General features: G+C 61.5%; 114 protein-coding genes and 1 tRNA gene (1 of these 115 running past the window's edge). 44 read left to right on the top strand and 71 right to left on the bottom strand.

Going from position 1 to position 113,236, the window contains the following annotated elements:
* Window positions 1-116 precede the first annotated feature (116 nt).
* The 6 genes from xerD to ffh form a co-directional block, all read right to left on the bottom strand.
* Entirely contained in the window at window positions 117-1,013 is an 897-nt protein-coding gene (xerD, locus tag ACP7E3_RS11015; protein WP_079444621.1) for a site-specific tyrosine recombinase XerD, read from the bottom strand.
* Between the two features lie 223 nt (window positions 1,014-1,236).
* Entirely contained in the window at window positions 1,237-1,587 is a 351-nt protein-coding gene (gene rplS, locus ACP7E3_RS11010) for a 50S ribosomal protein L19 (RefSeq protein ID WP_003175895.1), read from the bottom strand.
* A 45-nt stretch (window positions 1,588-1,632) separates the two neighbouring features.
* Window positions 1,633-2,406 (bottom strand): tRNA (guanosine(37)-N1)-methyltransferase TrmD, encoded by a 774-nt coding sequence (gene trmD / locus ACP7E3_RS11005; protein WP_169864091.1) that lies wholly within the window; start codon window positions 2,404-2,406, stop codon window positions 1,633-1,635.
* A complete protein-coding gene (rimM, locus tag ACP7E3_RS11000; protein WP_008014731.1) occupies window positions 2,388-2,924 on the bottom strand; it encodes a ribosome maturation factor RimM in 537 nt (178 codons plus the stop codon). Before rimM ends, trmD begins: the two co-directional genes overlap by 19 nt.
* 5 nt (window positions 2,925-2,929) lie before the next feature.
* A complete protein-coding gene (rpsP, locus tag ACP7E3_RS10995) occupies window positions 2,930-3,181 on the bottom strand; it encodes a 30S ribosomal protein S16 (protein WP_003175899.1) in 252 nt (83 codons plus the stop codon).
* Window positions 3,182-3,432: 251 nt separating this feature from the next.
* Window positions 3,433-4,809: a signal recognition particle protein gene (gene ffh, locus ACP7E3_RS10990; protein WP_017846136.1), complete on the bottom strand. Its 1,377-nt coding sequence runs from the start codon at window positions 4,807-4,809 to the stop codon at window positions 3,433-3,435.
* Window positions 4,810-5,028: 219 nt separating this feature from the next.
* Between ffh and ACP7E3_RS10985 the strand changes: the two genes are divergently transcribed.
* The 3 genes from ACP7E3_RS10985 to ACP7E3_RS10975 all read left to right on the top strand — a co-directional run bounded on the left by ACP7E3_RS10985 (window position 5,029) and on the right by ACP7E3_RS10975 (window position 8,674).
* Window positions 5,029-5,841: a cytochrome C assembly family protein gene (locus ACP7E3_RS10985; RefSeq protein ID WP_026139922.1), complete on the top strand. Its 813-nt coding sequence runs from the start codon at window positions 5,029-5,031 to the stop codon at window positions 5,839-5,841.
* Between the two features lie 12 nt (window positions 5,842-5,853).
* Window positions 5,854-7,092 (top strand): transporter associated domain-containing protein, encoded by a 1,239-nt coding sequence (locus ACP7E3_RS10980; protein WP_046382198.1) that lies wholly within the window; start codon window positions 5,854-5,856, stop codon window positions 7,090-7,092.
* Between the two features lie 271 nt (window positions 7,093-7,363).
* A complete protein-coding gene (locus tag ACP7E3_RS10975) occupies window positions 7,364-8,674 on the top strand; it encodes an MFS transporter (protein ID WP_017846139.1) in 1,311 nt (436 codons plus the stop codon).
* A gap of 107 nt (window positions 8,675-8,781) precedes the next feature.
* Here the strand turns inward: ACP7E3_RS10975 and purT are convergent, their stop codons facing one another.
* From purT to ACP7E3_RS10950, 5 genes are all read right to left on the bottom strand, one after another.
* Window positions 8,782-9,963, bottom strand: coding sequence for a formate-dependent phosphoribosylglycinamide formyltransferase (gene purT / locus ACP7E3_RS10970; protein ID WP_026139924.1), 1,182 nt, complete (start codon window positions 9,961-9,963; stop codon window positions 8,782-8,784).
* Window positions 9,964-10,032: 69 nt separating this feature from the next.
* Complete coding sequence (locus ACP7E3_RS10965; RefSeq protein WP_079444622.1) at window positions 10,033-10,500, bottom strand: preQ0 transporter; 468 nt, start codon at window positions 10,498-10,500, stop codon at window positions 10,033-10,035.
* A gap of 162 nt (window positions 10,501-10,662) precedes the next feature.
* On the bottom strand, window positions 10,663-10,878 hold the full coding sequence (locus tag ACP7E3_RS10960; RefSeq protein WP_046382197.1) for a DUF1289 domain-containing protein: 216 nt from the start codon (window positions 10,876-10,878) through the stop codon (window positions 10,663-10,665).
* Window positions 10,875-11,399 carry a gamma carbonic anhydrase family protein gene (locus ACP7E3_RS10955; protein WP_017846143.1) on the bottom strand — a complete coding sequence of 175 codons (525 nt, stop codon included), beginning with the start codon at window positions 11,397-11,399 and terminating at the stop codon, window positions 10,875-10,877. The genes ACP7E3_RS10960 and ACP7E3_RS10955 overlap by 4 nt, the downstream gene beginning before the upstream one ends.
* Before the next feature lie 35 nt (window positions 11,400-11,434).
* Window positions 11,435-12,037, bottom strand: a complete 603-nt coding sequence (locus tag ACP7E3_RS10950) for a CoA pyrophosphatase (RefSeq protein ID WP_017846144.1) — start codon at window positions 12,035-12,037, stop codon at window positions 11,435-11,437.
* A 146-nt stretch (window positions 12,038-12,183) separates the two neighbouring features.
* On the opposite strand from ACP7E3_RS10950, the gene ACP7E3_RS10945 reads away from it, so the two are divergent.
* From ACP7E3_RS10945 to nagE, 7 genes are all read left to right on the top strand, one after another.
* Window positions 12,184-12,732 carry an NUDIX hydrolase gene (locus ACP7E3_RS10945; protein ID WP_017846145.1) on the top strand — a complete coding sequence of 183 codons (549 nt, stop codon included), beginning with the start codon at window positions 12,184-12,186 and terminating at the stop codon, window positions 12,730-12,732.
* A 37-nt stretch (window positions 12,733-12,769) separates the two neighbouring features.
* Entirely contained in the window at window positions 12,770-13,273 is a 504-nt protein-coding gene (locus tag ACP7E3_RS10940) for a L,D-transpeptidase family protein (protein WP_017846146.1), read from the top strand.
* A gap of 261 nt (window positions 13,274-13,534) precedes the next feature.
* Window positions 13,535-14,266 carry a GntR family transcriptional regulator gene (locus ACP7E3_RS10935; protein WP_017846147.1) on the top strand — a complete coding sequence of 244 codons (732 nt, stop codon included), beginning with the start codon at window positions 13,535-13,537 and terminating at the stop codon, window positions 14,264-14,266.
* Between the two features lie 36 nt (window positions 14,267-14,302).
* Window positions 14,303-15,409 carry an N-acetylglucosamine-6-phosphate deacetylase gene (gene nagA / locus ACP7E3_RS10930; RefSeq protein WP_017846148.1) on the top strand — a complete coding sequence of 369 codons (1,107 nt, stop codon included), beginning with the start codon at window positions 14,303-14,305 and terminating at the stop codon, window positions 15,407-15,409.
* Window positions 15,402-16,412 (top strand): SIS domain-containing protein, encoded by a 1,011-nt coding sequence (locus ACP7E3_RS10925; protein ID WP_426123234.1) that lies wholly within the window; start codon window positions 15,402-15,404, stop codon window positions 16,410-16,412. The genes nagA and ACP7E3_RS10925 overlap by 8 nt, the downstream gene beginning before the upstream one ends.
* Window positions 16,413-16,448: 36 nt before the next feature.
* Window positions 16,449-18,959 (top strand): phosphoenolpyruvate--protein phosphotransferase, encoded by a 2,511-nt coding sequence (gene ptsP / locus ACP7E3_RS10920; protein ID WP_426123105.1) that lies wholly within the window; start codon window positions 16,449-16,451, stop codon window positions 18,957-18,959.
* Window positions 18,960-18,985: 26 nt separating this feature from the next.
* Complete coding sequence (nagE, locus tag ACP7E3_RS10915) at window positions 18,986-20,677, top strand: N-acetylglucosamine-specific PTS transporter subunit IIBC (protein ID WP_046382194.1); 1,692 nt, start codon at window positions 18,986-18,988, stop codon at window positions 20,675-20,677.
* A 181-nt stretch (window positions 20,678-20,858) separates the two neighbouring features.
* Here nagE and ACP7E3_RS10910 read toward each other — a convergent pair whose 3' ends face one another.
* Window positions 20,859-21,170, bottom strand: a complete 312-nt coding sequence (locus ACP7E3_RS10910; RefSeq protein WP_046382193.1) for an NGG1p interacting factor 3 protein, NIF3 — start codon at window positions 21,168-21,170, stop codon at window positions 20,859-20,861.
* Window positions 21,171-21,174: 4 nt separating this feature from the next.
* A complete protein-coding gene (purL, locus tag ACP7E3_RS10905; protein ID WP_017846153.1) occupies window positions 21,175-25,071 on the bottom strand; it encodes a phosphoribosylformylglycinamidine synthase in 3,897 nt (1,298 codons plus the stop codon).
* Window positions 25,072-25,357: 286 nt separating this feature from the next.
* Between purL and mltF the strand changes: the two genes are divergently transcribed.
* Window positions 25,358-26,818, top strand: a complete 1,461-nt coding sequence (gene mltF, locus ACP7E3_RS10900; RefSeq protein WP_046382191.1) for a membrane-bound lytic murein transglycosylase MltF — start codon at window positions 25,358-25,360, stop codon at window positions 26,816-26,818.
* Window positions 26,819-26,945: 127 nt separating this feature from the next.
* On the opposite strand, the gene ACP7E3_RS10895 is transcribed toward mltF, so the two are convergent.
* The 5 genes from ACP7E3_RS10895 to treP form a co-directional block, all read right to left on the bottom strand.
* The gene (locus ACP7E3_RS10895; protein WP_017846155.1) at window positions 26,946-27,242 is read right to left on the bottom strand and encodes a PTS transporter subunit EIIB; all 297 of its coding nucleotides are present in this window, start codon (window positions 27,240-27,242) and stop codon (window positions 26,946-26,948) included.
* Between the two features lie 2 nt (window positions 27,243-27,244).
* Entirely contained in the window at window positions 27,245-29,776 is a 2,532-nt protein-coding gene (ptsP, locus tag ACP7E3_RS10890) for a phosphoenolpyruvate--protein phosphotransferase (protein ID WP_426123101.1), read from the bottom strand.
* Between the two features lie 122 nt (window positions 29,777-29,898).
* Window positions 29,899-31,119 (bottom strand): maltoporin, encoded by a 1,221-nt coding sequence (locus ACP7E3_RS10885; protein ID WP_026139927.1) that lies wholly within the window; start codon window positions 31,117-31,119, stop codon window positions 29,899-29,901.
* 111 nt (window positions 31,120-31,230) lie between these two features.
* Window positions 31,231-32,877, bottom strand: a complete 1,647-nt coding sequence (gene treC, locus ACP7E3_RS10880) for an alpha,alpha-phosphotrehalase (protein WP_057004574.1) — start codon at window positions 32,875-32,877, stop codon at window positions 31,231-31,233.
* Window positions 32,878-32,994: 117 nt separating this feature from the next.
* Complete coding sequence (gene treP, locus ACP7E3_RS10875; protein WP_017846159.1) at window positions 32,995-34,437, bottom strand: PTS system trehalose-specific EIIBC component; 1,443 nt, start codon at window positions 34,435-34,437, stop codon at window positions 32,995-32,997.
* Window positions 34,438-34,675: 238 nt separating this feature from the next.
* Between treP and treR the strand changes: the two genes are divergently transcribed.
* On the top strand, window positions 34,676-35,380 hold the full coding sequence (gene treR, locus ACP7E3_RS10870; protein ID WP_017846160.1) for a trehalose operon repressor: 705 nt from the start codon (window positions 34,676-34,678) through the stop codon (window positions 35,378-35,380).
* Between the two features lie 156 nt (window positions 35,381-35,536).
* Here the strand turns inward: treR and guaA are convergent, their stop codons facing one another.
* From guaA to ACP7E3_RS10850, 4 genes are all read right to left on the bottom strand, one after another.
* Window positions 35,537-37,114, bottom strand: a complete 1,578-nt coding sequence (guaA, locus tag ACP7E3_RS10865) for a glutamine-hydrolyzing GMP synthase (protein ID WP_046382186.1) — start codon at window positions 37,112-37,114, stop codon at window positions 35,537-35,539.
* 82 nt (window positions 37,115-37,196) lie between these two features.
* Window positions 37,197-38,666: an IMP dehydrogenase gene (gene guaB / locus ACP7E3_RS10860; RefSeq protein ID WP_017846162.1), complete on the bottom strand. Its 1,470-nt coding sequence runs from the start codon at window positions 38,664-38,666 to the stop codon at window positions 37,197-37,199.
* A 240-nt stretch (window positions 38,667-38,906) separates the two neighbouring features.
* Entirely contained in the window at window positions 38,907-39,455 is a 549-nt protein-coding gene (locus ACP7E3_RS10855) for a sugar ABC transporter ATPase (RefSeq protein WP_169881546.1), read from the bottom strand.
* Between the two features lie 136 nt (window positions 39,456-39,591).
* Window positions 39,592-40,359 carry a sulfite exporter TauE/SafE family protein gene (locus ACP7E3_RS10850; RefSeq protein ID WP_046382185.1) on the bottom strand — a complete coding sequence of 256 codons (768 nt, stop codon included), beginning with the start codon at window positions 40,357-40,359 and terminating at the stop codon, window positions 39,592-39,594.
* Window positions 40,360-40,458: 99 nt separating this feature from the next.
* On the opposite strand from ACP7E3_RS10850, the gene ACP7E3_RS10845 reads away from it, so the two are divergent.
* From ACP7E3_RS10845 to leuA, 4 genes are all read left to right on the top strand, one after another.
* A complete protein-coding gene (locus tag ACP7E3_RS10845) occupies window positions 40,459-41,349 on the top strand; it encodes a LysR family transcriptional regulator (protein ID WP_079444631.1) in 891 nt (296 codons plus the stop codon).
* A gap of 30 nt (window positions 41,350-41,379) precedes the next feature.
* On the top strand, window positions 41,380-42,759 hold the full coding sequence (gene xseA / locus ACP7E3_RS10840) for an exodeoxyribonuclease VII large subunit (protein WP_426123096.1): 1,380 nt from the start codon (window positions 41,380-41,382) through the stop codon (window positions 42,757-42,759).
* Between the two features lie 3 nt (window positions 42,760-42,762).
* Entirely contained in the window at window positions 42,763-43,584 is an 822-nt protein-coding gene (locus tag ACP7E3_RS10835) for a M23 family metallopeptidase (RefSeq protein ID WP_046382182.1), read from the top strand.
* Between the two features lie 323 nt (window positions 43,585-43,907).
* Window positions 43,908-45,587: a 2-isopropylmalate synthase gene (gene leuA / locus ACP7E3_RS10830; RefSeq protein WP_057004577.1), complete on the top strand. Its 1,680-nt coding sequence runs from the start codon at window positions 43,908-43,910 to the stop codon at window positions 45,585-45,587.
* A gap of 171 nt (window positions 45,588-45,758) precedes the next feature.
* Here leuA and ACP7E3_RS10825 read toward each other — a convergent pair whose 3' ends face one another.
* The 21 genes from ACP7E3_RS10825 to trmJ form a co-directional block, all read right to left on the bottom strand.
* Complete coding sequence (locus tag ACP7E3_RS10825) at window positions 45,759-46,550, bottom strand: amidohydrolase (RefSeq protein ID WP_017846169.1); 792 nt, start codon at window positions 46,548-46,550, stop codon at window positions 45,759-45,761.
* A complete protein-coding gene (locus ACP7E3_RS10820; protein WP_169864072.1) occupies window positions 46,538-47,686 on the bottom strand; it encodes a pyridoxal phosphate-dependent aminotransferase in 1,149 nt (382 codons plus the stop codon). Before ACP7E3_RS10820 ends, ACP7E3_RS10825 begins: the two co-directional genes overlap by 13 nt.
* A 114-nt stretch (window positions 47,687-47,800) precedes the next feature.
* Window positions 47,801-49,270, bottom strand: a complete 1,470-nt coding sequence (gene der / locus ACP7E3_RS10815) for a ribosome biogenesis GTPase Der (protein WP_017846171.1) — start codon at window positions 49,268-49,270, stop codon at window positions 47,801-47,803.
* Between the two features lie 259 nt (window positions 49,271-49,529).
* Window positions 49,530-50,681 (bottom strand): outer membrane protein assembly factor BamB, encoded by a 1,152-nt coding sequence (gene bamB, locus ACP7E3_RS10810; protein WP_017846172.1) that lies wholly within the window; start codon window positions 50,679-50,681, stop codon window positions 49,530-49,532.
* Window positions 50,674-51,315 (bottom strand): YfgM family protein, encoded by a 642-nt coding sequence (locus ACP7E3_RS10805; RefSeq protein ID WP_046382180.1) that lies wholly within the window; start codon window positions 51,313-51,315, stop codon window positions 50,674-50,676. Before ACP7E3_RS10805 ends, bamB begins: the two co-directional genes overlap by 8 nt.
* A gap of 41 nt (window positions 51,316-51,356) precedes the next feature.
* Window positions 51,357-52,646: a histidine--tRNA ligase gene (gene hisS / locus ACP7E3_RS10800; protein WP_017846174.1), complete on the bottom strand. Its 1,290-nt coding sequence runs from the start codon at window positions 52,644-52,646 to the stop codon at window positions 51,357-51,359.
* Window positions 52,647-52,669: 23 nt separating this feature from the next.
* Window positions 52,670-53,779 (bottom strand): flavodoxin-dependent (E)-4-hydroxy-3-methylbut-2-enyl-diphosphate synthase, encoded by a 1,110-nt coding sequence (gene ispG / locus ACP7E3_RS10795; RefSeq protein ID WP_017846175.1) that lies wholly within the window; start codon window positions 53,777-53,779, stop codon window positions 52,670-52,672.
* Window positions 53,780-53,781: 2 nt separating this feature from the next.
* Window positions 53,782-54,807, bottom strand: coding sequence for a RodZ domain-containing protein (locus ACP7E3_RS10790; RefSeq protein ID WP_057004579.1), 1,026 nt, complete (start codon window positions 54,805-54,807; stop codon window positions 53,782-53,784).
* Complete coding sequence (gene pilW, locus ACP7E3_RS10785) at window positions 54,807-55,565, bottom strand: type IV pilus biogenesis/stability protein PilW (protein WP_057004580.1); 759 nt, start codon at window positions 55,563-55,565, stop codon at window positions 54,807-54,809. Before pilW ends, ACP7E3_RS10790 begins: the two co-directional genes overlap by 1 nt.
* Window positions 55,566-55,577: 12 nt before the next feature.
* Window positions 55,578-56,726 (bottom strand): 23S rRNA (adenine(2503)-C(2))-methyltransferase RlmN, encoded by a 1,149-nt coding sequence (gene rlmN / locus ACP7E3_RS10780; protein WP_017846178.1) that lies wholly within the window; start codon window positions 56,724-56,726, stop codon window positions 55,578-55,580.
* 28 nt (window positions 56,727-56,754) lie between these two features.
* Window positions 56,755-57,180 carry a nucleoside-diphosphate kinase gene (gene ndk, locus ACP7E3_RS10775; RefSeq protein WP_017846179.1) on the bottom strand — a complete coding sequence of 142 codons (426 nt, stop codon included), beginning with the start codon at window positions 57,178-57,180 and terminating at the stop codon, window positions 56,755-56,757.
* A 91-nt stretch (window positions 57,181-57,271) separates the two neighbouring features.
* On the bottom strand, window positions 57,272-57,472 hold the full coding sequence (gene iscX, locus ACP7E3_RS10770) for a Fe-S cluster assembly protein IscX (protein WP_057004581.1): 201 nt from the start codon (window positions 57,470-57,472) through the stop codon (window positions 57,272-57,274).
* Between the two features lie 14 nt (window positions 57,473-57,486).
* Window positions 57,487-57,828: an ISC system 2Fe-2S type ferredoxin gene (fdx, locus tag ACP7E3_RS10765; protein WP_104904502.1), complete on the bottom strand. Its 342-nt coding sequence runs from the start codon at window positions 57,826-57,828 to the stop codon at window positions 57,487-57,489.
* Window positions 57,829-57,831: 3 nt separating this feature from the next.
* Window positions 57,832-59,694 (bottom strand): Fe-S protein assembly chaperone HscA, encoded by a 1,863-nt coding sequence (hscA, locus tag ACP7E3_RS10760; RefSeq protein ID WP_046382175.1) that lies wholly within the window; start codon window positions 59,692-59,694, stop codon window positions 57,832-57,834.
* Window positions 59,695-59,745: 51 nt separating this feature from the next.
* Entirely contained in the window at window positions 59,746-60,267 is a 522-nt protein-coding gene (gene hscB / locus ACP7E3_RS10755; protein WP_046382174.1) for a co-chaperone HscB, read from the bottom strand.
* A gap of 8 nt (window positions 60,268-60,275) precedes the next feature.
* Window positions 60,276-60,599, bottom strand: coding sequence for an iron-sulfur cluster assembly protein IscA (iscA, locus tag ACP7E3_RS10750; protein ID WP_010565230.1), 324 nt, complete (start codon window positions 60,597-60,599; stop codon window positions 60,276-60,278).
* A 29-nt stretch (window positions 60,600-60,628) separates the two neighbouring features.
* Window positions 60,629-61,015, bottom strand: a complete 387-nt coding sequence (iscU, locus tag ACP7E3_RS10745; RefSeq protein WP_003443374.1) for a Fe-S cluster assembly scaffold IscU — start codon at window positions 61,013-61,015, stop codon at window positions 60,629-60,631.
* 99 nt (window positions 61,016-61,114) lie between these two features.
* Window positions 61,115-62,329, bottom strand: a complete 1,215-nt coding sequence (locus ACP7E3_RS10740) for an IscS subfamily cysteine desulfurase (protein ID WP_046382173.1) — start codon at window positions 62,327-62,329, stop codon at window positions 61,115-61,117.
* A gap of 50 nt (window positions 62,330-62,379) precedes the next feature.
* Window positions 62,380-62,871: a Fe-S cluster assembly transcriptional regulator IscR gene (gene iscR, locus ACP7E3_RS10735; protein WP_003194020.1), complete on the bottom strand. Its 492-nt coding sequence runs from the start codon at window positions 62,869-62,871 to the stop codon at window positions 62,380-62,382.
* A 303-nt stretch (window positions 62,872-63,174) separates the two neighbouring features.
* Entirely contained in the window at window positions 63,175-63,957 is a 783-nt protein-coding gene (cysE, locus tag ACP7E3_RS10730) for a serine O-acetyltransferase (RefSeq protein WP_046382172.1), read from the bottom strand.
* 2 nt (window positions 63,958-63,959) lie between these two features.
* The gene (gene trmJ / locus ACP7E3_RS10725) at window positions 63,960-64,730 is read right to left on the bottom strand and encodes a tRNA (cytosine(32)/uridine(32)-2'-O)-methyltransferase TrmJ (protein WP_003210307.1); all 771 of its coding nucleotides are present in this window, start codon (window positions 64,728-64,730) and stop codon (window positions 63,960-63,962) included.
* Between the two features lie 145 nt (window positions 64,731-64,875).
* Between trmJ and suhB the strand changes: the two genes are divergently transcribed.
* Window positions 64,876-65,691 carry an inositol-phosphate phosphatase gene (gene suhB, locus ACP7E3_RS10720; protein WP_017846186.1) on the top strand — a complete coding sequence of 272 codons (816 nt, stop codon included), beginning with the start codon at window positions 64,876-64,878 and terminating at the stop codon, window positions 65,689-65,691.
* A 206-nt stretch (window positions 65,692-65,897) separates the two neighbouring features.
* Here suhB and ACP7E3_RS10715 read toward each other — a convergent pair whose 3' ends face one another.
* The 6 genes from ACP7E3_RS10715 to queA all read right to left on the bottom strand — a co-directional run bounded on the left by ACP7E3_RS10715 (window position 65,898) and on the right by queA (window position 71,972).
* Window positions 65,898-66,440, bottom strand: coding sequence for a glycine zipper 2TM domain-containing protein (locus ACP7E3_RS10715; protein ID WP_017846187.1), 543 nt, complete (start codon window positions 66,438-66,440; stop codon window positions 65,898-65,900).
* 124 nt (window positions 66,441-66,564) lie between these two features.
* The gene (gene secF / locus ACP7E3_RS10710; RefSeq protein WP_017846188.1) at window positions 66,565-67,479 is read right to left on the bottom strand and encodes a protein translocase subunit SecF; all 915 of its coding nucleotides are present in this window, start codon (window positions 67,477-67,479) and stop codon (window positions 66,565-66,567) included.
* A gap of 9 nt (window positions 67,480-67,488) precedes the next feature.
* Entirely contained in the window at window positions 67,489-69,357 is a 1,869-nt protein-coding gene (gene secD / locus ACP7E3_RS10705; protein ID WP_057004584.1) for a protein translocase subunit SecD, read from the bottom strand.
* A gap of 62 nt (window positions 69,358-69,419) precedes the next feature.
* Complete coding sequence (gene yajC, locus ACP7E3_RS10700; protein ID WP_003175975.1) at window positions 69,420-69,758, bottom strand: preprotein translocase subunit YajC; 339 nt, start codon at window positions 69,756-69,758, stop codon at window positions 69,420-69,422.
* 43 nt (window positions 69,759-69,801) lie between these two features.
* Window positions 69,802-70,917 carry a tRNA guanosine(34) transglycosylase Tgt gene (gene tgt, locus ACP7E3_RS10695; protein WP_010565220.1) on the bottom strand — a complete coding sequence of 372 codons (1,116 nt, stop codon included), beginning with the start codon at window positions 70,915-70,917 and terminating at the stop codon, window positions 69,802-69,804.
* Window positions 70,918-70,922: 5 nt separating this feature from the next.
* Entirely contained in the window at window positions 70,923-71,972 is a 1,050-nt protein-coding gene (gene queA, locus ACP7E3_RS10690) for a tRNA preQ1(34) S-adenosylmethionine ribosyltransferase-isomerase QueA (protein WP_426123085.1), read from the bottom strand.
* 108 nt (window positions 71,973-72,080) lie between these two features.
* Here queA and ACP7E3_RS10685 point away from each other — a divergent pair.
* Window positions 72,081-72,165 (top strand) — tRNA-Leu (locus tag ACP7E3_RS10685).
* 163 nt (window positions 72,166-72,328) lie between these two features.
* Here the strand turns inward: ACP7E3_RS10685 and ACP7E3_RS10680 are convergent.
* A complete protein-coding gene (locus tag ACP7E3_RS10680; protein WP_017846211.1) occupies window positions 72,329-72,637 on the bottom strand; it encodes a DUF3077 domain-containing protein in 309 nt (102 codons plus the stop codon).
* A 566-nt stretch (window positions 72,638-73,203) separates the two neighbouring features.
* Here ACP7E3_RS10680 and ACP7E3_RS10675 point away from each other — a divergent pair.
* Window positions 73,204-73,581: a c-type cytochrome gene (locus ACP7E3_RS10675; RefSeq protein WP_169866147.1), complete on the top strand. Its 378-nt coding sequence runs from the start codon at window positions 73,204-73,206 to the stop codon at window positions 73,579-73,581.
* 209 nt (window positions 73,582-73,790) lie between these two features.
* Window positions 73,791-74,771, top strand: coding sequence for an AraC family transcriptional regulator (locus tag ACP7E3_RS10670; protein WP_126588805.1), 981 nt, complete (start codon window positions 73,791-73,793; stop codon window positions 74,769-74,771).
* Window positions 74,772-75,084: 313 nt separating this feature from the next.
* Here the strand turns inward: ACP7E3_RS10670 and ACP7E3_RS10665 are convergent, their stop codons facing one another.
* The 4 genes from ACP7E3_RS10665 to ACP7E3_RS10650 form a co-directional block, all read right to left on the bottom strand.
* On the bottom strand, window positions 75,085-75,477 hold the full coding sequence (locus ACP7E3_RS10665) for a hypothetical protein (protein ID WP_046382162.1): 393 nt from the start codon (window positions 75,475-75,477) through the stop codon (window positions 75,085-75,087).
* Between the two features lie 171 nt (window positions 75,478-75,648).
* Entirely contained in the window at window positions 75,649-76,299 is a 651-nt protein-coding gene (locus ACP7E3_RS10660; RefSeq protein ID WP_052735757.1) for a hypothetical protein, read from the bottom strand.
* 243 nt (window positions 76,300-76,542) lie between these two features.
* Window positions 76,543-77,079, bottom strand: coding sequence for a dihydrofolate reductase family protein (locus ACP7E3_RS10655; RefSeq protein ID WP_232565974.1), 537 nt, complete (start codon window positions 77,077-77,079; stop codon window positions 76,543-76,545).
* A gap of 188 nt (window positions 77,080-77,267) precedes the next feature.
* Window positions 77,268-77,633, bottom strand: a complete 366-nt coding sequence (locus ACP7E3_RS10650) for an SMI1/KNR4 family protein (protein ID WP_201021520.1) — start codon at window positions 77,631-77,633, stop codon at window positions 77,268-77,270.
* A 380-nt stretch (window positions 77,634-78,013) separates the two neighbouring features.
* On the opposite strand from ACP7E3_RS10650, the gene ACP7E3_RS10645 reads away from it, so the two are divergent.
* Together ACP7E3_RS10645 and ACP7E3_RS10640 are read left to right on the top strand one after the other, a co-directional pair.
* Window positions 78,014-78,376, top strand: coding sequence for a DUF167 domain-containing protein (locus tag ACP7E3_RS10645; RefSeq protein ID WP_197089044.1), 363 nt, complete (start codon window positions 78,014-78,016; stop codon window positions 78,374-78,376).
* Between the two features lie 87 nt (window positions 78,377-78,463).
* Window positions 78,464-79,180, top strand: coding sequence for a TonB-dependent receptor domain-containing protein (locus ACP7E3_RS10640; protein WP_426123079.1), 717 nt, complete (start codon window positions 78,464-78,466; stop codon window positions 79,178-79,180).
* A gap of 46 nt (window positions 79,181-79,226) precedes the next feature.
* On the opposite strand, the gene ACP7E3_RS10635 is transcribed toward ACP7E3_RS10640, so the two are convergent.
* Window positions 79,227-80,114 carry a LysR substrate-binding domain-containing protein gene (locus ACP7E3_RS10635; RefSeq protein WP_057005268.1) on the bottom strand — a complete coding sequence of 296 codons (888 nt, stop codon included), beginning with the start codon at window positions 80,112-80,114 and terminating at the stop codon, window positions 79,227-79,229.
* Between the two features lie 126 nt (window positions 80,115-80,240).
* Between ACP7E3_RS10635 and ACP7E3_RS10630 the strand changes: the two genes are divergently transcribed.
* On the top strand, window positions 80,241-80,750 hold the full coding sequence (locus tag ACP7E3_RS10630; protein ID WP_046385181.1) for a hypothetical protein: 510 nt from the start codon (window positions 80,241-80,243) through the stop codon (window positions 80,748-80,750).
* A gap of 186 nt (window positions 80,751-80,936) precedes the next feature.
* On the opposite strand, the gene ACP7E3_RS10625 is transcribed toward ACP7E3_RS10630, so the two are convergent.
* The 3 genes from ACP7E3_RS10625 to flgA all read right to left on the bottom strand — a co-directional run bounded on the left by ACP7E3_RS10625 (window position 80,937) and on the right by flgA (window position 82,422).
* On the bottom strand, window positions 80,937-81,368 hold the full coding sequence (locus ACP7E3_RS10625) for a flagella synthesis protein FlgN (RefSeq protein WP_046382158.1): 432 nt from the start codon (window positions 81,366-81,368) through the stop codon (window positions 80,937-80,939).
* 27 nt (window positions 81,369-81,395) lie between these two features.
* Complete coding sequence (flgM, locus tag ACP7E3_RS10620; RefSeq protein ID WP_046382157.1) at window positions 81,396-81,674, bottom strand: flagellar biosynthesis anti-sigma factor FlgM; 279 nt, start codon at window positions 81,672-81,674, stop codon at window positions 81,396-81,398.
* A gap of 88 nt (window positions 81,675-81,762) precedes the next feature.
* Complete coding sequence (gene flgA, locus ACP7E3_RS10615; RefSeq protein ID WP_227778721.1) at window positions 81,763-82,422, bottom strand: flagellar basal body P-ring formation chaperone FlgA; 660 nt, start codon at window positions 82,420-82,422, stop codon at window positions 81,763-81,765.
* 162 nt (window positions 82,423-82,584) lie between these two features.
* On the opposite strand from flgA, the gene flgB reads away from it, so the two are divergent.
* The 11 genes from flgB (at window position 82,585) to flgL (ending at window position 92,473) form a co-directional block, all read left to right on the top strand.
* Window positions 82,585-82,998 (top strand): flagellar basal body rod protein FlgB, encoded by a 414-nt coding sequence (gene flgB, locus ACP7E3_RS10610; protein ID WP_046382155.1) that lies wholly within the window; start codon window positions 82,585-82,587, stop codon window positions 82,996-82,998.
* A 15-nt stretch (window positions 82,999-83,013) separates the two neighbouring features.
* The gene (flgC, locus tag ACP7E3_RS10605) at window positions 83,014-83,421 is read left to right on the top strand and encodes a flagellar basal body rod protein FlgC (RefSeq protein ID WP_108524530.1); all 408 of its coding nucleotides are present in this window, start codon (window positions 83,014-83,016) and stop codon (window positions 83,419-83,421) included.
* A gap of 3 nt (window positions 83,422-83,424) precedes the next feature.
* A complete protein-coding gene (locus tag ACP7E3_RS10600; protein WP_046382153.1) occupies window positions 83,425-84,102 on the top strand; it encodes a flagellar hook assembly protein FlgD in 678 nt (225 codons plus the stop codon).
* A gap of 27 nt (window positions 84,103-84,129) precedes the next feature.
* Window positions 84,130-85,278: a flagellar hook protein FlgE gene (gene flgE / locus ACP7E3_RS10595; protein WP_046382152.1), complete on the top strand. Its 1,149-nt coding sequence runs from the start codon at window positions 84,130-84,132 to the stop codon at window positions 85,276-85,278.
* Between the two features lie 4 nt (window positions 85,279-85,282).
* On the top strand, window positions 85,283-86,023 hold the full coding sequence (locus ACP7E3_RS10590; RefSeq protein WP_046382151.1) for a flagellar basal body rod protein FlgF: 741 nt from the start codon (window positions 85,283-85,285) through the stop codon (window positions 86,021-86,023).
* 31 nt (window positions 86,024-86,054) lie between these two features.
* Window positions 86,055-86,837, top strand: a complete 783-nt coding sequence (gene flgG, locus ACP7E3_RS10585; protein WP_108524536.1) for a flagellar basal-body rod protein FlgG — start codon at window positions 86,055-86,057, stop codon at window positions 86,835-86,837.
* Window positions 86,838-86,860: 23 nt separating this feature from the next.
* A complete protein-coding gene (locus ACP7E3_RS10580; RefSeq protein ID WP_232565977.1) occupies window positions 86,861-87,514 on the top strand; it encodes a flagellar basal body L-ring protein FlgH in 654 nt (217 codons plus the stop codon).
* A gap of 11 nt (window positions 87,515-87,525) precedes the next feature.
* Entirely contained in the window at window positions 87,526-88,644 is a 1,119-nt protein-coding gene (locus ACP7E3_RS10575) for a flagellar basal body P-ring protein FlgI (RefSeq protein WP_108524538.1), read from the top strand.
* A complete protein-coding gene (flgJ, locus tag ACP7E3_RS10570; protein ID WP_426123074.1) occupies window positions 88,644-89,576 on the top strand; it encodes a flagellar assembly peptidoglycan hydrolase FlgJ in 933 nt (310 codons plus the stop codon). Before ACP7E3_RS10575 ends, flgJ begins: the two co-directional genes overlap by 1 nt.
* Before the next feature lie 65 nt (window positions 89,577-89,641).
* Window positions 89,642-91,252 carry a flagellar hook-associated protein FlgK gene (gene flgK / locus ACP7E3_RS10565; protein WP_169886104.1) on the top strand — a complete coding sequence of 537 codons (1,611 nt, stop codon included), beginning with the start codon at window positions 89,642-89,644 and terminating at the stop codon, window positions 91,250-91,252.
* Window positions 91,253-91,276: 24 nt separating this feature from the next.
* A complete protein-coding gene (flgL, locus tag ACP7E3_RS10560) occupies window positions 91,277-92,473 on the top strand; it encodes a flagellar hook-associated protein FlgL (RefSeq protein ID WP_108524544.1) in 1,197 nt (398 codons plus the stop codon).
* A gap of 1,533 nt (window positions 92,474-94,006) precedes the next feature.
* On the opposite strand, the gene fliR is transcribed toward flgL, so the two are convergent.
* From fliR to fliF, 13 genes are all read right to left on the bottom strand, one after another.
* Entirely contained in the window at window positions 94,007-94,795 is a 789-nt protein-coding gene (gene fliR, locus ACP7E3_RS10555) for a flagellar biosynthetic protein FliR (protein WP_079444656.1), read from the bottom strand.
* A 6-nt stretch (window positions 94,796-94,801) separates the two neighbouring features.
* Entirely contained in the window at window positions 94,802-95,071 is a 270-nt protein-coding gene (gene fliQ / locus ACP7E3_RS10550) for a flagellar biosynthesis protein FliQ (protein WP_046382143.1), read from the bottom strand.
* A 14-nt stretch (window positions 95,072-95,085) separates the two neighbouring features.
* The gene (fliP, locus tag ACP7E3_RS10545) at window positions 95,086-95,778 is read right to left on the bottom strand and encodes a flagellar type III secretion system pore protein FliP (protein ID WP_046382142.1); all 693 of its coding nucleotides are present in this window, start codon (window positions 95,776-95,778) and stop codon (window positions 95,086-95,088) included.
* On the bottom strand, window positions 95,775-96,179 hold the full coding sequence (gene fliO, locus ACP7E3_RS10540; protein ID WP_046382141.1) for a flagellar biosynthetic protein FliO: 405 nt from the start codon (window positions 96,177-96,179) through the stop codon (window positions 95,775-95,777). Before fliO ends, fliP begins: the two co-directional genes overlap by 4 nt.
* Window positions 96,176-96,646: a flagellar motor switch protein FliN gene (gene fliN / locus ACP7E3_RS10535; protein ID WP_046382140.1), complete on the bottom strand. Its 471-nt coding sequence runs from the start codon at window positions 96,644-96,646 to the stop codon at window positions 96,176-96,178. The genes fliO and fliN overlap by 4 nt, the downstream gene beginning before the upstream one ends.
* Window positions 96,639-97,694 (bottom strand): flagellar motor switch protein FliM, encoded by a 1,056-nt coding sequence (fliM, locus tag ACP7E3_RS10530; RefSeq protein WP_046382139.1) that lies wholly within the window; start codon window positions 97,692-97,694, stop codon window positions 96,639-96,641. The genes fliN and fliM overlap by 8 nt, the downstream gene beginning before the upstream one ends.
* 3 nt (window positions 97,695-97,697) lie before the next feature.
* A complete protein-coding gene (gene fliL / locus ACP7E3_RS10525; RefSeq protein WP_046382138.1) occupies window positions 97,698-98,168 on the bottom strand; it encodes a flagellar basal body-associated protein FliL in 471 nt (156 codons plus the stop codon).
* A gap of 123 nt (window positions 98,169-98,291) precedes the next feature.
* The gene (locus ACP7E3_RS10520) at window positions 98,292-99,494 is read right to left on the bottom strand and encodes a flagellar hook-length control protein FliK (RefSeq protein WP_426123068.1); all 1,203 of its coding nucleotides are present in this window, start codon (window positions 99,492-99,494) and stop codon (window positions 98,292-98,294) included.
* 8 nt (window positions 99,495-99,502) lie between these two features.
* Window positions 99,503-99,973: a flagellar export protein FliJ gene (fliJ, locus tag ACP7E3_RS10515; RefSeq protein WP_426123066.1), complete on the bottom strand. Its 471-nt coding sequence runs from the start codon at window positions 99,971-99,973 to the stop codon at window positions 99,503-99,505.
* Window positions 99,974-99,992: 19 nt separating this feature from the next.
* Window positions 99,993-101,360, bottom strand: coding sequence for a flagellar protein export ATPase FliI (gene fliI / locus ACP7E3_RS10510; RefSeq protein ID WP_426123064.1), 1,368 nt, complete (start codon window positions 101,358-101,360; stop codon window positions 99,993-99,995).
* Window positions 101,357-102,031 carry a flagellar assembly protein FliH gene (locus ACP7E3_RS10505; protein ID WP_052735755.1) on the bottom strand — a complete coding sequence of 225 codons (675 nt, stop codon included), beginning with the start codon at window positions 102,029-102,031 and terminating at the stop codon, window positions 101,357-101,359. Before ACP7E3_RS10505 ends, fliI begins: the two co-directional genes overlap by 4 nt.
* Window positions 102,024-103,022: a flagellar motor switch protein FliG gene (fliG, locus tag ACP7E3_RS10500; RefSeq protein WP_046382133.1), complete on the bottom strand. Its 999-nt coding sequence runs from the start codon at window positions 103,020-103,022 to the stop codon at window positions 102,024-102,026. Before fliG ends, ACP7E3_RS10505 begins: the two co-directional genes overlap by 8 nt.
* Window positions 103,015-104,730 (bottom strand): flagellar basal-body MS-ring/collar protein FliF, encoded by a 1,716-nt coding sequence (fliF, locus tag ACP7E3_RS10495; RefSeq protein ID WP_108524550.1) that lies wholly within the window; start codon window positions 104,728-104,730, stop codon window positions 103,015-103,017. Before fliF ends, fliG begins: the two co-directional genes overlap by 8 nt.
* 238 nt (window positions 104,731-104,968) lie before the next feature.
* Here fliF and fliE point away from each other — a divergent pair, with 238 nt between their 5' ends.
* From fliE to flhA, 10 genes are all read left to right on the top strand, one after another.
* Entirely contained in the window at window positions 104,969-105,283 is a 315-nt protein-coding gene (gene fliE / locus ACP7E3_RS10490) for a flagellar hook-basal body complex protein FliE (protein ID WP_046382132.1), read from the top strand.
* Between the two features lie 99 nt (window positions 105,284-105,382).
* Window positions 105,383-106,789 (top strand): flagellar filament capping protein FliD, encoded by a 1,407-nt coding sequence (gene fliD / locus ACP7E3_RS10485; protein ID WP_426123061.1) that lies wholly within the window; start codon window positions 105,383-105,385, stop codon window positions 106,787-106,789.
* A 23-nt stretch (window positions 106,790-106,812) separates the two neighbouring features.
* Window positions 106,813-107,214 (top strand): flagellar export chaperone FliS, encoded by a 402-nt coding sequence (gene fliS, locus ACP7E3_RS10480; protein ID WP_046382130.1) that lies wholly within the window; start codon window positions 106,813-106,815, stop codon window positions 107,212-107,214.
* Window positions 107,215-107,216: 2 nt separating this feature from the next.
* Complete coding sequence (fliT, locus tag ACP7E3_RS10475; RefSeq protein ID WP_046382129.1) at window positions 107,217-107,588, top strand: flagellar protein FliT; 372 nt, start codon at window positions 107,217-107,219, stop codon at window positions 107,586-107,588.
* Between the two features lie 330 nt (window positions 107,589-107,918).
* Window positions 107,919-108,254 carry a flagellar transcriptional regulator FlhD gene (flhD, locus tag ACP7E3_RS10470; RefSeq protein WP_046382128.1) on the top strand — a complete coding sequence of 112 codons (336 nt, stop codon included), beginning with the start codon at window positions 107,919-107,921 and terminating at the stop codon, window positions 108,252-108,254.
* A 3-nt stretch (window positions 108,255-108,257) separates the two neighbouring features.
* Window positions 108,258-108,809: a flagellar transcriptional regulator FlhC gene (gene flhC / locus ACP7E3_RS10465; RefSeq protein ID WP_046382127.1), complete on the top strand. Its 552-nt coding sequence runs from the start codon at window positions 108,258-108,260 to the stop codon at window positions 108,807-108,809.
* A gap of 414 nt (window positions 108,810-109,223) precedes the next feature.
* Window positions 109,224-110,096, top strand: coding sequence for a flagellar motor stator protein MotA (gene motA / locus ACP7E3_RS10460; RefSeq protein ID WP_046382126.1), 873 nt, complete (start codon window positions 109,224-109,226; stop codon window positions 110,094-110,096).
* Window positions 110,097-110,098: 2 nt separating this feature from the next.
* Window positions 110,099-110,953: a flagellar motor protein MotB gene (gene motB / locus ACP7E3_RS10455; RefSeq protein ID WP_046382125.1), complete on the top strand. Its 855-nt coding sequence runs from the start codon at window positions 110,099-110,101 to the stop codon at window positions 110,951-110,953.
* Window positions 110,954-111,055: 102 nt separating this feature from the next.
* Entirely contained in the window at window positions 111,056-112,225 is a 1,170-nt protein-coding gene (flhB, locus tag ACP7E3_RS10450; protein WP_046382124.1) for a flagellar biosynthesis protein FlhB, read from the top strand.
* A protein-coding gene (gene flhA / locus ACP7E3_RS10445) for a flagellar biosynthesis protein FlhA (RefSeq protein WP_046382123.1) crosses the window boundary here: on the top strand, window positions 112,222-113,236 show its beginning. The gene runs 1,082 nt beyond the window's last position; 1,015 of the gene's 2,097 nt are visible here — the first part of the coding sequence; the start codon lies at window positions 112,222-112,224; its stop codon lies off the right edge, out of view. Before flhB ends, flhA begins: the two co-directional genes overlap by 4 nt.

Raw genomic sequence — 113,236 nt, 5'->3', positions numbered from 1 at the left:
CACCGATCTGGAAACACGGCACTGTAATCACAAGTCACGCCGTCCCCTTTGCTAACCGGCAAAGCCTACCACAGTTGGGCCGCAGGGCAGCCCGTGGCGGGATAATTTGGCGGTTTTCAGCCTCGCGGATGGTGCTTGGCGTGCATATCCTGCAAGCGCGCCCGTGCCACATGGGTGTAGATCTGGGTTGTGGATAAGTCACTGTGGCCAAGGAGCATTTGCACCACGCGCAAATCCGCGCCGTGGTTGAGCAAATGCGTGGCAAATGCATGGCGCAGAGTATGCGGCGACAGGCTCTTGCCGATCCCCGCCACCTTGGCCTGGTGCTTGATGCGATGCCAGAAAGTCTGGCGGGTCATCTGCTCACCGCGCTGGCTGGGGAACAGCACATCGCTGGGGCGCCCACCGAGCAGTTCGCCGCGCGCATCGCGCATGTAGCGCTCGACCCACACAATCGCTTCTTCCCCCATCGGCACCAGCCGCTCCTTGCTGCCCTTGCCCATCACCCGCAGCACGCCCTGGCGCAGGTTGACTTGCTCGAGGGTCAGGCTGATCAGCTCGGTCACCCGCAGGCCGCAGGCGTAAAGCACTTCGAGCATGGCACGGTCGCGCTGGCCGATGGCTTCGCTCAAGTCCGGGGCGGCGAGCAAGGCGTCAACATCGGCTTCCGACAAGGACTTGGGCAATGGCCGACCCAATTGCGGCATGTCGACCTGTAACGTCGGGTCGAGGGTAATGAGCTTTTCCCGCAGCAGGTAGCGATAAAAGCCACGCACACCGGAAAGGAAGCGCGCTGTGGAGCGCGGCTTGTAGTTCTGCTCCAGGCGCCAGGCCAGGTGATCGAGGATCAACTCACGGCCGGCATTGATCAGCTCGAGGTTTTTTTCCTGCAGCCAGCCGTTGAACAGCGCCAGGTCGCTGCGGTAGGCCTGGCGGGTGTTGTCCGACAGGCCTTTTTCCAGCCAAAGGGCGTCGAGGAAGCGGTCAATCAGAGGATGGTCGATGGCGGGCATGGGGGCTCAGGCAGATGACGGTGGTGTCTGGTAGATCCTATCGCAGGCAAGTCGGCTCCCACATTGGATTTGTGTCGTGCATCGATTTTATGACCACTAATGATCAAGTGTGCAAGCTGGCCCGCCTGCGATAGCCGCGCCGCCGACCCGGCCCCGTCAATAAATCCCAGGCACAAAAAAAGCAGCCCGCAGGCTGCTTTTTTTCTGCATCGGGAAGCTGGACTTAAGCCAGTTTTTCCTTGATGCGAGCTGCTTTACCGGACAGGTCACGCAGGTAGTACAGCTTGGCTTTACGCACGTCACCGCGACGCTTAACGGCCATGCTGTCGATTTGCGGGCTGTAGGTCTGGAAAGTACGCTCTACGCCAACACCGTTGGAGATTTTACGAACAGTGAAAGCACTGTTCACACCACGGTTACGCTTGGCGATTACCACGCCTTCGAACGCTTGCAGACGCGAACGGTCGCCTTCCTTCACTTTCACCTGAACGACAATGGTGTCGCCCGGGGCAAAGGTAGGGATCTCTTTGGTCATCTGCTCTGCTTCGAGTGCAAGGATGATTTTGTTAGTCATGCTGTGCTCCTAAGGTAAGTCAATGGACCTACCATCGATACGTTGTTAACTATCGTCCCGCGCGAGGATGTATTCCTCGAGCAGCTTCTTCTCTTCTCCAGAAAGCGAGCGGCTTTCCAGAAGATCGGCGCGTCGTTCATAGGTCCGACCAAGGGACTGCTGTAAACGCCAACGCCGGATGTGTGCGTGATTGCCACTTAGCAATACGTCGGGAACACGCTGATCCGCATACACCTCCGGTCGGGTGTAGTGCGGGCAATCCAGCAAACCATCCGTGAAGGAATCTTCCTCCGCGGAGTCCGCATGCCCTAAAGCTCCAGGCAGCAGTCGTGTAACCGCATCTATCAGGACCATCGCCGGCAGCTCACCGCCAGACAGGACATAGTCCCCAATCGACCACTCTTCATCGACATGAGCTTCAATGAAACGCTCGTCAATGCCTTCATAGCGACCGGCAATCAGGATCAGTGCTTCCTCATTCGCCAGTTCGCGTACCGCCGCCTGTTTCAGCTGACGGCCTTGAGGGGACAGGTAAATTACCTTCGCCTTCTCCCCGGCGGCAGCCTTGGCCTGAGCCAACGCGTCTTCCAGGGGCTTGATCTTCATCACCATGCCCGGGCCACCGCCAAATGGGCGATCGTCCACAGTGTGATGTCGATCCGTCGTGTAGTCTCGCGGGTTCCAACAGGTGAGCTGCAAGAGCCCCTGTTTCACCGCCCGACTGGTGATGCCGTACTCGCTGATGGCGGAGAACATCTCGGGAAACAAACTGATCACTTCAATGCGCAAATTAGCCACGCTTAGAAGTCCGCGTCCCATTCCACCTTCATCTCGCCCGCGGCCAGGTCGACGGCCAACACGCATTGCTCGGTATAGGGCAACAGGCGTTCGCGATCATCCAGGCTGCCAGCGCAAGGCTTGACCACCATTACATCATTGGCGCCGGTTTCCAGAAGATGATCGATTTTCCCGAGCAATTGCCCGAGTTGATCAATAACCTTCAGACCTTCCAGCTGGTACCAGTAGTACTCGCCGTCGGTCAATTCAGGGAACAGGTTGCGCGGCACGCAGATCTCATAACCGGCCAGAAGACGAGCTTCTTCACGATCATCAAGACCCTTGAGCTTTGCGACCAGGAACTTATCGTTCCCGCGTCCACTGACCAGCTCGACCTGTTTCACATTCCCCTCGCGCTTGAGCGTCCAGGTTTTGTACTGCAACAGGTTTTCAGTCGGATCAGTAAAGGAATACACCTTCACTTCGCCGCGAACGCCATGAACAGAGTAAATCTTGCCGATAACGATCAAATCATCAGCAACAGCTGGCGTCGCGTTCATATTGCTCAGGCTGCGGCCTTAGCCGAGTCCTTCAACAACTTGGCAACACGCTCGGAAGGCTGTGCACCAACGCTCAGCCAGTAGGCTACGCGCTCTTGGTTCACGGACAGACGAACTTCTTGACCACGAGCAACAGGGTTGAAGAAACCAACCTGTTCCTTGTGCGAACCGTCACGCGGGTTGCGGCTGTCGGTTACGGTCAAGTGGTAAAACGGGCGCTTTTTGGAGCCGCCAAGGGCAAGACGGATTGTTAGCATGTGAACATCGTTCCTGTAGTCGGTGCTGCAAATCTAAATGCACAGCGGGCATAGGTGCCCGAAAGGCCGCATATTCTAAGGAATATCCGGACTTTTGCAAATGTCTTTTTCTGGCGCCTATCAGCGTGCCATTCAGATCTGCTATAGAGCCGTCGGTTAAAACGGCAAGTCAGCTCCCGCCAGACGGCGGGTTTGCTGGAGATCCCACATCCCTGTGGGTCGGAGCAGGAGCATGCTCCCGCTCGAAAACTTTACATTTTCGGCATGCCGCCGCCGGGCAACATACCGCCCATGCCGCGCATCATCTTGGCCATTCCGCCCTTGGCGGAGAATTTCTTCATCATCTTCTGCATCTGCTTGTGCTGCTTGATCAAGCGACCGATGTCCTGCACCTGGGTGCCGGAGCCCATGGCGATCCGACGCTTGCGCGAACCGCTGATCAGCTCAGGGTCGCGGCGCTCGGCCGGGGTCATGGAGTTGATGATGGCTTCCATCTGCTTGAACTGCTTCTCTGCCGCGCCCTGGGCATTGCCCATTTGCGCCAGGTTCACACCGCCGATGTTCGGCAGCTTGTCCATCAGGCCGCCGAGGCCGCCCATGTTCTTCATTTGTTGCAACTGATCGCGGAAGTCTTCGAGGTCGAAGCCCTTGCCCTTCTTCAGTTTCTTGGCCAGTTTATCGGCCTTGTCCTTGTCGAGCGTCGCTTCGGCCTGCTCGATCAGGCTGAGCACGTCGCCCATGCCGAGGATACGCGAAGCGATACGCTCAGGGTGGAACGGTTCGAGCGCGTCGCTCTTCTCGCCCATACCGATGAATTTGATCGGCTTGCCGGTGATGGCGCGCACCGACAGCGCGGCACCGCCACGGGCGTCGCCGTCGACCTTGGTCAGGATCACGCCGGTCAGCGGCAGTGCGTCACCAAAGGCCTTGGCGGTGTTGGCCGCATCCTGGCCGGTCATGGCGTCGACCACGAACAGCGTCTCGACCGGGTTGATCGCGGCATGCAGCGCCTTGATCTCGCCCATCATCTCTTCGTCGATGTGCAGGCGACCGGCGGTATCGACGATGACCACGTCGATGAACTTCAGCCTGGCTTCTTTGATCGCCGCATTGGCGATGTCGACCGGCTTCTGGCTCAGGTCGGACGGGAAGAAGGTCACGCCCACTTCGCCCGCGAGCATTTCCAGCTGCTTGATGGCCGCCGGACGGTATACGTCGGCCGACACCACCATCACGGTTTTTTTCTTGCGCTCTTTAAGGAAGCGCGCCAGCTTGCCGGCGGTGGTGGTCTTACCCGCACCTTGCAGACCGGCCATCAGCACGACGGCCGGCGGCACGGCGCTGAGGTTCAGGTCTTCGTTGGCCGCGCCCATCAGGCTTTCGAGCTCGGCCTGGACGATCTTCACAAAAGCCTGGCCCGGCGTCAGGCTGCGGGACACTTCGGTGCCGACCGCGCGCTCCTTGACCGAGTTGACGAAGTCCTTGACCACAGGCAAGGCCACGTCGGCTTCCAGCAGCGCCATGCGTACTTCACGCAGGGTGTCTTTGATATTGTCCTCGGTCAGCTTGGCCTTGCCGGTTACATGGCGCAGCGTCTGCGAGAGACGGTCAGTCAAGTTTTCAAACATGCGCGATCCTTTCAGGCCCTATGGTAGACCGAGGTAATGGCGGCCCAGGCTGTGATAAATCGCTATTAAAAACAGCGCTCGGCGAGCCTGCGGCGTGGGCAGGTCGCGGATTATAGCGAAGACTGCGCCCATGCACACCCGCTGTCTGGCCCTGAAGTCTTTCGTGGAACGCAGGTGTATGCCAAACTCAGCGCCTTTCGGGCTTGCCTAACAGGATTTATGCTCCCTTTGTCACCCAGTTTGCTACCCAGTCTCGCCGCCGCCTTTTTATATGCCGCTGCGACCCTCTACCAAGGCACTCGCCTGGCGCAAGGCGCCAAGGCCGACACTCGCCTGCTGGCAGGCCTTGGCGTCCTCGCCCTGCTCGCCCATGCCGCGAGCCTGTTCACCCACTTGATGACGCCGGTCGGCCTGGGCCTGGATTTTTTCAGCGCCGCCAGCCTGATCGCCGCCGCAGTGATCGCCCTCACGCTGATCGCCTGCGCACGCATCCCGGTGGAAAACCTGCTGGTGCTGCTATTCCCCCTGGGCATGCTGACGGTGCTGCTGGCGCAATTCGCCCCCACCGGCACGGTGCAGGTGATCGACGAAGAGCCGGGCATCCTTGCGCATATCCTGCTGTCGATCCTGGCCTACGGCATGTTCACCATCGCGGTGTTCCAGGCGTTGCTCCTGCTCGTGCAGGACCATCAGCTCAAGCACAAGCATCCGTCGGGCCTGATCAAGAACTTCCCGCCGCTGCAAACCATGGAAAGCCTGCTGTTCAGCTTCCTGTGGGCCGGCTGGACGCTGCTGTCGCTGTCGCTGATCTCTGGCTGGCTGTTCGTCGAGAACCTGTTCGCCCAGCACCTGGTGCATAAAACCCTGCTGGCGTGCCTGGCGTGGGTGGTGTTCAGTGTGCTGCTGTGGGGCCGCAACCGCCTTGGCTGGCGCGGGCACAAGGCGATCCGCTGGACCCTGGCCGGTTTCTGCCTGCTGATGCTGGCCTACTTCGGCAGCAAGCTGGTTCGCGAATACATCCTGCATATCTGACGGGCAGCGATCATGGACAACTTGCCCTTAGGGCCGATGCTCGCGGTAATCGCCTTGCTAATTTTGTGGGCGGCGCTGTTTACCGCCATCGAAGCCGCACAACAGCACCTGCTGGCCCTGCGCCCCGGTACCCGCCAGGGCGACAAAGCCGCCGCCCGCCTGCACTTCCCACGCCACAGCATGATCCTCTGCAACACCCTGTGCCGTGCTGGCGTGGTGATCCTTTGCACCCTGCTGGCGATCTACGCCTGGGCGCAAAACGGCGCGTGGCTGGGCTGGCTGGTCTCCTGCTCGATCCTGCTGGTGCTGGCCGATTACCTGCCGCGCGCCCTGGCCACCCGCCATCCGCAAGCGGTGCTGGGCTTCGGCAATGCCCTGCTGGGCGTGCCGCTGAAAATTATCTACCCCCTCGCCTGGCTGCTCAATGGCATCAGCCTGCTGTTGCTGCGCCCCTTTGCCCGCCCGCCGGGCATGGTGAAAAAAAGCGACGACCCGCAGCCCGACCATGATGACGAACCCGAGCCAGAGGGAGATGAACGTCGCACGCCCGGCATGCCCGGCATCCACGCGCTGGACAACATCACCGTCAACGACATCCTGGTGCCGCGCAGCGAAGTGGACGGCATCAACCTGGACGACTCGCTCGACGCGATCCTCGAGCAACTGCGCAACTCCCAGCGCACCCGCCTGCCGGTGTTCCACAGCGACATCAACCAGGTCGAAGCCGTGCTCAACACCCGGCTGATCCAGCACCTGCTACCGGATGCCAGCCTGACCAAGGAGACCTTGCTCGAGGCCTGCTACGAACCCTACTTCGTCCCGGAAAGCACGCCCCTGCAACTGCAACTGCTGAACTTCCACAAGCAACAGCGGCGCCTGGGCATGGTGGTGGACGAGTATGGCGAAGTGCTGGGCATCGTCACCCTGGAAGACATTCTCGAAGAAATCGTCGGCGAATTCGAAAGCGAACAGAGTGCCGACAACCCGCATATCGAAGCGCAACCGGACGGCCGCTACATCGTCGACGGCACCGCCTCGATCCGCGAATTGAACAAGAGCCTGGCCTGGCACCTGCCCAGCGACGGGCCCAAGACCCTCAACGGCCTGGTGACCGAAGCGCTGGAAACCATTCCCGATTGCGCGGTGTGCCTGAAGATCGGCCGCTACCGCCTGGAAATCCTCGAGACCGAAGACAACCGCGTGAGCAAGGTGCTGATCTGGCACACCAGCCGCGTGCCGGTTGCCACGTAGCCTCGCTGACGGAACACACTGATCCACTGTGTGCAGACGATCAGATTTTCCCCCTTGTTGGATGCGCAACCCCCTTCCTATAATCGGGTCGGCTTACCCAAGCCGCGCCCGACCGCGTGCTATCCGCACGGACCGCGTCCAGGCACTGCCTTGCCCTGTACGACCGGTGTCCGCTCTCATCCCGAGCCGCTCCGCCCACAACCCTGATCCATGGGTGTTCGACCAATAATAATCCGCGTCCAAACGCGCACTGCCCCTCAGGGATACCGCCATGAGCACCACCTATAACGAGGCTGCGACCGCCGCCCCGACCAACTCGACCGCCCGCGTCGCCACCGCCAGCATCGTCGGCACGGCCATCGAGTTCTACGACTTCTATATCTATGCCACTGCGGCCGCGCTAGTGATCGGCCCGGTGTTCTTCCCGCAGACCTCCGGCACGGCGCAGATGCTCGCGTCGTTCCTGACCTTCGGCATCGCGTTCATCGCCCGCCCGCTGGGTTCGGCGCTGTTCGGCCACTTTGGCGACCGTATCGGCCGCAAATCGACGCTGGTGGCTTCGCTGCTGCTGATGGGGGTGTGTACCACGCTGATCGGCTTGCTGCCGGGGTATGACAGCATCGGCGCCTGGGCACCGATTCTGTTGTGCGTGCTGCGTTTCGGCCAAGGCCTGGGGCTGGGCGGGGAATGGGGCGGTGCGGCGTTGCTCGCCACCGAGAACGCGCCGAAGGGCAAACGCGCGTGGTTCGGCATGTTCCCGCAACTCGGTCCTTCGATTGGCTTCCTGGCGGCCAACGGCCTGTTCCTGATCCTGGCCATGAACCTGAACGACGAGCAGTTCCGCAGTTGGGGCTGGCGCATCCCGTTCATCCTCAGCGCGGCGCTGGTGATGGTCGGCCTGTATGCGCGGCTGAAGCTGCATGAAACCCCGGTATTCGCCAGTGCGGTAGCGAAGGAAGCGCCGGTAAAAGTGCCGTTGGTGGAACTGTTCAGCCAGCATTGGCTGCCGGTGCTGCTGGGTGCCGCGTCGATGGTGGTGTGTTACGCGCTGTTCTATATCACCACGGCGTTTTCCCTGAGCTACGGCGTTTCGACCCTGGGCTACAGCCGCGAGACATTCCTCGGCTTGCTGTGTTTTGCCGTGCTGTTCATGGGCCTGGCGACGCCGCTGGCAGCCTTGGCCAGCGATCGATTCGGGCGCAAGCCGGTGCTGATTGTCGGTGCGCTGCTGGCGATTCTGTCGGGGTTCACCATGGAGCCGTTGCTGACCCACGGTTCGACCTGGGCCGTGGCGCTGTTCCTGGCCCTGGAGCTGTTCCTGATGGGTGTGACCTTCGCCCCAATGGGCGCGTTGCTACCGGAACTGTTCCCGACCCGCGTGCGTTATACCGGCGCTTCGGCGGCGTATAACCTGGGTGGGATCGTCGGTGCGTCGGCGGCACCGTTCTTCGCGACCAAGCTGGTGGCGATGGGCGGGCTGAGTTATGTCGGCGGGTATGTGTCGGCGGCAGCGTTGCTGAGCTTGATTGCGGTGCTGTGCTTGAAAGAGACGCGGGATAACGATTTGAACAAGGTTGCCTGATAGATCGCTATCGGGGGCAAGCCCCCTCCCACATTTTGACCGCATTCCTACAGATTAAACGCGGTTAAGTGTGGGAGGGGGCTTGCCCCCGATAGGCACGACGCGGTTTAGAGCTCTACAACAACCGCCTGAGCCGCACGGGTCGCCTTGGCGCGAGCCGCTTCAATCGACTCATCCCGCGCCAACGCCACGCCCATGCGGCGCTGGCCGTTGACTTCCGGCTTACCGAACAGACGCAACGCCGTGTCCGGCTCGCTCAGGGCCGCGCCGAGGTTGGCAAAAGCGGTCTGGGTCGATTGCCCTTCCACCAGGATCACCGCCGATGCCGAAGGCCCGAACTGACGGATCAATGGGATCGGCAGGCCCAGGATGGCGCGCGCGTGCAGGGCGAACTGCGACAAGTCCTGGGAAATCAAGGTGACCAGGCCGGTGTCATGCGGGCGTGGCGACACTTCGCTGAACCACACCTGATCGCCCTTGATGAACAACTCCACGCCAAACAGGCCGCGGCCGCCCAGGGATTCCGTGACGGCCTTGGCCACGCGCTCGGATTCCGCCAGGGCAATCGGGCTCATGGCCTGAGGCTGCCAGGATTCCTGGTAATCGCCTTTCTCCTGACGGTGGCCGACCGGCGCACAGAAGGTCGTGCCGCCGATGTGGCGCACGGTCAGCAGGGTGATTTCGTAGTCGAAGTCGATAAAGCCTTCGATGATCACCCGACCCTTGCCGGCACGCCCGCCTTCCTGAGCGTAATCCCAGGCTTTCTGCACGTCGTCGGCACTGCGCAGCAGGCTCTGGCCCTTGCCCGACGAACTCATCACCGGCTTGACCACACACGGGAAGCCCAGGTCTTGCACGGCCTTGCTGTAGTCTTCGAAGGTATCGGCGAAGTGGTACGGCGAGGTCGGCAGGTCCAGCTCTTCGGCGGCCAGGCGCCGGATGCCTTCGCGGTTCATGGTCAGCGACGCGGCGCGCGCGGTCGGGATCACGGTAAAGCCTTCGGCCTCCAGCTCCACCAGGGTGGCGGTGGCGATGGCTTCGATTTCCGGCACGATGAAGTGCGGTTTTTCCGCCTCGATCACCGCACGCAGGGCCGCGCCGTCGAGCATGTTGATCACATGGCTGCGATGAGCCACCTGCATCGCCGGCGCGTTGGCGTAGCGATCCACGGCAATCACTTCAACGCCCAGGCGTTGCAGTTCGATTACCACTTCCTTGCCCAGCTCACCGCAGCCACACAGCAAAACGCGGGTCGCGGTTGGCGACAATGGAGTTCCGATTCGGGTCATCTCAGGTCCTCAGGGGAGCGGATCATGGGGAGAAAGGCCGGCATTTTACATGAACTGCACAGATTGGCTTCAGTTGGCGACGGCACGTTTGCGGATACGCCAGGCCATGATCAGCCAGACCGCCGTGACCCCGGCGAATTTCGACGCCAGCGCGGTGCCCACCACGGCAGGCGTAAGCGCACCGATCAAGCCGAAAAAGATAAAGGTATCGAGGGGAATGCTCAGCGCCGAACTTATCCACAGGCGATCGTGGAGCGGGCGCTTGGTGATGCTGAACACCAGCCAGTCAATGCACTCGGACACCGCGAACGCAGTGGCGCTGGCCAGCGCGATGGACGGGTCGGAGGTGATATACGACAGCGCCAGCGCCGCCAGCATGGCAAGAATCGCGCCGTGGCCGAAGCGGGTTTGCACCATGTCGCGCAGGATAAACACCAGGCCGCCCCAGGCGGACCAGATCACATCCAGGTGCGGCGCGGTGGAGAAGGCGAAGTTGATCAGCACGACGCTGCTGATGTAGGCGATCAGGAAGAACATGGGGGGATGGACCTGTGGGTAATGCCGCACAGGGTACACAATTACAGGGATGTCGTCTGGGATGGCGCCATCGGGGGCGAGCCCCCTCCCACATTTTGACCGCGTTCCTACAGATTAAACGCGGTCGAATGTGGGAGGGGGCTTGCCCCCGATAGCGATGATTCAGCCAACGGATTTACCGGACGCCATAAACACCAACCCACCCGCCAGCGCCCGCTCATGACACAACCCCAACACCACCCGACGCTCGGCGTTGTCCATGCGGCTCCAACGCGTGATTTCTTCCACGGTACGCTGGCAACCGGTGCAAATGTCGTCGTCATCCAGCGCGCAAATGCTTACGCACGGCGAGGCGACGGGGCGCTCTGGCGGCTTCATTCTTCCTGCTCGACCAGATCCCGCGCATAACGCTGGGCGTTATGCACATAGTGCGCAGCGCTGGCCTCGAGCATCTTCTTCTGCGCGTCAGTCAATTCGCGCACGACTTTGCCCGGCGAGCCCATGACCAGGGAGCCATCGGGAATCTCCTTGCCTTCGCCGATCAGCGAATTGGCGCCGATGATGCAGTGCTTGCCGATCTTCGCGCCGTTGAGGATCACCGCGTTGATGCCGATCAGGCTGTAGTCGCCGACGGTGCAGCCATGCAGCATGGCGTTATGGCCGATGGTCACGCCGGTGCCCAGGGTCAGCGGGTAACCCATGTCGGTGTGCATCACGCTGCCGTCCTGCACATTGCTGTTCTTGCCGATCAGGATCAGTTCGTTGTCGCCACGCAACACCGCGTTGAACCAGACATTGGCGCCCTCCTCCAGCTTGACCTTGCCCACCAGCGTGGCATTCGGCGCCACCCAGCTGTGTGGGTGCGTCTCGACGCGGGCGTCGCCCAGGCGGTATTTCATGATATGTCCTCACGACTGGCCATTTAAACGATGGCTTATAGATGGATGAAGCTCTTGGGCGGCTGGTGCAGGCTGATGTTGGCATCGTCATAGAGCAAATTGATCAGCTCGACGATCATGATTGCCGTCAGCCCCCAGATCTTGTATTCGCCGAACCGATAGCTCGGCACGTACCAACTGCGGCCCTGGTAATCGATGCGGTGCGTATGTTCGCGCGGGTCCTGGCGGAAAAACTCCAGGGGCACGCTGAAGACGGCGGCGATTTCGGCGTCGTTGGCCAGGTAGTCGACGTAGTCCGGGATGACGCCAACGTAGGGCGTGACCCGAATGCCATGTAGGGAAATCAGCGGGCTCAACGGGCCGATCACCTCGACCAGGCCGGGCGGCAGGCCGATTTCTTCTTCGGCTTCGCGCAGGGCGGTGAAGATCAGGTCCGGGTCTTCGGGGTCGCGACGCCCGCCGGGAAAGGCCACTTCGCCACCATGGGTCGACAGGCCGCTGGCGCGCAGGGTCAGGATCAGCTCAGGTTCGTCACTGCGGGTAATCGGCACCAGCACGGCGGCCTCGGGGAAACGCCCGTCGGTCTCAAGCCGTTGCGGTGTGTGATTGCTTACCCGGCGAAGTAGCTCGTCCAGCATGAGTCATCTCGGTCTGTTGGCTACTTTGCATCATGCACCAAAGCGCGCGGGCGCCCAACCCCAAAACCGAAGGGCTGTCGCGAAACGACAACTTGCAGGGCCCTGCCGCCCACGCCAAGATAGGCAGACTTTCCAGGAACCCCAGCATGAATTTCTGCAGCCAGTGCGGTAAACCGGTCACCCAACGCATTCCCGAAGGCGACGCACGCCTGCGTTTTGTATGCGATCACTGTCATACCATTCACTACCAGAACCCCAATATCGTCGCCGGCACCGTGCCGGTGTGGGGCGATCAAGTGTTGTTGTGTCGCCGCGCCATCGAGCCCCGCCTGGGTTACTGGACCCTGCCCGCCGGTTTCATGGAGAACGGCGAGACCGTGGAACAGGCCGCCATGCGCGAGACCATGGAAGAAGCCTGCGCCCATGTACGCAACCTGAGCCTCTACACCCTGATCGACGTACCGCATATCAGCCAGGTGCACGTGTTCTACCGCGCCGAGCTGATTGACCTGAACTTCGCCGCTGGCCCCGAAAGCCTGGAAGTGCGACTGTTCGACGAGGCCGATATCCCTTGGTCCGAGCTGGCTTTCCGCACAGTCGGGCGTACCTTAGAATACTTCTTCGCCGACCGTCGCCTACGGTCGTTCCCGGTGCGCAACGAAGCTGTGCCGCCGCTGTCCCAGCCCGCCCAATAACAAACCGGCAGATCGTCGTCCAAGGGAAATCGTTTTAATGCGTTGGTTGCTTGCTTTGCTCTGCCTGTCGTTCGCCACGTTGTCCTCAGCCACCACCCTGGAAACCCTGGGCGGCAAAACGGTCGAGAAAATTCTGGTCCTCAAGTCCGCCCATCAGTTGCAACTGATCAACGACGGCAAACCCCTCAAGACCTACCGTATCTCCCTGGGCAAAAACCCCAAGGGCACCAAGCTGATCGAGGGCGACCGTCGCACGCCGGAAGGCTTGTATTGGATCGACTGGCGCAAAACCAGCGACCGCTACAACCTGTCCATGCACATCTCCTACCCCAATATCAGCGATTCGGCCCGTGCCCGCCGCCAAGGCGTGAACCCCGGCAGCATGATCATGATCCACGGCACGCCCGACACCGCGGAGTACCCGGAGCAGTGGTTTCACACCCTGGACTGGACCGACGGCTGCATCGGCATGCGTAACGTCGACATGCGCGAAGTCTGGAACCTGGTCAAGGACGGCACCCTGGTCGAGATCCGCCCGTAACCTTCGCCCCTCGGTCAATTAACTAAAAAAGTTTCCTGCCCTCGACAGCGCCTGCCGGTGAATACCAATTCACCCCGCAGGCTGCGCAGCTCTGCGCGCCTTAAAGACCTCTCTAATACCACTTGATACCAGACACCACTAAGGCGCCCTGAAACCAGGAGCCGAAGCGTTTTGGCAGCATTGACATGGTATTTAAGTGGTATTAGTTTCCGGCCAATACCGGGCGACAACACACTAATAACCGCATCGGAAACCTGACAGATGAACCCCATCCTGACGCTGCGTCCCGACGACAAGCAATCCACGCCGCTGTACCTGCAACTGGCCCGCAACCTGGAAGCGGCGATCCACGCCGGCCAATGGAAATCCGAACAGGCCCTGCCGTCGGAACGCGCCCTCAGCGAGCAGTTGAGCATCTCGCGCGTCACCGCCCGCAAGGCGCTGGAAGTCTTGTTTGCCCAAGGCCTGATCCGTCGCAGCCAAGGCTCCGGCACCTTTATCACGCCACGCCTGGAACAACCGCTGTCGCGCCTGTCGGGCTTCAGCGAGATGCTGCGACTCAAGGGGTTTGTGCCCAGCTCCCAGTGGCTGGAACGCGACATCAGCGCGCCGACCCACGAAGAGCTGATCCGCCTGGGCCTGTCGCCGACCGACAAAGTGGCGCGGCTCAAGCGCCTGCGCAAGGCGGACGACACGGTGATGGCCATCGAAATGACCACCATGCCCGCCGCGGTGCTGCCGCACCCGCAAGCCATCGGCCAGTCCCTCTACGAGTACCTCGAAGGCATCGGCAAACCCATCGTGCGCGCCCTGCAGCATATCCAGGCGATCAACGCCTCAGACGAGTTCGCCGCGCTGGTCGGCATCGCCCCCGGCACCGCCATGCTGTTGATGACCCGTGTCGGCTACACCGCCGACAACACCCCGATCGAAATCACCGACACCTACTGCCGCAACGACTACTACGACTTTGTCGCCGAGCTGCGTCGATAGGCCTTTGCCGCGCACTGCGGCCTTAGAGAACTGCCCATGTCCGAAGACAATATCCTCACACCCCATGGCTGGATTCGCGGCCGCCTGGTGCATGAACACGGCAAGGTGATCGCCATTGAAGGCGCACCTTGCGACCCGGCCGACAACGACCTGCCCTACCTGCTGCCGGGTTTTATCGACCTGCACGTCCACGGCGGTGGCGGCAAAGACATCATGGAAGGTGCCGACGCCTTCGAAACCATCACCCGCACCCACGTGCGCTTTGGCACCACGTCGCTGCTGGCCACCACCATGACCGCGCCGGTGGATGAAATCTCCAGCGTGCTCGGCCAGCTCGGCAGCTTCTGCGCGCAACGCCCGAGCGGCAGCGCCCGGGTCCTCGGCGTACACCTGGAAGGGCCCTACATCAATCCGGGCAAACTCGGCGCGCAACCCAACTTCGCCCACACCGCATTGATGGAAGAAGTGGAAGCCTACCTGCGCCTGGCGCCGATCCGGGTGATCACCATCGCCCCGGAAATCGCCGGGCATGACCGCCTGATCCGCGCCCTCAGTACACGCGGCGTGCGTATGCAGATCGGCCACACCCTGGGCAGCTATGAAGAAGGCGTCGCCGCCCTCGCCGCCGGCGCCACCAGCTTCACGCATTTGTATAACGCCATGAGCCCGCTGCATCACCGTGAGCCCGGCATCGTCGGCGCGGCGCTGGCCCACGCGCAGTACGCGGAATTGATCCCGGATTTGCTCCACGTACACCCCGGCGCCATGCGCGTGGCCCTGCGCGCGATCCCATGCCTGTACTGCGTCACCGATTCCACCGCCGCCGCCGGCATGCCCGACGGCGAATACAAGCTGGGCAGCCACACCGTGACCAAATGCCTGGGCGGCGTGCGCCTGGCCGACGGCACCCTGGCTGGCAGCACCCTGACCATGGATCAGGCGCTGCGCAACCTGGTGAAGATCGGCCTGCCCATCAGCGAAGCCTCACAACGCCTGTCGCAATTTCCGGCGGACTACCTGGGCCTGGAACAACGCGGCCGCCTGCAACCCGGCAGCTTTGCCGACTGCGTGCGCCTGGACCGCTCCCTGCACCTCACCGACGTCATGGTCGAAGGAGAAACCATTGTCTTCAAAAATGCTTGAAGAGGCCCTCGCCTCCAGCGACGCGGTCGCGGCGCAGCTGCAACGCCTGGCCCCGCGCCTGCAAGACATCGCCGAGCACCTGCGCCGTCAGCCGCCGCACGTGGCGATGACTGTCGCTCGCGGCAGTTCCGACCACGCCGCGAGCTACTTCGCCTACCTGGCCATGCAGCACGTGGGCATTCCGGTGGCGTCGTTGCCGATGTCGGTGGTGACCCTGCTGCACGCGCCGTTGAAGGTCAGCGGCCAGGTCGCATTCGGCTTCTCTCAGTCGGGCCAGAGCCCGGACCTGGTCGACAGCCTGCGCCTGCTGCGCCAACGCGGCGCCTTGAGCATCTCGCTGGTGAATGCCGAAGACTCGCCCCTGGAAGCCGTCTGCGAATTCCACGTGCCGCTGTGCGCCGGGCCGGAACTCAGCGTGGCCGCGACCAAGAGCTTTATCGCGACCCTCAGCGCCAGCGCGCTGTTGGTCGGCCACTGGAACCAGGAAACCGACCTGCTGCACGCCTGCCGTGCGTTGCCCGATGGCCTGCGCGAGGCGGCCAAACAGGATTGGACGAACGCCATCGACGCCCTGCGCGACTGCCAGCAGTTGATGGTCATCGGCCGTGGCGCCGGTTTTGCCATCGCCCAGGAAGCCGCGCTCAAGCTCAAGGAAACCTCGGCGATCCAGGCCGAAGCCTTCAGCAGCGCCGAGGTGCGTCATGGGCCGATGGCCTTGATCGACGACAACTACCCGCTGCTGATATTCGCCCCACGCGGTGCCGAGCAAGCCGGCCTGTTGAGCCTGGCCGCCGATATGCGCCAACGCGGCGCCCGCGTGTTGCTGGCCGCGCCGGACGATATCGCCGAACGCGACCTGCCGCTGAGCCGCGCCGAACACCCGAGCCTGGACCCGATCCTGGCCATCCAGAGTTTCTATGTCATGGCCGCCGGCCTGGCGCTCGCCCGTGGCATGAACCCGGACCAGCCGCGCCACCTGAGCAAAGTGACCCGCACCCACTGAGTGGCGTGCCGCGATTTCCTGATGAGTACCGTGCCCATGTCCAACAACAATAATGCATTGACCCTCGGCGCCCCCCTCAGCGGGCCGGTGCTGGCCCTGGGCAACGTCCCCGACGAAGTATTCGCCAGCGGCGCCATGGGTGACGGCCTGGCCATCGATCCGCTGAACGATAGCCTGTACGCACCGTGCGACGGCGAGATCATCCATGTCGCGCGCACCGGGCATGCGCTGACGCTTCGCGCGCAGAACGGCGCCGAGCTGTTGATGCATGTGGGCATCGACACCGTGGCGTTGAACGGCGAAGGGTTCGCCCTGCTGGTGAAGAACGGTGCGCAGGTGAGCAAGGGCCAGGCGCTGATACAGTTCGATCTGGACCGGATTGCGCGCCAGTGCAAAAGCCTGGTCAGCCTGATCATTCTCACCAACAGCGAGCGCTTCGAACTGACACCGCTGCCGCTGCGCTCGGTCAAACACGGTGAACCGCTGGCGCGCGTGGCGCTGCGTTCCGGCGCCGCGCTGCAAACCGCTGTGGATAACTCCGTCGCGCAAGCCAGCGCCAACGTGCGGATCACCCATCGCGGCGGCTTGCATGCGCGTCCGGCGGCATTGATCCGCAAGACCGCGCAAGCGTTCAGCAGCCAGACGCAGTTGCATTTCGCCGGCAAGTCGGCGGCGTGCGACAGCTTGATCGGCCTGATGGGGCTGGGCATCGGTGAGGGCGATGAGGTGCGTGTCACCTGTCGCGGCAAGGATTGTGCGGCGGCGTTACAGGCGCTGGTCGCCGCGCTGTCTGTCGCCATCGGCGAAGAACCTCACACGCCGATGGCGGCCGCTCCACGCCGCGCGAACACCGAGGTCGGTGTGTTGCAAGGTGTCTGTGCGGCACCGGGCCTGGTGTGCGGGCCGCTGTTCCGCCTGAGCACGATCGAGTTGCCGGCCGATACCGGCAACCACTGCGCCGACGAACAGTTGCAACGGCTGGACGCGGCCCTTGAGCAAGTGCGCGGCGAAATCCGCACCACCCTGGACCTCGCCCGCCAACGCCGAAATGCCGAAGAAGAAGACATCTTCGCCGCCCACCTCGCCTTGCTGGAAGACCCCGCCCTGCTGGACACCGCCACCCGCACCATCGAGCACGGCAGCGCCGCGACCCACGCCTGGCGCGATGCGATCCAGGCGCAATGCGCGGTGTTGCTGGGCCTGGGCAAGCCGTTGCTGGCCGAGCGCTCCAACGACCTGCGCGACCTGCAACAACGGGTACTGCGCGTGCTGCTCGGCGAAGCGTGGCACGTCGAGTTGCCTGCCGGGGCGATTGTCAGCGCCCACGAGCTGACGCCGTCGGACCTGCTCCAACTGAGCGCGCAACACGCCGCCGGCCTTTGCATGGCCGAGGGCGGCGCCACCTCCCATGTCGCGATCCTGGCCCGCGGGAAAGGCTTGCCGTGCGTGGTGGCATTGGGCGCCGAAGTGCTCGATGTGCCCCAAGGCCAACGCGTGGTGCTCGACGCGGCCAATGGTCGCCTGGAGCTGACACCCAGCGCGGCGCGCCACGCCGAAGTCGAGCGGATTCGCGACACGCAGAACCTGCGTCGCCAGGAACAACAGACCCAGGCCCGACTGCCAGCGAACACCCGCGATGGCATGACCATCGAAGTCGCCGCCAATGTCGCCTCCAGCGCCGAGGCCCAGGTGGCGTTTGAAAACGGCGCCGATGGCATCGGCCTGCTGCGCACCGAGTTCCTCTTCGTCGACCGCCGCACCGCGCCGGATGAACAGGAACAGCGCCAGGCCTATCAAGCCGTGCTGGATGCGATGGGCGACAAGTCGGTGATCATCCGCACCATCGACGTGGGCGGCGACAAACAGCTCGACTACCTGCCGCTGCCGGTCGAGGCCAACCCGGTGCTGGGCCTGCGCGGCATTCGCCTGGCCCAGGTGCGCCCCGACGTGCTCGACCAGCAACTGCGCGCACTGCTGCAAGTCAGCCCGCTGGCGCGCTGCCGCATCCTGCTGCCGATGGTCAGCGAAGTCGACGAACTGCTGCAGATCCGCCAACGCCTGGATGAACTGTGCGTCGAGCTGCAACTGACCCAACGCCCGGAACTGGGGGTGATGATCGAAGTGCCCGCCGCCGCGCTGATGGCCGAACAACTGGCCAGGCATGCCGACTTCCTGTCCATCGGCACCAATGACCTGTCCCAGTACACCCTGGCCATGGACCGCGACCACGCCGGCCTCGCCGCGCGGGTCGATGCGCTGCACCCGGCGCTGCTGCGGCTGATCGCCCAGACCTGCACGGGCGCGGCCAAACACGGGCGTTGGGTCGGCGTGTGCGGCGCCTTGGCATCCGACCCGCTGGCGACGCCGGTGTTGGTCGGGCTGGGGGTCAGCGAGCTGTCGGTCAGCCCGCCGCAGATCGGCGAAATCAAGGACCGCGTCCGCCACCTGGACGCGGCGCAATGCCGGCAACTGAGCCTGGGCCTGCTCGACCTGAGCAGCGCCAAGGCGGTACGCCAAGCCTGTCAACACCACTGGCCGCTGAGCTGACAACAACAAGAAAAGGGAGACACGCCATGTACCAACACCTTATCGAAGGCCTGCAACGCCTGGGCCGTGCGCTGATGCTGCCGATCGCGATCCTGCCGATCGCCGGCCTGCTGCTACGCCTGGGCGACACCGACCTGCTCAACATCGCGGTGATGCACGACGCCGGGCAGGCGATCTTCGCCAACCTTGCGCTGATCTTCGCCATCGGCATCGCCGTGGGCTTTGCCCGCGACAATAACGGCACGGCCGGTTTGGCCGGGGCCATCGGCTACCTGGTGATGATCTCGACGCTCAAGGTGATGGACTCGACCATCAACATGGGCATGCTCGCCGGGATCGCCAGCGGCCTGATGGCGGGCGGGCTGTATAACCGCTTCAAGGACATCAAGCTGCCGGAGTACCTGGCGTTCTTCGGCGGGCGGCGATTCGTGCCGATTGTCACCGGGTTCAGCGCGGTCGGCCTGGGCGTGATCTTTGGCCTGATCTGGCCGCCGATCCAGCACGGCATCAACAGCTTCGGCGTGTTGCTGATGGAAAGCGGCAGCCTGGGGGCCTTCGTGTTTGGCGTGTTCAACCGCCTGCTGATCGTCACCGGCCTGCACCATATCCTCAACAACATGGCGTGGTTCGTGTTCGGCAGCTTTACCGACCCGGTGACCGGCGCGGTGGTGACCGGCGACCTGACCCGCTACTTCGCCGGTGACCCGAAAGGTGGCCAGTTCATGACCGGTATGTTCCCGGTGATGCTGTTCGGCCTGCCCGCCGCGTGCCTGGCGATGTACCGCAACGCCCTGCCGGAACGACGCAAAGTGATGGGCGGGATTTTCCTGTCGATGGCGCTGACCTCGTTCCTGACCGGCGTGACCGAGCCGATCGAATTCGCCTTCATGTTCCTCGCGCCGTTCCTGTACCTGCTGCACGCGCTGCTGACCGGGCTGTCGATGGCGGTCACCAACCTGCTGGATATCCACCTCGGGTTTACTTTTTCCGGCGGCTTTATCGACATGGTGCTGGGTTGGGGCAAGTCCACCAACGGTTGGCTGGTCGTACCGGTCGGCCTGGCTTATGCGGCGATTTACTACAGCGTGTTCAGCTACTGCATCCGCCGCTTCAACCTGAAGACACCGGGCCGCGAAGATATCCCGGTGGCGCAGGCCGAAGCGATGAGCGATAACCAGCGCGCCACGGCTTACATCCACGCGCTGGGAGGGGCGGACAACCTGCTCAGCGTGGGGGCTTGCACCACGCGCCTGCGGCTGGACATGGTCGACCGCAACAAAGCGGTGGATGCACAGTTGAAAGCCCTCGGCGCGATGGCCGTGGTGCGGCCGGGCAACGGCGGCAGTTTGCAGGTGGTGGTCGGGCCGATGGCCGACAGCATTGCCGATGAGATTCGCCTGGCGATGCCAGCGTTTGTGGCCGCCGCGCCGGTGGATAAACCGGTCGCGGTCAATGTGCAGGAAGCCGAGCAATGGTTGAGTGCATTGGGCGGCCGGGGGAATGTGCGCCAGCTGGAAGCGGTGGCGATGACCCGGTTGCGGGTGGAATTGGGGGATGATTCGGTGGTGTCCGAGGCTCAACTGACGGCGCTTGGTTGCCAAGGCATCAGCCAACTTGATAGCGGTGTTTGGCACCTGCTGATTGGTGACAAGGCCTCGGGCTTGAGTGAGGTATTGGAGCGACTGGTCAGCGGCCATGAGGTCGGCGCCAGGGTTTAAGAGAGGTAGTGGTTGTTCTGGCCTCATCGCGGGCAAGCCCCCTCCCACATTTGACCGAGTTCCAACGCTGGAATGCGGGTAAATGTGGGAGCGGGCTTGCCCGCGATGAGGCCCTTACAGCCAACAAAAAACCCGCTGACCAAACTGGCCCAGCGGGTTTCTCGTTCATGCAATCAACGAATCAGAAATCCGCCAACCGCCACACCTCATACGCCGGTGTCTCATAGGGATGGCTCTGCTTCAACGCAGCCACAACAGCCACGATCAGCTCATCCGCCACCACCAGCTCAACCTTCCACTCTTCAACCACTTCAACCTGGCCGACTTGCCCGAGAAACGGCTGGCTGCCGTCCAACGCGCGGAATTGGCCCTGGCCCAGCACTTGCCAGGCGCAGCTGTCGTAGTCGCCGATGCGCCCGCCGCCAGCTGCGAAGACGGCAGCTTTCACCGCCTCCACATGGCTGCCGGGCACGAAGAAGCTGAGCTTGTACACCGCCTTAGTTCACCCACACGCGCGCGTTGCGGAACATCCGCATCCACGCGCCGTCTTCGTTCCACTCTTCCGGGCGCCACGAGTTCTGCACGGCGCGGAATACACGCTCCGGGTGCGGCATCATGATGGTGACGCGACCGTCGCGGCTGGTGAGGCCGGTGATCCCGCGCGGCGAGCCGTTCGGGTTGGCCGGGTAGCTTTCGGTGACCTTGCCGTGGTTGTCGACGAAACGCATGGCGACGCAACCGGACACATCGGCTTCGAGCAAGGCTTCTTCGCTGGCGAACTCGGCATGGCCTTCACCGTGGGCGATGGCGATTGGCATACGCGAACCGGCCATGCCTTGCAGGAAGATCGAGTTGGACTCCTGCACCTGCACCATGGCGACACGGGCTTCGAACTGCTCGGAACGGTTACGCACGAAGTGCGGCCAGAACTCGCTGCCCGGGATCAGTTCGTGGAGGTTGGACATCATCTGGCAACCGTTGCACACACCCAGGGTGAAGCTGTCGTTGCGTTCGAAGAAGCCCTGGAACGCGTCGCGGGCACGGCTGTTGAACAGGGCCGACTTGGCCCAGCCCTCACCGGCACCCAGCACGTCGCCGTAGGAGAAACCGCCGCAGGCCACCAGGCCTTTGAACTCATTGAGGTCGACGCGACCGGCGAGGATGTCGCTCATGTGTACGTCGATCGCATTGAAGCCGGCGCGGTCGAACGCGGCCGCCATTTCCACCTGGCCGTTGACGCCCTGCTCGCGCAGTACGGCAACCTGTGGGCGAATGCCTTTCTTGATGTACGGCGCGGCGATGTCCTGGTTGACGTCGAAGCTGAGCTTGGTGCTCAGGCCCGGGTTGTCTTCTTCCAGGATCACGTCGAATTCCTGCTCGGCGCAGTCGGCGTTATCGCGCAGGCGCTGGATCTGGTAGCTGGTCTCGGCCCACTGGCGTTGCAGCAGACGGCGCTGGCCTTCGAACACGGTGTCGCCGTTGAAGACGATGTCGATCTGACCGTTGTTGATCGGCTGGCCGATCACGGCCACGCAATCGCCCAGGCCGGCGGCGCTGAACTGTGCCAATACGTTTGGCGTCGCGTCCTGGCGCACCTGGATCACCGCACCCAGCTCTTCGTTGAACAGGATGCCGTTGAGTTCAGAGGCGTCCTCGGCAACGCTGTCGAGCACCAGGTTCAAGCCGCAGTGACCGGCGAAGGCCATCTCGACCACGCTGGTCAACAGACCACCGTCGGAACGGTCGTGGTAGGCCAGCAGGTGGCCGTCGGCGTTGAGGCCCTGGATCACGGCGAAGAAGGCTTTCAGGTCTTCGGCGTCATCGACGTCCGGCGCGTGTTTGCCGAGCTTGCCATGGGTTTGCGCGAGGATCGAAGCGCCCATGCGGTTCTGGCCACGGCCCAGGTCGATCAGGATCAGATCGGTGGTGCCCTTGTCCATGCGCAGTTGCGGGGTCAGGGTCTGGCGGATGTCGGTGACCGGCGCGAAACCGGTGACGATCAACGACAGCGGCGAGGTGACGCTCTTGTCCACGCCTTCGTCGTTCCAGCGGGTGGCCATGGACATGGAGTCCTTGCCCACCGGAATGGTGATCCCCAGTTCAGGGCACAGCTCCATGCCGACAGCCTTGACGGTGTCGTACAGGCGCGCGTCTTCGCCGGGGTGGCCGGCAGCAGACATCCAGTTGGCCGACAATTTGATGTCGGACAGCTTGCCGATACGGGACGCGGCGATGTTGGTGAGGGTTTCACCAATGGCCATGCGGCCCGACGCCGGAGCGTCCAACAGGGCCAGCGGCGTGCGTTCGCCCATGGCCATGGCTTCACCGGTGTAGACGTCGAAGCTGGTGGCAGTGACGGCAACGTCGGCCACCGGCACTTGCCATGGGCCGACCATTTGGTCACGGGCAACCAGGCCGGTGATGGTGCGGTCGCCGATGGTGATCAGGAAGCTTTTGCTCGCGACCGCCGGGTGGTGCAGCACGCGTTCGATGCTGTCGGCCAATTCCAGTGTGCTTGGGTCGAAGTCATCGCCCAGCTCGGTTTCACGTACCGCCGAGCGGTGCATGCGCGGGGCTTTGCCCAGCAGCACTTCGAGCGGCATGTCCACCGGGCTGTTGCCGAAGTGGCTGTCGGTGACCGTCAGTTGCGGCTCGGCAGTGGCTTCGCCGACCACGGCAAACGGGCAACGCTCGCGTTCGCAGATGGCCTGGAAGCGCGCGAAGTCTTCAGGACCGACGGCCAGGACGTAGCGTTCCTGGGACTCGTTGCTCCAGATTTCGTGCGGGGCCATGCCCGGCTCGTCGTTTGGAATGTTGCGCAGTTCGAAACGGCCGCCACGCTCGCCATCGTTGACCAGTTCCGGGAAGGCGTTGGACAAACCGCCGGCGCCGACGTCGTGGATGAAGCTGATCGGGTTCTTGTCACCCAACTGCCAGCAACGGTCGATGACTTCCTGGCAGCGACGCTCCATCTCTGGGTTTTCGCGCTGTACCGAAGCGAAGTCCAGGTCTGCCGAGCTGGTGCCGGTGGCCATGGAGGAAGCCGCGCCGCCGCCCAGGCCGATCAGCATCGCCGGGCCGCCGAGCACGATCAGCTTGGAGCCGACCAGGATCTCGCCTTTCTTGACGTGTTCTTCACGGATGTTGCCCATGCCGCCGGCCAACATGATCGGCTTGTGGTAACCGCGCACTTCGTCGCCACGCGGGGTGGTGATGGACTGTTCGAAGGTACGGAAATAACCAGTCAGCGCCGGACGGCCGAATTCGTTGTTGAACGCGGCGCCGCCCAGAGGGCCTTCGATCATGATGTCCAGCGCGGTGACGATGCGCTCCGGCTTGCCGTAGGGCACTTCCCACGGCTGTTCGAAGCCCGGGATCTGCAGGTTGGACACGGTAAAACCGGTCAGCCCGGCCTTGGGCTTGGCGCCACGGCCGGTGGCACCTTCGTCGCGGATCTCGCCGCCGGAACCGGTGGCTGCGCCCGGGAACGGGGCAATTGCGGTCGGGTGGTTGTGGGTCTCGACTTTCATCAGGATGTGTACCGGCTCCTGCACCGCGCCGTACTGGCGGGTTTCAGGGTCCGGGAAGAAACGGCCGGCGACGCTGCCGACGATGACCGAAGCGTTGTCCTTATAAGCCGACAGAACGCCTTCGCTGTGCATCACGTAGGTGTTCTTGATCATGCCGAACAGGCTTTTTTCCTGGCTTTCGCCGTCAATGTCCCAACTGGCGTTGAAGATCTTGTGACGGCAGTGCTCGGAGTTGGCCTGGGCGAACATCATCAGTTCGATGTCGTGCGGGTTGCGCTTCAAGCCGTTGAAGGCGTTGACCAGATAATCGATCTCGTCTTCGGCCAGGGCCAGGCCCAGCTCGGTGTTGGCCTTCGCGAGGGCGGCGCGGCCACCGCCGAGCACGTCAATCGCGGTCAGCGGCTTGGGCTCGGCGTGGCTGAACAGAGCACCGGCCTGTTCCAGCTGGCTGACGATGATCTGGGTCATGCGGTCGTGCAGGCTGCCGGCGATCAGCTCGGCTTCGGCCTCGCTGAACTGGCCCGCGACATAGAAGGCAATACCGCGTTCCAGGCGCTGGATTTTTTCCAGGCCGCAGTTGCGGGCGATATCGCTGGCCTTGCTCGACCAGGGCGAGATGGTGCCGAACCGCGGCAGAACCAGGAACAAGCGGCCAGTCGGCTCTTGAACGGGAACGCTTGGGCCGTACTTCAGAAGGCGTGCCAGCACTTGCTGTTCGTCGGCGGTCAAGACGCCGGTCACGTCGGCGAAATGAGCAAATTCAGCATACAGGCCTGTAACAGCTGGAACCTTCTGGCTCAGTTGCTCAAGGAGTTTGCTGTGGCGAAAGGCAGAAAGGGCAGGAGCGCCGCGCAGGATCAACATCTTCGGGACAGCCTCGGGAAGGGGTGTGCTTTGAGGCCGTGCATTCTAACGTAAACCGTCGTCAACGGCACCCGAAACACTAACGCTGGCCGCTGCCGAACGTCAGTTGGCTGGGTTTGCACGGTGCCGGGGCGTTATCCGGGGCGGCGGGCACAGTTATTTTAACCGTCACAATCGCTCTCCAAGCCACGTTTCTGCGGGCTGCAGCACAGTTTCAAGGCGGCTAGCAGACAAGTCCCCCGCTGTCGAGATATGGCGCCGTGGGCCGTTTGCGTATACTGCGCAGATGTTCTCCCCAACTGCTTTGCGCCCGCGATGCGCCAAATGGCTCATCGCCACCGGACTCTTCCTGATGCTCAGCGCCTGTGTTGATAAACCCAGCACGCTCGAGCGAATCAAGGAGGATGGCGTATTGCGGGTGATTACCCGGAACAGCCCGGCCACGTATTTCCAGGACCGCAACGGTGAAACCGGTTTCGAATACGAACTGGTCAAGCGCTTTGCCGACGACCTGGGGGTGAAGCTGGAAATCGAGACCGCCGACAACCTCGACGACCTGTTCGGCCAGTTGGGCAAACCCAACGGCCCGGTCCTCGCCGCCGCCGGCTTGGTCAGCAGCGAGCGACGCAAGCAGCAGGTGCGCTTTTCCCACCCGTACCTGGAAGTCACCCCGCAGATCATCTACCGCAACGGCCAGTCGCGCCCCACCAACGCGGCAGACCTGGCGGGCAAGAAGATCATCGTGCTCAAGGGCAGCACCCACGCCGAACAACTGGCCGAGCTTAAAAAGCAGAACCCTGCGATCGAATACGAAGAATCCGACGCCGTTGAAGTGGTCGACCTGCTGCGCATGGTCGACGAGGGCCAGATCGACCTGACCCTGGTGGACTCCAACGAAGTGGCGATGAACCAGGTGTACTTTCCCAACGTGCGCGTGGCGTTCGACCTCGGCGATGCCAGCAACCAAAGCTGGGCCGTGGCCGCCGGCGAAGACAACAGCCTGCTCAACGAGGTCAACAGCTACCTGGACAAGGTCGGCAAGAACGGCACCTTGCAGCGCCTGAAAGATCGCTATTACGGGCACGTCGATGTACTCGGCTACATGGGCGCCTACACCTTCGCCCAGCACTTGCAGCAGCGCCTGCCCAAGTACGAGAAACACTTCAAGACCTTCGCCAAGGAAGAAAAGGTCGACTGGCGCCTGTTGGCCGCCATCGGCTATCAGGAATCACTCTGGCAACCGGCGGTCACCTCCAAGACCGGCGTGCGCGGCCTGATGATGCTGACCCAGAACACCGCCCAGGCGATGGGCGTGTCCAACCGCCTGGACGCCAAGCAAAGCATCATGGGCGGCGCCAAGTACCTGGCGAAGATCAAGGACGAGCTGGACGACGATATCGCCGAGCCGGACCGCACCTGGTTTGCCCTGGCCGCCTACAACGTGGGCACCGGGCATCTGGACGACGCGCGCAAGCTGGCGCAGAAGGACGGCCTGAACCCGAACAAATGGCTGGACGTGAAGAAAATGCTGCCGCGCCTGTCGCAGAAGCAGTGGTACAGCAAGACCCGCTACGGCTATGCACGGGGCGGCGAGCCGGTACACTTCGTGGCGAACATCCGGCGCTACTACGACATCCTCACCTGGGTGACCCAGCCACAGCTGGAAGGCAACCAGGTAGTCGAAGGCAACCTGCATGTGCCAGGGGTCAACAAGACCAAGCCGCCGGAAGAGAACCCGCAGCTGTAAACCCGAAGCCCCCAAACACCACCGCCCAATGTGGGAGGGGGCTTGCCCCCGATAGCGGTGTGACAGTCAGCTTGTTTATAACTGACCCACCGCCATCGGGGGCAAGCCCCCTCCCACATTTGAATCGCTACTGGCCTTGGAGGCCGGTGAGCAGATGTACCGCGCCACCCGCCAGCACCATCACTCCCGACACTCCCGCTGCCTTTAACGCCGCCGCATCCACCCGCGCCGCATCCCGCAGTTGCACACGCACCCGCGTCAGCGCCACGCGTTGTTGCGATTGGAGGTTATCCGCGCCACCAAGGGCATTCAGCACATCGGCGGACAACAGGTTCTCCGCCGCCGGCACAGGCGCCGCGACGGTTTCGGCGATCAAGTCCGGGGTCAGGGCTTTCCAGAACGCCCGCTGCAATTTCTCGAACATGCTCAGTGCTCCACGACAGGTGAGGTTTCAACGGTGGCCGCGTGGTACAGGCGCAAGGCCTCGCGCACCTGCGCGGCTTCTTCAAGGCCGAGCACCTGATGGGCGATGATCTGGCAATCCGCCAGGTCCAGCTCGCGCACGGTGGCCTTGATGGTCGGGATCAGCGGTACGCTGACCGACAGCTCGTCCACCCCCAGCCCGATCAACACCGGCACCGCCGACGCTTCAGACGCCAGCGCCCCGCACACGCCAACCCACTTGCCGTGGGCATGGGCGGCCTTGACGGTGGTGGCGATCAGACGCAGCACCGCCGGGTGAAAGCTGTCGGCCTGGCTGGCCAGGCGCGGGTGATCGCGGTCCATCGCCAGGGTGTATTGGGTCAGGTCGTTGGTGCCGATGGAGAAAAAGTCCACATGGGGCGCGAACACGTCCGCCATCAAGGCCGCGGACGGCACTTCGATCATGATGCCCAGCTTCGGCAGCTCGGCGAGCCCCAGCGCCAACGCTTCCTCTTCAAGCATCGTGCGCGCCAGGCGCAGCTCCGAGAGCAGGCTGACCATCGGCAGCATGATGTGCAGCCGCGTCAACCCGGCACTCGCGAGGATCGCGCGGAACTGTTCGCGCAACAACTCGGGGCGCTCCAGGCACAAACGAATACCGCGCAAGCCCAGGAACGGGTTGGTCTCGGCATCCATCGGCACATAGGCCAACGGCTTATCGCCGCCGACATCCAACGTGCGTACCACCAGGTTGCGCTCCGGGCCCAGGGCGCGAGCGATGGCGTTGTAGGTGCCGGCTTGCTCCTCGGGGCTCGGTGCGCGATGGCGGTCCAGGTACAGAAACTCTGACCGCAGCAGCCCCACGCCTTCGCCGCCCAGGCTCAGGGATTGCTCGACCTCCTGAAGCGACGCGACGTTGGCCGTGACTTCGACGTGATGACCATCGCGGGTGATGGCCGCCAGGCGTGCCTGCGCGACGTCGCGTTGGCGCCGCACTATTTGCTCCCGGTGGGTGGCCTGCAATTGCTCGATCTCGGCCAGGTCCGGGTCCAGGTGCAGCTCGCCCTTGTCGGCGTCCAGCAACACCTGCCGACCGTCGGTCAACGCCAGCACCTGCGGCGGCACCCCGCAAATCGCCGGCAGCCCCAGCGCCCGGGCGAGGATCGCGACGTGGCTGGTCGCCCCGCCGCCGACGGTGACGAACCCGAGCACCTTGTGCGTGTCGAGGCTGGCGGTCTGCGACGGCGTCAGTTGCTCGGCGATCAGGATCGCGCGCTCGGGCAGTTCCCAGGCGCGGTCGTGAATGCCGAGGATCAGTTTCAGCACGCGCTGGCCGACGTCGGCCAGGTCCGCCGCACGTTCGGCGAGCAGGGCATTGCCCAGGCCCTGGAACAGTTGGGCGGTGGCGAGCGTGGCGCTGTTCCAGGCAAAGGCGGCGCTTTTGCCGACGGCCAGCAGGTCGTGGGCTTGCTCCAGCAGGGTCGGGTCTTCGAGCAGTTCCTGATGGGCGCGGAAGATCTGCGCCTGGGCACTGCCGACCGCCTTGGCCTGCAAGCTCTGCAAGGCCTCGGTAGCGGCGTGCAGGCCACGGTCCAACGCCGCGCGTTCGAGTGCTTCGCCGCCGCCCGTTTCGGGAATGCTCAGCGCCGGCTCTGCCACCTGGACCACCTGGCCAAACGCCGAGCCCGGCGACGCACACACGCCCCGCAGCAGGCTCGTGGACGCCAGCGACACACGCGGTTCGACGCCCTCGACCGGCGCCGCGACGCTCTCGCCGCACCCCTCGGCCAACAGCGCCACCAACGCCTTGATCGCCGCGGCGGCATCCTCTCCCGCCGCGCTCACCTGCAAGGTGTCGCCCTGCACGGTTTGCAGTGCCATGATCGCCACCAGCGACTTGGCGTTGGCGCTCTGGGTTTGCTTGTGCAGGTAAATACTGGCGTCGAACCCCTTTGCCGCCTGGGCAAACACCGCCGCCGGGCGCGCGTGCAAACCGTTGGCATTGGGCAACGTCAACGGTTTGGAGAACAGTGCGTCGCCCTCCTCTTCGTCCTCGGTTTCAGCCGCCTCGCCTGGCGACAGGCGCACCAGCGGCTGGCCCAGCGTGACCGGGCCGCTGTCCGACGCCAGCAGCGCAAACGGCTCGCCGCTGACCACCAGCATCAAGGTCAACAGGCTCCGGGCATTGAGCGCTACGTAGTCGGCGTCGAACTCGATCAACGGCTGCCCGGCCTCCACCCGCTGGCCTTCCCCGACCAAACGGCTGAACCCCTTGCCCGCCAGGTTCACGGTGTCCAGGCCGATATGCAGCAGCACCTGGACGCCATTGTCAGCCGTGATGCTCACCGCATGGCCAGTGTCCTGGATATTGCTGATCACCCCGGCCAACGGTGCACAGAGGGTCTGCGAGGTCGGGTCGATGCACAGGCCGTCGCCGATCAGGCGGCTGGAGAATACCGGGTCGGGGACCTTGTCCAGTGCCAGCAGCACGCCCGACAAGGGCGCAAGCAATTCCAGGGGTTGAGTTGCGGTCATGACTTCACCTGCTGTTTTGTTCTGTAAAAATCATTGGGTGGATACAAATCCCGAGGTGACAAAGATCAAATGTGGGAAGGGCTTGCCCCCTCCCACATTTAAGCCTGTCTACATCCGAAGATTCACTTCCACCAGTACTCGACTTGCACACCGACGTTCGAGCCATGCCGCGCGGTGCCGTAGGCGCCGGTGTCAGACAACGCCGACCCAGCCGCCAGCTCATTCGCCGCGCGTTTGGCCGCTGCGTTCCAGCTCGCATAGGTGTAGTACAGACGCACTTCCGGGCGCGCCCAGAAATCCGGGCCTTTGGGCGACCAGGTCGGGGCAAAGGTGAATTTGCTCAGTTTGCGCGTACCGCCGGTGGCGTCGACCTGATCATGACCAAGCTCGGTGACCAGTTTGAACTGTTCACTGATGGCATAGGCCGGACGCACACCGATGGACATCCAGGTCTGGTCCTGGCTGCCGGGGCGAATGTCTTTCTGGTACACGGCCTCGATCTGCCCACCGAAACGCGGGGTCACCTGCCAGTCGAAAAACTCCACGGCGCGGTAGCTTTTGCTGCTGTTATCCAGGGCCGTATTGCCGGTGTAGCCAAGGCCGGTGCCGGGACCTTCGCCATACTGCAGGGCGAACTTGTTCTTGCCGCCGAGGAAAGGTTTTTGCACATGTTGCGCGGTCAGCGCCCAACCGCTGTTGGCATCACGCCCACCGGCTTTTTCGATGTAGCTCAAGCCCAGTTCCAGCTCGCCGCCGGGGTTGGTCTTGAAGCCGGCCACGTTGAAGTCGTGACGCGTGGCGTATTCCTTCTGGTACAGGTTGTCCTTGCGCGAAAGCGCGTAGCTGTATTTCAGGTCGCCAATCAGCACATCCTCGATGCCGCCGCCCGTGGCGCTCTGGTTCCAGTAGTAGAAATCGGAGATATGGATGTCGTTACGCTTGTAGTAACGCCGCCCCGCCCACAGCGAGCCGCCGTTGAGGCTGGGCAGGTTGGACCACTGTGCATACATCTGCGGCATGCGCGCCGAGCCGTTGTCTTCGCCCTGGAATTTAAGCGCGCGGTCGTACTTGTTGTAGAGCGAAGCCATGGCGTCGACGCTGAGCACGGAGCCGTCGTCGAGGGTCAGCAGGTCCTGGCGCAGTTCCAGTTCGGCGTACTGTTCGCATTCGTTGCCCAACCGGTATTTGGATTGCGCGCCCGGCAGTTGGAAGCATTGCTGCTTGCCACTGCCGGTCGACGTCCCCGCGCCGCTACGCAAGTAACCGGCAAACTCCAGGGCCTGAGCGCCGAACGGCAAGCTCAGACACGATGCAACGAGGCCCAGCTTTATTGTTGTTTTCATGAAGTACTCCGATATTTTTATTATGTTTGTGTGAAGCGCCCGGTGCTCCCACACCGGGAATTGACCTTCTGCTTCGCGTCGCGCGGGGCAGTTGCAACGACGTTCCAGCCGTCAGTCCTTGAGGTGCAGCACAAAGGATTCGTAAGGCCGCAACAGCAGCGGGCCCGTGCTGACCTGGCAATCGGGGTAGTTGCTGATCAGCAGGCGTTGTCGGGTAGCGGCGTTGAGGACGTGATCGGGCAGCTGGATTTCGCAGGGTTTGCCGTAGAAGTTGTTCAGCACCAGCAGGCGCTCGCCATGGCCTTCGCGCAGGTAGGCCCAGACCTGGAGGTGGCCCAGCAACAGTTCGCGGTAAACGCCGTCTTGAATCAGCGGTTCCTGGCGACGCAGGGCGATCAGGCTGCGGTAGTGATGCAGCACCGAATCCGGGTCATCCCGTTGGCTGTCGACGTTGATCTGCGCCGCGTTGGCCGGGATGCCGATCCACGGTTCGCCGCTGCTGAAACCGGCATGCTGGCGGGCATTCCACTGCATCGGCGTGCGCCCGTTGTCCCGCGACTTCTGCATGATCGCCGCCATGCTCGACGCCTCGGACTCACCGGCATCGCGCTTGAGGCGGTAGATGTTGAGGGTTTCGACATCGCGGTACTGCTCGATCGTGTCGAAGCCCGGATTGGTCATGCCCAACTCCTCGCCCTGGTATACATACGGCGTGCCCTGCAGGAAGTGCAGCGCCGTGGCGAGCATCTTGGCCGAGACCACACGATGCTCACCGTCATCCCCAAAACGCGAGACCACCCGTGGCTGGTCGTGGTTACACCAGAACAGCGCGTTCCAACCGCCGCCGGCCTGCATGCCCAGTTGCCAGTCGGAAAAGATCTGCTTGAGCTGCAGGAAATCGAAGTCGGCCTTCACCCACTTCTGCAGGTTCGGGTAGTCGACTTTCAGGTGGTGGAAGTTGAAGGTCATCGACAGTTCTTTGGACTCCGGCCGCGAGTAGCGGATGCAGTGTTCCAGGCTGGTGGATGACATCTCGCCGACGTTGATCAGGTCATGGCCTGCGAAGACTTCGCGGTGCATTTCCTGCAGGTACGCGTGTACGTTCGGACCGTCGGTGTAGAAACGCCGACCGTCGCTGGCGTCCTCGGGGAAGTCGGCGGGCTTGGAGATCAGGTTGATCACATCCAGGCGGAAACCGCCGACGCCTTTGTCGCGCCAGAAACGCATCAGCTTGAACACCTCGGCGCGCACCTTGGGGTTGTCCCAATTCAGGTCGGCCTGGGTGTGATCGAACAGGTGCAGGAAGTACTGGCCGGTTTGCGCTTCGTATTCCCAGGCCGAGCCGCCGAATTTGGATTCCCAGTTGTTCGGCTGGTCGCGCCAGATGTAAAAGTCGCGGTACGGGTTGTCGAGGCTGCTGCGCGCCTGCTGGAACCACTCGTGCTCGATGGAGGTGTGGTTGACCACGATGTCGAGCATCAACTTGATGCCGCGCTTGGCCGCTTCGCTGATCAGTTGGTCGCAATCGGCCATGGTCCCGTAGCTCGGGTCGATGGCGTAGTAGTCGCTGATGTCGTAGCCGTTGTCGCGCTGCGGCGAGCGCAGGAACGGGGTGATCCACAGGCAGTCGACGCCCAGCCATTGCAGGTAGTCGAGTTTGTCCACGATACCCAGCAGGTCACCGGTGGCGTTACCCGCGTGGCTGTGAAAGCTTTTGGGGTAGATCTGGTAGATCACCGAGTGTTGCCAGTTTTGCATGGTGGGTTCCTTCAGTAAAATTGTGTACCCGCCGCTCGGGCCTCATCGGGAGCAAGCCCCCTCCCACAGGGGGAACGCATTCAACTGTGGGGCGGGCTTGCTCGCGAACGCGGTAATTCAGGCAACCCGATACCCAGGCCGCACGATCTTCATGCTCAATGCACAGGTCAGAACAAACGGCACGACCATCGCGATGACCATCCCGATCACAAACATCGGGATGGCATGCGGCACGATCGAGATAAACCCGGGCAAGCCGCCGACCCCGATGGCCGAGGCCTGCACCTTGTTCAGCGACAGGAAAATGCTGCCCAGTGCCGAGCCCAGCAGCGCGGCATAAAACGGGAACTTGAAGCGCAGGTTCACGCCGAACATCGCCGGTTCAGTGATGCCGAAATACGCGGAGACAGCGGAAGTCGAGGCCATGCTTTTGTCCCGCGCATTGCGCGCCATGTAGAACACCGCCAGCGCGGCGCTGCCCTGGGCCAGGTTGGACATGACGATCATCGGCCAGATAAACGTGCCGCCCTGGGTGGAGATCAGTTGCAGGTCCACCGCCAGGAACATGTGGTGCATGCCGGTGATCACCAGCGGCGCATACAACAGGCCGAAAATCGCCCCGCCGAGCATCGGCGCCAGGTCAAACAGGGTGACCACGCCCTGGGTGATCAGGATGCCGAGGTGACGGGTCACCGGGCCGATGATCGCCAGCGCGAGCACGCCGGTGACGACGATAGTGGTGATCGGCACGACCAACAGTTGGATGGCATTCGGCACTCGCGCGCGCAGCCATTTCTCGATGACACTCATCACATACGCCGCCATCAGGATCGGCAGGATCTGCCCCTGGTAGCCGACTTTCTCGATCTTGAACCATCCGAAAATATCGAAGTACGGCAGGCTCTGGCCATCGAGGCCGGCCACCGCCTTGCCGTAGTTCCAGGCGTTGAGCAGGTCCGGGTGGACCAGCATCAGGCCAAGCACGATGCCGAGGATTTCACTGCCGCCAAAACGCTTGGCCGCCGACCAGCCCACCAGCGCCGGCAGGAACACGAACGAGGTGTTGGCCATCAGGTTGATCAGGCTCCACAGGCCATCCAGGTTCGGGTAGGCCTCCAGCAGCGTCTTGCCCTCGATGAACATGCCCTTGGCGCCCATCAGGTTGTTCACGCCCATCAACAGGCCGGCGATGATCAACGCGGGCAGGATCGGCATGAACACATCGGAGAACACCCGCACCAGACGCTGCATGGCGTTGGTCTTGTCGGCGCCCTTCTTCTTGACGTCGGCGATGGTGGCGGCGGCGAGGCCGGTCTGTTCGCGCAGGGCGGCGTAGACCTTTTCCACTTCGCCGGGGCCGATCACCACCTGGAACAGGCCACCGGTAAAGAACGAGCCCTTGACCAGGTCGACTTGGTTCAACGCGCTGCCGTTGACCAGGCTCGGGTCCTTGAGCGCCAGGCGCAGGCGGGTCACGCAATGGGCGGCTTGCTCAAGATTATCGCGGCCCCCGAGGTGCTCGAGAATTTCGCGGGCGATGTTCGAATAGTCGTGGCTCATGCTTGGTTTCCACTTTGATTTTTTTATTTGGGGGGCAGTCATTGGCAGCACGCCGAAGGCAAAAGTACTCGTACAGACGAGTTAAAGCAACAACTCGTCTGTACGAGTTACATATTGTCTATTTTTTCTGGATCAGGCCCCGCCACAGCCCACAGATTTCCGTGGGCCCAATGGACAAACCCCAGCCGTGCCACTAAGGTTCCTGCCTTGAACGCAAACGCGGCACAGAGCCATCCCCATGAGCAAATACAACCAGATCTATACCGATCTGCTTGCCAACATCACCACCGAACGCCTGCAACGCGGCACCCGTCTTCCCTCTGAAACCGAACTGATGGATGCCTACCAGGCCAGTCGTGGCACCGTGCGGCGGGCCATCGAGCAGCTGCAGGAGCGTGGGTTTGCGCAGAAAATCCATGGCAAAGGCACGTTTGTGTTATCGCCCAACCCCATCGAGTTCCAACTGGGCGGCATCGTCAGCTTCCACGAAACCCACGCCGACCTGGGCGATGACGTCCACACCGACGTCGTCGAATTCACCCAGTTCCCGCTGGAAGGCTCACTGCTGCAGCATATCGAGGCCGAACCCGGCACCCTGATCACCCGCATCAAACGGGTGCGGCGCATCGGCGGCAAACGGGTGATCCTCGACATCAACCACTTCGTCGCCGACCTGATCCCCGGCCTGGACCGCACCATCGCCGAGCAGTCGATCTACGCCTTCATCGAACAGACGTTGCAACTGCACATCAGCTACGCCCAACGCACCATCGAAGCCCTGCCCCGCGGCAAAGACGACCAGGCACACCTCGACCTCGAGGGGCAAAGCCATGTGATCGTGGTAAGCAACCAGACGTTTCTGCAGGACGGGCGGCAGTTTGAGTACACCGAGTCGCGGCATACGTTGGATAAGTTCTACTTTTCGGATATTGCGCGGCGCTAAGGCCGAGCGAAGCTCAAACGTGGCCGCGGGGCGCTATCGCGAGTAAGCCCGCTCCCACACTTTTGCTGCGGCGTTTGATTTATCGTGTTTCAGATGCGCAGAACCCCGGCACATGGCCGGGGTTCTGTTATTCAGCATCCACCTGCTAGGGCAGGATCATTCCCACTCAATCGTCGCCGGCGGCTTGCTCGACACGTCATACGTCACGCGCGAGATGCCTTCGATTTCATTGATGATACGGCCGCTGACGGTTTCCAGCAGTTCGTAAGGCAGGTGTGCCCAACGGGCGGTCATGAAGTCGATGGTTTCCACCGCACGCAGGGCCACGACCCAGGCGTAACGACGGCCGTCACCGACCACACCCACCGATTTCACCGGCTGGAACACCACGAACGCCTGGCTGACTTTGTGATACCAGTCGGCCTTGCGCAGTTCTTCGATGAAGATGTGGTCGGCGCGACGCAGCAGGTCGGCGTATTCCTTCTTCACTTCACCGAGGATCCGCACGCCCAGGCCCGGGCCCGGGAATGGGTGGCGGTAGACCATGTCGTAGGGCAGGCCCAGTTCCAGGCCGAGACGGCGGACTTCGTCCTTGAACAGCTCACGCAGCGGTTCGACCAGCTTGAGGTTCATTTCCTCGGGCAGGCCACCCACGTTGTGGTGGGACTTGATCACGTGGGCCTTGCCGCTCTTGGCGCCAGCCGACTCGATCACGTCGGGGTAGATGGTGCCTTGGGCGAGGTACTTGATGTTGTCCAGTTTGTTGGACTGGGCATCGAATACGTCGATGAAGGTGCGGCCGATGATCTTGCGCTTCTTCTCCGGGTCGGACTCGCCGGCCAGGTTGTTCAGGAACTGATCTTCAGCGTTGGCGCGGATCACCTTGACGCCCATGTTCTCGGCGAACATGGCCATCACTTGCTCGCCTTCGTGCAGGCGCAGCAGGCCGTTGTCGACGAATACGCAGGTCAGTTGGTCGCCAATGGCCTTGTGCAGCAGCGCGGCAACCACGGAGGAGTCAACGCCGCCGGACAGGCCGAGCAGGACGTTGTCGGTGCCGACCTGGGCACGCACGTTGGCGATCGCGTCTTCAGCGATTTTCGACGGGGTCCACAGGGCTTCACACTCGCAGATGTCTAGGATGAAGCGCGACAGGATGCGCCCGCCTTGCTTGGTGTGGGTCACTTCCGGGTGGAACTGCACGCCGTAGTAACCACGTTCGTCATTGAACATGCCGGCGATCGGGCAGCTCGGGGTGCTGGCCAGGATGTGGAAGTCTTGCGGCATCTTGGTGACTTTGTCACCGTGGCTCATCCACACGTCGAGGCCGAACAGGCCGTCGGCGTCGACGTGGTCTTCGATGCCGTCCAACAGGCGGCTCTTGCCGACCACGTCGACACGGGCATAACCGAATTCACGCAGCTCGGAACCTTCAACCTTGCCGCCCAACTGCTCGGCCATGGTCTGCATGCCGTAGCAGATACCGAACACGGGCACGCCCAGGTCGAATACGGCTTGCGGGCAGCGCGGGCTGTTGGCTTCGTGTACCGACTCGGGGCCGCCGGCGAGGATGACGCCTTTCGGTGCGAATTCGCGGATCGCTGCGTCGTCCATGTCGAACGGATGCAGTTCGCAGTACACGCCGATTTCACGCACGCGACGGGCGATCAGTTGGGTGTACTGGGAACCGAAATCGAGGATCAGGATACGGTGGGCGTGAATGTCGAGGGCCATGAGATCAGTCTCGTCTAATGAATCAGAAACAACTCGGGGCTGAATAAGACAGCCCCGGTTACTTAACTTTATGCTGGAAGCCTCAACCTACGCGGTAGTTTGGCGCTTCCTTGGTGATCTGCACGTCATGGACGTGGGATTCGGCCATACCGGCGCCGGTGATCCGCACGAACTCTGGCTTGGTACGCATTTCGTCGATGTTGGCGCTACCGGTGTAGCCCATCGAGGAACGCAGGCCGCCCATCAGTTGATGGATGATCGCGCTCAGGGTGCCTTTGTACGGCACACGGCCTTCGATGCCTTCCGGAACGAGTTTCTCGGCGCCTGCCGAAGAGTCCTGGAAGTAACGGTCGGAAGAACCTTGCGCCTGGGACATGGCGCCCAGCGAACCCATGCCGCGGTAAGCCTTGTACGAACGACCCTGGAACAGTTCGATCTCGCCCGGGGCTTCTTCAGTACCGGCGAACATCGAGCCCATCATCACGCAGGAAGCACCGGCGACGATGGCCTTGGACAGGTCACCGGAGAACCGGATACCGCCGTCGGCGATCAACGGAACGCCCGTGCCTTCGAGGGCCTCGGCGACGTTGGCGATGGCGCTGATTTGCGGCACGCCCACACCGGCGACGATACGCGTGGTGCAGATCGAGCCAGGGCCGATACCGACCTTGACCGCATCCGCGCCCGCTTCGGCCAGGGCCTTGGCGGCAGCGCCGGTGGCGATGTTGCCGCCGATCACCTGGACTTCAGGGAAATTCTGTTTGACCCAGCGAACGCGGTCGATCACGCCCTTGGAGTGACCGTGGGCGGTGTCGACCACCACCACGTCCACACCGGCAGCAACCAGGGCCGCTACGCGATCACCGGTGTCTTTACCGGTGCCGACTGCCGCGCCGACGCGCAGACGACCTTGGTCATCCTTGCTGGCCAGCGGGTAAGCCTTGGCTTTTTCGATGTCGTTGACGGTCATCATGCCCTTGAGGGCGAACTTGTCGTCGACGATCAGCACGCGCTCGATGCGGTGCTTGTGCAGCAATTCGCGCACGTCGTTCTTGTTGGCGCCTTCCTTGACCGTGACCAGACGCTCTTTAGGCGTCATCACTTCGCGGACGGTGACTTCAAGACGGTTCTCGAAACGCACGTCACGGGAGGTGACGATGCCGACGAGGTCGCCATTGTGCAGCACCGGAACGCCGGAGATGTTGTGCAGGCGGGTCAGTTCGAACAGGTCGCGCACGGTGGCGTCAGCGTCGATGGTGATCGGATCTTTCACCACCCCGGCTTCATAACGCTTGACCTTGCGCACTTCGGCAGCTTGCTGCTCGACGGTCATGTTCTTGTGGATGATGCCGATACCGCCTTCCTGAGCCATGGCGATGGCCAGACGGGCTTCGGTGACGGTATCCATGGCAGCGGAAACCAGGGGAATATTCAGCTCGATGCCACGGGTTAGGCGGGTCTTGAGACTGACTTCGTTAGGAAGCACCTCGGAATAACCGGGCACTAGGAGAATGTCGTCGAATGTCAGAGCTTCTTGGCTGATACGCAGCATCGCGGGGGCTCCCGAGCGGGAAAATGGAAGCGCGCCATTATACTCAGACACCCCTCAGGTCTCAACGTAAAACTCTGACAAACTTGGTAATACTGATAGATGGAGAAAAGATGCTGCTTTTCTGTAGGAGCGAGCTTGCTCGCGAAGAACACCAAGACACCGCGTTTAACCAGACTACCCGGATTATCGTTGACGGTTTTCGCGAGCAAGCTCGCTCCTACAAAGGGTTGAGCTTGCAGCCTACAACTCGACTTTGACCCAACTGATCTTCTGGTCCAACCAATCGGCAAATTCGTCGATAAAGCTCTGCTTGAACCCCGCCTCCGCCCAGTTGTTGAAGATGAATCCGAGGTTGGAAAACCCACATTCCTGCAGGAACAGAAAACCGTTGATGTCATCCTCATGCCCACACAGCGGGCAGATGAAGTTGTCGGTGTGGCCGGGCATCCACTCTTCCAGGCTGTCGAACAGCGCCTCGCCGATTTCCTTGAGGCATTCCGGGCAGCCGGCTTCTTCGAGAAAACCCTTGGCCGGTGTATAGATGCAACGCTTGTAGATGATTTCCAGGCCATTGACGGGTTCGTTGAACGGCAACGCATCCGGGTGCAGCACCACGGCACGGGCGCCGTCGGCCAGGGCGTAGGCCATGCGGTTGCCGGTGCGCCCGCAGGTGGTCAGCTCTTCCTTGATGATGTTCTTGCGCACCAGCCAGCGCACGATCGCCCGGGCACGGGGTTCGTGGACGGGCAAGGTGGAGATTTTCGGGACAAGGATGCTTTGGGAATTCATGGGAGCCCTGCGGTATGACGTCTGGCGCCGTCGCGGGCAAGCCCGGCTCCCACCTTGCAATGCGATCGACTGTGGGAGCGGGCTTGCTCGCGAAGAAGCCCTGAAGGCAGGCAGCTTAATCCCTGCCCGACACAGGTCAAGTACTCAGGTACCGCCCAATCAAGGCAATGCCACTGGCCAGCACCAGCCACGTGACCAATCGCACAAACGCCTCACGGGACATGCGCAACGTCAGCCGCCGCCCACACCACAACCCCAGGGCCATCGCCGGCAGCAGGCAAACCGCCAGCAGCAACAGCGGCATGTCGGCATACACCCCGGCGATCAGGAACAGGCTCAGGCGCACCACGGTGCTGCAACTGATCAACGCACTTTGCGTGGCGCGCGCAGCGTCCTTGGGCAAACGACTGCTCAAGTAGATCGCATATAGAAAGCCGCCACTGCCGAACAACGCACCGAACAAACCGCCGACGGTGCCCATGGGAACCGCCCAGCCCGCCGCCAGTTGCGCCGGCCGGGCCTTCACCGCCAAGGTGTAAATCGCGTAGGCGCTGATAAACAGCCCCATCAACAACAGCAACAGATCCGAATGCAGGTTGAGCAAAAACACCACGCCCAGGGTGCAACCGATCGCCATGCACGGCAGCAGTCGCAACAGCTCCGGCTTGTTCACATCCCGTCGCGATTGCAGCAGGTTGCCGAAGGCCGCGATAAAATCCAGCAACACCAGCAGCGGGATGATCTTCGACAGCGGCATGAACATAAGCAGGATCGGCCCCGCCACCAGCGCCGTACCGAACCCGGCGATGCCAAACACGATATAGGCCACGGCAACGCCCAGGCCGATCACCAGCCAATCTGTACCGCCAAACGACCACTGACTCATCAGCTCAACCGGGCTCATGGGTAATTCCTTGAAAGAGATGTCCATCACTTTAGCCATCGGTGAGAGTTGCGACTAATATCTTCAAAGCCCTCCACCCATCTCGAAAAGGCATGACGTGTGATTTCCACCCGCCAACTGCGCTACTTCGTCGAAATCGCCGACAGCGGCAGCTTCAGCGCCGCCGCCGAGCGCCTGTTTGTCGCGCAATCGGCCCTGAGCCGGCAGATCAAAGAACTGGAAAACCAACTGCACACGCCATTGTTCGAACGCACCGCGCGCCAGCCTCGGCTGACCGCCGCCGGTGAAGCCTTCTACCCGCGGGCGCGCAACCTGCTGAGTGAACTGCACAAGGCCAGCGAGATGGCGACGCAAGTGGGTAACGGCCAGGTCGGCACCCTGCGCTTGAGCCATTCGAGCACCGTGCCGATGAGCGGCGCGCTGCTGCGCGGCATCAGCACCTGGCTGGAGCGCTGCCCCGGCGTATCGATGGATATCGCAAAACTGTCCTCCGAAGCCCAGCTCGAAGAAATTGCCGACGGTCGCCTGGACGTCGGCCTACTGCGCCTGCCGGTGCTACGCCAGCGCGAAGGCGTGCGTGTGGTGCCTTTATACAGTGAGCAGTTACTGCTGGCCGTACCGCCGAACCACGCGCTAGCCCGCTGCCAGGCACCGGTCGAATTGGCCCAACTCAAGGACGAAGCGTTTATCTCGGTCCCCCACCCCCAGCGCGGCGGGCTGAGCTATCTGTCGGCCGAGTTGTGCATGCGTGCCGGATTTTTCCCCAAGGCTGCACGGGTCATGTCGCGCAAGACCACGCAGTTGCAGTTGATCCAGGCCGGCTTCGGTATTGCCTTGTTACCAAAATCGATGCAGGACATCGCCCCGGCCGCCGTGCATTTTTTACCCCTGGCCGACCCGGACTGCCTGAGTACCGTAGCCCTGGCCTGCCCGCACACACCGAGCGCGTTGGTGGAGCAATTCTGCCAAACCTTGCGCGAATGCCTATAAACTGCCGCCCATGATTAAAGATCCCTTTCCATGATTAAAGATCCGTTCGCCCGCCTGGGCCTGGACCGCGAGGTCCTGACTGTCAGCCAACTCAACGGCCGTGCGCGGGTGTTGCTGGAAGACGTGTTCACCAATATCTGGGTCGAAGGCGAGATCTCCAACCTCGCCCGCCCGGCGTCCGGCCATGTGTACTTCACCCTCAAGGACAGCGGCGCCCAAGTGCGTTGCGCGCTGTTCCGGCAGAACGCCGCGCGGGTGCGCCAGGCCTTGAAGGACGGCCTGGCGGTGAAAGTGCGCGGCAAGGTCTCGCTGTTCGAAGGCCGTGGCGACTATCAACTGATCCTCGACACCGTCGAGCCCGCCGGCGATGGTGCGCTGCGCCTGGCCTTCGATGCGCTGAAGGAAAAACTCAGCGCCGAAGGCCTGTTCAGTGCCGACCGCAAGGTGGCGTTGCCGGCCCATCCGCAGCGCATCGGCATTATCAGCTCGCCGACCGGCGCGGTGATCCGCGACATCATCAGCGTGTTCCGCCGCCGCGCGCCGCAGGTGCAACTCACCTTGATCCCCACGGCCGTACAAGGCCGCGAAGCGGTGGCGCAGATCGTGCGCGCGCTGAAGCTGGCCGATGCGCGTGGCTTCGACGCATTGATCCTGGCCCGTGGCGGCGGCTCGCTGGAAGACCTCTGGTGCTTCAACGAAGAAGCCGTGGCCCGGGCGGTGGATGCGTGCGTGACGCCGATCGTCAGCGCCATCGGCCATGAGACTGATGTGTCGATCAGCGACTTTGTCGCCGACGTGCGCGCGCCGACGCCATCAGCCGCTGCAGAACTGCTGGCTCCGGACGCCAGAAACCTGGTGCGCCAGGTCGACAGCCTGCACCGCCGCCTGGTGATGCTGATGCGCAACCGGCTGAGCCACGACCGCCTGCGCCTCGAAGGCATGGCCCGCCGCCTGCGCCACCCCGGCGAACGTCTGCGCCAACAGGCCCAGCGCCTGGATGACCTGGACATGCGCCTGCGCCGCGCCTTCGAACGCAGCCTCAATACCCGCCGCGAACGCTTGATCCGCCTGGAAACCCGCCTCGCCGGCCAACACCCCGGCCGCCAACTGGCCTTGCTGCGCCAACGCCTGGACAGCCTCGCCGAACGCCTGCCCCGCGCCATGCGCGAAGGCCTCAAGGCGCGCCGCCTGCAACTGCAAAGCCAGGTGCAGACGCTGCAAGTGGTCAGCCCGCTGGCGACTCTCGGCCGCGGCTACAGCATCCTGCTCGACGAGCGCGGCCAGGCGATTCGCAATGCCGCGCAGACCCACACCGGCCAGCGCCTGACTGCGCGCCTCGGTGAAGGCCAATTGCAAGTGCGGGTGGAAGACAACCACCTGACACCCGTCACCCTTTCGTTATTGGATTGATCGATGCCACGTTTTTTCAGCCTGTTGATGCTGCTGTGCCTGACCGTCAACGCCCACGCCGACAGCTTCATCATCCGGGCCTTGAACAAGCCGGTGCCCGGCGGTGTGGCCGTCGTCGACCTCGGCCCCGCGGCGGCCGCGCCGAAAGCCACCTACCAGGGCAAGCCGGTCCTGGTGGTCAAGGAACAGGCCAACTGGCTGGCGATTGTCGGCATTCCGTTGACGGTCAAACCGGGCAACGAACGCATCAGCAGCGGCGGGCGCAACCTGCCGTTTATCGTCGGCTACAAGCAGTACCCGGAACAGCGCATCACCCTGAAGAACAAAAGCCAGGTCAACCCCGCCCCGGCGCAACTCAAGCGCATCGAAGCCGAGCTGGCGGTGCAGATCAAGGCTTACCGCAGTTTCAGCCCTAACCTGCCAAGCAACCTGCTGCTGGACAAACCGGTCAACGGGCCGCTGTCGAGCAAGTTCGGCGTGCGTCGCTTCTTCAACGGCGAAGAACGCAATCCGCATTCCGGCCTGGATTTCGCCGTCCCCGCCGGCACACCGATCAAGACCCCGGCGGCGGGCAAGGTGATCCTGACCGGCAACTACTTCTTCAACGGCAACACCGTGTTCGTCGACCACGGCCAGGGCTTTATCAGCATGTTCTGCCATATGTCGAAGATCGATGTCAGCCCGGGCCAGCAACTGGCACGCGGCGCGGTGGTGGGCAAGGTCGGCGCGACGGGTCGCGCGACCGGGCCGCATATGCACTGGAATGTCAGCCTGAACGATGCACGGGTGGATCCCGCGATCTTTATCGGCGCATTTCAACCTTGACCGACTCGATTGCGCAGCCGATAAAGGCTGCGCAATTAAAACCAGCCCCAGACTATTTACCAAGCATAAAATCTCGTTTCCTACGCCCACAGAAGAACTTATCTCAATTTTTCTGGACTACTTGCCATCTTTCACCCCGGCGGTTAGGGTTGAGCTTATGAAAACCTCTCACACACTCATTTTGCTCCGCCAGCACCGCAGCCTGTGCCTTGTCAGCGCACGACTGCCAGGCTGAATCGATCTGCCTCGTCCCTTGTTTTATACCCCATAACAATTTTCCGGCAGGCCGCCCTTTTTCGGCCCCTCCACCAAAGGATTTCCCGATGAGCATGCTCAAAGACCCGTCTTCGAAGTACCGCGCGTTTCCGACCATCGATATTCCGGACCGCACCTGGCCGTCGAAAACCATCACCACCGCGCCGATCTGGTGCAGCTCCGACCTGCGTGATGGCAACCAGTCGCTGATCGAACCGATGGATGCAGTGAAAAAACTGCGCTTCTGGAAGACCCTGGTCGCCGTCGGCGTGAAGGAAATCGAAGCCTCGTTCCCGGCCGCTTCGCAAACCGACTTCGACTTCGTCCGCACCCTGATCGAAGGCAACCACATCCCCGAGGACACCACCATCCAGGTGCTGACCCAGGGCCGTGAAGACTTGATCGAGCGCACCTTCGAATCCCTGCGCGGCGCGAAAAAAGCCATCGTCCACCTGTACAACGCCACCTCGCCGTCCTTCCGTCGCATCGTGTTCAACCAGGACAAGGACGGGATCAAGGCCATCGCGGTCAACGCGGCCAAGCTGTTCGTCAAATACGCCGCCCAGCAGCCGGAAACCCAGTGGACGTTCGAATACTCGCCAGAGACCTTCAGCGCCACCGAGCTGGAATTCGCCAAGGAAGTGTGTGACGCAGTGATCGAGGTGTGGAACCCGACGCCCGAGCACAAGATGATCCTCAACCTGCCGGCCACCGTTGAATGCGCCACGCCGAACATCTATGCCGACCAGATCGAGTGGTTCGGTCGTCATGTCAACCGTCGTGACAGCGTGATCATCAGCCTGCACACCCACAACGACCGTGGCACCGGTGTAGCCGCCACCGAATTGGGCCTGATGGCCGGCGCCGACCGTGTCGAAGGCTGCCTGTTCGGCAACGGCGAGCGTACCGGTAACGTCGACCTGGTCAACGTGGCGTTGAACCTCTACACCCAGGGCGTGAACCCTGAGCTGGACTTCTCCGACATCGATGGCGTGCGCAAAGTGGTCGAGGAATGCAACCAGATCCAGGTGCATCCACGTCACCCGTATGTCGGCGACCTGGTACACACCGCATTCTCCGGCTCCCACCAGGACGCAATCCGCAAGGGCTTCGCCCAGCAGAAACCCGACGCCCTGTGGGAAGTGCCGTACTTGCCGATCGACCCGGCCGACATCGGCCGCAGCTACGAGGCGGTGATCCGGGTGAACAGCCAGTCGGGCAAAGGCGGCATCGCCTACCTGCTGGAGCAGGAATACGGCATCAGCTTGCCGCGTCGCATGCAGATCGAGTTCAGCCAAGTGGTTCAGGCCGAAACCGACCGCGTGGGCCTGGAGATGAGCGCTTCGCAGATTCACGCGCTGTTGCAGCGTGAATACCTGCAAGCCAACACGCCCTACGCGCTGGTCAGCCATCGTCTGCAGGAAGAAAACGGTAACAGCACCGTGGAAGTGGAAGTCTCGGGCAAAGGCCAGGGCGAAACCAACCTGCGCTGGCACGGCAAGGGCAACGGCGCGCTCGAAGCCCTGGTCGCCAGCCTGCCGATTGGCGTGGAAATCATGGACTACAACGAACACGCGATCGGTGCCGGCACCAACGCCAAGGCTGCGGCCTACATCGAGCTGCGAGTGAACGGTGAGCGTCCGGTGCATGGCGTGGGCATTGATGAAAACTTCACCACGGCCAGCTTCAAGGCGGTATTCAGCGCCCTGAACCGCTCGTTGAGCCATTTGGAAGCAAAAGCGGCGTAAACAACCGAGCGCTGACATGCAAAAGGCCCCTGGGTGAGAACTCAGGGGCCTTTTTTGTTGGGCTTTGGATGTGTGTGGTCTGTTGGGGCCTCATCGCGGGCAAGCCCACTCCCACATTTTGACCGTGTTCGGCTCGAATGTGGGAGTGGGCTTGCCCGCGATAGCGGTCTGTCAGACAAACTGAAAAGTATCGGCATCCAGGTTCGCCGGAAATTTGCTGCGGTAAGCCGCCAATTCATCCGCTTTGAGGCACACCGTAAACACCCCGTCCGCCTCCCCCGCACTCAACAGGCTCTCACCCTGGAAGTCCAGCACCTGGCTATCCCCGGTATAAGCGAAGCCTTTGCCGTCGGTACCCACCCGATTCACCGCCGCCACATAACACAGGTTCTCGATCGCCCGCGCTGGCAGCAACCGGTTCCAATGCTGGCGTCGCGCCCCCGGCCAGTTGGCGGTGTACAGCAGCAGGTCAGTATCCTGGGCGTCACGACTCCACACCGGAAAACGCAGGTCGTAGCAAATCAATGGGCGAATACGCCAGCCCTTTATCTCGAACAGCACCTGGCGCTCGCCGGGCGTGTAGTGATTGTGCTCGCCGGCCATGCGGAACAGGTGGCGCTTATCGTAATGCAGCACCTCGCCATCCGGCCGCGCCCATAACAGACGGTTGCGGTGGCTGCCGTCGGCGGCCTGGATGATCACACTGCCGGTGATCACCGCGTTGTACTTCGCCGCCTGGCTCTGGAGCCAGCGATGGGTCGGGCCATTTTCCGGTTCGGCCTGGGTGGCCGAGTCCATGGAGAAACCGGTGGTGAACATCTCCGGCAGGATGATCAGGTCAGCGCCACGAGCCTGTTCCAGCAACAGTTCGAAGTGATCGAGGTTGGCCTGGCGGTTGTGCCAGGCCAGGCTGGTCTGGACCAGGGCGATGTTCAGGTCGGGTAGTGCATTCAGATCACGCATAGTTTCTCAGCTGCTTGTTGCAGCGTCTCCTCGCGTTTGGCAAAGCACAGGCGCACCAGGCGCTGGCCTTGGGGTGGATGCTGGTAGAACACCGAAACCGGGATCGTCGCTACGCCATGCTCGCGGGTCATCCACAACGACATGGCGACGTCATCCAGGTCTGGGCGAATCGCTGAATAATCCACCAGTTGGAAGTAAGTACCGGTGACCCGGGTAAAGCTGAAACGCGACGGCGTCAACAGGTCGCAGAACAGGTCGCGCTTGGCCTGGTAAAAGGCCGGCAGTTCTTCGACGTGTTCCGGGTGTTCGGCCATGAAGTCTGCCAACGCGTACTGCAGCGGGGTCACGCCGCAGAAGTTGACATATTGATGCACCTTGCGCAATTCGACGGTCAGTGCCGGTGGCGCGACCACGTAGCCGGTTTTCCAGCCGGTGACGTGATAGGTCTTGCCGAAGGAACTGACCACGAACGCACGTTGATACAGTTCTTCGTGGGCCAGCACGCTGACATGAGGCACACCGTCAAACACCAGATGTTCGTAGACCTCATCGCTGACCAGGTAAATATCGCGGTCGCGGATCAAGGCCGCCAACAGGTCCAGCTCGGCGCGGCTGATCAGTGCGCCAGTGGGGTTATGCGGCGTGTTCAGGATGATCATGCGCGTGCGCGCAGACAACGCCGCCTGGATCTTTTCAAAGTCGAGGCTGAAGTTTTCCAGGTTCAGTTGCACATGCACGCAGCGACCGCCGGCCAACTCGACCGAAGGCTCATAGCTGTCGTAGCACGGGTCGAACACGATGACCTCATCGCCGCTGCGGATCACCGCCTGGATCGCGCAGAAGATCGCCGCCGTGGCTCCGGGCGTGATCGTCACTTCGCTGTCGGGGCTGACCGTGGCGCCATAGCTGCGCGCGATCTTGGCCGCCACTTGCTGGCGCAGGGCTGGCAGGCCGGTCATCGGCGCGTATTGGTTATGGCCGCTGGCGACATGCTTGCCCACGGCATCGAGCAAACCCTGCGGGCCATTGAAGTCAGGGAAGCCCTGGGACAGGTTGAGCGCGCCGGTTTCGGCAGCGAGTTGCGACATGATGGTGAAAATGGTCGTGCCGACATTTGGCAGCTTGCTGTTGATCATCGGAGGCCCCTGCAGGTGAACCCCAAGTTTTAAGCTGCCAACTGCATCGGGTCAAGGCGCAAACCACCGCGCACAAAAAAGGGCCCGTAAAGAGCCCTTTTTGCGAGGTCGGAATCAGCGCTTGTCGCGGCGCTTCTTGTCGGCCTTCTTGTGGTGAGTCATCAAACGACGCTTCTTGTTCACCTGACGGTCAGTCAGTGTGTTCTTGTTGCCTTCGTATGGGTTCTCGCCACCCTTGAACTCGATACGGATCGGCGTACCGACCAGCTTCAAGACACGGCGGTAGGTGTTTTCCAGGTAACGCACGTAGGATTTAGGCACCTTCTCGATCTGGTTACCGTGGATCACGATAATCGGCGGGTTGGCACCACCCAAGTGGGCGTAACGCAGCTTGATCCGGCGGTTGTTGACCATCGGCGGTGCGTGCTCGCCGACCGCGTCTTCGAGGATCTGGGTCAGACGGTTGGTCGGCCAGCGGGTGACCGCGGACTTGAACGAGTTCTGTACGGACGCGTAGAGGTTGCCCACACCGGTACCGTGCAGTGCCGAGATGAAGTGGATATCGGCGAACTCGACGAAGAATAGACGACGCTGCAGTTCGATCTTGACGAAATCGCGCTCGCTCGGCGTCATGCCGTCCCACTTGTTGATCGCGATCACCAGCGCCCGACCAGCCTCGAGGGCGAAGCCCAGCAGGTTGAGGTCGTGGTCCACCACGCCTTCGCGGGCGTCCATCACGAAGATCACCACGTTGGCGTCTTTGATCGCCTGCAGGGTTTTCACCACGGAGAACTTTTCAACTTCCTCGTGGATCTTGCCGCGCTTGCGCACACCGGCGGTGTCGATCAGCGTGTACTTCTCGTCGTTACGCTCGAACGGGATGTAGATACTGTCGCGAGTAGTGCCGGGCTGGTCATACACGATGACCCGGTCTTCACCGAGCATACGGTTGACCAGGGTCGACTTGCCGACGTTGGGACGGCCGATGATGGCGATCTTGATACCGTCTTTTTCGCTCGGGCCCGGAATGCGCTTGGCTTCCTCACCTTCGGCGACGACCTCTTCTTCGCCCTCTTCTTCCTCGGCGTCATCCTTAGGGAAGTCGCGCAGGGCGATTTCCAACATCTGGGTGATGCCGCGACCGTGGGCACCGGCGATCGGGATCGCGTCGCCCAGGCCCATCGGGCTGAATTCGGCACGGGCCATTTCAGGATCGATGTTGTCGATCTTGTTGGCGACCACGTAGGAACGCTTGTTGCGCTTGCGCAGGTGCTCGCCGATCATCTGGTCGGCAGCGGTGTAGCCCGCGCGGGCGTCCACCAGGAACAACACGACATCGGCTTCTTCAATGGCCAGCAGCGACTGCTCGGCCATCTTTTCATCCATGCCATGCTCGTCACCGGAGATACCACCGGTGTCGACAATAATGTAGGAGCGCCCTTGCCACTTTGCCTCACCGTATTGGCGATCACGGGTCAGACCGGACAAGTCGCCGACAATGGCGTCGCGAGTCCTGGTCAGGCGGTTGAACAAGGTGGACTTGCCGACGTTAGGTCGGCCCACCAGGGCGATTACGGGAACCATGCGGCTCTCCACTTCGTTATTTCAGAAAATACAAAAGCCGCTGCAAGGCAGCGGCTGGTGCTCGGGGCGGCATTTGAAATGCCACATACCCTGCCCGACACTGGTTCCTGTAGGAGCGAGCTTGCTCGCGAAAAACCTGAGGACGCCGCGTTTATCCAGAAACCCGCGTGAGCGTTGACGTCCTTCGCGAGCAAGCTCGCTCCTACATTAAGCAATGAAGCAGGGCCGCCTGGGGGTAACCCCAAGCATAGTCAAACCTTTACTTGATGGTCAGGGCTTCCAGCTTGCCGCTGTTGCCAAACACATAAAGCATGTTACCCACGACCAGCGGACGCGCACGCAGGCCGTCGCTGTCGATGCGCTCGCGACCCACAAAGCGACCGTCTACCTGGCTCAGCAGGTGCAGGTAGCCTTCGAAGTCGCCTACCGCTACGTAGCTGGAGAACACTTCCGGTGCCGACAGTTGACGGCGGGCCAGAGAGTCGTTGCTCCACAGCGCAGTGGTGGAACGTTCGTCGACACTTTCAACGGTGCCAGACGACAGGCTTACGTAGACGCTGCCAAACCCTTGGGCGACACCGGCGTAGCTGGAAGCATCACGCTGCCAGTTGACGCGGCCGCTTTGCAGGTCCAGTGCCGCGACACGGCCCTGGTAGGTAGCGACGTAGAGGGTTTCGCCGGACAGCAGCAAGCCACCGTCGATGTCGACGACGCGATCCAGTTCCGAACGACCTTGCGGGATCGCCACACGCGTTTCCCAGATCGGCACGCCGTTCTGGGTATTCAGGGCGACCACTTTACCGGTCGACAGGCCCGCAACGGCCAGATTATTGGTCACAACCGGACCACTGGTACCGCGCAGGGTCAGCACCGCAGGGGTGCTGTCGTACAACCAACGCTGGGCGCCGGTGCTGGCGTCGAGGCCGATCACACGGTCGTCCTGGGTTTGCACCACGACGATGTCGCCGTTGGTGGCAGGCGGTGCGAGAACTTCACTGGTCACGCGAGCGCGCCATTTCTCTTCACCGGTGCTGGAGTCCAGCGCCACGACTTCGCCCTTGAGCGTGCCGAGCATGACCATGCCGTAACCCACGCCGACGGCGCCGGATACAGGCAGTTCGAGGTCTTTCTTCCACTTCACGTCGCCGTTCATGCGATCCATGGAGATCACCACGCCGGTCACGTCAGCGGCCACAATGTTGTCACCGTCGATTGCCGGTACCAACATGTTGTAGGTTTCGCCCTGACCGTCACCGATGGAGCGGCTCCACTGCTTTTGCAGGACCACTTCTTCCTTGAAGCTGGTCAGCTCGGCCGGAGGCAGTTCTTTTTTACTGTTGCTGCTGCAACCCGCGGCCAGAACGGCCAGAGCCAGCAATGCTGCATGTTTCCAACGGATCACGTCACGCATCCCCTTTGGCCAAGTCGTCGAGCTTGATTTGTAAGCCACCGACCGCCGCTTCATCAGACAGCGCCGCCTTGGCTTTTTTGTACGCAGCATTGGCTTCGTCGGTACGACCCAATTGGACCAACAGGTCACCCTTGAGCTCTTCGCGAGTGGCTACAAATGCCTTGTCAGCGTCGCCGTCGAGCAGTTTGAGTGCTTCGTCGGCCTTGTTCTGTGCCGCCAATACCTGAGCCAGGCGCTGACGTGCGATTTCACCCAGGGTCGGGTTGGTCGGCTTGTCGGCGATGGCCTTCAGTTCGGCGACGGCGTCATCCAGCTTGCCGGTGTCGACCGCGACTTTCGCGACGAACAGGCTGCCGTATTGGGCGTAGGTGCTACCGCCAAATTCGCTCTTGAGCTTGCCGGCCAGGTCTGCCACTTGCGCAGGATCGGGCTTGCCGCTCGGCGTCAGCGTGCTTTCCAGCAATTGCTGATAGAGGATCGAGGCGCCTTGGGACTGGTTGGCCTGATACTTGTGCCAGGCTTGCCAGCCGAACACCACCACTAAAGCCAGCAGGCCGCCGGTAACCAGGGGCTTGCCGTTACGCTGCCACCAGTCCTTGAACTCGGCCAGCTGCTCATCATCAGTACTCGACACCCCAACACTCCTTAATCGCTAAATTCGGCTGTTCGACAGCTTCAACCCTGCACGACGCAGGTGGCCAAGTGCGCGGCGAGCGCATCAAAGGCAATGTTCTGTTGCTCGCCCTGGCCACGCAGGGGTTTGAAACCTATCACTTGCTGGGCCAATTCGTCATCGCCGAGGATCAGCGCGTACAGCGCACCGCTCTTGTCGGCCTTCTTGAACTGGCTCTTGAAGCTGCCGGCGCCGGCATTGATCTGCAGGCGCAGGTTCGGCAACTGGTCGCGCACTTTTTCGCTCAGGGCCAGGGCAGCCAGTTCGGCGGCCTCGCCAAAGGCGCACAGGTACACGTCCACCTGACGGGAGATTTCTTCCGGAACCTGTTCCAGGGTTTCCAGCAGCAGGATCAGGCGCTCGATACCCATGGCAAAACCCACGCCGGGGGTCGGCTTGCCGCCCATCTGCTCGACCAGGCCATCATAACGGCCACCGGCACACACGGTGCCCTGGGCGCCGAGCTTGTCGGTGACCCACTCGAACACGGTCTTGCTGTAGTAGTCGAGGCCGCGCACCAGTTTCGGGTTGATCACGTAAGGAATCCCGGCGGCTTCCAGGCGCGCCTTGAGCCCCTCGAAGTGGGTGCGGGATTCGTCGTCCAGGTAATCGGCCATCTTCGGCGCATTGACCAGCACGGCCTGCGTGTCGGCGTTCTTGGTATCGAGGACGCGCAACGGGTTGGTTTTCAGACGGCGCTGGCTGTCTTCGTCCAACTTGTCCAGGTGGGCAGACAGGTACTCGACCAGGGCGACGCGATAGCGGCCCCGGGACTCACTGGTGCCCAGGCTGTTGAGTTCAAGCTTGACCGCATCGCGGATGCCCAGCAGGCCCCACAGGCGCCAGGTCAGCACGATCAGTTCGGCGTCGATGTCCGGACCGTCGAGGTTGAACACTTCCAGGCCGATCTGGTGGAACTGGCGATAACGGCCTTTCTGCGGGCGCTCGTGGCGGAACATCGGCCCGATGTACCACAGCTTCTGCGGCTGGCCACCGCCGGTGAGGCCATGCTCGAGCACGGCGCGCACGCACGCGGCGGTGCCTTCCGGACGCAAGGTCAGGGAATCACCGTTGCGGTCTTCGAAGGTGTACATCTCTTTTTCAACGATGTCGGTCACTTCACCGATGGAGCGCTTGAACAGCTCGGTGAACTCGACGATCGGCATACGGATCTGTTTGTAACCGTAGTTATCCAGCAGACGCGCAACGGTGTTCTCGAAGTAGCGCCACAGCGGCGTCTGCTCCGGAAGGATGTCGTTCATGCCACGAATGGCTTGCAGAGACTTGCTCACATCTATTCCTTAAATTCGCTGGATCAGCCGCGCGCGATAACTGCAGCGTCAGCCTCGACCTTTTCGGCCGCTTTCTGGCGGATCAGTCTTTCGAGCTCATCCACCAGATTGTCATTCGTCAGTTTCTGCGACGGCTTGCCGTCGATGTAAATCAGGTTCGGCGTGCCGCCGGTCAAGCCGATATGGGCTTCCTTGGCTTCACCCGGCCCGTTGACCACACAACCGATCACCGCGACATCCAGCGGCACCAGCAGGTCTTCGAGGCGCCCTTCCAGTTCGTTCATGGTTTTCACCACGTCGAAGTTCTGCCGCGAGCAGCTCGGGCAGGCAATGAAGTTGATGCCACGGGAACGCAAATGCAGGGATTTGAGAATGTCGTAACCGACCTTCACTTCCTCTACCGGGTCTGCCGCCAGGGAGATGCGGATAGTATCGCCAATCCCTTCGGCGAGCAGCATACCGAGACCCACCGCAGATTTCACTGTGCCTGAGCGCAAACCGCCCGCTTCAGTGATACCCAGGTGCAGCGGCTGCACGATTTCCTTGGCCAGCAGGCGGTAGGCTTCTACCGCCATGAACACGTCGGAGGCCTTTACGCTGACCTTGAAGTCCTGGAAGTTCAGACGCTCAAGGTGTTCAACGTGGCGCAGCGCCGATTCAACCAGCGCGGCCGGGGTCGGCTCGCCGTATTTTTTTTGCAGGTCTTTTTCCAGGGAACCGGCGTTGACGCCGATGCGGATCGGAATCCCGCGATCACGGGCAGCATCCACCACTGCGCGCACACGGTCTTCGCGACCGATGTTGCCCGGGTTGATGCGCAGGCAATCGACGCCCAGTTCGGCCACGCGCAAAGCGATCCGGTAGTCGAAGTGGATGTCGGCAACCAGCGGCACCTTGACCAGTTGCTTGATGCGGCCGAAGGCTTCGGCGGCATCCATATCCGGTACGGAAACCCGCACGATGTCGACACCGGCGGCTTCCAGACGGTTGATCTGGGCGACGGTGGCAGCGACATCGTTGGTGTCGCTGTTGGTCATGCTCTGTACCGCGATGGGGGCGTCGCCACCCACCGGCACCGAGCCGACCCAGATCTTGCGCGATACGCGACGTTTGATTGGAGATTCGCCGTGCATGACTATTGTCCCAACTTCAGGCGAGCAGTTTCGCCACTGGTGAACGGCGCTACGTCGACAGGCTGGCCGTTGTAGGCCACTTGCGCGCCACGGGCAAAGCCCAGACGCAGCGTCAAAGGAGGCTTGCCGCCCTGGTCGAGCGTATCTCCCTTACGCTTCAGACCGCTAAACAGCACTTTGCCATTGCCATCGCTGAGTTGCGTCCAGCAGTCAGCAACGAAGGTAATTTGTACGTGCCCGTCACCGGCGATCAACACGGGAGTGGTCGGCGGCGAAATCGCGGGGGCCGTCGGGGCGGCGGCAGGCGCTGGCGCCTGCACGGGAGCGACCGGGGCGGTGGCTTGCGCCACAGGCGCCGCCGGAGTGTGCGCCGGTGCAGCCGGTACGACCGGGGCGTGCGCCGGTACGGCTGGAGCCGGCACCGCAGCAGTGGTGGCCGCCGGGGCCGATTCCGCCGCGGGTTGCTCGGCCGTCACTGGCGCTTCGGGCGCAGCCTGGCCTTCGGCGACAGCCTGGTCTTCCGGCTCGTCCAACGGGTGAATCTGCGTGGTGCCGTCGGCGCTTTCGACTTCGACGTGCTCCATGGCGTTGCTGGTCAGGTCCTTGGTGCGCTGGGAGGCCTGGTCCTGCCACCAGACGAAACCGCCACCAATCACGGCGATCAGCAGCAGCAGGCTGACGATGCGCAGGATCGTATGGGACACCCGCACCGGCTCTTCGATGCGCCCCAGGCCATGGACGTTGCTGCCCTGGGAGTCGGTGCCGGTGACCTGGTCGAATTGCTGGACCAAGATGGCCTGGTCGATACCCAACAATTTGGCGTAGGCGCGAATATAGCCGCGGGCGAAGGTATGCCCAGGCAGCTTGTCGAACGCGCCGGCTTCCAGGTTGCCCAGGGACGTGGTGGTCAAATTGAGCTTGAGGGCCACTTCCGCCAGCGACCAACCATTGCTTTCGCGGGCCTGACGCAAAGTGTCGCCTGGGTTTACGCGATTAGCTGCTACAACTTCCGGGTGCGCCGCTTTCATCATTGCTCCGACAGGTATTGCTGATATTCCGGCGTACCGGGATAGAGTCGTTCGAGTTGCTGGCCATAACGTGCGGCCGTGTCGCGTTCTTCATGAACCGTCGCCAGGCGCACACCGAGCAATAGACTACGTGCATTTTGCCCGCTGAGCAGGCTAAAACGTTCGTAATAGTCACGTGCCGGCACATAATGCCTGTCTTCGTAAGACAACTCAGCCATTTCGAGCAAAGCGCGAGGCTGGCGACTGTTCAGGTGCAGGGCTTTTTCCAGGTGTTGGCGCGCGATGTCACGCTGGCCGAGACGCTTGGAGGCCACCCCAAGGTTCTCGAACACGCGCGACCGTTCTGGGTAGAGGGTATCGGCGCTGGCTTGCTGGAAATAACGGGAAGCCTGGTCATAGCGTTTCTGCTCGAACAGGAAGCTGCCGTAGTTGTTCAGCAGCCGGGGATCGGCAGGACGGGAAGCCAGGGCCTTGCTGAAATACTGCTCGGCCAACTCAGGCTCGGCCTGGGCCTGGAACACCAGGGCGAGTGCGCCATTGGCCTCGGCATCGTCGCCGTCCAGTTCAAGGGCCTTTTTCAACGGCACCTTGGCCTGCTCGCTCATGCCCTGGCGCAGGTAACCCAAGCCCAGTTGCACATAAGCCACTCGCGCCTCTTCGCGGCCCTTGCCGGTTTGCAAAGGGCTGTCATAGCCCGATGAAACACAACCGGCCGCGAGACCGGTAACAAGCAAAAGCAGCGCAAGGCGCAAGGGCATAGAGATCCTCTCTCAGGTTCGAGTCGCGGCGCTTTGCGGCACATCGTCGGCGGCGCTCAGTTCGCGCACGGCGATATAACGTTCGCTGCGACGGGTGCGATCCAGCACCTGTCCTACCAATTGGCCACAGGCGGCATCGATGTCTTCACCACGGGTGGTACGCACGGTGACGTTGAAGCCGGCCTGGTGCAGTTGATCCTGGAAACGGCGGATGGCGTTGTTGCTCGGCCGCTCATAGCCAGAATGGGGAAACGGGTTGAACGGAATCAGGTTGATCTTGCACGGGATGTTCTTGAGCAACTCGATCATCTCGATCGCGTGTTCGACCTTGTCGTTGATGTCCTTGAGCAAGGTGTACTCGATGGTCAGCACGCGCTTTTCGCCCAGGGACGACATGTAGCGCTGGCAAGATTCAAGCAGCATCTTAAGCGGATACTTCTTGTTGATCGGCACCAATTGGTTACGCAATGCGTCATTGGGTGCGTGCAGCGACAACGCCAGGGAGACGTCGATGTGCTTGGACAGCTCATCGATCATCGGCACCACGCCGGAGGTCGACAGGGTCACACGGCGCTTGGAGATGCCGTAACCCAGGTCGTCCATCATCAGGTGCATGGCCGCGATCACGTTGTCGAAGTTCAGCAGCGGCTCACCCATGCCCATCATCACCACGTTGGTGATGGCACGGTCGACGGTCGCCGGGACGCTGCCAAAGGATTTGTTGGCAATCCACACCTGGCCGATGACTTCGGCGGCAGTGAGGTTGCTATTGAAGCCTTGCTTGCCGGTGGAGCAGAAACTGCAGTCCAGGGCACAGCCTGCCTGGGACGAAACGCACAAGGTGCCACGTTTGCCCTGGGGAATGTAGACGGTCTCGACGCAGCTGCCGGACGCCACGCGCACCACCCACTTACGGGTGCCGTCGCTGGAGATGTCCTCGCTGACAACTTCGGGACCACGGACCTCGGCAATAGCCTTGAGCTTGTCGCGCAGGGCCTTGCTGACGTTCGTCATGGCGTCGAAATCATCGACGCCAAAGTGGTGAATCCATTTCATTACCTGACCGGCACGGAAACGCTTCTCCCCGATCGAGTCGAAGAATTTTTCCATTTCCTGTTGAGTCAGACCCAGCAGGTTGGTTTTTACAGTCGATGTAGTCATGGATTCACCTTCACTCTTAAGCCAATGCTTAGCGAGTGGTTACTTCAGTAGCTGCGAAGAAGTACGAAATTTCGCGGGCAGCAGCGGCTTCGGAGTCCGAACCGTGTACAGCGTTGGCGTCGATGGAATCAGCGAAATCAGCACGGATGGTGCCGGCAGCTGCTTCTTTAGGGTTGGTAGCGCCCATCAGCTCACGGTTCAGAGCGATAGCGTTTTCGCCTTCCAGAACCTGAACGACAACAGGACCGGAGATCATGAAGGCAACCAGGTCGCCGAAGAAGCCACGAGCGCTGTGCTCAGCGTAGAAGCCTTCAGCTTCAGCCTTGGACAGTTGCTTGAGTTTCGAGGCTACAACCTTCAGGCCGGCTTTTTCGAAACGAGTGGTGATCTCGCCGATGACGTTTTTTGCAACAGCGTCAGGCTTGATGATGGAGAAAGTACGTTGAACAGCCATGGTGTAACTCCAGAAACGGTAATTTGCGAAAAATTAAACCCGCGAATTATACGCGGGTTCTTGGGTATTGCCTAACTGCGTAAAGGAGGCGTCAGTCCTGTTCTTCGTTCCAGGCAGTCTGGATCGCTTCCAGGACCTTTTCACCGCCGCGGTCGCGCTCATCGTCAAACCCAGGCAAAGCCATGACCATGTCACGCAAAGCGACAAAGTTCAGCGAGTAGGGATCCATATCCGGATTGCCATCGGCCAACAGGATAGCGATCTCTTGCACATCAACCCATTTAAGACTCATGACACTTCCTTGAATCAATGCGGCGCTTCGGCCGCATGGTTGAGCGAATATTTCGGAATTTCGACGGTGATGTCTTCGGTCCCGACCTTGGCCTGACAGCTTAGGCGAGAAGTCGGCTCCAGGCCCCAGGCACGGTCAAGAAAGTCTTCTTCCAACTCGTCAGCTTCTTCCAGAGAGTCGAAACCCTCGCGAATGATGCAGTGACAAGTGGTGCAAGCGCAGACACCGCCGCAGGCACTTTCGATCTCGATGTGGTTGTCATGGGCAACTTCGAGGATGGACTTGCCGGTCTCAGCCTCCACGACCATACCGTCCGGGCAATGCTCGGCGTGTGGCAGAAAAATGACCTGCGGCATCAATTATTCCTCAATTTCATTCAGGTTGCGGCCCGCCAGGGCGGCTTTTACCGTCTGGTTCATGCGGCGGGCAGCGAAGGCATCGGTCACTTGCGACAGGCGCTTGGTCTGCTGCTCGATGGCATAGCCATCGGAGCCTTTCATCAATTCGGCCAGTTCCTGCATCTGCAGGTCGATGACCATGCGCTCTTCGGCATCCAGCAGGCGTTCGCCGTCGACATCCAGAGCGCCCTGCACCGCTTCGAGCAGGCGCTGGGCATCGACTTGCTGCTCGCGCAGCACGCGGGCGACCTTGTCGTCACTGGCATACTGGAACGAATCCTTGAGCATCTTGGCGATTTCGCCGTCGGTCAGGCCGTAGGACGGCTTGACCTGGATGCTGGCTTCAACGCCCGAGCCCAATTCACGCGCAGCCACACTGAGCAGGCCATCGGCGTCGACCTGGAAGGTCACGCGAATCTTCGCCGCGCCCGCGACCATCGCCGGGATACCGCGCAATTCGAAGCGCGCCAGGGAGCGGCAGTCGCTGATCAGCTCGCGCTCGCCCTGCAGCACATGAATCATCATGGCCGTCTGGCCGTCTTTGTAGGTGGTGAAATCCTGGGCGCGGGCGACGGGGATGGTGGTGTTGCGCGGAATCACCTTCTCCATCAGGCCACCCATGGTTTCCAGGCCCAGGGACAGCGGAATCACGTCGAGCAGCAACAGTTCGCCACCGTCGCGCTTGTTGCCCGCCAGGGTATCGGCCTGGATCGCGGCACCAATGGCCACCACTTGATCCGGGTCGATTTCTGTCAGCGGCTGACGACCGAACGCTTCGGCAACGGCTTCGCGCACGCGCGGCACGCGGGTCGAACCACCGACCATGACCACGGCAGCCACGTCTTCGAGCTCTACGCCGGAGTCACGCACGGCGCGGCGACAGGCTTTGAGGCTGCGGGCGACCATCGGCTCGATCAGCGCATCGAAGGCTTCGCGAGTCAGTTTGGCCGACCAATTGCCGTAGGAAACGTCAACAGAGGCCGCGTCAGTCAGGGCCTCTTTGGCGGCGCAGGCGGTTTGCAGCAGATGGCGCTGCTCGCCCGGGTCCAGGTCATCGGACAAACCGGCACTGCTGATGATCCAGCGCGCGATCGCATGGTCGAAGTCATCGCCGCCCAGGGCAGTATCGCCGCCGGTGGCCAACACTTCGAAGACCCCGCCGGTCAGGCGCAGGATCGAAATATCAAAGGTACCGCCGCCCAGGTCGTAAATGGCGACCAGGCCTTCGGCCTGCTGGTCGAGGCCATAGGCCACGGCGGCCGCGGTCGGCTCATTGAGCAGGCGCAGTACGTTCAGGCCGGCGAGTTTCGCCGCGTCCTTGGTCGCCTGGCGCTGGGCGTCGTCGAAATACGCCGGCACGGTGATCACCGCCCCCACCAGTTCGCCGCCCAGGGTGGTCTCTGCGCGCTGGCGCAGCACCTTGAGGATATCGGCCGACACTTCCACCGGGCTTTTCGGGCCCTGGACGGTGTCGATGAACGGCATGTGCGACTCGCCGCCGACAAAGCGGTACGGCAGTTGATCGCCCAATTGCTTGACGTCGGACAACCCACGACCCATCAAGCGCTTGACCGACAGCACGGTGTTCAACGGGTCAGTGGACGCCGCCAGCTTGGCCGACTCACCGACTTCAGTGCGATCGGCGTGATAGCGCACCGCCGACGGCAGGATCACCTGGCCATCAGCATCGGGCAACGGCTCGGACAGGCCGCTGCGCAAGGCGGCGACCAGGGAATTGGTGGTGCCCAAGTCAATCCCGACCGCCAGGCGACGCTGGTGCGGTTGAGGACTTTGGCCGGGTTCGGCGATCTGCAGTAGGGCCATGGTAATCAGGTCTTATCTGTCTTTCAGGCGTGCAACAGGAGCAGCGCTGGGTTAATCGTCGAGGCGCTCTTCTAACTGGCGCACTTCGTAGGAGAGCTTGTCGAGGAACTGCATGCGCCGCATCAGGCGTTCGGCCTGCTCACGTTGCGCTGCATCGTCCCAACAGGCTGCGAAGCTTTCGTTGAGCTCATCCTGGGCCACTTTCAGACGCCGCTTGAAGACTGCGACACCCGCCAGATCGGCTTCGTCCTGCAAGTCTTCGAGTTCCTCGCGCCACTGCATCTGCTGCATCAGAAAGTCCGGATCATGCACCGTGACTTCCAGCGGCAACTCACCACCGTTCATCGCGAGCAGGTAACGCGCGCGCTTGGGGGGGCTTTTGAGGGTCTGATAGGCTTCGTTGAGGCTGGCCGACTGCTCCAGCGCCAGGCGCTGTTCACGCTCGGAAGCGTCGGCAAAGCGGTCCGGATGCACGCCACGCGCCAATTCACGGTAGCGCGTGGCAAGCTGCTCGAGGTCCAGCCGAAAGCTCGGTTGCAACTCGAATAAAGCGAAATGACAAGGAGTGCCCACAAGTAGCCTCAGATGTTGAAGCTTTCGCCGCAGCCACATTCACCGCGCACGTTGGGGTTGTTGAACTTGAAGCCTTCGTTCAACCCTTCCTTGACGAAATCGAGTTCGGTGCCGTCCAGGTAGGTCAGGCTTTTCGGGTCGATGATCACTTTCTCGCCGTGACTTTCGAACACCTGATCTTCCGCCACCACCTCGTCGACGAACTCCAGCACATAGGCAAGGCCGGAACAGCCCGTGGTGCGAACACCCAGACGAATCCCCTCACCTTTACCGCGCCCATCCAGGGAGCGTCGCACGTGCCGCGCAGCCGCTTCTGTCATGCTGATAGCCATCGTTGACTCCTTACTCGTCGCCAAATGCTTTAGATCAAGCCTTTCTTCTGCTTGTAGTCGCGAACGGCCGCCTTGATGGCGTCTTCTGCGAGTACGGAGCAGTGAATCTTCACTGGCGGCAAGGCCAGTTCTTCGGCCAGCTGAGTGTTCTTGATGGTCTCTGCTTCATCCAGAGTCTTGCCTTTCATCCACTCGGTCGCCAGGGAGCTGGAGGCGATGGCCGAACCGCAGCCGTAAGTCTTGAACTTGGCGTCTTCGATGATGCCTTGTTCGTTGACCTTGATCTGCAGGCGCATCACATCGCCGCACGCCGGAGCGCCGACCATGCCGGTGCCGACATCAGGGTCTTCCGCGTCCATCTTGCCGACGTTGCGCGGGTTTTCGTAGTGGTCGATGACCTTTTCGCTGTAAGCCATGGTACTGAATCCTCACTCATCAGGGCCGCTCTGGAACCCTGTAAAAACGTCTGCGTTTTCCGCCACGTTCCTACAGAGCTGGGGTGGCGGCTTCTATAGTTAGTGTGCCGCCCACTCGATCTTGGAAATGTCGATGCCGTCTTTGTACATGTCCCACAGCGGCGACAAGGTGCGCAGCTTGGTGACGGCCTCGCAGACTTTCTGCGCGGCGTAGTCGACTTCTTCTTCGGTGGTGAAACGGCCAAACGTAAAGCGGATCGAGCTGTGCGCCAGTTCGTCGTTGCGGCCCAGGGCGCGCAGTACGTAGGACGGCTCAAGGGAGGCCGAGGTGCAGGCCGAACCGGACGAAACCGCCAGGTCCTTGAGCGCCATGATCAGCGACTCGCCTTCGACGTAGTTGAAGCTCAAATTCAGGTTGTGCGGTACACGGGCAGTCATGCTGCCGTTGATGTACAGCTCTTCAAGGTTTTCGACCTGCTTGTAGAAGCGATCGCTCAGGCCCTTGATACGCACGTTTTCGGCAGCCATTTCTTCCTTGGCGATACGGAACGCTTCGCCCATGCCGACGATCTGGTGAGTCGCCAGGGTGCCCGAACGCATGCCGCGCTCGTGACCGCCGCCGTGCATGGTGGCTTCAATACGCACGCGAGGCTTGCGACTCACGTACAGGGCTCCGATGCCTTTGGGGCCGTAGGTTTTGTGCGCCGAGAACGACATCAGGTCGACTTTCAGCTTCGACAGGTCGATGTCGACCTTGCCGGTGGACTGAGCCGCGTCGACGTGCAGCAACACACCTTTGGAGCGGGTCAGCTCGCCGATGGCCGCGATGTCGTTGATGGTGCCGATTTCGTTGTTCACGTGGATCACGGAAACCAGGATGGTGTCTTCACGCATGGCCGCTTCGATCATCGCCGGCGTCACGATACCGTCGGTGGTCGGCTCGATGTAGGTGACTTCGAACCCTTCACGCTCCAGCTGGCGCATGGTGTCGAGGACCGCCTTGTGCTCGATCTTCGTGGTGATCAGGTGCTTGCCTTTGGTCGCGTAGAAATGCGCGGCGCCCTTGATTGCCAGGTTGTCGGATTCGGTGGCACCGGAGGTCCAGACGATTTCGCGTGGATCTGCACCCACCAGGTCGGCGACTTGGCGACGAGCGTTTTCAACCGCTTCTTCGGCTTTCCAGCCGAATACGTGGGAACGCGACGCCGGGTTGCCGAAGTTTCCGTCAACCAGCAGGCATTCGCTCATCTTTTGCGCGACACGCGGATCAACCGGGGTGGTCGCTGAGTAATCAAGGTAAATCGGCAATTTCATGGACTTTCTCCTAAATCAGGCTGGCTGGCGTGCCGTTAGCTCTTCGGCTGTCACTCGACGGCGGACGCTTCAATCTTGTCCAGACGCGGCGCCTTGGTGTTGCAACGGCGCTGGTCCTGACGCTGGGCTACTTCTTGCACCTCACGGCGAGTCACAAGATCAGCCAAGCTGATACCACTCAAAAACTCATGGATCTGCAGGCTCAAGTCACACCACAAGTGGTGGGTCAGGCAGGTGTCGCCGGCATGGCAATCACCCAAACCCTGGCATTTGGTGGCATCGACGGATTCGTTGACCGCGTCGATCACCTGGGCCACCTGGATGCCCTGCATGTCGCGGGACAGTTGATAGCCACCACCCGGCCCACGCACACTGGAGACCAGATTGCTGCGGCGCAATTTGGCGAACAGTTGCTCGAGGTAGGACAGGGAAATGCCTTGGCGCTCGGAGATATCGGCCAGGGACACCGGCCCAGTTTGCGCGTGCAAAGCCAAGTCAAGCATGGCGGTCACCGCGTATCGGCCTTTTGTAGTCAGTCTCATGGACAAGTACCAAGGTGTTTCAGAATGGGAGCAAGTATGCTATTCCCGAGTATTTAAGTCAACTATAAGACCTAGTACTTTAGTCAGGATTACCCGTAAAAAGGGCGCGCAAATAATAGCAGGATGGGGTGGGGACGAACAGAAGGAACAGCGGCCAAGCAGGAATTCCAAGACCAATGGAGAACAACCTGTGGGAGGGGGCTTGCTCCCGATGGCGAAGGACCAGTCAATGTATGGGTGACTGCCCCACCGCTATCGGGAGCAAGCCCCTTCCCACAGGGGACTTTTGGTGATCGCGAGGCTTCAGCCAGCCTTGGTGGCGGCTTCGTCTTTGATCTCGGCGAAGTCCTCTTCGCGCAGCTCAGGCAGGTCTTTCGCACAATAGTTACTGCCCAGTTCCTTCAGCGCGCCGCACATGCCGTCCAGCTTGCCGTCTACCGCCTGCAGGTGGTCGAGCAACTGGCCGATGGCACGGGCCACCGGGTCGGGCATGTCTTCGCTGACGCCGTAGGCATCGAAGCCGATCTTCTCAGCCATAGCCTTGCGCTTGGCTTCCTGCTCATCGCCGACTTCCGGCTTGACGATGATGCGCCCCGGAATGCCGACCACGGTTGCGCCCGGCGGCACCGCCTTGGTCACCACCGCATTGGAGCCGACCTTGGCCCCTGCCCCCACGGTGAACGGACCCAGCACCTTGGCGCCTGCCCCGACCACTACACCGTTTTCCAGGGTCGGGTGACGCTTGCCCTTGTTCCAGCTGGTGCCGCCCAGGGTTACGCCCTGGTACAGGGTCACGTCGTCACCGATTTCGGCGGTCTCGCCAATCACGATGCCCATGCCATGGTCGATAAAGAAGCGGCGGCCGACCTTGGCGCCCGGGTGAATCTCGATGCCGGTCAACCAGCGCCCAAAGTTGGACACCACCCGCGCCAGCCATTTCCAGCCCATGCCCCACAAGGCACCGGACAGGCGATGAATCCAGATCGCATGCATGCCCGGGTAGCAGGTCAGTACTTCAAAGGCGTTGCGCGCCGCCGGGTCACGGTGGAAAACACTCTGGATATCTTCTCGCAAACGCTCGAACATTTTTAATCCTTCCGCTTAAGAAGCTCGCCACGGGCCGCTTTCTGGGTTTCCGTGAGGATGCCACGCAATATATTCATTTCCGCCCGGCTGACCGAGCTGCGTCCGTACAGACGACGCAGGCGCGCCATCAAGTGCCGCGGTTTTTCCGGATCGAGGAATTCGATGGCCACCAGGGTTTGCTCCAGGTGTTCATAGAACCGCTCCAGCTCGTCCATGGTGGCCAACTCACCACTCTTGGTCGACGCCACTTCATCCTTCTCAACCTTGCTCGGCTGCCCTTCAGCGGCCAGCCAGGCCATGCGTACTTCGTAACTCAACACCTGCACCGCCGCCCCGAGGTTCAGCGAGCTGAACTCCGGGTCTGATGGAATATGCACATGATAATGACATCGCTGCAGCTCTTCGTTGGTCAGGCCGGAGTCTTCACGGCCGAACACCAGGGCGATTTCAGCGCCGCCGGCGGCCTCTTCCACCACTTTGGTCCCGCATTCACGCGGATCGAGCAATGGCCAGGGGATGCGCCGGTCGCGGGCGCTGGTGCCGAGCACCAGGTTGCAGCCGACCAATGCGTCTTCCAAAGTGGCGACGACCTGGGCTTTTTCAAGGATGTCATTGGCGCCGGATGCGCGGGCATCGGCCTCGTGGTGCGGGAACACGCGCGGCTCGACCAGCACCAGGCGCGTCAGCCCCATGTTTTTCATGGCTCGCGCCACCCCGCCGATATTGCCGGGATGACTGGTATTGACCAAGACGACACGAATGTTTTGCAGCAAGGGAGGCGCTCTCGGACACGGGAAAGGGGAGCAAATCTTACAGAACAGCCTAAGGTTATGCCACGAAAGCTCACGCCGTCCTTCACCTGAAGAAAGTTTCTGCTAGAATGCTCGGCTTTCTTTAACAACCTTAGGTGACACATCCATGCAGCCCATGCTGAATATCGCGCTGCGCGCCGCCCGCAGCGCCAGTGAATTGATCTTCCGCTCCATCGAGCGCCTGGATACCATCAAGGTCGACGAAAAAGACGCCAAGGATTATGTGTCCGAGGTGGATCGCGCCGCCGAACAGAAAATCATCGACGCCCTGCGCAAGGCCTACCCGACCCACGGCATTCTCGGCGAAGAAACCGGCCTGCACAAAGGCAGCGGCGAAGGCGAAGACTACCTGTGGATCATCGATCCACTGGATGGCACCACCAACTTCCTGCGCGGTATCCCCCACTTTGCCGTGAGCATTGCCTGCAAATACCGTGGCCGCCTGGAACACGCCGTTGTGCTGGACCCGGTTCGCCAGGAAGAATTCACCGCCAGCCGTGGCCGTGGCGCCCAGCTGAACGGTCGTCGCCTGCGCGTCAGCGGCCGCACCAGCCTGGACGGCGCCCTGCTGGGCACCGGCTTCCCATTCCGTGACGACCAGATGGACAACCTGGACAACTACCTGGGTATGTTCCGCGCCCTGGTTGGCCAGACCGCCGGCATCCGCCGCGCCGGTGCAGCCAGCCTGGACCTGGCCTACGTCGCCGCCGGTCGTTTCGATGCCTTCTGGGAATCGGGCCTGTCCGAGTGGGACATGGCAGCGGGCGCCCTGCTGATCCAAGAGGCCGGCGGCCTGGTGAGCGACTTCACCGGCGGTCATGACTTCCTGGAGAAAGGCCACGTGGTAGCCGGCAACACCAAATGCTTCAAGGCAGTGCTGACGGCGATCCAGCCGCACCTGCCGGCTTCGCTGAAGCGCTAAGCGAGCGAGCACAAAAAAGCACCCTTCGGGGTGCTTTTTTTATGCCTGGAATTTGGTGTGAGCTTAAATACCAGCAACACCACAAGCCAACTGTGGGAGGGGGGCTTGCCCCCCGATAGCGGAGTTTCAGCTACAGATAGGCTGACTGACACACCGCCATCGGGGGCAAGCCCCCTCCCACATTGTGAACTGTGCCAGGCCCGGGGTTATTGCTGGTTCTGGCCCAGGATCAGACGCCCCTCTTTATCGACCGGGATCTGGCCGCCTGGGTCACGATCCATACGCACCGAACCTTCCTTGCCATCCAAGGTGTAACGCACGTCATAACCGACGACCTTGTCGCTGATGTCGTTGACGGTGTTACAACGGGTTTGCGTGGTGGTGTAGGTATCGCGGTTCTGCATGCCTTCCTGCACCTTGTTACCGGCATAACCGCCACCGACCGCACCGGCCACGGTGGCCAGCTTCTTACCGTTACCGCCACCGATCTGGTTGCCCAACAGGCCACCGGCCAGCGCACCGACCACCGTACCGACGATCTGGTGTTGATCCTGCACCGGCTTCTGCCGGGTCACGGCGACGTCCTTGCAGACCTCGCGCGGGGTTTTAATCTGGGTTTTCACCGGCTGCACCGCCAGCACTTGCGCATACTCAGGGCCGCTTTTTACCAGGCTGTAGGTGGCAACAGCACCCCCGGCAGTCACACCGACAGCACCCAATACCGCACCAACCAGTAACGACTTGTTCACGTTGAACCTCCTGACCATCACAAACGGACCGAAAGATCCGCGCTATACCCAGCCTTGGAGCAAAAAAAAAGGCGCGAGTTCAATACTCGCGCCTTCTTTGTAACAGCAGATCAACAACCACCCATCAAGGGCGGTCGTCGACCTCCTTGCCAGTCGCGGCCGGAGGGATCAGGTCTTCGCTGTTGAGGTTCAGCCAGATCAGCACCACGTTGGCGATGTAGATCGACGAGTAGGTGCCCGCCAGAACGCCGATAAACAGCGCCAGGGAGAAGCCCCACAGGTTGTCGCCACCGAAGATCATCAGTGCTGCGATCGCCAGCAAGGTGGAGATCGACGTCGCCATGGTGCGCAACAGGGTCTGGGTGGTGGAGATGTTGATGTTCTCGATCAACGTCGCCTTGCGCAGTACGCGGAAGTTCTCGCGAACCCGGTCGAATACCACGATGGTGTCGTTGAGCGAGTAACCAATGATCGCCAGCACCGCGGCCAGCACAGTCAGGTCGAAGGTGATCTGGAAGTACGCCAGGATGCCCACGGTCACGACCACGTCGTGGATCAGCGAGACAATGGCGCCGACACCGAACTTCCACTGAAAGCGGAACGCCAGGTAGATCATGATGCCGACCAGCGCCATCAGCATGCCGAGGCCGCCCTGGTCGCGCAGCTCTTCACCCACTTGCGGGCCGACGAACTCGACGCGCTTGACCGCCGCCGGGTTATCACCGCCGACCTTCTGCAAGGCCTCGGCAACCTGGTGACCCAGTTGCGGGTCTTCGCCCGGCATCCGCACCAGCAGATCGGTGGTCGCACCAAAGCTCTGCACGATAGCTTCGTGATAGCCGGCCTTGACCAGCTCTTCGCGCACCTGAGTCACGTCGGCCGGCTTCTCGTAGGTCAGCTCGATGAGCGTACCGCCGGTGAAGTCCAGACCGTAGTTCAGGCCCTTATGGAACCAGCTGAACAACGCCAGAACGGTAAGGAGCACGGTGACGCCGAACGCAATATTGCGAACGCCCATGAAGTTGATTGTACGTAACATGGCAGCCCCTTAAATCCACAACTTCTTGAAGTCACGCCCGCCAAAGATCAGGTTGACCATTGCGCGGGTCACCATGATGGCCGTGAACATCGAGGTAAAGATACCGAGGGACATGGTCACCGCAAAACCTTTGACCGGGCCGGTGCCCATGGCAAAGAGAATCCCGCCGACCAGCAATGTGGTCAGGTTGGAGTCGAGAATCGCGGTAAATGCCCGGCCGAAGCCTTCGTTGATTGCGCGCTGCACGGTCATGCCGGCGGCGATCTCTTCACGAATCCGCGAGAAGATCAGCACGTTGGCGTCCACCGCCATCCCCATGGTGAGGACGATACCGGCGATGCCTGGCAGGGTCAGCGTAGCGCCCAGCAACGACATCAAGGCCAGCAGCATCACCATGTTGCCCGCCAGGGCCACGGTGGCGATGATGCCGAAGAAGCGGTAGATGGCGATGATGAACAGCGACACGAACAGCATGCCCCACAAGGCCGCATCGATACCCTTGGTGATGTTGTCGGCACCCAGGCTCGGGCCGATGGTGCGTTCTTCAGCGAAGTACATCGGCGCAGCCAGGCCACCGGCACGCAGCAGCAGGGCCAGTTCCGAGGATTCGCCCTGGCCGTTCAGGCCGGTGATGCGGAACTGAGCACCCAGCGGCGACTGGATGGTCGCCAGGCTGATGATCTTCTTCTCTTCCTTGAAGGTCTGCACCGGCACGTCTTTCTCGACGCCGTTGACCATTTGCTTGGTGTAGGTGGTGATCGGGCGTTGCTCGATGAAGATCACCGCCATGCTGCGCCCGACGTTGCTGCGCGTGGCGCGGCTCATCAGTTCGCCACCATGGCCATCCAGGCGGATGTTCACTTCAGGCGTACCGTGCTCGCCGAAACCGGCCTTGGCGTCAGTCACCTGGTCGCCGGTGATGATCAAGCCACGCTCGATCTGCGCCGCAGGGCGGTTGCCTTCACGGAACTCGAACGTCTCGGAAGTGGCTTTGGAAGCACCCGGCTCGGCGGCCAGACGGAATTCCAGGTTGGCGGTCTTGCCGAGGATACGCTTGGCTTCAGCGGTATCCTGCACGCCCGGCAGCTCAACCACGATGCGGTTGGCGCCCTGGCGCTGAACGATCGGCTCGGCCACACCCAGCTCGTTGACGCGGTTACGCACCGTGGTCAAGTTCTGCTTGATGGAGTATTCGCGGATTTCCGCCAGCTTGGCCGGGGTCATCGCCAGACGCAGTACAGGTTGACCGTTGAGGTCGGCCGGTACGATGTCGAAATCGTTGAAGTTCTTGCGGATCAGCGCACGGGCCTGCTCGCGGGAAGCTTCGTCAGAGAAGCCCAGCTGGATGGCACCGTTGAGCTGCGGCAGGCTGCGATAACGCAACTTCTCTTTACGCAGCAGGCTCTTCACGTCGCCTTCGTAGACTTTCAGGCGCGCGTCGAGGGCTTTGTCCATGTCGACTTCCAGCAGGAAGTGCACACCACCGGACAAGTCCAGACCCAGCTTCATCGGGTGCGCGCCAATGCTGCGCAGCCATTTTGGCGTGGTCTGTGCCAGGTTGAGCGCGACAACGTAGTCGTCACCCATGGCCTTGCGCACGACGTCTTTGGCCGGCAATTGGTCTTCTTGCTTGGTCAGGCGCAACAAGCCGCCCTTCGCATCAGCTGCCAACGTTGCCGCTTTGACCTGGATGCCCGCATCGGTGAGCGCTTTGCTCGCGCGTTCCAGGTCAGCCTGATTGACCTTCAGCGAAGTGCTGGCGCCAGAGATCTGGATCGCAGGGTCATCAGGATAGAGATTGGGAGCGGAATAAATAAAACCGATCGCCAGCACCGCCAGGATCAGTAGGTATTTCCACAGAGGGTATTTGTTCAGCATCACGCCGCCCGCTTATAACGCGGGGCGCCTTGCGCGCCCCGTCGATTGGTAAAAGTTGTTACTCAGATCGCTTTGAGCGTGCCTTTAGGCAGCGTGGCGGCGATGGCGCCCTTCTGGAACTTCATTTCGACGGTGTCGGAGACTTCCAGAACCACGAAAGCATCGGAAACCTTGGTGATCTTGCCCGCGATACCGCCGGTGGTCACGACTTCGTCACCTTTCTGCAGGCTGCCGAGCAGGTTTTTCTGCTCTTTGGCGCGCTTGGCCTGTGGACGCCAGATCATCAGGTAGAAGATGACCAGGAAGCCGACCAGGAAAATCCACTCGAAACCACCGCCCATAGGGCCGGCAGCAGCAGGCGCAGCGGCATCAGCCATGGCGTTAGAGATAAAAAAGCTCATTTAGCACTCCAGTTGCAAATAGTGAATCTTAGGGTCGGAAAACTCAGTCCAAGGGCGGCACAGGGAGCCCGCGCTTGGCATAGAAGGCATCGACGAAGGCGGCCAATGTACCCTGTTGAATAGCCTCGCGCAAACCAGCCATCAGGACTTGGTAATGACGCAAATTGTGGATGGTATTCAACATGCTACCCAGCATTTCCCCACACTTGTCCAGATGGTGCAGATAAGCACGGGAGAAGTTCTGGCAGGTATAGCAGTCACAGGTGGGATCCAGCGGCGAATCATCATGGCGATGGAACGCGTTACGGATCTTCAGCACGCCTGTATCGATGAACAGATGCCCATTGCGGGCATTACGGGTTGGCATCACGCAATCGAACATGTCCACACCGCGGCGCACACCCTCTACGAGATCCTCCGGTTTGCCAACGCCCATAAGGTAACGAGGTTTGTCAGCGGGCATCAGGCCCGGCAGGTAATCCAGCACCTTGATCATCTCGTGCTTGGGTTCACCCACCGACAGACCGCCGATGGCCAGGCCGTCGAAGCCGATCTTATCCAGGCCTTCCAGCGAGCGCTTGCGCAGGCTTTCATGCATGCCGCCCTGGACGATACCGAACAGCGCCGCAGTGTTGTCGCCGTGGGCGTTCTTCGAGCGCTGGGCCCAACGCAGCGACAACTCCATGGAAACCCGCGCGACGTCTTCGTCGGCCGGGTACGGCGTGCATTCGTCGAAAATCATCACGATGTCGGAGCCCAGGTCGCGCTGGACCTGCATCGACTCTTCCGGCCCCATGAACACTTTGGAACCGTCGACCGGCGAGGCGAAGGTCACGCCCTCCTCCTTGATCTTGCGCATGGCGCCCAGGCTGAACACCTGGAAACCACCCGAGTCAGTGAGGATCGGGCCTTGCCACTTCATGAAGTCATGCAGGTCGCCGTGCTTCTTGATCACTTCCGTGCCCGGGCGCAGCCACAGGTGGAAGGTGTTGCCGAGGATGATTTCGGCGCCGGTGGCGACGATATCGCGCGGCAGCATGCCTTTGACGGTGCCGTAGGTGCCGACCGGCATGAACGCCGGGGTCTCTACCGTACCGCGCGGAAAGGTCAGACGACCGCGACGGGCTTTGCCGTCAGTGGCCAGCAATTCAAACGACATACGACTCATAGTTGTTCCTCTGGGCCGCGTGGCGCCGGATTACGGGTGATAAACATCGCATCACCGTAGCTGAAAAAACGGTATCCATTGTCGATGGCAGCCTGATAAGCAGCCATGGTTTCCGGATAACCGGCAAATGCCGACACCAGCATCAACAGCGTGGATTCCGGCAAATGGAAGTTGGTCACCAGCGCATCGACCACATGAAACGGCCGGCCTGGGTAAATAAAGATATCGGTGTCGCCGCTGAACGGCTTGAGCACGCCATCACGCGCCGCGCTTTCCAGCGAACGCACGCTGGTGGTGCCCACGGCAATCACCCGCCCGCCGCGCGCCTTGCACGCATTGACTGCATCCACGACGTCCTGGCTGACTTCCAGCCATTCGCTGTGCATATGGTGGTCTTCGATGTTATCCACACGCACCGGCTGAAACGTGCCGGCCCCCACGTGCAGGGTCACATACGCGCTCTCGACGCCCTTGGCGGCGATCGCATCCAGCAGCGGCTGGTCGAAATGCAGCCCGGCCGTCGGCGCGGCGACAGCACCGAGACGCTGGGAATACACCGTCTGATAGCGCTCGCGGTCCGCATCTTCGTCGGGGCGGTCTATATAAGGAGGCAACGGCATATGGCCGACGCGCTCCAGCAGCGGCAACACTTCCTCGGCAAACTTGAGCTCGAACAACGCATCATGACGCGCCACCATCTCGGCCTCGCCACCGCCATCGATCTGCAGAGTCGAACCCGGTTTCGGCGACTTGCTGGAGCGCACATGGGCCAGCACGCGATGGCTGTCCAGCACCCGCTCCACCAGAATTTCCAGCTTGCCGCCGGAAGCTTTCTGGCCAAACAGCCGCGCCGGAATCACCCGGGTATTGTTGAACACCATCAAATCGCCCGGGCGCAAATGCTCAAGCAAATCAGTGAATTGACGGTGTGCGAGGGCACCGCTGAGCCCGTCCAGGGTCAGCAGTCGACTGGCGCGACGCTCGGCCAAAGGGTGGCGGGCGATCAGCGAATCAGGGAGCTCAAAAGTAAAGTCAGCAACGCGCATGATGGGGTTCGTCTAGCAGGGCCGGGAAGTCTAGCGGAAATAGTCAAAATTGACCATGAAACGTGATTGACCAACGGTAATCTCATCTCTATACTTCGCCGCCATTGAGCCCTGATGGCGGAATTGGTAGACGCGGCGGATTCAAAATCCGTTTTCGAAAGGAGTGGGAGTTCGAGTCTCCCTCGGGGCACCATCTTAAAAAAAGACCTTGAAATTCAAGGTCTTTTTTTTCGCCTGTCGAAAAGTGGGCAACCAGCAAAATCCCCGACCAGCGCAACATCAACTTGAAACACAGCCCCTTGTGGGAGCTGGCTTGCCTGCGATAGCGTCAGCCGCAACACCCTCAAACCACCAGACTAACTACCCGCCACTTCACCCTCCTCCGTCACCCCATTGGCCAACATCCCATTCGCCAAATCATCCACCACCGCCTTCGCCATCTCCCCCAAATAATGCGCCGCCCAGGCATAACGATCCGCGCCCGTGTCCATGGCGGCATCCAACGCCAGCAGTTTTGAACAGTGGAGAAGTTCGGAGGCATGCTCCAACGCATCGCGGATGGGCACGCCGGCGTTCACGCGGAATAGTCGGTGAAGGTTGGGCTGCTTGCCACAGGTGGAAAAGGTGATGACGCCGAGGGTTTTGTTGAGGGGTGGGTTGATCATTGGGCACCTCCTGGATGGGCGGAGGTGTGGGTGGTGGGGTTGTGAGGGTATGACCTGTCAGAAATGCTCATGGTTTTAGCTCCTAATGTAGAGAGCTGCCACGTTCGTTTCTCATGCGAATGGGTGGCAGCTATGCGCGGGCTGAGAAACCGGGACAATAGGAACCCGGCAGACCCGAAGGTCTCCCACGCATAGCCGCCATTGCACAGACATGCGGCACAAAAAAGCGCCAACAGTCTAATGGATGGTGGCGCCTATGCGCCTATTGTTTCTCGGATTCTCAAGTCCGGTCGCTGGGTTGGAAGCGACGGGGAGAAAGTTAGCGCAGGAGCGATTGGGGTTGAAAGTCAGTATCTGTGGCGAAAAATTTCCGTTAGGTCGGTCGGGGACGCCGATTCCCCCAGATGCAGGAAACAACCGGGGTCTACCCCCGATTACCTCCGGGAAAACGTGTTGGTTTAATGGGCATCAGAAATGACCGTGTGCGCCGACGCGATGGCTGATATCTTTCCCGCGCGCCCAATCGTGTCCAATCGACGCCGGTCCCATCAAGGAAGATAAAAACAATGAAAGTAGTGCTCATCGCTTCGCTAGGAATGTTGTCGCTGACTCAAACATCACTATCCTTCGCGGATAATGCTAATGGAAAAAATCTCTATCTACAGCGATGCAGCATGTGCCATGGAATGGATCTCAAAGCAACAGGACCGCTGGCTAAAAAAAGTAATCCGCCGACTCCTGATCTAACAACGCTCGCTTTCAAAAAACGATTAAATGATTATCCGGGCGTGATTGTGTCTTCGATAATACTTCGCCCAAATGGCGACTTAATTCCAAAAACCTTGCGAGAGAATGGAGTAAAGCTATCGCCGCACTCATGGAGCGTTAAGGATTTTCGCGATTTAAATCAATACATGGGTGGCGTTATTTCAAAAACCCGATGACCGTCGAAGTGCCTGGTCCTGTGCTGTCTCCGTGGATTGACATGACGCTTTAAGCGCTCTGCCAACAGTTCAAACTCGATACCTTTGCTACAGATTGACCTACGCTGGAGCTGCAGGCTGCCGAGAAAGAAACGAAGAACGCGCTGCGGTTATCGCAGGAACTCAACGGCTCAACAGCCACATGAACGGTGATTTTTAGAATAGCTAACATGACGACCAAGCCTTCTGCGCAAGTATCCCGCGCTGAGTACGCGCGACGGATAAATCGTGTACTCAACTACATCGATGCTCACCTCGATCAGCCGTTAGATGGCGCGCAGTTAGCCGACATCGCCAATTTCTCGCGCTTCCATTTTCATCGAATTTTCGCCGCATGGATGGGCGAAACGCTTGGCAGCTATGCACAGCGTCGACGGCTCGAGAAGGCGGCCTTCCGGCTGTCCTGTGGTAGCCATGAAACAGTACTTGAAACAGCGTTGGCCACCGGCTTCCATTCGGGTGAAGCGTTTGCACGAGCCTTCAAACTCAAGTTCGGCTGCACGCCATCGACCTGGCGCTCCACGACTCTTCAGCGGCTGAAAATGCAGGCGTCCGCGATCGGACAGCAACCAGGCAACCAAGAGAGCAATCCTGATCAGGTCTTCAGCAATATCCATCAGGAAGGCGAGCCCGCGCTCGGTGAATCTGACGTCTCTTATCGGCTAACGGAAACTTGTGCCATGGATGTACGTATCGTTGATTTACCAAAAGCACGCGTCGCGTATCAACGTTTGATCGGACCATATGGGCCCGCCATCGGCGAATTTTGGCGCGGCACCATTGCCCCGTGGATGCACTCAAATGGCCTCAGTGATGAAACGTGTTATGGCATAGGTCATGACGACCCGTCTCTCACTCCAGCCAACAAGTGCCGCTATGACGCGTGCGTCGAAGTACCCGCTCATTTTGTTGCTAGCGGCCAGGTAGATATTCTAGCTCTGCCGGGCGGCCGTTATGCCGTAGCGAGTTTCAAAGGGAAAGCTGAGGTTTTAGGTAACGCCTGGATGTGGCTGACGCGTGAATGGATGCCGTCCAGCGGACTACAATGCGACGATAGGCCTTGCTTCGAGATGTTTTCTGCGACCACGGCACTTGACCCCCACACCGGTGAGTTTAGTTGCGACATCTGCATTCCAGTGCGAGCGCTGTAACGCAATTCCCGCGTGCCGCATCGTTTAGGGGCGTGAGCGCATCGCATTCACCAGCCACTATCGTTATGCCATGCAGCTGCATGGCATAACGCAAAATCGAGCAAGCGATAAGAGCCCATATCCCTAACGACGCATTCGTTAAAGTCCCTCCTTGATCTAGCTGCACAGGTGAAAATCAGACGAGTTAATTCTCTTCACTCGAAATGGTTTACGGCCTAAAGCGGGCGATCACCACCAGCAGCTATGGGTCGAGAGCGGGGATTCGGAATAGGCCGCATTCGACCCAGGTTGTGTGAAAACGAGCTGGAAGCAGTTAACTAAACGTGATGCAGACTGGTTCCATCTCTACCAACGAATTTTCACAGGCCCCTACGAGATCTCGCACACAGTAAAGTCTCCATCCCTTACCTGATCCCCACTTTGCCGCGACAGGTTCAAGCGAAGACTCTTCCTCCTGCGTTGCGCGAGCCCAATCATCGTGCCCGATCTCAGCGATCAATTGAGCCTGGTAGACCTGTAAGAATGGAAGCAAGCTTTTCGCTTGTTCAACCTCTATGAGGACAAATTCTGCTGTATCGAGTTGCTGTTTAACATTTTCGACCAGTTCGTGAGCCTGCAACGGGAGTGCCTCTAACACAACCTCCAAGGCTGATCCGGATTTGTCAGCACTTTGGAAGGTGCCGCAGATGATGTTCCCTCCTGCCATATCTTTCCCCTATCGTGGCTTCGAAGCTTGGATTAGGCAGCTCGCGATTACGTGTCTAACGTCGATTTTTTGCTGGTCTACGCCCGTTGCGAGCGGCCAATTAATCCAAGGCTTGATGAAAAATCCTGCGATTCTCTGACCTTCTGGTGGTCGAGATAGTGACGGGACCTTTCAATCATTTCTTACCTGTTTGAGCCAGTTCCAGAAAGGATCACTGGATTCATGCGCGTCCATGCTTGTTGTGCTTGAGATGAGATCTGATGCGCGCGCCGGGACGCTGAGGCCAAGCGTGCGTTCCACGTAAGCCCGCAATGCCCTAGGTGGTGCGGGGTAGTCATCATCTGCGTATTGCTGCTCCCGCAGTTCGGCCGGTGTTCTCGTAAACTCCTCTGGCCAGCAGTGCTCGTTGTAACCGATGGCCAGTAAGCGAATCAGGTCTTGCGTACTATTGGTCAAGACGCAGAGCATGTCTGATCCCGAGCCCGAGCCAAGATGGACGATTCGCTGCTGATCGTGGTCGTCCAGCCATAACCCTGCCCACGATCCATCGCCACCAGTCCTGAGGAATATTGATAGCCGCTCGTTTACTCTGGGATCTTCGCAGGCCGTCCATCGAGCAGTATCGGCGGAGTCCGGAACGTGAAAGGCGGTGATAGCGCTGTTGTTGTATTCAGGTTCGGGATGCAAAGTCATGTAGCGGCCCCCGGTCCGATAGTGACGGACGCAGCCTAGTGCTTCCAGGAATTCCATGGTCTGTCGTAATACTGGAGGTACCGGATTGCTTGCCGGGAAGGCGGCTACTAATTCGTCGGTGAAGTTCATGTCTTTCCTGACCATTGTCTTTAGCGAGTATCGTGAATGAAGGTGGATTGCTATGCCCGGAATATATCGCCATGTGCCACCCAATGCCCGCTTCTGGCCGATTTCTGCCTGTCATATCCGGCAGAAGTCGACCACTAACTGACTGCCAGCCAGAAGAAAAGGCAACGTTCACGAGAATCGGCCTCGGCAAATAAATCCCCCCTCTCCCCTCATTGCTCTAGATCGAACATCCTCGCGAACCGGTCATACCGTCAACCGATAGGTAGACTGCACCAACCCCGAAGCAAAGCTGCAGCTGGATACCAGTTCCAAGTCAATGTCCTGCTGAAGGGCCCCAAACAATCGCCTTCCCGATCCGATCAGTACGGGAACAGTGGTAATCACCATATCGGCGACTAATCCATCGCGCAGGAAGGATTGCACCAACTGCCCGCCATCGACATAGACACGATGCACGCCTTGCCCATCCAGTTCGGCCATCAGGTCCCCTGGTGCGAGGTTTGAGAAGCGCAGCTTGCCCTTCAACGCCTCGGGCACCGGCGTAGCGGCCAGTTGTTCAGACAGCACCACGACGGGCCGGTCGTAGAACCATGTGTCGAAGGTCAGCACCTTCTCATAGCTGCCTCGCCCCATCACGATCACATCCTTGTCGGCAATGAAGGCGCAGTAGCCATGATCTTCAGTCGGATCATCACGCTGCAAAAGCCAATCAATGTCGCCATCTGGCCGGGCGATGAAGCCGTCCAGGCTGACGGCGATGAAAACATGTGCAGTGGCCATCAGGACCTCCTAGAAACGACGTTTATTCATCCTTGATCATAAGCAGAATAAAAGATTCGCCTTCGCTGACTGCCGTTCAAAATTTCAGATTTAACGTAGATGCGCCCACTTCAATTTTGGCGAAGCGTTTTTACTTACTCTGGGCCAGCAGCGGACACCTGGTATGGATCGCAGATATCGTACATACACTACTCAAGGGCTATACAGACCTGTTCGAACCAGGCGGCAAAGGTTGGCCAACTTTCGTCTGTACTTCCGTTGTGGGACCAGTATCGAACAACACCAGCCTGCGATATGCAGAAGTAGTCGCTGTTGTCCTCAATGAAAGGCAACCAATCCCGAGGCAGGCCCTGGGCCCAGGCGGCTTCGGTAATTTCAAAGATATCCAGATGGCTGCATCCTCCCAAAATCACCGCGGGTTCAAATGCGGCGTTTGCGACATCGCTGCCACCTTTCAGGAAGCGGATATATTCATCGGGAAAGCGAAAATTGAGCCTGCTCTCTGCGTCAGCAATTTCAGCATCTGTTGGAATACGAAAAGGATTGTCTGTCATTCGTTCAAGTCCGAGTGTTGATCAGTATCGTGCGGTGGACGATAGCTTATTCAATCAGAGAGTGTAGAAGCCCGCTTGGGTCGACTTCTGCCGGTCGCAATAGGCCGGGACGGGCAAGAAGCAGTCGTTCGTCTTTTCCCCAAGCGCCGGTGCTACGGCTGCTGCCCTCTTGTCTTTCCTCCAAGCCCCGCGCTACCCTCGACACTGTTAAACACCGTTCGCAAAAGGAATTGCTGCAATGGTGTCTAACCGTTTTTACTTCCGCCCTCCTCGTAAATACTGCACTCCAGAGCGGCAGCGCACGTCCGCCCAAAAATGTTATGCACCCATTGATGTCTATTTATAGTTAGGCATTTTTATCCGACCTACGCAGGATCCATGTGAAGAAAGCAAAAGCGATTACCAAAAAGAAATCATCCGGCCGTGGCTTTGAGATGTCCTCGTTTTGTGGGTGGGATGGAGAGACTTTAGTTCTGAACATACTTGGAACTCCGAGCGCCAAAAAGGATGCCATCGGCAAGGCGAAAGGAAGTCAACTCAAGATCAGCGTCACCGCCGCACCCGTAGCAGGCAGGGCGACTGACCATATGGTTAAGTTTCTCGCCCGAGAGTTTGACGTCTCGGTTTCTGACATCACGGTTGTGTTCGGTCGTTTTAATTTGAACAAGCAAATGCGTATAAGGGCGCCCGGAAGCTTACCTGCCGTAGTGGCCAAGGCCCTGTCAGAAGCAGAAAACACCTGACCATTCGCTACGGGCGCGATGCAGCCTAATGAGCCGCCCTGCTGTTGTGCAAACCCAGCGAAAACCTGCCTGCTCGAAGGTTTCCTGGTGTCAGACCCGCCTCTGAAGCAAGTTGTCTCAAGAACCTACGAGGCAGGCCTGCGTGGTCACAGCACGGTGAACACCGACTCGACGATTGACTGGAAACTCAGCGCGTTCCGTACTGACAACAGCGATGACATCGTCAGCCAGCCCAGCAGCGTGGTCCCGGGCTATGGCTACTACGTGAATGCGGGCAAAACCCGTCGCCAGGCTATCGATGCCTACGTCCAGTACCGAACTTCCGACTGGTTTGCCTACACGACGCTGGCCTATGTCGATGCAACCTACCAATCCAACCTGAGGCTGACGCCGGCGAACAATCCTGAAGCCGATGCCAACGGCAATATTGCTGTCGCCCGCGGCGAAAAAATCCCCGGAATTTCGCCATGGCAATTGAAGATGGGCGGGGATTATAAAGTGACACCGGCCTTGACCCTCGGCGCGGACATGATCGCCAACAGCAGCCAGTACTATGTTGGCGACGATTCAAACCAGAATGCCAAGTTGGCCGGGTACGCGGTGTTCAATGTCCACAGCGATTATCAGCTCACCCAAACAATCAAACGCTTCGCGAAACTGAACAATGCCCTTGATCGCAAATATGCCACCTACGGTACTTTCGCCGCCGTTGGTGACATCCCGTCGCTTGGGCCATCCAATCCGCAAACCGTCACCCCGGCGGCGCCTCGGGTGATGCATGCCGGTTTCAATGTGAAGTTCTGAGTCGCTCAGCGTCTGAACCAATCCGGTACAGGCCCCATCGCGTCCCCTACGTCACCTGCGCTTCCTCCAACAGCCAACGCGCAAATACCTGGATGGGCGCGCGGCTCAGTTCAAGCGGTTCGGGTAGCACGAGGCAAAAGGCCTTGGCGACATTCTTCTCTTGTGGCCATGGCGCGACCAGCCGGCCTTGCGCCAGTTCGGCTTCCACGTACAGGCGCGGTACGAGTGCCACGCCGAGCCCCGCCAGCGCGGCTTCGATCAGCATCGCATGCAAATCGTAACGCGCGCCCATCGCGGCGTTGCTCAGGACAATCCCGGTTTGCTGGGCGTAACGCTGCCAGGCATCCGGGTTCTGTCGTCGGTGTAATCGCGGCAATGAATCCAGAGCCGTTGCCTGCTTGCCCGGCTTCAGCAGGCCAGGGTGACAAACCGGAATTAACACTTCGTTCAACAGGCGGTGCGTCTGCATGCCTGTCCACGCCGGGTGCTCAAAATGGATGGCGGCATCAAAACCGCTGCCGGCTAGCACGAACGGTTCCATACGTTCCGAGAGGTGCACGCAGATATTCGGGTGTTGCTGGCCAAAGCCGGCCAACCGCGGAATTAGCCAGCGCAGGGCAAAGGTTGGGCTGACGGCGATATCCAGGCTGGCGCCGTCGCTGGGCTGGCCCATCAAATACTGGCTGTCCCTGTCGAGCCGGTCGAGTAGTTCGCGCACTTGGGCCGCGTAGCGCTCACCGTTGGGCAAGAGCCGCACACGGTTGCCAACACGCTCGAATAACGTGACCCCCAGAAACGCCTCCAGACGGCCTATCTGCCGGCTGATGGCGCCTTCAGTCAGGGCCAACTCGTCTGCGGCACGGGCGAAACTGCCATGCCGGGCTGCGGCTTCAAAGGCCATCAGGGCAGCGTTACTCGGGAGCTTTCGACGCATGGGCATTCCTGGTTCAAGTCAAGGCCTCCACCTTGATGTTTAATCACTGAAGAGTGCCGAAAAGTCGTTTTATGGATCATTACCGTGTCACTAGCATGATTAAACATCAACCAACGAAGTGACATGATGATTTATACAGTCGAATGCAACTACGCCGACCCCGCGAGCGAAGCTGAGTGGAATGCGTTTTACAGCCTGGAAAAACTGCCAGCGCTAATCTCGGTGAGCGGATTCAGCTCCTCGCAGCGGTTCAAAGCCTTGAGCGGCGATTGCCCGGCCTACCTGGCCCTGCATTCAGTCGACACGCTTGCCGTGTTGCAGAGCGACGAGTACCGCCAAAAAGGGGGAGGCAATTTTGCCCGTTGGCAGTCGCACATCACTGATTGGAAGCGCAACCTCTATGCCGGGCTGGACCGGGCAGTTGGCGTGGGCGCCGACGAATTCCTGTTGGTCAGTGAACAAGGCCCTCAAGTACTGATTGGATTAGGCCTTACACCTGTAGCGCTGCACGCGGTTGCGTTGGACAAGAACCCTGCACACCGTTGGCTGGCCAAACTGGGTTGCACTCAGGCAAGGGCCAGCGATCTGCAGGGGCTGAAGGTATATAGCGCAATGACCATGCAGTTAGTGTCATGAGCCACGCGGACATAAATCACTGGAGGCTTGCCGGCCGGCACAGTGATCTAGGTTTTACCCCGAAGGGTCTTACCGGATGACCAATCACCTTCATAGGGGCCCGACTTAGCGGCCTCTTGTTCGCGTTTAACCTTCTCGTCGGTTTGCTGCCTAAGTTTGTTTCGATCACACAGACAACATCACTACTCAATCAACGCCGCGCAGCCTGCGCCCATCCGGCCCATACAACTTGTTACCAATAACCGAATTCAAAAACCCGACAACCCGCTGATTACTCGCCATCCGCAGCCCCAACGCCTCGCCATTGGCGATATTAAGCTGCCGCGCCCGCCGCGCCAGTGCCTGCACTTCCCGCCAGGCCGCGACGCAATCGGCATCCTGCGCCGCCTTCAGCGCCCCCTGCCGCCCTGCCCCATAGCCGAGCTTCAACTGCGCCCCAGACCGAATCGCTTCCAACTGCTCCAGCTTCTGCAACGCCGCCTGCTTGCACGCCGTCAGTTCCTGCAGCTTTTCACCGTCGACCTTGGCCTGGGCCAATGCACGCCGTTCCAGTTCCAGCCAGTCGATCAGTTCGACGATCGCCTGCTGCTGCAACTCCAAGTGTTTCGCCAGACTCATAGGTACCTGCTGCTCATCGACCAACGCTCATGGAAGGGTTTCGCGCACGCTGGAGGCCAGGCCGTCGAAGATCGAATCCGCGCTGACCTGATAGGTGCCACTGTCGATGGCCTGGCGCAGCGCCGCGACTTTCTCCATGTCCACGTCCGCCGACGTTGCGACCTGCGAGCTGGCGGTGCTGCTGGAGACTTGCACGCCGTCGTCGAGAGTGGCTTCGAGAGGTTGCAGTTCCACGCGTTGATTACCGCCTGCTTTGCTGTCAGCGGGCGCCAGGGTGTTGGTCAGGTTTGCACTTATGATTTTCACGTTAGAGGCTTCAATTGGCTGTGGTTGGGTCAACTATCGGCAATCGCGACGGCAAACTTTGACCGGTAATCGGGTTTCGCTGAAAAAATCAGTAGCGCAGTTGCAATTCGTTCTGGCCCACCACCTGGGCGTTGAGCATTTTGCCGTCGTTGCCCATGACGCGCACGTTGCCGCCCAGGCTGCCGTTGTCCAGTGCCTTGCCTTCGCGGCGGATGGTGAAGCCAGCGCCCCGGGCCTGCAGGACCACGCGGGCGTTCCGCTCGACCAGCCAACGCTCGCGCACGTGATTCACGGTGATCACCATGCCCCGGCTTAGGTTGCGGCTGGCCTGGCGGCCGATGATCTGCGAAGGCTCGAACACGCTGCCTTTGGGCAGGCGCTCCAGCGGGCCGCGCTTGAGTTCCAGCATCGGCGCCTTGATCACCTCACCCGCGGCAATCCGCTGACGGCTGACCACGTAGTCGCCGACCACGCGCACGCTGACTTGCAGGTAACCCGCGACCTCGTCCAGGCAACGCACGCCCACGGCCACACGACCGATCACGCTTTGCTCCGGGCGCACCAGGTACGGCCGCGGGTGGGCGCAGGCCGCGATGCGCGCCGCTGGCTGGCCGATGTCCACGGCAACCAATTGGGCGCGCGCGGGCAAGCGTGGCGCAATCACCTCGCGCACCTGCTCCTGCAGGCCGTCCGCCTGGGCCAGGGTGCAACACAACAGGCCCATCAAGCCCCACATCCGTCTTGTCATCGATCCCGCCCTCCGCGCTACCCAGCGCAGAATTCTAGTCGCCCCGCCAGCGAGGCAAGGCCTGAATTGGTCGTCAAATAGCGGCCTGTTTCGGCCTTTGCCGGGGCAGCCTTGGGACTAACCTGCGAGCCGTTCATTTATTTGATGCACAGGTCCGCAACCATGATCGACAAGCTCGACAACGAGCTGCGCTTTCAGCAGGACGCAATGAGTTTGCGGGCTGAGCGCCAGCAGGTATTGGCCAATAACATCGCCAACGCCGACACACCCAACTTCCGCGCGCGGGATTTCGACTTCAGCGCCGAACTGGCCAGCTCCCTGCAAAAGTCCCACACCCAGGGCCGCGGCATGACCCTGGCCACCACGTCCGACCGCCACCTGCACGCCGACTCCAGCCGCTTCGCCAGCCGCGACCTGCTCTACCGCGTGCCGGACCAACCGAGCCTGGACGGCAACACCGTGGACATGGACCGCGAACGCGCGCAGTTCACCGATAACGCCGTGCGGTACCAGGCCAGCCTGACCTTTCTGAGCAGCCGCCTGCAGTCGCTCAAGACCGCCATGCAGTCCGAATAACCCAGGGAAACCACCATGTCGATGTTCAGTATTTTCGATATCGCCGGCTCCGCGCTGAGCGCCCAGTCCCAGCGCATGAACGTAACCGCCAGCAACCTGGCCAACGCCGACACCACCAGCGGCCCGGACAACGAAGCCTACCGGGCGCGGCAGGTGGTGTTCGAGTCGCAATACCAGGCCGGCAGCAGCATCGGTGGCGTGCGCGTCAGCCAGGTGGTCGAAGACGGCTCGCCGATGCGCCAGGAATACCGCCCCGGCGACCCATTGGCCGACGAATCGGGCTTCGTGACCATGCCCAACGTCGAGCCGGTGGGCGAAATGGTCAACATGATCTCCGCGTCGCGCTCTTACCAGGCCAACGTCGAGGTCATGTCCACCAGCAAGGAAATGATGCTGAAAACTTTGACCCTAGGTGAGGCGTAAACCATGACCAGTACGATTGCCAGCTCGGTGCTGTCGACGATGAACAGCACCAGCACCACTGCCGAAAGCACCACTTCGGCGGCGGACGATTTGCAGGACCAGTTCCTCACGCTGCTGACCACCGAGCTGCAGAACCAGGACCCCACCGACCCGATGGACAACAGTGAGATGGTCACCCAGCTGGCGCAGATCAGCACCATCAGCAGCATCGAAGACGTCACCAGCACCCTGGAAGGCATCTCCAGCCAGATCAGCGCCTCCGAAACCCTGCAAGCCTCGGCCTTGGTGGGCAACGGCGTGTTGATCGACGGCAATGTGATCCAGGTCGACAGCGGCGTGGCGACCACGTTTGGCGTCACTCTGGACAGCGATGCCGACAGCGTCAGCGTCACCATCAAAGACAGCAGCGGCACCGTCGTGCGGACCCTGGACGAGGGCAGCATGAGCGCCGGCACCCAGGCGTTGTCGTGGGACGGCCTGCAAGACGACGGCACCACGGCCGCCGACGGCGCCTACACCTTCTCTATCAGCGCTACCACCGACGACGTCGCCGTGGCCAGCACCGCCCTGAAATACGCGCTGGTCACCGGCGTCACCACCGACAGCAGCAACGAAGTCGCGCTGGACCTGGGGGGCGTCAACGACAACGTCGCCCTCAGCGACATCAGTCTTGTCCTCTGACCCTCTACCTAACGAAGGAGAAACACCATGGCTTTTTCCCAAGCGCTCAGTGGTCTGTCGGCAGCGTCCACCGACCTCAACGTGGTCAGCAACAACATTTCCAACTCCCAGACCGTGGGCTTCAAAAGCTCGACCACGCAGTTCGCCGATGTGTACTCCGGCGCCGACGTCGGCCTGGGTACCCAGGTCTCGGGCGTGGTGCAGAACTTCGAATCCGGCAGCCTGACCACCACCGATAACGCCCTGGACCTGGCGATCAACGGTGACGGCTTCTTCACCTTCTCCGACGGCACGCAAACCGTGTACTCGCGCAACGGCCAACTGACCCTGACCGCCGATGGCTACCTGGAAAACGCCGCCGGCGATCAACTGCTCGGGGTCAACGGCGTGATCCAGATCCCCACCACCGGCATGCAAGCCAGCGCCAGCACCGAGCTGGACGCAGAGCTGAACCTGGACGCCAGCGAGGACATCATCACCACCACCTTCGACCAGACCGACTCGTCGACCTACTCCTATTCCACCAGCGCGACACTCTACGACTCCCTGGGCATCAGCCACACCAGCACCCTGTATTTCAGCAAGACCGCCGACAACACCTGGGACGTACACACCGCCATCGACGGTAACCTGCTGACCGACTCCCAGACCGTCAGCTTCAGTTCCAGCGGCCTGATCACCAGCGGCGAAACCGGCACCTACACCTACGACCCGGCCAACGGCGCGGCCAGCCTGTCGCTGACCCTGGACCTGACCGGCACCACCCAGTTCGGCAACGACTCCTCGGTGTCCGACATCACCCAGAACGGCTACACCTCCGGCAGCCTGGTGAGCTTCACCATCGACGAGACCGGCACGGTGGTCGCCACCTACTCCAACGACCAGACCAAAAACATCGACCAGATCCAGCTGGCCACCTTCAGCAATGAAAACGGCCTCAAAGCCAACGGCGACAACACCTGGCTGGCCACCACCTCCTCCGGCCAGGCGCTGCTCGGCGTGGCCAGCAGCGGCTCGCTGGGCTCGATCCTGAGCGGCACCACCGAAGACTCCAACGTCGACCTGACCGCCGAACTGGTCAACCTGATCATTGCCCAGCGCAACTTCCAGGCGAACGCCAAGTCGGTGACGGCGCAGAGCGAAGTGTTGCAGCAAGCCGTGAATATCGGTTCCTGACCCTATGGATCGCATGCTCTTCACGGCCATGAGCGGGGCCAATCAGGCGCTCGAACAGCAGGCCGTCGTGGCCAACAACCTGGCCAATATCGTCACCCCGGGGTTTCGCGCGCAACTGGTGGAGATGCAGTCTTCGCCGGTGGCGGGCGAAGGCTTGCCGACCCGCGTGTCGGTGGCCGCCAACGGCGTGGGCGTGGACTGGAGCGAAGGGCCGATCGTGCATACCGACCGCGCGCTGGACGTGGCCCTTGGCGCAAACGTGATGCTCGCCGTGCAGGCCGGCAACGGCCAGGAAGCCTACACCCGGCGCGGTGACCTGCAGGTCGACGGCACCGGCGCCATGACCGTGGGTGGGCGCCCGGTGATCGGTGACGGCGGGCCGATCAGCGTGCCGCTGGGCAGCGAGGTCACCCTGGGCAGCGACGGCACCATCAGCGTGCGCGAGCTGGGCATGGAACCCCGCGGCTTGAGCCCGGTGGGCAAGTTGAAGCTGGTGTCGGCGCCGCCCGGCACCTTGCAGGCCGGCACCGACGGCTTGTTCCGCAGCGCGAACGCGCAGCCGCTGCCGGCCGACGACAGCCTGCGCGTGGCGCCCGGTGCGTTGGAAGGCAGCAACGTCAGCCCAACCAACGCCATGGTCGCGATGATCGACAACTCGCGGCGCTACGACATGCAGATGAAAGCCATCAGCACCGCCGACGAAAACGCCAAACGCGCCAACAGCCTGCTTTCCCTGCAGGGCTGACCTCCCGGTTGAATAGACAAGGAACCGAACGATGATCCGATCACTGTGGACGGCGAAAACCGGACTGGAAGCCCAGCAGGGGCAAATGGACGTGATCGCCAACAACCTGGCGAACGTCAGCACCAACGGCTTCAAGCGCTCGCGGGCAGTGTTCGAAGACCTGGTGTACCAGAACGTGCGCCAGCCCGGCGCCCAGAGCAGCACCGACACGCGCCTGCCCTCCGGCTTGCAAGTGGGCACCGGCGTGCGCGAAGTCGCCACCGAGCGCCTGCACACCCAGGGCAACCTGGAGCAGACCAGCAACTCCAAGGACCTGGCCATCAACGGCCAGGGCTTTTTCCAGGTGGACATGCCCGACGGCAGCACCGGCTACACCCGTGACGGCAGCTTCCAGCTCGATGCCAATGGCGAGATGGTTACCTCCAACGGCTACAAGCTGTCGGCCGGCGTGACCATCCCGGCCAACGCCACAGCCATCACGATCAGCAGCGACGGCATCGTCTCGGTGACCACGCCCGCCGCGTCTACCTCGACCCAGGTCGGCCAATTGAACCTGGCGTTGTTCATCAACCCGGCCGGCCTGGAAAGCATCGGCCAGAACCTGTACCTGGAAACCGATGCCTCGGGCTCGCCCACCGAAACCACGCCGGGCCTGAACGGCGGCGGCACGCTGTCCCAGGGCTACGTGGAAACCTCCAACGTCAACGTGGTGGAAGAAATGGTCGGCATGATCCAGACCCAGCGCGCCTATGAAATCAACAGTAAGGCCGTCGAAAGCTCGGACGAGATGCTCCAGCGTCTGACCCAGCTCTGAGCGCCCGGTTCGAGACTCCCTTTATGGCTCACAAGTATCTTCTGGCCGGCGTGCTGGCCCTCGCCGGCTGCGATCAACTGCCCCACAAACCGGTGGTGCCCGACGAAGAAGTCCAGGCGCAGGGCTACCCCGCGCGCCTGGCCAACGGCTCGATCTACCAGAGCAGCCGCTCGCAACCGCTGTTCGAAGACCGCCGCCCGCGCATGGTCGGCGACACCCTGACCATCCAGCTGGAAGAACAGGTCAGCGCCAGCAAGAACTCCTCCTCCAATGCCAGCCGCGCCGGCTCCATGGGATTGAGCCTGGCGACCACCTCCAGCCGCGCCAGCCAGGTCGGCTCCTTTGGGCTGGATGCTTCGACGACTCATGACTTCCTGGGCGCCGGCGGTTCCCAGGCGAACAACTCGTTCACCGGCACGATTTCCGTGACGGTGATGCAGGTGATGCCCAACGGGCACTTGCGTGTGCGCGGCGACAAACAGATCGCGATCAACCAGGGCACCGAGTTCATCCGCTTTTCCGGGCTGGTCAACCCGCGCAGCATCACCGGCGAGAACACCGTGTCATCGACCCAGGTGTCCCAGGCGCGCATCGAATACGTGGGCGATGGCTACATCAACGAAGCGCAGCGGATGGGCTGGCTCCATCGCATCCTCCTCAACGTTTCCCCTTTCTGAGTACCCACGCCATGTTCACTAGAGCCGCCCGAACGTTGCGCACCCTGCTGCTGAGCTGCCCGTTGTGGCTGGGGGCAACGGTTCACGCCGAGCAGATTCGCGACATCGCCGACTTCGCCGGCATCCGCCCCAACAACCTGGTGGGCTACGGCCTGGTGGTCGGCCTGGATGGCAGCGGCGACCAGACCACCCAGAGCCCGTTCACCGAACAAGGCCTGACCAACATGCTGTCGCAATTGGGCGTGACCCTGCCGGCCGGCGCGAACATGCAGATGCGCAATATCGCGGCGGTGATCGTCACCGCCAACCTGCCGGCCCTCTCGCGCCCGGGGCAGCAGATCGATGTGGTGGTGTCGTCCATCGGCAACGCCAAAAGCCTGCGCGGCGGCACCTTGCTGATGACCCCGATGAAGGGCGCCGATGGCGAGGTGTACGCCATGGCACAGGGCAACCTGCTGGTGGGCGGCGCCGGCGCGTCGGCCAACGGCAGCAGCGTGACGGTCAACCAGTTGGCCGGCGGGCGCATCAGCCGAGGCGCGATTATCGAGCGCACGGTGGCGCTGAATTTGAACAACGACCACGGCCTGCTTGGTTTGTCCCTGCACGAACCGGACTCGGCCACGGCACAACGCGTGGTGTATGCGATTAACCTGGAAATGCGTCGAACCGTGGCCTCGGCGGTGGACGGCGGGATGATCGAGATTCAGGGCCCGGTGTCGCCCAATGAGCGCACCAACTTCATGGCGCGCATCGAGAGCATCGAAGTGTTGCCGATCCAGGCGCGCCCCAAGGTGATCCTCGATTCGCGCACCGGCTCCATTGTGCTCAACAGCTCGGTGAAGCTGTACCGCGCCGCCGTGGCACACGGCAATTTGTCGGTGATCATCGACACCACCAACACGGTCAGCCAGCCCGGCGCCTTCAGTGGCGGCCAGACGACGACCAGCTCCCAGAGCAATATTTCCATCGAGTCCCAAGGCGGTTCGCTGCATTTGCTCGAAGGCACGGCGAACCTGATGGACGTGATCAAGGGCCTGAATGCGCTCGGCGCCACGCCACAGGACCTGATGGTGATCTTGCAGGCGCTCAAGGCGGCCGGTTCCTTGCGGGCCGAGTTGGAGATCATCTGATGAACAAAGGCGGCAGTACCGATGGCTTTGCCCTGGGTGTGCAAGGCCTGGACCGGCTGCGCAACAGCGCGCACCTGGACCCGCAATCGGGGCTCAAGCAAGCCAGCAAGCAGTTCGAGGCGCTGTTCCTGCAGATGATGCTCAAGAGCATGCGGGCGGCGGTGCCCAAGTCGGAGATGTCGAACAACTCGCAGACCGAGATGTACACCGAGATGCTCGACCAGCAGTGGGCCCAGAGCCTGGCGGGCAAAGGTATCGGCCTGGCCGAGCAACTGACCCGACAACTGAGCGGCTACACCACCCGGCAGGCGCCTGAACTGGACAGCGCCACCACAGCCTTCCTCGACCTGCCGCCCTCGCGCCCCACGCCGTTTGCCAGCCCGGCGTTCGATGCCTGGAAACGCCGTGAAGTCAGCGGCGCCGACAAGGACCAGCCCGAGCATGTACAGGCGTTTATCGCGCGCTTGAGCGAACCGGCGCAAAAGGCCGCCCGCGCCAGTGGCGTACCCGCCGAGTTGATCCTGGCCCAGGCCGCCCTGGAAACCGACTGGGGCCGGCGCACCATCACCACCGCCCAGGGCGCCGACAGCCACAACCTGTTCGGCATCAAGGCCGGCGGCCAGTGGCAAGGCGCGACGACCCAGGTGATGACCACCGAATACACCGACGCCCAAGCGCAAAAACAGCTGGAAGCGTTTCGTGTCTATACCTGCGACGACGCTGCCTTCAACGACTATGCACGCCTGATGCGCAATCGCCCCGGTTATGCCGCCGTGCGCAATGCCGTCGATGCGCCCCAGGCCGCCATCGCGTTGCAACAGGGCGGTTACGCCACCGACCCGCGCTATGCACAGAAGCTGATTTCGGTGATGGCCACCATCGGTCCGCTGCGCAACGTGCCGGCCGTGGCGCAACTGCAAAACGATTTATAGAACAGGGGTCAAGTTGCCCTTTTGCCGGGCCGATAGTGCCAACCATGTAGCCCAGGAGCTTCTCGATGAGCATTATTTCCATTGGCGTCAGCGGCCTGACCGCCGCGCAGATCGCCCTCAGCACCAGCAGCAGCAACACCACCAACGCCTACACGGCGGGCTACACCTTGCAGGTGGCGAACTTCTCCGAATCCACCTCGGGCAGCGGCGTGCAGATCGCCAGCGTCGACCGCCAGTACAACCAATTCGTCACCAGCCAGCTCAACAGCTCCATCAGCGCCGAAAGCGCGCTGTCGACCTACCAGACCGAAGTCGACCAGATCGATAGCCTGCTGGCCGATGGCGATGCCAGCCTCGACACCCTGATGCAAAGCTTCTTCTCGTCGATCCAGACCCTGACCTCCGACGCCAGCGACACCGCCGCGCGCGAAGAAGTGGTCGGCGCCGCGCAAACCCTGACCTCGCAGTTCACCCAGTTGGGCAGCTACCTGGACGACATGGCCAGCGACGTGAACAGCCAGATCAGCGACCAGGTCACCCAGGTCAACGACCTCACCGAACAGATCGCCGGCCTCAACAAAAAGATCAGCCTGTCCGACGCCCTGGGTTCGACGTCCAACGCCCTGCTCGACCAGCGCGACCTGCTGGTCAGCCAGCTCAGTGAACTGGTGGACGTGGATGTCACCACCCAAAGCAACGGCAGCTACACCGTGGCACTGAGCAACGGCCTGGCGCTGGTGTCGGGCAATGACAGCTTCGATCTGCAGACCGCCGTCTCGGCCAGCGACCCGACGCAAACCGTGGTCACCTACGTCGACGCCGCCGGCCACACCACCGTGCTCGACGACTCCACCTTCGAAGGCGGCTCCCTGGGCGGCCTGATGGACTTTCGCGACACCAGCCTGAGCGACGCGCAAAACCAGCTGGGCATCCTGGCAGTGAGCCTGACCCAAGCCTTCAACACCTTGCAGGCAGCAGGCATCGACCTGAATGGCGACAGCGGCAGCGCGTTCTTCTCGGTGGATGACCCGAGCATCTACGGCAACACCCAGAACACCGGCGACGCGACGCTGAGCGCGACCTTTACCGACGATGTCAGCGCCCTGAGCGCTACCGACTACACCGTCAAGTATTCCGCCACCGACGGCTACACGGTGACCCGCAACGACAGCGGCGCCAGCGTCACCTCGACCTACGACGCCAATAACGACACCCTGACCTTCGCCGGCATGAGCGTGGCCATCAGCGGCACCGCCGATGACGGCGACAGTTTCCTGGTACTGCCCACACGCAACGCCGCCAGCAGTTTCAGCACCTTGACCAGCGACGGCAGCCTGATCGCGGCAGGCACCTCCACCGGCAGCAGCGACAACAGCAATGCCCTGGCGATGCTCAACCTGCAGACCGACAGCATCGTCGGCGGCAGCAAGACCCTCAGCCAGACCTACTCGGCACTGGTCAGCGACGTGGGCAGCACCGCCAGCAAGGTCGCCGGGCAACTGGAAACCCAGTCGGGCCTCACCGAGCAACTGACCACGCTGCAACAGTCGGAATCGGGGGTGAACCTGGATGAAGAGGCGGCCGACCTGATCGTCTACCAGCAGTATTACCAGGCCTGCGCGAAGGTGGTCGAAGTGGGCACGTCCCTGCTCGACACCCTCCTCGATATCAACTGATAACTTTCTGAGCGGAGCGACGCCATGCGCCTCAGCAGTGCGACGATTTACAACCAAAGCCTGAACTCGATGCTCGCCCAGGAAAGCGCCTACCAGGACGCCGCCCAGGAAGTGTCCAGCGGCACCCGGGTGGTCAACCCTTCGGATGATTCGCTGGCCGCCGCCCAGGCCGTCAACGTGCGCCAGGCCATCGCCGCGAATACGCAATATGCCGACTCGCGCAGCACCATCAGCACGTCCTTGTCCCAGGAAGAAAGCACCCTGGACAGCATCAACGATGCCATCACCAGCGCCAAGGCGCTGATCGTGCAAGCCAACAACGGCACCTTGAGCGACGCTGACCGCGAGTCCATCGCCACCTCGCTGCAAGGGGTGTACGACACGCTGGTGACACTGGCCAACGCCACCGACAGCAACGGCAACTATCTGTTTTCCGGCTACCAGAGCCAAAGCCCGGCGTTTGCCACCGATGCCAATGGCGATCTGGTGTATCAGGGCGACAACAACGCGATCACACAACAGGTCAGCTCCACTCAGAGCATGGCCAGCGGCGATACCGGGGCGACGATTTTCCTTTCGGTGAGCAGTTCGGCGGGGTTTATCGCCGAGGCCGGCGACAATAGCGGCAGCGTGACCTACAGCGGCCCGACCATTACCGATACCCAGGACGCCAATTACGGCAGCGGCTTCAGCCTGACCTTCAGCACCGCCGCCGACGGCACCGCGCAATACAGCCTCGACGGCGCCACCCCGGTGGCGTACACCTCGGGCGACACGCTGGAAGTCAACGGCCTGTCCCTGACCTTGAGCGGCACCCCGGTGGACGGCGACACGGTTACCGTGAGCAAGGCCGCCGACGCCGACCCGGACCTGTTCGCGACCCTGAAAAACCTGATCTCGGTGCTGCAGACCCCGGTGGAAACCGACGCCGACCAGGCCAACCTGGACAACACCCTGTCCACCGCCAGTCGCCAACTGAGCAATGCTCAGGACAACGTACTCACGGTGCAGACCTCTGTCGGCTCGCGGCTTAACCAGCTGGACGTGCTCGACACCATCGGCGACGACCTGGCACTGAGCTACACCGAACGCCTGTCGGGGTTGGTGGATGCCGACTACACCGAGTCGGTCACCGAGTACACCGCACTGCAAGTGGCCTTGCAGGCGGCGCAGCAGACCTTCGTCAGCATCCAAAAGATGTCGCTGTTCGAATACATCTAAAACTGCGAGAGGGAGCTTGCTCCCGATAGCGCTGGATCAGTCACCAGATGCATGGGCTGAAACACCGCCATCGGGGGCAAGCCCCCTCCCACAGTTGGACCGTGGCAGCTGATTGGCCAAAAATAGTCCTAAACCCAGCCCACAGAAGCCCATCAACTGCGACGCCCCCATGTCACTGTTCGAACACATCAAAAACTGTGGGAGGGAGCTTGCTCCCTCCCACAGTTGGACCGTGGCAGCTGATTGGCCAAAAATAGTCCTAAACCCAGCCCACAAAAGCCCATCAACTGCGACGCCCCCATGTCACTGTTCAAACACATCAAAAACTGTGGGAGGGAGCTTGCTCCCGATAGCGATAGATCAGTCACCAGATGCATGGGCTGAAACACCACCATCGGGGGCAAGCCCCCTCCCACAGTTGGACCGTGGCAGCTGACTAGCCAAAAATAGTCCTAAACCCAGCCCACAGAAGCCCATCAACTGCGACGCCCCCATGTCACTGTTCAAACACATCAAAAACTGTGGGAGGGAGCTTGCTCCCTCCCACAGTTGGACCGTGGCAGCTGATTGGCCAAAAATAGTCCTAAACCCAGCCCACAAAAGCCCATCAACTGCGACGCCCCCATGTCACTGTTCGAACACATCAAAAACTGTGGGAGGGAGCTTGCTCCCGATAGCGATAGATCAGTCACCAGATGCATGGGCTGAAACACCGCCATCGGGGGCAAGCCCCCTCCCACAGTTGGACCGTGGCAGCTGATTGGCCAAAAGTAGTCCTAAACCCAGCCCACAGAAGCCCATCAACTGCGACGCCCCCATGTCACTGTTCGAACACATCAAAAACTGTGGGAGGGAGCTTGCTCCCGATAGCGGTAGATCAGTCACCAGATGCATGGGCTGAAACACCGCCATCGGGGGCAAGCCCCCTCCCACAGTTGGACCGTGGCAGCTGATTGGCCAAAAATAGTCCTAAACCCAGCCCACAAAAGCCCATCAACTGCGACGCCCCCATGTCACTGTTCAAACACATCAAAAACTGTGGGAGGGAGCTTGCTCCCGATAGCGCTGGATCAGTCACCAGATGCATGGACTGAAACACCGCCATCGGGGGCAAGCCCCCTCCCACAGTTGGACCGTGGCAGCTGATTGGCCAAAAGTAGTCCTAAACCCAGCTCACAAAAGCCCATCAACTGCGACGCCCCCATGTCACTGTTCAAACACATCAAAAACTGTGGGAGGGAGCTTGCTCCCGATAGCGCTGGATCAGTCACCAGATGCATGGGCTGAAACACCACCATCGGGGGCAAGCCCCCTCCCACAGTTGGACCGTGGCAGCTGACTAGCCCAAAATAGTCCTAAACCCAGCCCACAGAAGCCCATCAACTGCGACGCCCCCATGTCACTGTTCAAACACATCAAAAACTGTGGGAGGGAGCTTGCTCCCGATAGCGCTGGATCAGTCACCAGATGCATGGGCTGAAACACCACCATCGGAAGCAAGCTCCCTCCCACAGTTGGACCAGGGTGCATGAGTCAAGCAAGGGTCATGTTGTCGACCAGGTACTGCATGAAGTGCAGGGTGTTGGTGAGCAGGCTGGCCAGAAACGGTCCCAGGTCGCCCATCACCACCATCAGCAGGATCAGGCCCACGGACAAGGTCAGCGGGAAGCCTACCGAGAATACCGTCAACTGTGGCGACACCCGGTTGAGAATGCCCATGGCCAGGCTGATGATCAGCAGCGTGGCGACCATCGGCAAAGCCAGCAACAGGCCAGTGAGAAAGATCGTGCTGCCATAGCGCGCAATCAGGTTCCAGGCGTTGGGGTCAAAACGCAGGTGGCCGATGGGCAGCGTCTTGAACGTGGTCGCCAGCAGTTCGAGCACCATGAGGTGGCCGTCCAGCGCGAGGAACATCAGGATCGTGATCATGCCCAGGTAGCGCGACAGCACCAGGCTGTTGGTGCTGGTATCGGCGGAAAAGAATGTGGCAAACGCCAGCCCCATCTGCATGCCGCAGATATCGCCGGTCATCTCCACCACCGCCAGCGTCACGCGCATCACCATGCCCAGCGACATGCCGATCAGCACCTGCTCCACCGTCACCCCAAGGCCGGCCCAGGAAAACAGCGACACCTCCGGCAGCGCCGGCAAATTGGGCGCCAGCAAGAAAGCCAGCAGCATCGCCAGGCCGACCTTCACCTGGCTCGACACGTTTTTGTGGCCGAGGATCGGGTCGCTCATCAGGTACGCCAGCACGCGGCAGAACGGCCAGAAAAAGCTGGTGAGCCACAGTTGCAGTTGCGCCGAACTGACCTCGATCAAGGCGCGTCAGCCAATCAATGTGGGCAGGCTGGTGAACAGCGCGCGGGTGTAGTCCACCAGCATTTCCATGATCAAGGGCCCGGCGATCACCAGCACCACGCACACACCGATGATCTTGGGGATAAACGAGAGGGTCGATTCGTTGATCTGCGTGGCCGCCTGGAACAGGCTCACCAGCAAGCCGACAAACAGCGTCACGAACAACACGGGCGCGGCCACGATCATGCTCATCCGCATGCCTTTGTAAGCCAGATCCATGACCATTTCCGGCGTCATCGTCTACGTCCTCATCAGGTATAAAAACTCTGCGCCAGGGAACCGAGCAGCAACTGCCAGCCGTCTACCAGCACAAACAGCATCAACTTGAACGGCAGCGAGATGGTCGACGGCGGCACCATCATCATGCCCAGCGCCATCAACACGCTCGCCACCACCAGGTCGATGATCAGGAACGGGATAAAAATGGTGAAACCGGCCTGGAACGCGGTCTTCAATTCACTGGTGACAAAGGCCGGCAGCAACACACGCATGGGCACATCCTCCGGCCCTTGCAGGTCGCCGATGCGCGCCACCCGTGCGAATAATGCGAGGTCGCCCTGGCGGGTCTGGGTCAGCATGAAGGCGCGAAACGGCTGGCTGCCCTTGTCGAGAAATTGCTCCACCGTGATCTCGTCCCGGGAGAACGGCTGCCAGGCGGTTTCGTATGCCTGGTCGAGGGTTGGCGACATGACGAAAAACGTCAGGAACAGCGCCAGCCCCAGCAGCACCTGGTTCGGCGGTGCCGAGGTGGTGCCGATGGCCGTGCGCAGCAGGCCGAGCACAATGATGATGCGAGTGAACCCGGTCATCATCAGCAGCACCGCCGGCAGGAACGCCATGGCGCTGAGCAGCAGCAGGGTCTGCAGGCTCAGCGACCATTGCTGGCCGCCGGCCTGGCCGGTGAAGGCGCTCAGGCCCTGCATCGCCGGTTCCAGGGCCGTCATGAGGCGCGCCCCTTGCGCAGGTTGTGCTTCAGCGCATGCGTCAGGCGTTCGGCAAAACTGTCGCCCGGTGCGACCGCCGCCGGCTCAGGCTCGGCTGCCGGCGCGTCCATTTGCGCCAGGGCGGTGACTTGCTGGGCCGTCACCCCCAGCACCAGCCATTGGCCGCGCACCTCCACAATCACCACCTTTTCACGCTGGCCCAGCCCGGTGCTGCTGACCACCCGCAGCATCTTCCCCGGTGCCAACGGCCGTGAACCCATGCGCCGCGCGAGCCAGCCGCACACCAGCACGCAGGCGAGCACCACCACCAGCGCCAGGCCGGTCTTGCCCAGCAATGCCAGGTTCATCACGTTGTCCGAGGGCACACCAAGGGGCGCGGGTGTTGCGCTGACCAGGCTCATCGGTTGAGCTTTTGCACGCGTTCGGACGGAGTAATGATTTCCGTGATCCGAATGCCGTATTTGTCATCCACCACCACCACTTCGCCCTGGGCGATCAGGTAGCTGTTGATCAGGATGTCCATCGGTTCCCCCGCCAGGCCGTCCAGCGCCAGCACCGAGCCCTGGGCCAGTTCCAGCAATTGCTTGATGGTGATTCGGGTGCGGCCCAGTTCCACGCTGAGCTTGACCGGAATATCCATGATCATTTCCAGCTCACGCGCAGCCGCCGCAGGTGCTGGCACCGGCAACGGCTTGAACAGGCTCGAGCCTACGCTTGGCGCCGGGCCGGCAACCGCCGCGTCGGCTTGCTCCTGTTCGGCCAAGGCCGCCGCCCACGGGTCGTCGTCACCGGCTTCGGCGGCCTGTTCGGCCAGGGCGTCAGCCCATTCATCGGGCTCTTGGGGCTCGAGGGTGTTTGAATCAGTCATGATCGGATTCCTTGGCAGTGGACACGTGGCCCTTCACGAATCGGCTGGTAGAAGAGGAGGAAAGACTCAGCGAGTGATCGACCAGGTCCTTCACAAGTAACGCGCGCACGCCGTTCTGGCTGCCGTATTCGCAGGTCATGACCGGCACGCCGTCGACCCGCGCACTGACGATCTCGGGCAGGTCGATAGGCAGCACATCGCCGACCTTGAGCGCCATGACCTGGCCCATCCGCGCATCCAGCTCGACAAAGTCGGCGATCAGCTCAATCTCGGAATGGGTGATCTCGCCGGCCATGCGCTTGTTCCAGTGGCGCTCTTCCTCGGGATTGGTATCCGTCAGCGGGCCGTTGAGCAGTTGGCGCATCGGCTCGATCATCAGGTACGGGATCACGATGTTGAAATCGCTGGACAGGTTGCCGACCTCCAGGTGGAAGGTGGCATTCACCACGATTTCATTCGGTGAACTGGTGATGTTGGCGAACTTGGCCTGCATCTCGGAACGCAGGTATTCGATTTCCAGGGGGTAGACCGACTTCCAGGCGTCCTTGTAGGCATCCACCGACAACCCCAGCAAACGCCGGATGATGCGCTGTTCGGTGTGGGTGAACTCGCGACCTTCGGACTTGGTCACGAAACGCCCGTCGCCGCCGAACAGGTTGTCCACCACCATGAACACCACGCTGGGCGGGAACACCACCAGGGCCGTGCCGCGCAGCGGTTTCATGGCCAACAGATTGATGTTGGTGGGCATCGGCATGTGCATCGAGAATTCGCTGTAGCTCTGGTAACGCACGCTTTTGACGGTGATATCGATGCTGCGCCGGATCAGGTTGAACAGGCTCATGCGAAAGTAACGGGCGAAGCGTTCGTTGATGATGTCCAGGGCGTGCAAACGCTCATGGATCACCCGGTGCTGGGTCGCCGGGTCGTAAGGGCGCACCCGCGCGGCGTCCAGGGTGTCGGCGTCATCCGCCGCAGCGTCGCCGTCGTCGCCCCCGCGAAGCAACATGTCGATCTCGTCCTGGGAGAGCAAATCGTCAATGGCCATGGGTTATTGCACGATAAAGTCGGTGTACAGCACGCGCAGCACCGCAGGTGCGGGTTGCTGCGGCGCCAGGGGCTGCTTGAGAGTTTCCAGGACCTTGCCGGCAAGCGCCGCCTTGCCCTGGGGCGTGATCACCTGCGTGGTGTTCTGCCCGCTCAACAGGGTCAACAACTGGCTGCGTATTTGCGGCATGTATTGCTGCAGCAGGGCCTGGGTCGCGTCATCCGCCACTTCCAGGGCAAACCCCACGTACAGCAGGCTTTGCTCATCGCGCTCGTTCACCAGGTTGACCGTCATCGGGGCGATGGTGACCAACCGCGGCGCCTGGGGCTTTTGCGCCACGGGCTCGACCGTCACTGCCTCAGCCGCCATGCCGTGTTGACTGAAATAGAGGTAGGTGCCGCCGGAACTGGCGGCGACGACGACCAGCGCCAGCAGCAGAATCAAGAGCCAGGGGGTTTTGCGGGTGGTGGTCATTGGCTGGAACCATGGAATGAAGGAAAACGGTTAGGCAGGGCTCAAGTATGACCATCGCCCTGCTCCGCCCATGGCGCGATAAGACCAGGGTAACGGCGGTATCTCGCTGTTTTGATTTGAGAATCAGACGTACAGGTCCACGCCCGAACTGCGCAGCACCACCTGCTGGACGTGCGTCGGGAGTGCTTCGTCGCGGCTGACCGCTGCGCTGGACGGCTGGGCCTGCGGATCACGCGGTGTCTGGCCGCTCGCGGCCTGGCGTGAAGACTGGTCGCTGACCGAGGCTTGCCCCAACGCGATGCCTTGGGTGGCCAGCGCCTCGCGCAACTGCGGCAACGCCTGCTCCACCGCCGCCCGCACCGACGCATGGGCGGCCTGGAACTGCGCCTGGGTGGTGCCGTCATTCAGGTTGAGGCTGATGGACAACGGGCCGAGTTCGGCCGGGTGCAGGCGCAAGTCCACTTGCTGCTCGCCACGCGTGACCATGTCGACCATCTGCTGGCCCAGGTCAGTCTGCCAATCGGCGCTGCCGATAGCGGCCGTGAGCACCAGGCCATTGCTCGCAACCGTGTCGGCGACGGCCAGGTTCGTCGGGCTGAAGGATGCCGCTGAAAGGCTGAAGACACTCTGCGGATCGGGCTGGCTCTGCGCCTGGTTGTCGTGCGTTTGCGCGCGCACGCTGGGCACGCTGTCGGCGACGCTGGCGACCAGCGTCGGCATGGCGTCGGGCAGGTCGATCGGTTGCGGCGTATCCGCCTCGTCATCCGCCGCAGGCAGGCTGGTCGCCTGGGCCGGTACACGACTGCTGATCAGCGGGGCGGGCTCGGCTGACTCAGCGCTGACCACCACAGGCAGCGGCACGCTGACAGGCGTCGGCGGTGCCACGATCATTGCGGCGGTATCCAGCTGGCCGGCGCTTTCGATCAGGGCCATGCGCTGGCGAATGTCGTCCAGCGAGCTGTCGCCCTTGGTCGTCGGCTCAGGTTCTTCAACCGCTGTCACGGGTTGATCGGGCCAGGCATTCGGCACCTCGTCCACCGCTACGGGCTCTGGCTCAGCCAGCGGCACTGGCGCTGCGACCACCGGCGTGGGCAGTGCAGCCGCAGCCGGTTCCGGCATGACCGGGGCGGTGTCCGCAGCCGCCAATGCCGGTGCCAATGTCGGGGCCGGTGCCAACTGAACCACCGGCAGCGGGTCAGCCACTGGCGCATCGACCTGGCTTAATACCGCGGCAAACGACTCACTCGGCGCAACCGTCGCCTCAGCGGGAAGACTGGCCGGCGCAGGCGCTGCGGTCGATGGCGCTAACGACGCGAGAATGTCCATGGTGTCCCTTAGAGGCTGCTATCGATGGAAGTTGGAAACGCTGCCGCCCGGCGCCGCAATTGGCTGGCCAGTTCGTCCATCTGGCGTTGCTCGACACGCCCGGCGCGCACTTGCGCCTGTTGGGCGCGGCGGCTCAACAACGCTTCAATCGCGTTGACCTTGCGCCACTGCGCCATCCAGGTGATCTGGTGGTGCGCCACCTGTTTGCGGTGGCGCTCCAGGCTTTTTTGCGCACGCTCCACGGCCTCTTCCAGCGACTGCAAAAAGCCCCGGTAGTTGGTCAGCGCCGAAGGGCTCATGCCGTCCTTGGCCAGTTCCAATTGCAGGTTCTGGCGGTACTCCTGCTGGTACTGGTCCAGGGTGCACAACTGGTTGATCACCAATTGCTCGGCAGTGCGGCTTTGCGCCAGGGCGCGGGCCGCGATGTCGCGTGCCTTGGCGGTCAGTTCGATCAGCAGGTGCAGCGATTGGTCAGCCATCGATGGTTACTCGAAAAGGTCAGTTGCCGGGGAACAACAGGGTCAGGCCGTGCAGGGTCTCGTCAACGCTGGCACGGTCGTCGATGCGCTGCTGCAGGAACCGTTCGATATGCGGGTACAAACCCACCGCGCGGTCGAGTTGCACGTCGTGGCCCTGGGTGTAGGCGCCCACGCTGATCAGGTCGCGATTGCGCTGGTAGCGCGACAGCGCCTGCTTGAGCTGATTCGCCTTGCGCTGCTGGGCGTCGCTGGCAATGGCCGTCATCGCCCGGCTGATCGACGCTTCGATATCGATGGCCGGGTAGTGCCCGCTTTCGGCCAGGTGCCGGGACAGCACAATGTGCCCGTCGAGGATCGCCCGCGCCGAGTCGGCAATCGGGTCCTGCTGGTCGTCGCCTTCGCTGAGCACCGTGTAAAACGCAGTGATCGAGCCGCCGCCGGGCGGCCCGTTGCCGGTGCGTTCCACCAGCTTGGGCAGCTTGGCGAACACCGACGGCGGGTAGCCCTTGGTGGCCGGCGGCTCGCCCACGGCCAGGGCGATTTCGCGCTGGGCCATGGCGTAGCGGGTCAGCGAATCCATGATCAGCAGCACGTCTTTGCCCTGGTCGCGAAAGTCCTCGGCCACCCGCGTGGCGTACAACGCGCCCTGCAAGCGTTGCAGCGGCGAGGTATCGGCCGGCGCGGCGACCACCACGGAGCGACGCAGGCCGTCTTCGCCGAGAATGTTGTCGATAAAGTCCTGTACCTCGCGGCCCCGCTCGCCGATCAGCCCGACCACGATCACATCGGCCTGGGTGTAGCGGGCCATCATGCCCAGCAGCACCGACTTGCCCACGCCGGAACCGGCAAACAGGCCCAGGCGCTGGCCACGCCCGACACACAACAAGGCATTGATGGCGCGGATGCCCACGTCGATCTGACGGTCGATCGGCGCACGCTTGAGCGGGTTGAGCGGTTGGGTGTGCAGACTGGCGTGGTGGGCGCCCAGCAGCGGGCCGCGACCATCCAGGGGCTGGCCGCCGCTGTCGAGCACGCGGCCGAGCAAGGCCATGCCGAGGGGAAAACTGCGATTGCCGCCGACGCCGGTCTGGCCGTCCTGCGCGGCAAACACCCGCGCCCCCGGTTGCAGGCCGTGGATTTCCGCCAGGGGCATCAGGTACAGCGTGTCCCCGGCAAAGCCGACCACTTCGGCCTCGGCGTATACGCCTTCATGGGACGTCAGCTCAATACGGCAGGCGCCTCCCAGCGGCAGACGCAGGCCCACCGCTTCCAGCACCATGCCGGTGGCGCGGGTGATGCGCCCGCTGCGCAGGTGCGGCGCGACCCGCAAGGGCTTGCCCTGCACCGACGCCAGGACCTGGCTCCAGCGCTCGAGGTGCGCGTTCATGGCTGTTCATCCAGGGTGCGCTCGACGCTGCGATTGAGCAGGCCCAACCGCGAAGGCCGCGTGGCATCCAGCTCTCCGCCGGCACTGACCACACGGCACCCGCCGGGCAACATCGCCGAGTCCGCATGCAAGGCCCAGCCTGCCGCTTCGATCTGCTCGCCGAGGCTGTGTTGGACGCGTTGCAGATCCTCCGGGTGGAGCCACAGCCTGGGTTTGCCGGTGAGTTCAAGGTCACTGTCGAGCAGGCTTTTGACCAATACCAGCACCTGCTCCGGCTGGGCGGCCAGCGCATCACCGGCCAATTGTCGGGCGGCCTCCAGCGCAATGCCCACCAACTGGCGGGCAATGTGCGTATCCATCGCCTTGAGGGCCTCGTCGAAGTTACGGCACAGCTCCAGCAGCGGTTGCAACGTCTGCCGCACCTGCTGGTGCAACTCCACGGCGGCGGCCTGGCGCCCTTCGCTCAAACCTTGTGCATAGCCCTGCTCCACGCCTTGGGCATGGCCGACCTGCTGGGCTTCGGCGAGGGTCTTTTCCCGCAGCACCTGCATCTCCAGCTTGCGCTGGAAGGCTTGCTTGCGCACGCGCTCGCGGTGGCTGCTCTGCGGATCATCGCCGAGCGAGGCAGGGCTGCCCAACGGGTCCATCTGCCAGGGCTGCCAATCAGACATAAGTGTCATTACCGCGCGCGGTCACGATTTCGCCGCTGTCGGACAAGCGCCGCACCACCGCAAGGATGGCCTTCTGTTCGGTTTCGATCTGCGACATACGGATAGGGCCGCGCGCTTCCATGTCTTCGCGGAACAACTGCCCGGCACGCTGGGACATGTTGTGCAGGAAGCGTTCGAGCAACGCCGGCGGCGAGCCCTTGAGCGCGATCGCCAGGGAGTTGTGCTCCACCTGTTGCAGCAGGGTCTGGATGCCGCGGTCGTCGACGTCGATCAGGTTTTCGAACAGGAACATCTCGTCGAGGATCTTCTGCGCCAGGTCTTCGCTGTGCTCGCGCACCGTGCCAATGGCCAGTTCCTCGTGGGTGGAACTCATCAGGTTGAGGATCTCCGCCGCCGTCCTCACGCCGCCCATTTTGCTGCGCTTGAGGCTTTGACCGTCGAGCATCACGCCGAGCACTTCGGTCAGTTCCTGCAGCGCCACCGGCTGCACGCCGCTGAAGGTGGCGATACGCAGGATGATGTCGTTGCGCAGGCGGTCGGGCAGCAATTGCAGGATGTCGGAGGCCTGGTGACGCTCCAGGTGGACCAGGATGGTCGCGATGATCTGCGGGTGTTCGTCGCGGATCATTTCGGCCACCATCGAGGCCTCCATCAGGTTCAGCTTGTCGATGCCGGAGCCGGTGTTGGTGCTTTCGAGGATGTCGTCAATCAGGCTGGCGGCACGCTCGCTGCCCAGGGCCTTGGTCAGCACGGCGCGGATATGGTCGCTGGTCTGGATATTGATGGCCGCGTATTGGTCGGTCTCGTCCATGAACTCTTCGAGTACCTGACGCATTTCTTCATGGGAGACCTGGCTCAGGCGCGCCATTTCCATGCTGATGGCTTCCACATCGCCACTGGGCAGGAACTTGAACACTTCCGCCGCGCTGTCGGCATCCAGGGACAGCAGCAAAATCGCACTGCGGCGCGAGCCGTTCATTTTGCTAGTCATTTTTCTTCATCCATCCGCGCACGATCATGGCGACCAGCCGCGGGTCTTCGGCGGCAATCTGTTGCAGGCTCTGCATGTTCTGCTCGTACACCGCCGACTTGCGCGGCAGGGTGTGCGGCGTGTTGTCCTGGCCGGCGACCACCACGCTGGTACCGGTGCTGGTCGGCATCAGCGCGGTGCCCGGCTCGGCACTGGCCGCGAGCATCTGGGCGTTTCGGCTGGCGTTGCGCCGTTGCATCGGTCGCAGCACCAGCCACCACAGCAGCAGCGCGGCAAAGGCCACCAGCAGGTAACGCAAACCACTGATCAGCAGGTTGTAGGCCTCGGGGGTTTTCCACCATGGCGGCTCGGCGACCGAGGTGTCTTCGGTCACGAACGGGCTGTTGATCACTTGCAACGCATCGCCACGACTTTCGGTAAAGCCCATGGCCTGGCGCACCAGGTTATTGATGTTCTCCAGCTCTTCCTTGCTCAGCGGCTCAGCGGTCGGCGCGCCGTCCTTGAGCACCGTGCGGTAGTTGACGACCACGGCGGTGGTCAGGCGCTGGATCGTGCCCAGGCTCGATTTGACGTGCTCGACGTTACGGTCGACCTCGTAGTTGATCATCCGCTCGCTTTGAGTGGCATTCGCCGGCTTGCTGGCCTTGGCATCGGCGGCGGTTGCCGTGCCGCCCGCCGGCGTCGGTGCGGTGGCTTTGGTCGGCGCCGGGGTATTGGGCGGCGAGTTGGTCAGCGCGCCAGGCACGCCGCGACCGGCATCATCGCCTTCCACCACATGTTCGGAGGTTTGCTTGCTGCGCACCGCCGCTTCATGGCTGTCCTGGTTGGGCGCATAGCGTTCGGCGGTGCTTTCGCGGGTGGAGAAATCCACTTGGGCAACGACCTGGGCATGCACGTTCTGGCTGCCGAGCAGCGGCGTGAGGATGTCTTCGATACGCCGCTGGTAGGAGCGCTCGATCTCATGCACATAGTCCAGTTGCGTGCCGTCGGGGCCGGTTGTATCGCCGTGGACCTGGGACAGCAGGCGCCCGTTCTGGTCGACCACGGTTACCGCATCGACACTCAGTTCCGGCACGCTGGAGGTGACCAGATGCACAATCGCGCTGGCCTGGCTTTGCCCCAATTCACGGCCGGGTTGCAGGGTCAGAACCACCGAGGCGCGCGCGGCCTCGCGGTCGCGAACGAATACCGATTGCTTGGCCATCACCAGATGCACCCGCGCCTTGGCCACCGGCCCCAGGGATTCGATGGTGCGCGCCAGCTCGCCTTCAAGGCCGCGCTGGTAGTTGAGGTGTTCGGCGAACTGGCTGACGCCAAAGGCCTGCTTGTCGAGCAACTCGAAGCCGATGCTGCCGCCCTTGGGCAAACCTTGCTCGGCCAGCTGCAGGCGCAGGGCGTTCATCTTGTCGCCGGGCACCAGGATGGTGTTGCCGCCTTCGCTCAGGCGATAGGGAATCGCACGCTTGTCCAGCTCACTGATGATTTGTCCGCCGTCCGCTTCGCCGAGCCCGGAAAACAACACGCGATATTCCGGCTCGCGCGCCCACAGCAGCAACGCCACCACGACGGCAACCGCGGCGGCTGCCGCCAGCAGCAGAGGCACCAGGGGCTGGTTGCGAAACAGCGTGGTCAACGCCTCCAACGGCTGGGTTGGAACACGGGTCGCCAGGTTCTTTTGCGCGCCTTTGGCCAGGACTGCGGTACTCACGAACACCTCGATGGCGAGGGTAGGGCCTGTACGAAAGACATTGCAGAGTCCGGTAACAGTATTATTAGTCGATCAGCCTCCCCTCGCAGAGAGGAACAGCTGGCAGGGCTTCATTCTGGCGAAAATGCCAAAAGCTAAACGCCGGAAAAGCCACCGCTTTTGTGCTCAATTGGGCGAATGTGCAGGCAGGCAGGCTTGGTAATCTGCTGGCCTGATCGCTTCCAATGGAACCTGCAGCATGAATTCGTCCGCACTGACCAACGCCCTGCAACAACTGTCGCTGCTGGCCGAACAGGCCGAAGGCAGCGGCACGCAACGTTTCGCCCCGGCCACGGGGTTTGCCGGCGAGTTGCAGTCGTCCTTGCAGCGCATCAACCAGTTGCAACAGACCGCCACCCGCCAGTCAAACGCCTTCCAGGCCGGCAGTGAGGCGGTGTCGCTGAGCGATGTGATGGCCGATTCGCAAAAGGCCAGCGTGGCCTTCCAGATGGGCGTGCAGGTGCGTAACCGTCTGCTCAGCGCCTACAAAGACGTGATGGCCATGCAGGTGTAAAAAACTCCGAGGCACGCCTAAAGACGGGTCAGCCGTTTGCCGATGTTGGGTTCAACCGCACCCCATCGAGTGTGAACACAAACCAGGACAGGCATTCACATGGCAACCACGACTTCCACCACCTCGACTGCATCCATCACCTCCCTCGGGGTCGGCTCCGGGCTCGACCTGGACAGCATCCTGACCAGCCTGGAGGAATCCAAGGAAACCAGTCTGCTGACGCCCATCACCAACCAGGAAACCTCGGTCAACGCGGAAATATCCGCCTACGGCACCCTGACCAGCGCCCTGACCGAACTGCAAACAGCGGCAGAAGCCCTGGCCGACTCGAGCTTGTATGAATCGTTGACCACCAGCCTGTCCGGCAGCGGTGTCACGGCCGCTACCACCAGCGAAGCCGAAGCCGGCACCTACACGCTGCAAGTGACCCAGTTGGCCCAGGCCCAAAGCCTGAGCACCGACGGCGTCGCCAGCAAGACTACCGCTCTGGGCACCGGCACCCTGACCCTGCAAGTGGGCACGGCGAGCGCGGTGTCGATCACCCTGGACAGCAGCAACAACACCCTTGAAGGCATTCGTACCGCCATCAACGCCTCGGGGGCCGGCGTGACCGCCTCGATCGTCAACGATGGCAGCGACACGCCGTACCGCCTGGTGCTGACTTCCGACAGCACCGGCACCGAATCGGCAATGACCGTGACCTACACCAGCACCGACAGCACCGACGAGGCCTCCAGCCTGTTCGGCTACGACGGCAGCAGCGGCAACATGACCCAGACCGTGGCAGCGCTGGACGCCGAACTGACGCTCAATGGCATCTCGATCACCAGCCAAAGCAACACCGTGGAAGACGCAGTGCAGGGCGTCACGCTGAACCTGTCCGCCACCAGCAGCTCGCAGACCCTGACGATTTCCCAGGACACCGACGCGATCTACGACGCCATCTCCACATTCGTCACCGCCTACAACAGCTACGTTTCCAGCGTGGATACCCTCACTGCCTACAATGCCGATTCCGACACCGCAGGCGAGTTGCTGGGCGACTCGACCACCCGCCGCATCAGCACAGAATTGAGCAGCGACCTGTACACCGCCATTGGCAGCGGCACCTTCAGCTATCTGTCGCAATTGGGTATTTCCCTGGAGGTCGATGGCACTCTGCTGGTTGACGAAGACACCCTGACCAGCGCCATCACCGACAACATCGACGCCGTGTCGGAGTTCTTTATCGGTACCGACGGCACCTCCGGCTTCATTGGCCAAATGACGGACGACCTCGACAACTACCTGGACGAAGACAGCGGCCTGATCGTCGCCAGGACCGACAGCCTGGAATCCAAACTGGTGCAACTTGAAGAGCGCTATGTCGAAAAGCAGGCGCTGATCGACTCCGAGATGGCGCGCTGGACCGACGAGTTCACCCAGCTCGACACCTTGATCTCGTCGCTCAACTCCACGTCCGATTACCTGACGACCCAGTTCGATGCACTTAACAGCAGCGATTGACGACCACACCTGGAGCAAATCAGATGAGTTCCCTTCGAGACGCGAATGCCTACGCCAAGGTTGGCGTAGAAAGCGGCATTTTGGCGGCCTCCCCTCACCAAAGAATCGTGATGCTCTTCGACAGTTACCAGGCTTCGATCCGTATCGCACGCCTGCATATGCAGGCCGGCCATACCGCCGAAAAAGGCAAGGCCATCACCAAGGCAATCAATATCGTCAGCCAGGGTTTACGCGCTTCGCTGGACCTTGAACAAGGAGGTGACATCGCCGTGCAACTGGACCAACTCTACGACTACGTGGTTCGTGTGCTGCTTCGCGCAAACCTGAACAATGATGAGACCGCACTGACCACGGCCGCGACGTTACTGGAAAACGTCGCCGCCGCCTGGCTGGCCATCGGTTCGCATATCGAGGAAGAGCGGTAGACATGATGCAAGCACAACTGATCGCCGCTTATGAACAACTGCTCGAACAATCCCAACGCCTGCTCGAATACGCCAAAAAAGCCGATTGGGACGGCATCTTCGCGTTGAAGTCCCAGGGGCTGATCGACGCCGCTTACTTACGCCGCGCGCAGGACCAAGTTGATCTTGATGCAAGCGGTCAGCAATACAAACTTGAACTACTCAGCCAGATCCTGGCGCTGGAAGAACAAGTAAATTGGTTTTTGCATGCGCGACAAAATGATTTGGGCGAGTTGATGCAGATCAACCGCAAAAAGAGCAATTTAAACACGGCCTACCGAGCCTCATCCAACCAAGTGATACCAATAAGCCATTATTTGTATCGAAAAAAATAACAAATACTTACACGCTGTATCTACGCGAGACACATAATTATGAAACTATCGACTATGTACAGTAAAGTACTGAAAACAGACAAGAAATAACACTCCTCAGTCTGTTATCGTACAAATTACTTGATACTTTAGAAAAAATTAAAAAATTCGGTATTCACGGCCTTTGAGCAGATGGCCGGGAGCATGGATAACCGAGTAACGCTACAACCAGGCACTCGCTGTACAACTATAAAAGCCTGACTTTAGTACTTGTCGATTTGCAGCACTGTCTGCCAGAGGTCGCACCACTAGGTGTGCCGAACTGTAGTACCCAACGGGAGGGGTAGAAAGTTGCCAAATACCAACACTGAGCTTGAAGACATCCAGGACCTGAATCTTTCGTATTTATTACTGGCCCAAAACCTATTGCGCAAAGACCGTGAGATCGCGATTTTTCGCCTGAAACTCAGCGAGCAAATGGCTGACCTGTTGACCAAACTCAGCAGCAAGCAAATGACCCAACTGGCGCGAGTCAACCAGTTGATTTGTCGTCCGGTGTTCGAAGAGACCGATCGGCTATCCCGGGTGCTGGGTAACGCGCGCGAACTGGGCATGGTGGAAATTCATTCCGCACTGCTGATGGCCGCCGCCGACCGCACGGGCGATTTGCGCATCGGGGAAGGCTGATCCATGTCAGACAAAAGCCTGGTCACCGAAATGCAGCAAGTGCAACTGGCAATCGAACTGATTGAACTGGGCGCACGGCTGCAGGTGCTGGAAACGGAAACGTCGCTGAGCCGAGGTCGATTGATCCGGCTCTACAAGGAAGTTCGCGGCGCCTCACCCCCCAAAGGCATGCTGCCCTTCTCCACCGACTGGTTCGTGACATGGCTGCCGAACATTCACTCGTCGCTGTTCTACGGTATCTATCGCAGCTTGATGGAAATCAGTGGGCACCGTATCGACGCCTTCGTCAAAGCCTATCGCCTGTACCTGGAACAGGTGGGTGACCAGGAAGGAGAACTGGTGCTGGGACTTACCCGCGCCTGGACCCTGGTGCGTTTTTTTGAAAGCGACATGCTTGAACTGATCCGCTGCTCGTGCTGCTCCGGCGAATTCGTTGCCCACTCCCATGCGCCGGCTCAGCAGTATGTGTGCGGGATTTGCCAGCCGCCGTCACGGGCGGGCAAGACGCTGAAGCGCCGGGATATCGACGCACAACTGCTGATACGCAAGGCTTAAGTCGAACCGGATCAAATGTGGGAGGGGGCTTGCCCCCGATGAGGGAGTGTCAGTCAGTCATTGTTTGGCTGATCCACCCCCATCGGGGGCAAGCCCCCTCCCACATTTGATCCGGTTGTTCTTTAGAGGTATTTGAACAGGGACATCTTCAATACCCTTCATGCATTACCGGGTCGACAACCTGCCCAGCCCTTGAGCTGTAAACCCAATCCAATGTGGGAGGGGGCTTGCCCCCGATGAGGGAGTGTCAGTCAGTCATTGTTTGGCTGATCCACCCCCATCGGGGCAAGCCCCCTTCCACATTGGATCTGTGGCGTTTTCAATTTCACCGTCTGCAAAAACCCCCTCAATTCGTCCCTCGCCGTTGCCGATATTCAGCAAGTCATCCATTGCTTGAATCTAAGGAACGACCACGTGCTCATCGTATCCGGGCTTATCGTTGTACTGTTATCGGTGTTCGGTGGCTTTGTCCTGTCCGGCGGCGCCCTTGGCCCACTGTATCAACCCACCGAGTTACTGATGATTGCAGGGGCCGGTGTCGGTGCGTTCATTGCCGCCAATAACGGCAAGGCCATCAGGGCCACGCTCACCGCCGTGTCACGTTTCAAGCGCAGCGCCAAATACGACAAAACCTTGTACCTGGAATTGATGGCCATGCTCTATGCCTTGCTGAGCAAGGCCCGCCGCGAAGGCATGCTCGCCCTGGAACGGGATATCGAAGAACCCGCGCAAAGCCCGATTTTCGCCCAATACCCACGACTGATCGCTGACCCGCTGATCATCCTGTTCATCACCGATTACCTGCGTCTGTTGGTCAGCAGCGCCATGCAGGCCCATGAACTTGACGAGCTGATGCTGCACGAGATCGAAGGCTTCGAACACGAAGCCCACTTGCCTGCCGATGCCCTCTACAAAGTCAGCGACGCCCTGCCGGCCTTCGGCATCGTCGCGGCGGTGATGGGTGTGGTCAAAGCCTTGAGCGCGGTAAACGTCGGCCCGGACTTGATGGGCCAGATGATCGCTCATGCCTTGGTCGGTACGTTCCTGGGCATTTACCTGGCCTATGGGTTGGTCGCCCCCCTGGCCAGCCGCATCGACCGGCAAGCCGCCGAATCCGCCAAGATGCTGCAATGCATCCGCGTCACGCTGCTGGCCAGCGTGCAGGGCATGCCGCCGCAGTTGGCCGTGGAGTTCGGCCGCAAGGCGCTGCACACCAGCGAACGCCCTGGTGCCCTTGAGCTGGAAACTTATGTGCGCAGCGGCAGCGGCCAGCCGGGAATCGACTGAGCATGAGCGATCAACCGATCATCATCCGGCGTAAAAAAGCCGCCCGGCACGCCCACCATGGCGGCGCCTGGAAGATCGCCTTCGCCGACTTCATGACCGCGCTGATGGCACTGTTCCTGGTGCTGTGGGTGCTGTCCAATGCCAGCAAAAACGACAAGGACGCGATTGCCGAGTACTTCAGCACGCCGTTGTTGGTGGCCATGAGCAAAGGCGATCGCAGCACGTCCAGCACCAGCGCGATCCCCGGCGGCGGGCCTGACCAACGCTTCTCCGAAGGCGAGCGCGCGCGCCAGACGACGCGCCCTTCACCGCTTTCCGGTGATGAGCGGCGTCACCTGGAATCCCTCAAGCAGCGGCTGAACAACGCAGTGGATCGCGACCCGCAATTGCGCGAACTCAAGCAGCAGATCGCGATAGAACTGAGCCCCGAAGGCCTGCGCGTGCAGTTGATCGATACCGACAAGCGCCCGATGTTCGAGCTGGGCAGTGCCAACGTCGCGCCGTACCTGAGCAAGCTGCTCAAGACGTTCGCCCCAGTGCTCAACGAATTGCCCAACCGCATTCAAATCAGCGGGCATACCGACAGCCACCCCTACCCCGGCGGCGATGCCGGCTACAACAATTGGGACCTGTCCGCCGACCGCGCCAAGGCCTCGCGCCAGGAGCTGGTGGCCGGCGGCCTGGACTCCAACAAGCTGCTGCGCGTTTCCGGCATGGCCGACCGCATCCGCTTCCACGGCGCCGGCCCCTACGATGCCGCCAATCGCCGCATCGAAATCATCGTGCTCGACAACCGCGTGGCCGAACGCATCCTGTCCCAGGATGAATACGCGCCAGAGGAACCATCCGCTCATTAACGCGCGATTGTGCCGGGTGTTCGTGCGATCGGCGGCCCGGGCGCCTGCGCACAATAGCGGCTTTGACAGGTCGCGCGGGTTGCCGCAGGCGCCCGGAGAGCCATGGCCGAGACCAGCAGAGAAGACAAGACCGAAGCGGCAACGCCGCGACGGATCGAAAAGGCCCGCGAAGAAGGCCAGGTTGCACGTTCCCGTGAAATGAACACCTTCGTCATGCTGCTGGCCGGCATTGGCGGGCTGTGGCTGATGGGCGGCACCCTCTATGACAACCTTGGCCAGGTGATGGAACAGGCGCTGTTGTTCGACCGCGCACAGCTGTTCGACACCGCGCGCATGCTCAGTACGCTGTGGACATTGAGCCAGACCGCGCTGCTGACCTTGGCGCCGTTCTTTGCCCTGACGACCTTCGCCGCCCTCGCCGCGCCGGCCCTGCTGGGTGGGTTGGTGATCACCCTGAAGGCCGTGCGCCCGCAGTTTTCCCGGGTCAACCCCATGAGCGGGCTGGCGCGCTTGTTCTCAGTGCAGGTGCTGGTGGAGTTGGCAAAGGCCATCGCCAAGGCCAGCCTGATCGGTACGGTGATCTACTTCTTTCTGCGCAGCCATATCGAGCAGTTGCTCAACTTGCCGCACATGCCCGCGCCCAAAGCCCTGGCCGCCATGCTGAGCCTGACCGCCAGCGCCTGCACGATGTGCGTCGCGGCACTGATCATCGTGGTGGGCATGGACGTGCCTTACCAACTGTGGACTTACGCCAAGAACCTGCGCATGTCCAAGGAAGAGCAGCGCCAGGAACACAAGAACGCCGACGGCGACCCGCATATCAAGGCGAAGATTCGCCAGATGCAACAGACCCGCGCGCGGCGCCGCATGATGAGCAAAGTGCCCAAGGCCGACGTAATCGTCACCAACCCCAGCCACTTTGCGGTGGCCTTGTCGTACCAGAAAGAAAAGAACGGCGCGCCCCGTGTGGTGGCCAAGGGCGCGGATGATGTGGCGCTGCGCATTCGCGAGATCGCCGCGCAACATCACCTGCCGATGCTGGAAGCACCGCCGCTGGCACGGGCCCTGTATTTCCACGTCGACCTGGACCGAGAAATTCCCATCGAGCTGTACACCGTGGTCGCTGAGGTGGTGGCCTGGGCCATCCGCCTCAAGCGTGTCAGTGAACACGGCGGCGATCTGCCGCCGACCCCGGTGAACCTGACTGTACCGCCAGGCATGGACCAGCGTGGCCCGCGTACCCCGACACCTGAGGATGACCCGAACGCATGAAAGGCATGACCGATTTATTCGGCCCCGACTCCTGGCTGGCCACCACCGACCTCAAGATCATGACCGGCCCGGTGCTGATCGTGCTCATCCTGTCGATGATGATCCTGCCGCTGCCCACGTTCATCCTCGACCTGCTGTTCACCTTCAATATCGCCCTGGCGATCATGGTGTTGATGGTCAGCATGCTCACGGAAAAGCCGCTGGACTTCTCGGCGTTTCCCTCGGTGCTGCTGTTCACCACCTTGCTGCGCCTGTCGCTGAACGTGGCGTCCACGCGGGTGATCCTGATGGAAGGCCACACCGGCCCCGACGCGGCCGGCAAGGTGATCGAAGCCTTCGGCGAGTTCCTGGTGGGCGGCAACTTTGCCGTGGGCCTGGCGTTGTTCCTGATCCTGGTGACCATCAACTTCATGGTGATCACCAAGGGTGCCGGGCGTATCGCCGAAGTCGGCGCACGCTTCACCCTCGACTCGATGCCCGGCAAGCAGATGGCGATCGACGCCGACCTCAACGCCGGTCTGATCGGCGAACCGCAAGCCCGCCAGCGGCGCAAGGAAGTCGCCCAGGAAGCGGACTTCTTCGGCTCCATGGACGGCGCCAGCAAGTTCGTGCGCGGTGACGCCGTGGCCGGGCTGGTGATCATGGGCGTGTGCATCATCGGCGGCCTGGCCATCGGCATCCTGCAACACGGCATGGCCTTCTCCGACGCAGCCCACACTTACACCATGCTGACCATCGGCGACGGTCTGGTGGCGCAGATTCCCGGCCTGGTGATTTCGATTGCCGCCGGTGTCACGGTGTCGCGCGTGAACACCGAACAGGACGTCGGCCAACAGATGATGGGCCAGCTGTTCAGCCGCCCGAAAGTGCTGATGATGACCGCAGGCGTGATGGGCCTGCTCGGGCTGGTGCCGGGCATGCCCAACCTGGTGTTCCTGATCCTTACCGGGCTGCTGGCCGGGCTGGGCTGGTGGTTCTCCAAACAGGAGGAACTGGCCCCGGAGGGCTCAC

Origin of the sequence: Pseudomonas sp. PSPC2-3, from assembly GCF_049898265.1 — a bacterium.
In the GTDB taxonomy this organism is placed as follows: Bacteria; Pseudomonadota; Gammaproteobacteria; order Pseudomonadales; family Pseudomonadaceae; genus Aquipseudomonas; species Aquipseudomonas veronii.
This window is presented reverse-complemented; position numbering and strand designations above follow the sequence as displayed.

Excerpts from the sequence above, each read along its gene's own strand:
- ACP7E3_RS10950 (WP_017846144.1), bottom strand. The coding sequence starts at position 12,037 with ATGCTGGACGAGCTACTTCGCCGGGTAAGCAATCACACACCGCAACGG.
- ACP7E3_RS10855 (WP_169881546.1), bottom strand. The coding sequence starts at position 39,455 with ATGAATTCCCAAAGCATCCTTGTCCCGAAAATCTCCACCTTGCCCGTC.
- motB (WP_046382125.1), top strand. The coding sequence starts at position 110,099 with ATGAGCGATCAACCGATCATCATCCGGCGTAAAAAAGCCGCCCGGCAC.
- ptsP (WP_426123105.1), top strand. The coding sequence starts at position 16,449 with ATGTCCAACAACAATAATGCATTGACCCTCGGCGCCCCCCTCAGCGGG.
- secF (WP_017846188.1), bottom strand. The coding sequence starts at position 67,479 with ATGTTACGTACAATCAACTTCATGGGCGTTCGCAATATTGCGTTCGGC.
- flgB (WP_046382155.1), top strand. The coding sequence starts at position 82,585 with ATGATCGACAAGCTCGACAACGAGCTGCGCTTTCAGCAGGACGCAATG.
- fliI (WP_426123064.1), bottom strand. The coding sequence starts at position 101,360 with ATGAACGCGCACCTCGAGCGCTGGAGCCAGGTCCTGGCGTCGGTGCAG.
- ACP7E3_RS10885 (WP_026139927.1), bottom strand. The coding sequence starts at position 31,119 with ATGAAAACAACAATAAAGCTGGGCCTCGTTGCATCGTGTCTGAGCTTG.
- ACP7E3_RS10820 (WP_169864072.1), bottom strand. The coding sequence starts at position 47,686 with ATGATCAACAGCAAGCTGCCAAATGTCGGCACGACCATTTTCACCATC.
- fliD (WP_426123061.1), top strand. The coding sequence starts at position 105,383 with ATGGCAACCACGACTTCCACCACCTCGACTGCATCCATCACCTCCCTC.
- fliM (WP_046382139.1), bottom strand. The coding sequence starts at position 97,694 with ATGGCCATTGACGATTTGCTCTCCCAGGACGAGATCGACATGTTGCTT.
- trmD (WP_169864091.1), bottom strand. The coding sequence starts at position 2,406 with ATGGGACGCGGACTTCTAAGCGTGGCTAATTTGCGCATTGAAGTGATC.
- ACP7E3_RS10965 (WP_079444622.1), bottom strand. The coding sequence starts at position 10,500 with ATGTTCTTCCTGATCGCCTACATCAGCAGCGTCGTGCTGATCAACTTC.
- rpsP (WP_003175899.1), bottom strand. The coding sequence starts at position 3,181 with ATGCTAACAATCCGTCTTGCCCTTGGCGGCTCCAAAAAGCGCCCGTTT.
- nagA (WP_017846148.1), top strand. The coding sequence starts at position 14,303 with ATGTCCGAAGACAATATCCTCACACCCCATGGCTGGATTCGCGGCCGC.
- xerD (WP_079444621.1), bottom strand. The coding sequence starts at position 1,013 with ATGCCCGCCATCGACCATCCTCTGATTGACCGCTTCCTCGACGCCCTT.
- ACP7E3_RS10575 (WP_108524538.1), top strand. The coding sequence starts at position 87,526 with ATGTTCACTAGAGCCGCCCGAACGTTGCGCACCCTGCTGCTGAGCTGC.
- yajC (WP_003175975.1), bottom strand. The coding sequence starts at position 69,758 with ATGAGCTTTTTTATCTCTAACGCCATGGCTGATGCCGCTGCGCCTGCT.
- flgL (WP_108524544.1), top strand. The coding sequence starts at position 91,277 with ATGCGCCTCAGCAGTGCGACGATTTACAACCAAAGCCTGAACTCGATG.
- treP (WP_017846159.1), bottom strand. The coding sequence starts at position 34,437 with ATGAGCCACGACTATTCGAACATCGCCCGCGAAATTCTCGAGCACCTC.
- fdx (WP_104904502.1), bottom strand. The coding sequence starts at position 57,828 with ATGCCGCAGGTCATTTTTCTGCCACACGCCGAGCATTGCCCGGACGGT.
- mltF (WP_046382191.1), top strand. The coding sequence starts at position 25,358 with ATGTTCTCCCCAACTGCTTTGCGCCCGCGATGCGCCAAATGGCTCATC.
- ptsP (WP_426123101.1), bottom strand. The coding sequence starts at position 29,776 with ATGACCGCAACTCAACCCCTGGAATTGCTTGCGCCCTTGTCGGGCGTG.
- fliL (WP_046382138.1), bottom strand. The coding sequence starts at position 98,168 with ATGACCACCACCCGCAAAACCCCCTGGCTCTTGATTCTGCTGCTGGCG.
- ACP7E3_RS10625 (WP_046382158.1), bottom strand. The coding sequence starts at position 81,368 with ATGAGTCTGGCGAAACACTTGGAGTTGCAGCAGCAGGCGATCGTCGAA.
- ACP7E3_RS10940 (WP_017846146.1), top strand. The coding sequence starts at position 12,770 with ATGCGTTGGTTGCTTGCTTTGCTCTGCCTGTCGTTCGCCACGTTGTCC.
- ACP7E3_RS10650 (WP_201021520.1), bottom strand. The coding sequence starts at position 77,633 with ATGACAGACAATCCTTTTCGTATTCCAACAGATGCTGAAATTGCTGAC.
- rlmN (WP_017846178.1), bottom strand. The coding sequence starts at position 56,726 with ATGACTACATCGACTGTAAAAACCAACCTGCTGGGTCTGACTCAACAG.
- ACP7E3_RS10660 (WP_052735757.1), bottom strand. The coding sequence starts at position 76,299 with ATGAACTTCACCGACGAATTAGTAGCCGCCTTCCCGGCAAGCAATCCG.
- suhB (WP_017846186.1), top strand. The coding sequence starts at position 64,876 with ATGCAGCCCATGCTGAATATCGCGCTGCGCGCCGCCCGCAGCGCCAGT.
- xseA (WP_426123096.1), top strand. The coding sequence starts at position 41,380 with ATGATTAAAGATCCGTTCGCCCGCCTGGGCCTGGACCGCGAGGTCCTG.
- iscU (WP_003443374.1), bottom strand. The coding sequence starts at position 61,015 with ATGGCTTACAGCGAAAAGGTCATCGACCACTACGAAAACCCGCGCAAC.
- rimM (WP_008014731.1), bottom strand. The coding sequence starts at position 2,924 with ATGAACGCGACGCCAGCTGTTGCTGATGATTTGATCGTTATCGGCAAG.
- cysE (WP_046382172.1), bottom strand. The coding sequence starts at position 63,957 with ATGTTCGAGCGTTTGCGAGAAGATATCCAGAGTGTTTTCCACCGTGAC.
- ACP7E3_RS10935 (WP_017846147.1), top strand. The coding sequence starts at position 13,535 with ATGAACCCCATCCTGACGCTGCGTCCCGACGACAAGCAATCCACGCCG.
- ACP7E3_RS10850 (WP_046382185.1), bottom strand. The coding sequence starts at position 40,359 with ATGAGCCCGGTTGAGCTGATGAGTCAGTGGTCGTTTGGCGGTACAGAT.
- purL (WP_017846153.1), bottom strand. The coding sequence starts at position 25,071 with ATGTTGATCCTGCGCGGCGCTCCTGCCCTTTCTGCCTTTCGCCACAGC.
- ndk (WP_017846179.1), bottom strand. The coding sequence starts at position 57,180 with ATGGCTGTTCAACGTACTTTCTCCATCATCAAGCCTGACGCTGTTGCA.
- hscA (WP_046382175.1), bottom strand. The coding sequence starts at position 59,694 with ATGGCCCTACTGCAGATCGCCGAACCCGGCCAAAGTCCTCAACCGCAC.
- ACP7E3_RS10955 (WP_017846143.1), bottom strand. The coding sequence starts at position 11,399 with ATGAAATACCGCCTGGGCGACGCCCGCGTCGAGACGCACCCACACAGC.
- flgK (WP_169886104.1), top strand. The coding sequence starts at position 89,642 with ATGAGCATTATTTCCATTGGCGTCAGCGGCCTGACCGCCGCGCAGATC.
- ACP7E3_RS10740 (WP_046382173.1), bottom strand. The coding sequence starts at position 62,329 with ATGAAATTGCCGATTTACCTTGATTACTCAGCGACCACCCCGGTTGAT.
- ACP7E3_RS10520 (WP_426123068.1), bottom strand. The coding sequence starts at position 99,494 with ATGGACATTCTCGCGTCGTTAGCGCCATCGACCGCAGCGCCTGCGCCG.
- ACP7E3_RS10835 (WP_046382182.1), top strand. The coding sequence starts at position 42,763 with ATGCCACGTTTTTTCAGCCTGTTGATGCTGCTGTGCCTGACCGTCAAC.
- iscX (WP_057004581.1), bottom strand. The coding sequence starts at position 57,472 with ATGAGTCTTAAATGGGTTGATGTGCAAGAGATCGCTATCCTGTTGGCC.
- queA (WP_426123085.1), bottom strand. The coding sequence starts at position 71,972 with ATGCGCGTTGCTGACTTTACTTTTGAGCTCCCTGATTCGCTGATCGCC.
- ispG (WP_017846175.1), bottom strand. The coding sequence starts at position 53,779 with ATGCACGGCGAATCTCCAATCAAACGTCGCGTATCGCGCAAGATCTGG.
- purT (WP_026139924.1), bottom strand. The coding sequence starts at position 9,963 with ATGACCCGAATCGGAACTCCATTGTCGCCAACCGCGACCCGCGTTTTG.
- flgJ (WP_426123074.1), top strand. The coding sequence starts at position 88,644 with ATGAACAAAGGCGGCAGTACCGATGGCTTTGCCCTGGGTGTGCAAGGC.
- treR (WP_017846160.1), top strand. The coding sequence starts at position 34,676 with ATGAGCAAATACAACCAGATCTATACCGATCTGCTTGCCAACATCACC.
- flgC (WP_108524530.1), top strand. The coding sequence starts at position 83,014 with ATGTCGATGTTCAGTATTTTCGATATCGCCGGCTCCGCGCTGAGCGCC.
- ACP7E3_RS10680 (WP_017846211.1), bottom strand. The coding sequence starts at position 72,637 with ATGATCAACCCACCCCTCAACAAAACCCTCGGCGTCATCACCTTTTCC.
- ACP7E3_RS10985 (WP_026139922.1), top strand. The coding sequence starts at position 5,029 with ATGCTCCCTTTGTCACCCAGTTTGCTACCCAGTCTCGCCGCCGCCTTT.
- flhC (WP_046382127.1), top strand. The coding sequence starts at position 108,258 with ATGTCAGACAAAAGCCTGGTCACCGAAATGCAGCAAGTGCAACTGGCA.
- ACP7E3_RS10675 (WP_169866147.1), top strand. The coding sequence starts at position 73,204 with ATGAAAGTAGTGCTCATCGCTTCGCTAGGAATGTTGTCGCTGACTCAA.
- ACP7E3_RS10505 (WP_052735755.1), bottom strand. The coding sequence starts at position 102,031 with ATGTCTGATTGGCAGCCCTGGCAGATGGACCCGTTGGGCAGCCCTGCC.
- iscR (WP_003194020.1), bottom strand. The coding sequence starts at position 62,871 with ATGAGACTGACTACAAAAGGCCGATACGCGGTGACCGCCATGCTTGAC.
- ACP7E3_RS10600 (WP_046382153.1), top strand. The coding sequence starts at position 83,425 with ATGACCAGTACGATTGCCAGCTCGGTGCTGTCGACGATGAACAGCACC.
- ACP7E3_RS10590 (WP_046382151.1), top strand. The coding sequence starts at position 85,283 with ATGGATCGCATGCTCTTCACGGCCATGAGCGGGGCCAATCAGGCGCTC.
- iscA (WP_010565230.1), bottom strand. The coding sequence starts at position 60,599 with ATGGCTATCAGCATGACAGAAGCGGCTGCGCGGCACGTGCGACGCTCC.
- ACP7E3_RS10630 (WP_046385181.1), top strand. The coding sequence starts at position 80,241 with ATGATTTATACAGTCGAATGCAACTACGCCGACCCCGCGAGCGAAGCT.
- ACP7E3_RS10580 (WP_232565977.1), top strand. The coding sequence starts at position 86,861 with ATGGCTCACAAGTATCTTCTGGCCGGCGTGCTGGCCCTCGCCGGCTGC.
- guaB (WP_017846162.1), bottom strand. The coding sequence starts at position 38,666 with ATGCTGCGTATCAGCCAAGAAGCTCTGACATTCGACGACATTCTCCTA.
- leuA (WP_057004577.1), top strand. The coding sequence starts at position 43,908 with ATGAGCATGCTCAAAGACCCGTCTTCGAAGTACCGCGCGTTTCCGACC.
- tgt (WP_010565220.1), bottom strand. The coding sequence starts at position 70,917 with ATGTCGTTTGAATTGCTGGCCACTGACGGCAAAGCCCGTCGCGGTCGT.
- pilW (WP_057004580.1), bottom strand. The coding sequence starts at position 55,565 with ATGCCCTTGCGCCTTGCGCTGCTTTTGCTTGTTACCGGTCTCGCGGCC.
- treC (WP_057004574.1), bottom strand. The coding sequence starts at position 32,877 with ATGCAAAACTGGCAACACTCGGTGATCTACCAGATCTACCCCAAAAGC.
- flgA (WP_227778721.1), bottom strand. The coding sequence starts at position 82,422 with ATGACAAGACGGATGTGGGGCTTGATGGGCCTGTTGTGTTGCACCCTG.
- ffh (WP_017846136.1), bottom strand. The coding sequence starts at position 4,809 with ATGTTTGAAAACTTGACTGACCGTCTCTCGCAGACGCTGCGCCATGTA.
- fliS (WP_046382130.1), top strand. The coding sequence starts at position 106,813 with ATGAGTTCCCTTCGAGACGCGAATGCCTACGCCAAGGTTGGCGTAGAA.
- ACP7E3_RS10655 (WP_232565974.1), bottom strand. The coding sequence starts at position 77,079 with ATGGCCACTGCACATGTTTTCATCGCCGTCAGCCTGGACGGCTTCATC.
- fliQ (WP_046382143.1), bottom strand. The coding sequence starts at position 95,071 with ATGACGCCGGAAATGGTCATGGATCTGGCTTACAAAGGCATGCGGATG.
- der (WP_017846171.1), bottom strand. The coding sequence starts at position 49,270 with ATGGTTCCCGTAATCGCCCTGGTGGGCCGACCTAACGTCGGCAAGTCC.
- bamB (WP_017846172.1), bottom strand. The coding sequence starts at position 50,681 with ATGCGTGACGTGATCCGTTGGAAACATGCAGCATTGCTGGCTCTGGCC.
- ACP7E3_RS10790 (WP_057004579.1), bottom strand. The coding sequence starts at position 54,807 with ATGAAAGCGGCGCACCCGGAAGTTGTAGCAGCTAATCGCGTAAACCCA.
- fliG (WP_046382133.1), bottom strand. The coding sequence starts at position 103,022 with ATGACTAGCAAAATGAACGGCTCGCGCCGCAGTGCGATTTTGCTGCTG.
- secD (WP_057004584.1), bottom strand. The coding sequence starts at position 69,357 with ATGCTGAACAAATACCCTCTGTGGAAATACCTACTGATCCTGGCGGTG.
- flgG (WP_108524536.1), top strand. The coding sequence starts at position 86,055 with ATGATCCGATCACTGTGGACGGCGAAAACCGGACTGGAAGCCCAGCAG.
- fliT (WP_046382129.1), top strand. The coding sequence starts at position 107,217 with ATGATGCAAGCACAACTGATCGCCGCTTATGAACAACTGCTCGAACAA.
- ACP7E3_RS10665 (WP_046382162.1), bottom strand. The coding sequence starts at position 75,477 with ATGGCAGGAGGGAACATCATCTGCGGCACCTTCCAAAGTGCTGACAAA.
- ACP7E3_RS10635 (WP_057005268.1), bottom strand. The coding sequence starts at position 80,114 with ATGCGTCGAAAGCTCCCGAGTAACGCTGCCCTGATGGCCTTTGAAGCC.
- ACP7E3_RS10670 (WP_126588805.1), top strand. The coding sequence starts at position 73,791 with ATGACGACCAAGCCTTCTGCGCAAGTATCCCGCGCTGAGTACGCGCGA.
- fliE (WP_046382132.1), top strand. The coding sequence starts at position 104,969 with ATGAATTCGTCCGCACTGACCAACGCCCTGCAACAACTGTCGCTGCTG.
- nagE (WP_046382194.1), top strand. The coding sequence starts at position 18,986 with ATGTACCAACACCTTATCGAAGGCCTGCAACGCCTGGGCCGTGCGCTG.
- rplS (WP_003175895.1), bottom strand. The coding sequence starts at position 1,587 with ATGACTAACAAAATCATCCTTGCACTCGAAGCAGAGCAGATGACCAAA.
- fliN (WP_046382140.1), bottom strand. The coding sequence starts at position 96,646 with ATGACTGATTCAAACACCCTCGAGCCCCAAGAGCCCGATGAATGGGCT.
- flgE (WP_046382152.1), top strand. The coding sequence starts at position 84,130 with ATGGCTTTTTCCCAAGCGCTCAGTGGTCTGTCGGCAGCGTCCACCGAC.
- ACP7E3_RS10975 (WP_017846139.1), top strand. The coding sequence starts at position 7,364 with ATGAGCACCACCTATAACGAGGCTGCGACCGCCGCCCCGACCAACTCG.
- fliO (WP_046382141.1), bottom strand. The coding sequence starts at position 96,179 with ATGAGCCTGGTCAGCGCAACACCCGCGCCCCTTGGTGTGCCCTCGGAC.
- ACP7E3_RS10925 (WP_426123234.1), top strand. The coding sequence starts at position 15,402 with ATGCTTGAAGAGGCCCTCGCCTCCAGCGACGCGGTCGCGGCGCAGCTG.
- ACP7E3_RS10895 (WP_017846155.1), bottom strand. The coding sequence starts at position 27,242 with ATGTTCGAGAAATTGCAGCGGGCGTTCTGGAAAGCCCTGACCCCGGAC.
- fliJ (WP_426123066.1), bottom strand. The coding sequence starts at position 99,973 with ATGGCTGACCAATCGCTGCACCTGCTGATCGAACTGACCGCCAAGGCA.
- ACP7E3_RS10825 (WP_017846169.1), bottom strand. The coding sequence starts at position 46,550 with ATGCGTGATCTGAATGCACTACCCGACCTGAACATCGCCCTGGTCCAG.
- guaA (WP_046382186.1), bottom strand. The coding sequence starts at position 37,114 with ATGGCCCTCGACATTCACGCCCACCGTATCCTGATCCTCGATTTCGGT.
- ACP7E3_RS10980 (WP_046382198.1), top strand. The coding sequence starts at position 5,854 with ATGGACAACTTGCCCTTAGGGCCGATGCTCGCGGTAATCGCCTTGCTA.
- fliP (WP_046382142.1), bottom strand. The coding sequence starts at position 95,778 with ATGACGGCCCTGGAACCGGCGATGCAGGGCCTGAGCGCCTTCACCGGC.
- ACP7E3_RS10960 (WP_046382197.1), bottom strand. The coding sequence starts at position 10,878 with ATGAAGCCGCCAGAGCGCCCCGTCGCCTCGCCGTGCGTAAGCATTTGC.
- ACP7E3_RS10945 (WP_017846145.1), top strand. The coding sequence starts at position 12,184 with ATGAATTTCTGCAGCCAGTGCGGTAAACCGGTCACCCAACGCATTCCC.
- flhB (WP_046382124.1), top strand. The coding sequence starts at position 111,056 with ATGGCCGAGACCAGCAGAGAAGACAAGACCGAAGCGGCAACGCCGCGA.